The 99,601-nt window shown below is 76.8% G+C and carries 94 protein-coding genes, 4 tRNA genes and 1 pseudogene; 31 read left to right on the forward strand and 68 right to left on the reverse strand.

All coding sequences use genetic code 11. From position 1 onward, the window contains the following. Positions 1-189: 189 nt before the first annotated feature. From ACRYMY_RS05040 to ACRYMY_RS05085, 10 genes are all read right to left on the reverse strand, one after another. Positions 190-633, reverse strand: a complete 444-nt coding sequence (locus tag ACRYMY_RS05040) for a type II secretion system protein (protein WP_432546178.1) — start codon at positions 631-633, stop codon at positions 190-192. Positions 634-855: 222 nt separating this feature from the next. Then, on the reverse strand, positions 856-1,278 hold the full coding sequence (locus ACRYMY_RS05045) for a type IV pilin protein (RefSeq protein WP_432546179.1): 423 nt from the start codon (positions 1,276-1,278) through the stop codon (positions 856-858). Between the two features lies 1 nt (position 1,279). Continuing rightward, positions 1,280-2,554 carry a type II secretion system F family protein gene (locus ACRYMY_RS05050; protein ID WP_432546180.1) on the reverse strand — a complete coding sequence of 425 codons (1,275 nt, stop codon included), beginning with the start codon at positions 2,552-2,554 and terminating at the stop codon, positions 1,280-1,282. A gap of 11 nt (positions 2,555-2,565) precedes the next feature. After that, positions 2,566-3,936 (reverse strand): type IV pilus twitching motility protein PilT, encoded by a 1,371-nt coding sequence (locus ACRYMY_RS05055; RefSeq protein ID WP_432546181.1) that lies wholly within the window; start codon positions 3,934-3,936, stop codon positions 2,566-2,568. Between the two features lie 107 nt (positions 3,937-4,043). Beyond that, positions 4,044-4,904, reverse strand: a complete 861-nt coding sequence (locus ACRYMY_RS05060; RefSeq protein ID WP_432546182.1) for a shikimate dehydrogenase — start codon at positions 4,902-4,904, stop codon at positions 4,044-4,046. Between the two features lie 37 nt (positions 4,905-4,941). After that, positions 4,942-6,045, reverse strand: a complete 1,104-nt coding sequence (mltG, locus tag ACRYMY_RS05065; protein ID WP_432546183.1) for an endolytic transglycosylase MltG — start codon at positions 6,043-6,045, stop codon at positions 4,942-4,944. Continuing rightward, positions 6,045-6,560, reverse strand: coding sequence for a Holliday junction resolvase RuvX (ruvX, locus tag ACRYMY_RS05070; RefSeq protein WP_432546184.1), 516 nt, complete (start codon positions 6,558-6,560; stop codon positions 6,045-6,047). The genes mltG and ruvX overlap by 1 nt, the downstream gene beginning before the upstream one ends. Before the next feature lie 150 nt (positions 6,561-6,710). Then, complete coding sequence (gene alaS, locus ACRYMY_RS05075; protein WP_432546185.1) at positions 6,711-9,392, reverse strand: alanine--tRNA ligase; 2,682 nt, start codon at positions 9,390-9,392, stop codon at positions 6,711-6,713. An 84-nt stretch (positions 9,393-9,476) separates the two neighbouring features. Further along, positions 9,477-10,046: a type II toxin-antitoxin system PemK/MazF family toxin gene (locus ACRYMY_RS05080; RefSeq protein ID WP_432546186.1), complete on the reverse strand. Its 570-nt coding sequence runs from the start codon at positions 10,044-10,046 to the stop codon at positions 9,477-9,479. Between the two features lie 17 nt (positions 10,047-10,063). Beyond that, entirely contained in the window at positions 10,064-11,515 is a 1,452-nt protein-coding gene (locus ACRYMY_RS05085; protein ID WP_432546187.1) for a replication-associated recombination protein A, read from the reverse strand. Between the two features lie 141 nt (positions 11,516-11,656). Here ACRYMY_RS05085 and ACRYMY_RS05090 point away from each other — a divergent pair, with 141 nt between their 5' ends. Next, the gene (locus tag ACRYMY_RS05090; RefSeq protein ID WP_432546188.1) at positions 11,657-12,400 is read left to right on the forward strand and encodes a response regulator transcription factor; all 744 of its coding nucleotides are present in this window, start codon (positions 11,657-11,659) and stop codon (positions 12,398-12,400) included. A gap of 113 nt (positions 12,401-12,513) precedes the next feature. Here ACRYMY_RS05090 and ACRYMY_RS05095 read toward each other — a convergent pair whose 3' ends face one another. The 6 genes from ACRYMY_RS05095 to ACRYMY_RS05120 form a co-directional block, all read right to left on the reverse strand. After that, complete coding sequence (locus ACRYMY_RS05095; RefSeq protein WP_432546189.1) at positions 12,514-14,130, reverse strand: glycosyl hydrolase; 1,617 nt, start codon at positions 14,128-14,130, stop codon at positions 12,514-12,516. Between the two features lie 388 nt (positions 14,131-14,518). Further along, on the reverse strand, positions 14,519-15,052 hold the full coding sequence (locus tag ACRYMY_RS05100) for a phosphatase PAP2 family protein (protein ID WP_432546190.1): 534 nt from the start codon (positions 15,050-15,052) through the stop codon (positions 14,519-14,521). Between the two features lie 119 nt (positions 15,053-15,171). Further along, on the reverse strand, positions 15,172-16,983 hold the full coding sequence (gene aspS / locus ACRYMY_RS05105; protein ID WP_432546191.1) for an aspartate--tRNA ligase: 1,812 nt from the start codon (positions 16,981-16,983) through the stop codon (positions 15,172-15,174). A gap of 148 nt (positions 16,984-17,131) precedes the next feature. Then, entirely contained in the window at positions 17,132-17,515 is a 384-nt protein-coding gene (locus ACRYMY_RS05110) for a roadblock/LC7 domain-containing protein (RefSeq protein WP_432546192.1), read from the reverse strand. Next, entirely contained in the window at positions 17,512-18,123 is a 612-nt protein-coding gene (locus tag ACRYMY_RS05115) for a GTP-binding protein (protein ID WP_432546193.1), read from the reverse strand. Before ACRYMY_RS05115 ends, ACRYMY_RS05110 begins: the two co-directional genes overlap by 4 nt. A 120-nt stretch (positions 18,124-18,243) precedes the next feature. Then, positions 18,244-18,612, reverse strand: coding sequence for a hypothetical protein (locus ACRYMY_RS05120; protein WP_432546194.1), 369 nt, complete (start codon positions 18,610-18,612; stop codon positions 18,244-18,246). Positions 18,613-18,874: 262 nt separating this feature from the next. Here ACRYMY_RS05120 and ACRYMY_RS05125 point away from each other — a divergent pair, with 262 nt between their 5' ends. Genes ACRYMY_RS05125 through ACRYMY_RS05135 form a run of 3 tightly spaced genes read left to right on the forward strand, consistent with a single transcriptional unit; the run spans position 18,875 to position 22,202 of the window. Beyond that, complete coding sequence (locus ACRYMY_RS05125) at positions 18,875-19,939, forward strand: acyl-CoA dehydrogenase (protein WP_432546195.1); 1,065 nt, start codon at positions 18,875-18,877, stop codon at positions 19,937-19,939. After that, positions 19,927-21,453, forward strand: coding sequence for a PIG-L family deacetylase (locus tag ACRYMY_RS05130; RefSeq protein WP_432546196.1), 1,527 nt, complete (start codon positions 19,927-19,929; stop codon positions 21,451-21,453). Before ACRYMY_RS05125 ends, ACRYMY_RS05130 begins: the two co-directional genes overlap by 13 nt. Further along, positions 21,450-22,202 carry a glycosyltransferase family 2 protein gene (locus tag ACRYMY_RS05135; protein WP_432546197.1) on the forward strand — a complete coding sequence of 251 codons (753 nt, stop codon included), beginning with the start codon at positions 21,450-21,452 and terminating at the stop codon, positions 22,200-22,202. Before ACRYMY_RS05130 ends, ACRYMY_RS05135 begins: the two co-directional genes overlap by 4 nt. Before the next feature lie 28 nt (positions 22,203-22,230). Here the strand turns inward: ACRYMY_RS05135 and ACRYMY_RS05140 are convergent, their stop codons facing one another. The 4 genes from ACRYMY_RS05140 to ACRYMY_RS05155 all read right to left on the reverse strand — a co-directional run bounded on the left by ACRYMY_RS05140 (position 22,231) and on the right by ACRYMY_RS05155 (position 25,417). Then, complete coding sequence (locus tag ACRYMY_RS05140; RefSeq protein WP_432546198.1) at positions 22,231-22,722, reverse strand: DUF421 domain-containing protein; 492 nt, start codon at positions 22,720-22,722, stop codon at positions 22,231-22,233. Between the two features lie 10 nt (positions 22,723-22,732). After that, positions 22,733-23,263 (reverse strand): hypothetical protein, encoded by a 531-nt coding sequence (locus ACRYMY_RS05145; protein ID WP_432546199.1) that lies wholly within the window; start codon positions 23,261-23,263, stop codon positions 22,733-22,735. A 67-nt stretch (positions 23,264-23,330) separates the two neighbouring features. Further along, on the reverse strand, positions 23,331-24,707 hold the full coding sequence (gene hisS / locus ACRYMY_RS05150) for a histidine--tRNA ligase (protein WP_432546265.1): 1,377 nt from the start codon (positions 24,705-24,707) through the stop codon (positions 23,331-23,333). A gap of 8 nt (positions 24,708-24,715) precedes the next feature. Beyond that, entirely contained in the window at positions 24,716-25,417 is a 702-nt protein-coding gene (locus ACRYMY_RS05155; RefSeq protein WP_432546200.1) for an MBL fold metallo-hydrolase, read from the reverse strand. A gap of 149 nt (positions 25,418-25,566) precedes the next feature. Here ACRYMY_RS05155 and ACRYMY_RS05160 point away from each other — a divergent pair, with 149 nt between their 5' ends. Both ACRYMY_RS05160 and ACRYMY_RS05165 read left to right on the forward strand, forming a co-directional pair. Beyond that, a complete protein-coding gene (locus tag ACRYMY_RS05160; RefSeq protein ID WP_432546201.1) occupies positions 25,567-27,303 on the forward strand; it encodes a DUF349 domain-containing protein in 1,737 nt (578 codons plus the stop codon). A 181-nt stretch (positions 27,304-27,484) separates the two neighbouring features. Further along, positions 27,485-28,093 carry a hypothetical protein gene (locus tag ACRYMY_RS05165; RefSeq protein ID WP_432546202.1) on the forward strand — a complete coding sequence of 203 codons (609 nt, stop codon included), beginning with the start codon at positions 27,485-27,487 and terminating at the stop codon, positions 28,091-28,093. Positions 28,094-28,122: 29 nt separating this feature from the next. Here the strand turns inward: ACRYMY_RS05165 and ACRYMY_RS05170 are convergent, their stop codons facing one another. The 7 genes from ACRYMY_RS05170 to ruvA all read right to left on the reverse strand — a co-directional run bounded on the left by ACRYMY_RS05170 (position 28,123) and on the right by ruvA (position 36,697). Continuing rightward, positions 28,123-30,576: a RelA/SpoT family protein gene (locus ACRYMY_RS05170; protein ID WP_432546203.1), complete on the reverse strand. Its 2,454-nt coding sequence runs from the start codon at positions 30,574-30,576 to the stop codon at positions 28,123-28,125. Between the two features lie 99 nt (positions 30,577-30,675). After that, positions 30,676-31,191 (reverse strand): adenine phosphoribosyltransferase, encoded by a 516-nt coding sequence (locus tag ACRYMY_RS05175; protein WP_432546204.1) that lies wholly within the window; start codon positions 31,189-31,191, stop codon positions 30,676-30,678. A 50-nt stretch (positions 31,192-31,241) separates the two neighbouring features. After that, entirely contained in the window at positions 31,242-32,273 is a 1,032-nt protein-coding gene (gene secF, locus ACRYMY_RS05180) for a protein translocase subunit SecF (RefSeq protein ID WP_432546205.1), read from the reverse strand. Beyond that, entirely contained in the window at positions 32,273-34,204 is a 1,932-nt protein-coding gene (gene secD / locus ACRYMY_RS05185; RefSeq protein WP_432546206.1) for a protein translocase subunit SecD, read from the reverse strand. Before secD ends, secF begins: the two co-directional genes overlap by 1 nt. A 199-nt stretch (positions 34,205-34,403) precedes the next feature. Further along, positions 34,404-34,781, reverse strand: coding sequence for a preprotein translocase subunit YajC (gene yajC / locus ACRYMY_RS05190; protein WP_432546207.1), 378 nt, complete (start codon positions 34,779-34,781; stop codon positions 34,404-34,406). A 186-nt stretch (positions 34,782-34,967) separates the two neighbouring features. After that, positions 34,968-36,065, reverse strand: a complete 1,098-nt coding sequence (gene ruvB / locus ACRYMY_RS05195) for a Holliday junction branch migration DNA helicase RuvB (protein ID WP_432546208.1) — start codon at positions 36,063-36,065, stop codon at positions 34,968-34,970. Then, positions 36,065-36,697 carry a Holliday junction branch migration protein RuvA gene (gene ruvA / locus ACRYMY_RS05200; RefSeq protein WP_432546209.1) on the reverse strand — a complete coding sequence of 211 codons (633 nt, stop codon included), beginning with the start codon at positions 36,695-36,697 and terminating at the stop codon, positions 36,065-36,067. Before ruvA ends, ruvB begins: the two co-directional genes overlap by 1 nt. A gap of 161 nt (positions 36,698-36,858) precedes the next feature. Between ruvA and ACRYMY_RS05205 the strand changes: the two genes are divergently transcribed. Beyond that, positions 36,859-37,569: a dienelactone hydrolase family protein gene (locus ACRYMY_RS05205; RefSeq protein ID WP_432546210.1), complete on the forward strand. Its 711-nt coding sequence runs from the start codon at positions 36,859-36,861 to the stop codon at positions 37,567-37,569. Positions 37,570-37,614: 45 nt separating this feature from the next. Here the strand turns inward: ACRYMY_RS05205 and ruvC are convergent, their stop codons facing one another. From ruvC to ACRYMY_RS05275, 14 genes are all read right to left on the reverse strand, one after another. Beyond that, positions 37,615-38,196, reverse strand: a complete 582-nt coding sequence (ruvC, locus tag ACRYMY_RS05210; RefSeq protein ID WP_432546211.1) for a crossover junction endodeoxyribonuclease RuvC — start codon at positions 38,194-38,196, stop codon at positions 37,615-37,617. Between the two features lie 49 nt (positions 38,197-38,245). Then, the gene (locus ACRYMY_RS05215; protein WP_369069489.1) at positions 38,246-39,007 is read right to left on the reverse strand and encodes a YebC/PmpR family DNA-binding transcriptional regulator; all 762 of its coding nucleotides are present in this window, start codon (positions 39,005-39,007) and stop codon (positions 38,246-38,248) included. Positions 39,008-39,102: 95 nt separating this feature from the next. Beyond that, on the reverse strand, positions 39,103-39,786 hold the full coding sequence (gene pdxT / locus ACRYMY_RS05220) for a pyridoxal 5'-phosphate synthase glutaminase subunit PdxT (RefSeq protein WP_432546212.1): 684 nt from the start codon (positions 39,784-39,786) through the stop codon (positions 39,103-39,105). A 74-nt stretch (positions 39,787-39,860) separates the two neighbouring features. After that, positions 39,861-40,388 carry an NUDIX hydrolase gene (locus ACRYMY_RS05225; protein WP_432546266.1) on the reverse strand — a complete coding sequence of 176 codons (528 nt, stop codon included), beginning with the start codon at positions 40,386-40,388 and terminating at the stop codon, positions 39,861-39,863. Between the two features lie 13 nt (positions 40,389-40,401). After that, positions 40,402-41,322: a pyridoxal 5'-phosphate synthase lyase subunit PdxS gene (pdxS, locus tag ACRYMY_RS05230; RefSeq protein WP_432546213.1), complete on the reverse strand. Its 921-nt coding sequence runs from the start codon at positions 41,320-41,322 to the stop codon at positions 40,402-40,404. Positions 41,323-41,382: 60 nt separating this feature from the next. Then, positions 41,383-42,042: a hypothetical protein gene (locus ACRYMY_RS05235; RefSeq protein WP_432546214.1), complete on the reverse strand. Its 660-nt coding sequence runs from the start codon at positions 42,040-42,042 to the stop codon at positions 41,383-41,385. Then, positions 42,039-43,172, reverse strand: coding sequence for a glycosyltransferase family 4 protein (locus ACRYMY_RS05240; RefSeq protein WP_432546215.1), 1,134 nt, complete (start codon positions 43,170-43,172; stop codon positions 42,039-42,041). Before ACRYMY_RS05240 ends, ACRYMY_RS05235 begins: the two co-directional genes overlap by 4 nt. Next, entirely contained in the window at positions 43,169-44,152 is a 984-nt protein-coding gene (locus ACRYMY_RS05245; RefSeq protein ID WP_432546216.1) for a phosphatidylinositol mannoside acyltransferase, read from the reverse strand. The genes ACRYMY_RS05240 and ACRYMY_RS05245 overlap by 4 nt, the downstream gene beginning before the upstream one ends. Then, positions 44,149-44,802, reverse strand: a complete 654-nt coding sequence (pgsA, locus tag ACRYMY_RS05250) for a phosphatidylinositol phosphate synthase (protein WP_432546217.1) — start codon at positions 44,800-44,802, stop codon at positions 44,149-44,151. Before pgsA ends, ACRYMY_RS05245 begins: the two co-directional genes overlap by 4 nt. Positions 44,803-44,805: 3 nt before the next feature. After that, positions 44,806-45,414, reverse strand: a complete 609-nt coding sequence (locus tag ACRYMY_RS05255; protein WP_432546218.1) for an HIT family protein — start codon at positions 45,412-45,414, stop codon at positions 44,806-44,808. Between the two features lie 2 nt (positions 45,415-45,416). After that, positions 45,417-47,396, reverse strand: a complete 1,980-nt coding sequence (gene thrS, locus ACRYMY_RS05260) for a threonine--tRNA ligase (RefSeq protein ID WP_432546219.1) — start codon at positions 47,394-47,396, stop codon at positions 45,417-45,419. Between the two features lie 81 nt (positions 47,397-47,477). Then, entirely contained in the window at positions 47,478-48,110 is a 633-nt protein-coding gene (locus ACRYMY_RS05265; protein WP_432546220.1) for an MOSC N-terminal beta barrel domain-containing protein, read from the reverse strand. Between the two features lie 49 nt (positions 48,111-48,159). Continuing rightward, a tRNA-Val gene (locus ACRYMY_RS05270) sits at positions 48,160-48,231 on the reverse strand. A gap of 99 nt (positions 48,232-48,330) precedes the next feature. Beyond that, a complete protein-coding gene (locus ACRYMY_RS05275) occupies positions 48,331-49,008 on the reverse strand; it encodes a TIGR02611 family protein (RefSeq protein WP_432546221.1) in 678 nt (225 codons plus the stop codon). A gap of 274 nt (positions 49,009-49,282) precedes the next feature. On the opposite strand from ACRYMY_RS05275, the gene ACRYMY_RS05280 reads away from it, so the two are divergent. From ACRYMY_RS05280 to ACRYMY_RS05300, 5 genes are all read left to right on the forward strand, one after another. Beyond that, positions 49,283-49,711 (forward strand): SsgA family sporulation/cell division regulator, encoded by a 429-nt coding sequence (locus ACRYMY_RS05280; protein WP_432546222.1) that lies wholly within the window; start codon positions 49,283-49,285, stop codon positions 49,709-49,711. Positions 49,712-49,899: 188 nt separating this feature from the next. Continuing rightward, entirely contained in the window at positions 49,900-51,063 is a 1,164-nt protein-coding gene (locus ACRYMY_RS05285) for an alpha-hydroxy acid oxidase (protein ID WP_432546223.1), read from the forward strand. Between the two features lie 128 nt (positions 51,064-51,191). Then, positions 51,192-51,264: transfer RNA gene (locus ACRYMY_RS05290), tRNA-Gly, on the forward strand. 32 nt (positions 51,265-51,296) lie between these two features. Beyond that, positions 51,297-51,367 (forward strand) — tRNA-Cys (locus ACRYMY_RS05295). Between the two features lie 35 nt (positions 51,368-51,402). Continuing rightward, positions 51,403-51,477: transfer RNA gene (locus tag ACRYMY_RS05300), tRNA-Val, on the forward strand. A gap of 98 nt (positions 51,478-51,575) precedes the next feature. Here the strand turns inward: ACRYMY_RS05300 and ACRYMY_RS05305 are convergent. After that, positions 51,576-52,595 carry a YihY/virulence factor BrkB family protein gene (locus ACRYMY_RS05305; RefSeq protein WP_432546224.1) on the reverse strand — a complete coding sequence of 340 codons (1,020 nt, stop codon included), beginning with the start codon at positions 52,593-52,595 and terminating at the stop codon, positions 51,576-51,578. Positions 52,596-52,794: 199 nt separating this feature from the next. Here ACRYMY_RS05305 and glgX point away from each other — a divergent pair, with 199 nt between their 5' ends. The 4 genes from glgX to ACRYMY_RS05325 all read left to right on the forward strand — a co-directional run bounded on the left by glgX (position 52,795) and on the right by ACRYMY_RS05325 (position 59,967). After that, entirely contained in the window at positions 52,795-54,939 is a 2,145-nt protein-coding gene (gene glgX / locus ACRYMY_RS05310) for a glycogen debranching protein GlgX (RefSeq protein WP_432546225.1), read from the forward strand. Continuing rightward, positions 54,936-57,440, forward strand: a complete 2,505-nt coding sequence (treY, locus tag ACRYMY_RS05315; RefSeq protein WP_432546226.1) for a malto-oligosyltrehalose synthase — start codon at positions 54,936-54,938, stop codon at positions 57,438-57,440. Before glgX ends, treY begins: the two co-directional genes overlap by 4 nt. Positions 57,441-57,541: 101 nt before the next feature. Beyond that, positions 57,542-59,284, forward strand: a complete 1,743-nt coding sequence (gene treZ, locus ACRYMY_RS05320) for a malto-oligosyltrehalose trehalohydrolase (RefSeq protein WP_432546227.1) — start codon at positions 57,542-57,544, stop codon at positions 59,282-59,284. Beyond that, the gene (locus ACRYMY_RS05325; RefSeq protein WP_432546228.1) at positions 59,281-59,967 is read left to right on the forward strand and encodes an NUDIX hydrolase N-terminal domain-containing protein; all 687 of its coding nucleotides are present in this window, start codon (positions 59,281-59,283) and stop codon (positions 59,965-59,967) included. Before treZ ends, ACRYMY_RS05325 begins: the two co-directional genes overlap by 4 nt. A 37-nt stretch (positions 59,968-60,004) precedes the next feature. Here ACRYMY_RS05325 and zapE read toward each other — a convergent pair whose 3' ends face one another. After that, entirely contained in the window at positions 60,005-61,078 is a 1,074-nt protein-coding gene (gene zapE, locus ACRYMY_RS05330) for a cell division protein ZapE (RefSeq protein ID WP_432546229.1), read from the reverse strand. A 216-nt stretch (positions 61,079-61,294) separates the two neighbouring features. Between zapE and ACRYMY_RS05335 the strand changes: the two genes are divergently transcribed. The 4 genes and pseudogenes from ACRYMY_RS05335 (at position 61,295) to ACRYMY_RS05350 (ending at position 64,229) form a co-directional block, all read left to right on the forward strand. Next, on the forward strand, positions 61,295-62,194 hold the full coding sequence (locus tag ACRYMY_RS05335) for a sulfurtransferase (protein ID WP_432546230.1): 900 nt from the start codon (positions 61,295-61,297) through the stop codon (positions 62,192-62,194). After that, entirely contained in the window at positions 62,191-62,652 is a 462-nt protein-coding gene (locus tag ACRYMY_RS05340; RefSeq protein ID WP_432546231.1) for a SufE family protein, read from the forward strand. Before ACRYMY_RS05335 ends, ACRYMY_RS05340 begins: the two co-directional genes overlap by 4 nt. A gap of 174 nt (positions 62,653-62,826) precedes the next feature. Beyond that, positions 62,827-63,417, forward strand: a pseudogene (ribA, locus tag ACRYMY_RS05345) (GTP cyclohydrolase II); the annotation flags it as partial. Then, entirely contained in the window at positions 63,414-64,229 is an 816-nt protein-coding gene (locus ACRYMY_RS05350) for a RibD family protein (protein ID WP_432546232.1), read from the forward strand. The pseudogene ribA and the gene ACRYMY_RS05350, both read left to right, overlap by 4 nt. A 16-nt stretch (positions 64,230-64,245) precedes the next feature. Here the strand turns inward: ACRYMY_RS05350 and ACRYMY_RS05355 are convergent, their stop codons facing one another. The 7 genes from ACRYMY_RS05355 to ACRYMY_RS05385 all read right to left on the reverse strand — a co-directional run bounded on the left by ACRYMY_RS05355 (position 64,246) and on the right by ACRYMY_RS05385 (position 70,078). Further along, complete coding sequence (locus ACRYMY_RS05355; protein WP_432546233.1) at positions 64,246-64,929, reverse strand: HD domain-containing protein; 684 nt, start codon at positions 64,927-64,929, stop codon at positions 64,246-64,248. Positions 64,930-65,090: 161 nt separating this feature from the next. Next, a complete protein-coding gene (locus ACRYMY_RS05360) occupies positions 65,091-65,966 on the reverse strand; it encodes an SAM-dependent methyltransferase (RefSeq protein ID WP_432546234.1) in 876 nt (291 codons plus the stop codon). Beyond that, positions 65,959-67,020: a glycosyltransferase gene (locus tag ACRYMY_RS05365; protein WP_432546235.1), complete on the reverse strand. Its 1,062-nt coding sequence runs from the start codon at positions 67,018-67,020 to the stop codon at positions 65,959-65,961. The genes ACRYMY_RS05360 and ACRYMY_RS05365 overlap by 8 nt, the downstream gene beginning before the upstream one ends. After that, positions 67,017-67,415, reverse strand: a complete 399-nt coding sequence (locus ACRYMY_RS05370; RefSeq protein ID WP_432546236.1) for a 6-pyruvoyl trahydropterin synthase family protein — start codon at positions 67,413-67,415, stop codon at positions 67,017-67,019. Before ACRYMY_RS05370 ends, ACRYMY_RS05365 begins: the two co-directional genes overlap by 4 nt. A gap of 49 nt (positions 67,416-67,464) precedes the next feature. After that, complete coding sequence (locus ACRYMY_RS05375; RefSeq protein WP_432546237.1) at positions 67,465-68,451, reverse strand: zinc-dependent alcohol dehydrogenase; 987 nt, start codon at positions 68,449-68,451, stop codon at positions 67,465-67,467. Beyond that, positions 68,448-69,665, reverse strand: coding sequence for an alpha/beta hydrolase (locus ACRYMY_RS05380; RefSeq protein WP_432546238.1), 1,218 nt, complete (start codon positions 69,663-69,665; stop codon positions 68,448-68,450). Before ACRYMY_RS05380 ends, ACRYMY_RS05375 begins: the two co-directional genes overlap by 4 nt. Next, the gene (locus ACRYMY_RS05385) at positions 69,662-70,078 is read right to left on the reverse strand and encodes a DoxX family protein (RefSeq protein WP_432546239.1); all 417 of its coding nucleotides are present in this window, start codon (positions 70,076-70,078) and stop codon (positions 69,662-69,664) included. Before ACRYMY_RS05385 ends, ACRYMY_RS05380 begins: the two co-directional genes overlap by 4 nt. Positions 70,079-70,138: 60 nt before the next feature. Between ACRYMY_RS05385 and ACRYMY_RS05390 the strand changes: the two genes are divergently transcribed. The 4 genes from ACRYMY_RS05390 (at position 70,139) to ACRYMY_RS05405 (ending at position 72,545) form a co-directional block, all read left to right on the forward strand. Then, entirely contained in the window at positions 70,139-70,744 is a 606-nt protein-coding gene (locus tag ACRYMY_RS05390; RefSeq protein ID WP_432546240.1) for a hypothetical protein, read from the forward strand. A 61-nt stretch (positions 70,745-70,805) separates the two neighbouring features. Continuing rightward, on the forward strand, positions 70,806-71,231 hold the full coding sequence (gene msrB, locus ACRYMY_RS05395) for a peptide-methionine (R)-S-oxide reductase MsrB (protein WP_432546241.1): 426 nt from the start codon (positions 70,806-70,808) through the stop codon (positions 71,229-71,231). Positions 71,232-71,295: 64 nt separating this feature from the next. Then, positions 71,296-72,129 carry an aldo/keto reductase gene (locus tag ACRYMY_RS05400; protein ID WP_432546242.1) on the forward strand — a complete coding sequence of 278 codons (834 nt, stop codon included), beginning with the start codon at positions 71,296-71,298 and terminating at the stop codon, positions 72,127-72,129. A gap of 68 nt (positions 72,130-72,197) precedes the next feature. Beyond that, complete coding sequence (locus tag ACRYMY_RS05405) at positions 72,198-72,545, forward strand: hypothetical protein (protein ID WP_432546243.1); 348 nt, start codon at positions 72,198-72,200, stop codon at positions 72,543-72,545. 72 nt (positions 72,546-72,617) lie between these two features. On the opposite strand, the gene hemQ is transcribed toward ACRYMY_RS05405, so the two are convergent. Genes hemQ through hemE form a run of 3 tightly spaced genes read right to left on the reverse strand, consistent with a single transcriptional unit; the run spans position 72,618 to position 75,839 of the window. Beyond that, positions 72,618-73,325 carry a hydrogen peroxide-dependent heme synthase gene (gene hemQ / locus ACRYMY_RS05410; protein WP_432546244.1) on the reverse strand — a complete coding sequence of 236 codons (708 nt, stop codon included), beginning with the start codon at positions 73,323-73,325 and terminating at the stop codon, positions 72,618-72,620. A 58-nt stretch (positions 73,326-73,383) separates the two neighbouring features. Next, complete coding sequence (gene hemG, locus ACRYMY_RS05415) at positions 73,384-74,847, reverse strand: protoporphyrinogen oxidase (RefSeq protein ID WP_432546245.1); 1,464 nt, start codon at positions 74,845-74,847, stop codon at positions 73,384-73,386. Next, positions 74,844-75,839 carry a uroporphyrinogen decarboxylase gene (hemE, locus tag ACRYMY_RS05420; RefSeq protein WP_432546267.1) on the reverse strand — a complete coding sequence of 332 codons (996 nt, stop codon included), beginning with the start codon at positions 75,837-75,839 and terminating at the stop codon, positions 74,844-74,846. The genes hemG and hemE overlap by 4 nt, the downstream gene beginning before the upstream one ends. 199 nt (positions 75,840-76,038) lie before the next feature. Here hemE and ACRYMY_RS05425 point away from each other — a divergent pair, with 199 nt between their 5' ends. The 3 genes from ACRYMY_RS05425 (at position 76,039) to ACRYMY_RS05435 (ending at position 78,904) form a co-directional block, all read left to right on the forward strand. Then, entirely contained in the window at positions 76,039-76,671 is a 633-nt protein-coding gene (locus tag ACRYMY_RS05425) for a DUF3000 domain-containing protein (protein ID WP_432546246.1), read from the forward strand. Positions 76,672-76,913: 242 nt separating this feature from the next. Then, on the forward strand, positions 76,914-77,516 hold the full coding sequence (locus ACRYMY_RS05430) for a response regulator transcription factor (RefSeq protein ID WP_369052334.1): 603 nt from the start codon (positions 76,914-76,916) through the stop codon (positions 77,514-77,516). Between the two features lie 95 nt (positions 77,517-77,611). Further along, on the forward strand, positions 77,612-78,904 hold the full coding sequence (locus tag ACRYMY_RS05435; protein WP_432546268.1) for an HRDC domain-containing protein: 1,293 nt from the start codon (positions 77,612-77,614) through the stop codon (positions 78,902-78,904). Positions 78,905-78,956: 52 nt separating this feature from the next. On the opposite strand, the gene ACRYMY_RS05440 is transcribed toward ACRYMY_RS05435, so the two are convergent. Continuing rightward, positions 78,957-79,517 (reverse strand): ATP-binding protein, encoded by a 561-nt coding sequence (locus tag ACRYMY_RS05440; RefSeq protein ID WP_432546247.1) that lies wholly within the window; start codon positions 79,515-79,517, stop codon positions 78,957-78,959. A 274-nt stretch (positions 79,518-79,791) separates the two neighbouring features. Here ACRYMY_RS05440 and ACRYMY_RS05445 point away from each other — a divergent pair, with 274 nt between their 5' ends. Further along, positions 79,792-80,646 (forward strand): hypothetical protein, encoded by an 855-nt coding sequence (locus tag ACRYMY_RS05445; RefSeq protein ID WP_432546248.1) that lies wholly within the window; start codon positions 79,792-79,794, stop codon positions 80,644-80,646. Between the two features lie 39 nt (positions 80,647-80,685). Here ACRYMY_RS05445 and dxs read toward each other — a convergent pair whose 3' ends face one another. The 3 genes from dxs to ACRYMY_RS05460 form a co-directional block, all read right to left on the reverse strand. Continuing rightward, positions 80,686-82,617, reverse strand: a complete 1,932-nt coding sequence (gene dxs, locus ACRYMY_RS05450; protein ID WP_432546249.1) for a 1-deoxy-D-xylulose-5-phosphate synthase — start codon at positions 82,615-82,617, stop codon at positions 80,686-80,688. A 198-nt stretch (positions 82,618-82,815) separates the two neighbouring features. Continuing rightward, positions 82,816-83,217 (reverse strand): hypothetical protein, encoded by a 402-nt coding sequence (locus ACRYMY_RS05455; RefSeq protein WP_369052338.1) that lies wholly within the window; start codon positions 83,215-83,217, stop codon positions 82,816-82,818. A 46-nt stretch (positions 83,218-83,263) separates the two neighbouring features. Further along, positions 83,264-84,445 (reverse strand): MalY/PatB family protein, encoded by a 1,182-nt coding sequence (locus tag ACRYMY_RS05460; RefSeq protein WP_432546250.1) that lies wholly within the window; start codon positions 84,443-84,445, stop codon positions 83,264-83,266. A gap of 128 nt (positions 84,446-84,573) precedes the next feature. Here ACRYMY_RS05460 and ACRYMY_RS05465 point away from each other — a divergent pair, with 128 nt between their 5' ends. Next, positions 84,574-85,488, forward strand: a complete 915-nt coding sequence (locus tag ACRYMY_RS05465; RefSeq protein ID WP_432546251.1) for a universal stress protein — start codon at positions 84,574-84,576, stop codon at positions 85,486-85,488. A 16-nt stretch (positions 85,489-85,504) separates the two neighbouring features. Here the strand turns inward: ACRYMY_RS05465 and ACRYMY_RS05470 are convergent, their stop codons facing one another. From ACRYMY_RS05470 to ACRYMY_RS05505, 8 genes are all read right to left on the reverse strand, one after another. Further along, entirely contained in the window at positions 85,505-85,894 is a 390-nt protein-coding gene (locus tag ACRYMY_RS05470) for an ATP-binding protein (RefSeq protein WP_432546252.1), read from the reverse strand. A gap of 67 nt (positions 85,895-85,961) precedes the next feature. Then, complete coding sequence (locus ACRYMY_RS05475; RefSeq protein ID WP_432546253.1) at positions 85,962-86,822, reverse strand: HDOD domain-containing protein; 861 nt, start codon at positions 86,820-86,822, stop codon at positions 85,962-85,964. Then, complete coding sequence (locus tag ACRYMY_RS05480) at positions 86,819-89,074, reverse strand: putative bifunctional diguanylate cyclase/phosphodiesterase (protein WP_432546254.1); 2,256 nt, start codon at positions 89,072-89,074, stop codon at positions 86,819-86,821. Before ACRYMY_RS05480 ends, ACRYMY_RS05475 begins: the two co-directional genes overlap by 4 nt. A gap of 244 nt (positions 89,075-89,318) precedes the next feature. Continuing rightward, entirely contained in the window at positions 89,319-92,168 is a 2,850-nt protein-coding gene (locus ACRYMY_RS05485) for an aconitate hydratase (RefSeq protein ID WP_432546255.1), read from the reverse strand. A gap of 107 nt (positions 92,169-92,275) precedes the next feature. Then, positions 92,276-92,638 carry a DUF202 domain-containing protein gene (locus ACRYMY_RS05490; protein WP_432546256.1) on the reverse strand — a complete coding sequence of 121 codons (363 nt, stop codon included), beginning with the start codon at positions 92,636-92,638 and terminating at the stop codon, positions 92,276-92,278. Positions 92,639-92,656: 18 nt separating this feature from the next. After that, the gene (locus ACRYMY_RS05495; RefSeq protein ID WP_432546257.1) at positions 92,657-93,031 is read right to left on the reverse strand and encodes a DUF202 domain-containing protein; all 375 of its coding nucleotides are present in this window, start codon (positions 93,029-93,031) and stop codon (positions 92,657-92,659) included. After that, positions 93,028-94,407, reverse strand: coding sequence for a class I SAM-dependent RNA methyltransferase (locus ACRYMY_RS05500; RefSeq protein WP_432546258.1), 1,380 nt, complete (start codon positions 94,405-94,407; stop codon positions 93,028-93,030). Before ACRYMY_RS05500 ends, ACRYMY_RS05495 begins: the two co-directional genes overlap by 4 nt. Before the next feature lie 122 nt (positions 94,408-94,529). Continuing rightward, positions 94,530-96,638 (reverse strand): APC family permease, encoded by a 2,109-nt coding sequence (locus ACRYMY_RS05505; RefSeq protein ID WP_432546259.1) that lies wholly within the window; start codon positions 96,636-96,638, stop codon positions 94,530-94,532. A 149-nt stretch (positions 96,639-96,787) separates the two neighbouring features. Here ACRYMY_RS05505 and ACRYMY_RS05510 point away from each other — a divergent pair, with 149 nt between their 5' ends. Further along, entirely contained in the window at positions 96,788-97,453 is a 666-nt protein-coding gene (locus ACRYMY_RS05510) for a potassium channel family protein (protein ID WP_432546260.1), read from the forward strand. After that, positions 97,453-98,112 carry a potassium channel family protein gene (locus ACRYMY_RS05515; RefSeq protein ID WP_432546261.1) on the forward strand — a complete coding sequence of 220 codons (660 nt, stop codon included), beginning with the start codon at positions 97,453-97,455 and terminating at the stop codon, positions 98,110-98,112. Before ACRYMY_RS05510 ends, ACRYMY_RS05515 begins: the two co-directional genes overlap by 1 nt. A 27-nt stretch (positions 98,113-98,139) precedes the next feature. Here ACRYMY_RS05515 and ACRYMY_RS05520 read toward each other — a convergent pair whose 3' ends face one another. From ACRYMY_RS05520 to ACRYMY_RS05530, 3 genes are all read right to left on the reverse strand, one after another. Then, complete coding sequence (locus ACRYMY_RS05520) at positions 98,140-98,796, reverse strand: DUF3159 domain-containing protein (protein ID WP_432546262.1); 657 nt, start codon at positions 98,794-98,796, stop codon at positions 98,140-98,142. Then, complete coding sequence (locus tag ACRYMY_RS05525; RefSeq protein WP_432546263.1) at positions 98,793-99,185, reverse strand: OB-fold nucleic acid binding domain-containing protein; 393 nt, start codon at positions 99,183-99,185, stop codon at positions 98,793-98,795. Before ACRYMY_RS05525 ends, ACRYMY_RS05520 begins: the two co-directional genes overlap by 4 nt. Positions 99,186-99,251: 66 nt before the next feature. Beyond that, positions 99,252-99,467 (reverse strand): hypothetical protein, encoded by a 216-nt coding sequence (locus ACRYMY_RS05530; RefSeq protein ID WP_432546264.1) that lies wholly within the window; start codon positions 99,465-99,467, stop codon positions 99,252-99,254. Positions 99,468-99,601 lie beyond the last annotated feature (134 nt).

The following is a 99,601-nucleotide window of genomic DNA, read 5'->3' on the forward strand; positions in this document are numbered from 1 at the left end:
GGGCGACCGGATCGAGCGTGAGCGGGCGGAGGTCGCCCGCCGCACCGCGGAGGACTGACGCCTCCCGAGCGGCCGACCGGGGGGGGGGGGGGGGGGGGGGGGGAGGCGGGGAGGGGGGCGGGCGGGGGGGGGGCGGCGTGGGGGGGGGGGGGGGGGCGCGGCCCCCACCTCGTCACGGACGCTGCTCGATCAGTTCGAGGCGCTCGCGCACTGGGCCGACGCCTTGTTCACACCGGAGGTCGCGCTCGTGATCTTCCAGATCTGGCCGGACTGCGCCTGCGAGGAGATGCAGTACGCCTCAGCGCCGGCGGTGTTGCTGGCCTGGATGACCGGGGTGCCGGTGTTGCCGGACTTCTTGATGTACACGGTGTCGGCGGCCGGGGTGGCAGGCGCGTTGCCGACGACGATGGCGGTGGGGTACTTCTGGTTGTCCGTGTAGTAGGTCTCCACCTCGGTCTGCAGGCTGCGCAGGTCGCTCTTGGCCTGGGTGTCGTAGGCCTTGTTGCGCTGGTTCAGGAAGACCGGGATGGCGATGGCGGCCAGGATGCCGATGATGATCATGACGACCAGGAGCTCGATCAGGGTGAAGCCCTGGTCCTTCTCCTCGATGGACTTGCGGATGCGAGCGAGCATTCGGTGCTCCCCTTCTGAGATCCGGAGCCGCTCGCGGGTCGCGCACCGTCGGTCGGTGTGGCGGCTCTTGACACCGAGTACTTCGGCCCGGGTGCCGAGCGGCTTGAGACGCTGCGTGGTGGATCACCCGTCAGGCGCAACGCCGGGCGGCGGGAACGCCGACGGCCCGTGAGCGTGCAGCTCACGGGCCGTCGGCGGAGCGGGCGTTCGGCCCACCGCGGATCACCAGGTGCCGGCGGCGGGGCAGGTGGTCGTCGCGCGCGACTGCAGACCGCCCCGGTTGCTCACGTGGACGCGAGGCCCGGTGGCCCGAGCGCTGTCGATGCGGATGCAGTACGCCGTTCCCGCGGCGTTCAGGTCCACGCTCGCGCTGGCGCCGGGACTGAGCCGGACGTCCTCGACGATGACCGGGGTGCTCGTCGCAGCGACCGCCAGGTACTCCTCGTGCTCGACGTAGTGGCTCTCCTCGTAGGAGGCGATGCTGCGCAGGTCAGTCTGCAGAGCCGCGTCGTGCGCCTTCTGGCGCTGCCCCGCGTACACGGGCACCGCGACGGCCGCGAGGATCCCGACGACGACAAGCACCACGAGCAGTTCGACCAGGGTGAAGCCCTCGTCCGTTCCCGCGGGGACCGCGCGCGTCCTCACGTCACTGGATGAGGTCGAAGACGCCGAAGATGGGCATGTACATCGCGACGATCATCGCGCCGATGATCCCGCCCAGGAAGGCGATCATCAGCGGCTCGATGAGGCTCGTCAGGGCCTCCGTGGTGGCCTCGACCTCCTGGTCGTAGAAGTCGGAGATCTTGTGCAGCATGGCGTCGAGCGCGCCGGTGTCCTCACCGACACTCATCATCTGCACCACCATCGGCGGGAACACCTTGTGCTCGGCCAGCGGCGCGGCCAGCGCCTTGCCTTCACGGACGCTCTCCATGACGTCGTGCGAGGCCCGCTCGATGACGACGTTGCCGGAGGCGCTGCCGACGATCTCCAGGCTCTGCAGGATCGGCACGCCCGAGTGCAGCATCGTGCCGAGGTTGCGGGTGAAGCGGCTCAGGGCGATCTTCTGCGCGAGCGTGCCGAAGATGGGGACCCGCAGCTTGAACGGGTCGACGACGTTGCGGACGCGCTGCTTGTCCTTCACCTTGCGCCACACCACCGGCAGGACGAACGCGAGCACGAGGATGACGGGAGCGGCGTAGCGCAGCCCGCTCGACAGCACGACGAGGACCTTCGTCGGCAGCGGCAGTTCCCCGCCGAGGGTGGCGAACATGCCCGCGAAGATCGGGACGATGAACAGCAGCATCCCGGCCACGGCCAGGATCGCGATGACGAACACCACGACCGGGTAGGTCATGGCCGACTTCACCTTCGCGCGCAGCTTCACCTCGGACTCGAAGTTCTCCGCGAGCTGCAGGAGCACCTGGTCGAGGAAGCCGCCGACCTCGCCGGCGCGCACCATGTTGATCATCAGGGGCGGGAAGACGGCGGGGTGCCGGCCCAGCGCCGTGGACAGCGACGTGCCGGACTCGACCTCGGCGCGGACCTCGCCGAGCACGGCGGCGAGCTTCTTGCTCTCCGTCTGCTCCGCGAGGATCCCCAGCGCCTTGAGCAGCGTCAGCCCGGAGGAGACCATGGTCGCGAACTGGCGCGACATCAGCGCCAGGTCCTTCAGACCCACCCGGTTCGAGCCGGGCAGGTTGATCTCCATCTGGAGGCCCTTGCCGGCCTTGGACGCCTCGACGGAGACGGGCGCCAGCCCTTGGCCGAGCAGGCGGGCGACGACGGATTGCTGGTCGTTCGCCTCCAGGATGCCCTTGACGAGCTTGCCGGCGCGGTCGCGGGCGGTGTACTCGAACATCGCGGGCCCGCTGCGCGCCGCCTTGCCGGCCGGCTTGGCGGGCGCCTTGCTCAGGGTGGCCATGGCTGGTCCTCTCAGCGCCCGGTCAGGCGGCGGAACTCGTCGGCGGAGTGGCACTTCTCCAGGCCGTGCTCGAACGTGATCTGGCGGGTGCGCACGAGGTCGGCGAGGTGCTGGTCGAGGGTGTGCATGCCGTGCTGGGCGCCGGCCTGCATCGCGGAGGCGATCTGGTGGGTCTTGCCCTCGCGGATGAGGTTGCGGATCGCCGGGGTGGCGACCAGGACCTCGGTGGCGACGACGCGGCCGCGGCCGTCGGCGCGCTTGCACAGCGTCTGGCAGACGACGCCCTGGATGGCCCCGGCCAGCTGCACGCGGATCTGCTGCTGCTGGTGCGGGGGGAACACGTCGATGACGCGGTCGATCGTCTGCGCGGCGTCCTGGGTGTGCAGGGTGCCGAAGACGAGGTGACCGGTCTCGGCGGCCGTCAGGGCGACGGAGATGGTCTCCAGGTCGCGCATCTCGCCGACGAGGATGATGTCGGGGTCCTGGCGCAGCACGTGCTTGAGGGCGCTGGCGAAGGACTTCGTGTCCTCCCCCACCTCGCGCTGGTTGACCAGGCAGCCCTTGTGCCGGTGCAGGAACTCGATGGGGTCCTCCACCGTCATGATGTGGTCCTTGCGGGTCCGGTTGGCCAGGTCGACGATCGAGGCGAGCGTCGTGGACTTGCCGGAACCGGTGGGGCCGGTGACGAGGACGAAACCGCGCTGCAGGTTCGCGAAGGAGCCGACCACGGGCGGCACGCCCAGGTCCTCCAGCGGCTTGATCTCGAAGGGGATGCGCCGGAACGCCGCGCCGACGGACTCGCGCTGGCGATACACGTTGACGCGGAACCGCGAGTGCCCGGGCACCTGGTAGGCGAAGTCCAGCTCGAGGTGGGCCTCGAACTGCTCGCGCTGCTTCTGCGTGAGGATGGCGTAGACCATCTGCTGCAGGTCCTTGGCCGCCAGCTTGCCGAACCCGTCCAGCGGGGTCAGCTCCCCGGACAGGCGCACGGTGGGCGCGGCGCCGGAGGTCAGGTGGACGTCGGAGGCACCGGCGGACAGGGCGGCCACGAGGACGTCGTTGACCTTCGGCGGCGCGGCCTCCACGTCCGCGACGGCGCTGACGAGCGGGGCGGGGTCGGCGACGGGGGCCAGCGGCGCGGGCGCGAGCGCGTACGTGTCGGCCGGGCCGGCCTGCACGGGCACGGCGGGCGCCAGCGACGGCGCGACCTGCGGCACGGCGGCGGGAGCGGCGGCGGGGGTCGCGGCGGGGGTCACGGACGGGCTGAGACGGGCGAGGATCTCGCTGACCTCGCGGCGGCGCGGCACGCCGTCGTCGTCCGGACGCACGTTGACCGGCACGTACGGCTCCACCGACGGACGGTGCTGCCCCGGGTCGTTCATCTCGCTCCCCTCCGCGCGCCTGGCCACGGCGCAGCGGCGCTGCCGGTCAGCGCTCGCAGGAGGGGTGTCGACCCGACCAGGGTCGACCTTGAGGCCGCACGACCCGCTCAGGCGCGGGCGCGGGCCTCCAGCGCCGCGGTCCCGGCGGCGCGCATCGCCTCGACGGGTCCGGGACGCCCCGTCATGAGCTCCACCTGCGCGACGGCCTGGTGCAGCAGCATCTCGAAACCGCCGACGACCGTGCCGCCCCAGCGGCTCGCCAGCGGGGTCGGCCACGGCGCGTAGACGACGTCCAGCAGCAGCGGCCACCACAGCGGCCGGAAGGCCCCCAGCAGGGCGTCGGCGGTGTCCCCGGACCCGCCGACGGGCACGGTGGAGACGACGACGTCGCCGGTCAGCGCCACGGGCAGCTCGTCCCAGCCGCGTACCTCCACCTCTCCGCCCAGGCGGGCGGCCACGCCGCGCAGCTCGGCGGCGCGGGCGGGGCTGCGCACGACGGCCACGGGGCGGCGGCAGCCGGCCTGCAGCAGGGCGACCAGCGCGGAGCGGGCGGTGGCGCCGCCGCCGAGGACGACGCCGCGCTCGACGCGCTCGGCGCCCGCCTCCGCGAGCGCCGTGACCAGGCCGATGACGTCGGTGTTCTCCGCGCGCAGGCGCACCCCGCGACGGCCGGGCACGCCGCGCCGGTCCACGCGCGGCTGCACGACGACGGTGTTGACGGCGCCGACGGCGCGGGCGAAGTCGCTGACCTCGTCGACGAGGGGCACCACGGCCTGCTTCAGCGGCATCGTCAGCGACAGACCCGCCCAGGAGGCGTCCAGGGCGTCGACGACCGCGGGCAAGCGCTCCTCGTCGACCTCCAGCAGGTCGTACTCCCAGTCCTCCAGGCCCAGGGCGCGGTAGGCGGCGCGGTGCAGCGCGGGCGAGAGCGAGTGCTGGATGGGGAACCCGCACACGGCGGCCCTCACGGCCGTTCCCCGCCCGCCCGGGCGCCGCCCACCCCTGTCACTCCGGGTTCTCCCGCAGCCAGGCGCGGAACAGCTCGACGTTGGCGAAGTGCTCCTGCTCGGTGGCCGCGAAGCGGGTCTCGCCCGTGTCGAGGTTCACCGTGACGAAGAACAGCCACGGGCCGGGCTCGGGGTCCAGCGCGGCGCGCAGCGCGTCGGCGCCCGGGTTGCTGATGGGGCCCGCGGGCAGGCCCGGGTAGCGGTAGGTGTTGTACGGGGAGTCGATCGCGCGCTGCTCGGCCGTGGTGGTCGTCGTCGCCCAGTCGCGGTTGGCGTAGGCGACGGTGGAGTCCATCTGCAGCGGCATGCCGTCGGCGAGCCGGTTGGCGATGACGCGCGCCGCGCGGGACATGTCCTGCGGCGTCTGGACCTCGCGCTCGACGATGCTGGCGGTGGTGACGACCTCGCGCTCGCGCTCGGCGGGGACGCCCAGCTCGGCCAGCACGCGGACGGTCTGGCCCACCATCTGCCCCAGCAGCTCGGCGGCCGTCTCGTCCGGGTTCACCTCGTAGGTGGCGGGGAACAGGTAGCCCTCGACGTTCCCCTGGGCGGAGGCGGGCAGGCCGAGGGCGGCCGGGTCGGCCAGCGCGGCGTCCAGCTGGGCGCGGTCGATGGGCGTCTCGGAGCTGATGAGGTCCAGCACCTGCGCCGCGGTGCGCCCCTCGGGCACCGTCAGGCGGGTGGTGACGCGGGAGGCGGGGTCCAGCAGCAGCGCGACGGCGGAGGCCGCGGACATGCCCTCGCGCAGCCGGTAGGTGCCCGGCTGGATGGTCGCCATGTCCGGCTGGGCGGAGGCGGCCGACACGAAGGCCGTCGTGGTCTTGACGACGCCGGCCTCCTGCAGGGTGCGGCCGATGGCGGTGCCGCTGTCGCCGGCCATCACGCGCACGTCCACCTCGCCGGTGCCCTCGCCCTCGAAGTCGTCGCTCTCCAGGAAGCCGCTGACGACGGGCTCCAGGGTGCTCCAGGCGGCGGCGGTCCCGCCGCCGAGGACGGCCAGGGAGACGACCACGGCCACGGCGGTGCGCCGCCGGCGCACCCGCCGCCGCCGGCGGCCCGCGGCGTCCGGCTGCTGCGAGCCCGGCAGGTCCGTCAGGTCCATCACGTGTCCTCGCCCTCCCTGGCGTCCGTGCCGGTGCTCGAGCTGCTGGTGGTGCCGGTCCCCGCGCCGGTGCCCGGCGCGCCGCCCCCGCCGCCACCCCGGTGGCGCGGCTTGCGCGGTGGGCGGGTCCGCTCCCCCACCACCCGCCCGGGCGGGCGGCCGCTGGTGCGCTCGACGTCCAGCGCGGCCTGCAGGAGCACCACGGCCGCCACCTGGTCGACGACGGCGCGGAAGTCGCGCTCGCGCCGCCCGGCCGCGTGCAGCGCCCGGTGGGCGTCGACCGTGCTCAGGCGCTCGTCGACCAGCCGCACGGGCACCGGCGCCACGGCGGCCGCGACCCGCTCGGCGTAGGCCAGCGCCCGCTGCGCCGCCGGTCCCTCGCCGCCGTCCAGGGACAGCGGCAGCCCGACGACCACCTCCACGGCCCCGCGCTCGCGGACCTCCGCGGCCACCTCGGCCACGTCGCCGCTGCGGCGCTCGTCGCGGGCCAGCGTCCGCACCGGTGAGGCGATCACCCCCGCAGGGTCGCACGCCGCGAGGCCGACGCGGACCGATCCCACGTCGACGGCGAGTCGAACTCCGCTGCGCACTCGTGCGGTGCCTCTCCGTCGACGTGGGTGCGGGTCAGTGCCCGGTCAGGGGCCGGTCAGGGGTCGGTGGGCCGCTCAGGACCCGGTGACGCGCTGGCCGACGGCGTGCTCGATGCCCGCGAGGGCGTCGCCGATGCGCGCCGGGTCCTGCCCGCCGCCCTGGGCGAGGTCGTCCTTGCCGCCCCCGCCGCCGCCGAGGACCTGCGCGGCGCCGCGCACCAGCTCCCCGGCCTTCACGCCCCAGCGGCGCGCCTCCTCGTTGGTGGCCACGACGACCACGGGGCGGTCCTTGGCGACGCCGGCGACGGCGACGACGACGGGCCGCTCGTTGCCCAGGCGCCCGCGCACGTCCAGCACGAGGGTGCGCAGGTCGTCCGCGGAGGCCGGGCCGGCGTCGTGGGCGACGACGCTGACGCCGAAGGTGTCGCGCGCGGCGGCCGCCACCTGCGGCGCCGCGGCCAGCACCTGGCCCGCCCGCAGCCGGGCGATCTCCTTCTCCGCGTCGCGCAGCCGGGTGATGAGCCCGCCGACGCGCTCCGGCAGCTCCTCCGGGCGCGCCTTGACGACGTCGGTGAGCTGGCTGACCAGCAGGTGCTCGCGCGACAGGAACGCGTAGGCGTCGGTGCCGACGAGGGCCTCGATGCGCCGCGCGCCCGAGCCGATGGAGCCCTCGGAGACGATCGAGACGAGCCCCACCTGCTGCGAGGTGAGGGTGTGCGTGCCGCCGCACAGCTCCTTGGACCAGTCCCCGCCGATGGAGACGACCCGCACGCGGTCGCCGTACTTCTCCCCGAACAGCGCCATAGCGCCCGAGCGCAGGGCGCTGTCGCGGTCGGTCACCGTCGCGCTGACCTCCAGGTCGTCGGCCACGCGCTCGTTGACCACGCCCTCGATGTCGCGCACCAGGTCGGCGCCCACCTGCGCGGTGGAGGAGTAGTCGAAGCGCAGCCGCCCGGGGGCGTTCTCCGAGCCGGCCTGGGTGGCGGTGTCGCCCAGGTGCTCGCGCACCACCTGGTGCACGAGGTGGGTCGCGGTGTGCGCGCGGCTGACGGCACGCCGGCGCACCGCGTCCACCTGGGCGTGCGCGCGGTCGCCGACGACGACCTCGCCGGCCTCCACGGTGCCCTTGTGCACGTACAGGCCGCGCACCGGCTGCTGCACGTCACCCACGCGCACGCGCGCGCCGGAGGCGGTGGTGATGATGCCGTGGTCGGCCAGCTGCCCGCCGCCCTCGGCGTAGAAGGGCGTGCGGTCCAGGACGACCTCGACGTCGGTGCCCGCCGGGGCGCTGGGCGTGCTGACCCCGCCCTGCAGCAGGACGAGCACGTCCGCGTCGCCCTCGGCGCGCTCGTAGCCGGTGAAGACGACCGGGCCGCCGGACAGGCCCTCCAGCGTCGTGCGGTAGCTGGACAGGTCCACCCCGCCGGTCTTCTTCGCGCGCGCGTCGGCCTTGGCGCGGTCGACCTGCTCGGCCATGAGGCGGCGGAAGCCCTGCTCGTCGACGCTCACCCCGGCCTCGGCGGCCATCTCCAGGGTCAGGTCGATGGGGAAGCCGTAGGTGTCGTGCAGCGCGAACGCCCGCTCACCGCTCAGGGTCGTCGACCCGGCGCCGCGCGCCTGCGCGACGGCCGTCTCGAAGATCGAGGTGCCGGCGACCAGGGTGCGCCGGAACGCCTCCTCCTCGGCGTCGGCCACCGCGGAGATGCGCTCGAAGTCGCGGCGCAGCTCCGGGTAGGAGGCGCTCATGACCTCCATCGACGCCGGCAGCAGGTGCGGCATCGCCGGCTCCTCCACGCCCAGCAGCCGCACCGCGCGCACCGCGCGCCGGATGAGGCGGCGCAGCACGTAGCCCGGCCCCTCGTTGCCCGGGGTGACGCCGTCGCCGATGAGCATGAGCGCGCTGCGCACGTGGTCGGCGACGACGCGCAGGCGCACGTCGTCCTCGTGGTCGGCGCCGTAGCGCTTGCCGGACAGCTGCGCGGCCCGGTCCAGGACCGGGCGCACCTCGTCGATCTCGTACATGTTGTCGACGCCCTGCAGCAGGAACGCCACGCGCTCCAGGCCCATGCCGGTGTCGATGTTCTTCGCGGGCAGCTCGCCGGCGACGTCGAAGTCCGTCTTCGAGCGCACCGCCGACAGCTGGTACTGCATGAAGACGAGGTTCCAGATCTCCAGGTAGCGGTCCTCGTCCGCCTCCGGGCCGCCGTCGGCGCCGAACTGCGGGCCGCGGTCGTAGTAGATCTCCGAGCAGGGTCCGCCGGGGCCGGGCTGGCCGGTGTTCCAGTAGTTGTCGGCCTTGCCGCGGCGCTGGATGCGCTCGGCGGGCATGCCGATCTCGCGCCACAGCGCGTACGCCTCGTCGTCGTCGTGGTAGACGGTCGCCCACAGCCGCTGCGGGTCGAAGCCGTACCCGCCGCGCTCCTGCGGGGTGGTCAGCAGCTCCCAGGCGAAGGCGATGGCCTCGCGCTTGAAGTAGTCGCCGAAGGAGAAGTTGCCGTTCATCTGGAAGAACGTGCCGTGGCGGGTGGTCTTGCCGACCTCCTCGATGTCGAGGGTCCGCAGGCACTTCTGCACGCTGGTGGCCCGCCGGTACGGCGCGGGCACCTGGGCGGTCAGGTACGGGATGAACGGCACCATGCCGGCGACGGTGAACATCAGGCTCGGGTCGCTGGAGACCAGCGAGGCGCTGGGGACCACCGCGTGCCCCTGGCGCTCGAAGAAGTCGAGCCACCGGCGACGGATCTCTGCCGTCTGCATCGGACGTGCCTCCTGCGTCTGCTGGCTGTGCGTGCGGGGTGCTGCGGGCGACCCGCCGGGTCGGCCCTCGACACTACCCGCCGCTCACCCGCCGTGGACGCCCCGCACCCGGGCGGCGACCTCCTCGAAGCGCTCGCGGTCCAGGGCCGCCCCCTCGCGGCGCACGTCGGCGGCCGCCACGCGCAGCAGGCGGTCCACGCGCACCTCGCTGGGGCGTCCCCGCCGGTCCCACGCCCCGCTGCCCACGTCCACCCAGCGCCGCCCGTGGCGGGCGTCGCCGGCGGCCGCGGCGGCCTCGTCGTGGTCGCGGCTGCTCATCGCCAGCACCAGCAGGTCCTCGCCGTCGCGGCCGACGACCAGGACGGGGCGGTCCTTGCCGCGCCCGTCGCCCTCCTCGAACGGCACCCACGCCCAGACGACCTCGCCGGGGTCGGGCCGGCCGTCCGCGCGGGGGGCGTACTCCACGCGCAGCGGCCCGCGGTGCTCCACCGCGCCGCGCGGGACGGGACCCGGCGCCGGGGACGGACGGGACGCGGGCCCCGGCGCGGGCGCGGGCGCGGTGTCACGGCGCTCCAGCTCGCGCAGCGCCGCGCGGCCCCCGGCGCGCACGAGCGGGGACAGGAAGCGGGCGACGCGGGCGGCGAGTCCGGACACGGCGCGACGCTAGCGGCTCAGCGGCCGCGGACGACGCGGCGCAGCCGGGCCACCCGCTCGCGCAGCCGCTCCTCGAACCCGCGGTCGGTGGGGACGTAGTAGTCGCGCCCCACCAGCTCGTCCGGCGGGTACTGCTGCGCGGCCACGCCCGCCGGCAGGTCGTGCGGGTACGCGTACCCGCGCCCGTGCCCCAGCCGCGAGGCCCCCGCGTAGTGCGCGTCGCGCAGGTGCGCCGGCACCGCGCCGCCGCGGCCGGCGCGCACGTCGGCCACCGCCGCGTTGATCCCGTTGTACGCGGCGTTCGACTTCGGCGCGGTGGCGTTGTGCACGACCGCCTGCGCGAGGACGATCCGCGCCTCCGGCATCCCGATCTGCGCCACCGCGTGCATGGCGGCCACCGCGGTCTGCAGCGCCGACGGGTCGGCCATCCCGACGTCCTCGGACGCGGCGATGACGACGCGGCGGGCGATGAAGCGCGGGTCCTCCCCCGCCTCCAGCATCCGCGCCAGGTAGTGCAGCGCCGCGTCCACGTCCGAGCCGCGCATCGACTTGATGAGGGCGCTGGCCACGTCGTAGTGCTGGTCGCCGGCGCGGTCGTAGCGCACCGCCGCCCGGTCCAGCGCGCGCTCGGCGTGGGCCAGCGTGACGACCGGCCGCGCGGCGGGCGCGTCGGCGGCCCCCTCCTCCGCGGCGGCGTCGTCGGGGGCGGCGGCGTCGTCGGGGCCGTCCGGGGTGTCGAAGGCTGCGCCCGCGGCGGCCTCCAGCGCGGTCAGCGCGCGCCGGGCGTCCCCGTCGGCCACCCGGACCAGGTGCTCCAGGGCCTCCTCGGTCACCTCCACCTCGCCGGCCAGCCCGCGGGGGTCGGCGACCGCGGACAGGAGCAGGCCGCGCACGTCGGCGGCCTCCAGGGGCCGCAGCGTCAGCAGCAGCGAGCGCGACAGCAGCGGCGTGACGACGGAGAAGTTGGGGTTCTCCGTCGTGGCGGCCACGAGCACCACCCAGCGGTTCTCCACCCCCGGCAGCAGGGCGTCCTGCTGCGCCTTGGTGAAGCGGTGGATCTCGTCGAGGAACAGCACGGTCTGGCGCCGGTGCAGGTCGCGCGCCTCGCGGGCCTCGTCCACGACGCGGCGCACGTCCTTGACGCCGGCCGTGACGGCGGACAGCTCGGCGAAGCGCCGGCCGCCGGAACGGGCCAGCACGTGCGCCAGGGTCGTCTTGCCGGTGCCCGGCGGTCCCCACAGGACCACCGAGGCCGGGCCGGCGCGCCCCAGGTCGCCCTCGGAGGCCAGCCGCCGCAGCGGGGAGCCGGGGCGCAGCAGGTGCTGCTGGCCGACGACCTCGTCGAGGGTGCGCGGGCGCATCCGCACCGCCAGCGGCGCACCGGCCAGCACCGCCGGGACGCGCGCTCCCGCACCGGCGGCCGTGCCCGGCTCGTCGGCCTCGTCGTCGGGGGTGAACAGGTCGGCCACGGCGTCGACGGTACCCAGCGTCCCCGGCCGGGCCGTCGCCGTGGGCCGTCCGGGTGAACCGCACGGGGGTGCGCGGGGACGCACAGGTCGTGCACAGCCGTTTCCCCGCGGACAGCGGGCTCACAGGGCGACCATGGTCGGATGACCGCTTCCACCACCGGCCGTCGCGCGGAGCTCACCCGGCCCGACGGCACCCCGCTGCGCGTGCTCGTGGTCGACGACGAGGCGACGCTGTCCGAGCTGCTGTCGATGACCCTGCGCTACGAGGGGTGGGAGGTCCGGACGGCGGGCAACGGCCTGGACGCGGTGCGCGCGGCCCGCGACTTCCGCCCCGACGCGGTCGTGCTCGACATCATGCTGCCGGACATCGACGGCCTGGAGGTGCTGCGGCGCCTGCGCGCGGACGCCACCGAGGTCCCCGTGCTGTTCCTGACCGCCAAGGACGCCGTGGAGGACCGCGTCGCCGGCCTGACCGCGGGCGGTGACGACTACGTCACCAAGCCGTTCAGCCTCGAGGAGGTCGTCGCGCGGCTGCGCAGCCTGCTGCGCCGCTCGGGCCTGACCGCCGCGCGGCAGGAGCCGCTGCTGGCGGTGGGCGACCTGCTGCTGGACGAGGACAGCCACGAGGTGACCCGCGCGGGCACGGAGGTGCGGCTGACGGCCACGGAGTTCGAGCTGCTGCGCTACCTCATGCGCAACCCGCGCCGGGTGCTGAGCAAGGCGCAGATCCTGGACCGGGTGTGGAACTACGACTTCGGCGGGCAGGCCAACATCGTCGAGCTGTACATCTCCTACCTGCGCCGCAAGATCGACGCCGGCCGGCCGCCGATGATCCACACGGTCCGGGGCGCCGGGTACGTGCTCAAGCCCGCCGCCGGCAGCTGATCCGCGGCTGACCGGCGGCCGGCGCGACGACGGCGCCCCGCCCGGGAGGTTCCCGGACGGGGCGCCGCGGTCCGCGCGGGGCGGACGGGGTCAGGCCTGAGCGGCCCGCGGGGTCAGCGCGCCTGGCGCAGCCACGGGTTGTCCTTCACCCAGGTGCGCAGCAGCGCGGCCGTCTTCGGGCGGCCGGAGTAGTCGCTCCCACCGCGCTGGACGAAGAAGTCGCCACCGGCGTTCGGGTCGGGCGAGCTGCCCTGCAGGTTGTGCCAGGCGGCGCCCAGGGCCTTGCCGGCCGGGTCACCCGTGCCGTCGTAGCGGTTGGCCTTGATGAAGTCGAGGACCTTGCCCAGGAAGAAGGCGTTGTCGCCGAACTGGACGCCGTACTCGGGCAGGTACCACGGCACGCCCTGGGACTGCGCGAAGGAGTCCCACGCGGCGATGCCGACCGGCCCGCCGTTCTGCGTGCGGTTCACCTCCGCGGCCCACTTGGCCTCGTCGTTCGCACGGGAGAAGTCGTAGTAGTCCACGCCGATCGCGTCGACGTACTTGCCGCCCGGGAACGACTTGCGCACGTCGAGGGAGGTGGAGGAGTCGCGGTTGGGCGACCACACCAGCTTGAACCGCTTGTCGGTGCCGAACACGCCCTTGAACTTCGGGTGGACGACGTTCTGCCAGTACTTCACGAAGTTCGCCTGGTCGGTGGCGCTGCGGACCGACCAGTTGTACCAGTTGCCGTTGAACTCGTGGAACGGGCGGATGTAGACGGTGCCCTGGCGGCTGCCCCACTTGGTCTTGATCTCGCGGAAGGTGTTCTCCAGCGCGGTGTCGATGCCCGGGTTGCCCCAGTTGGCGATCTTGTGCTGGGTGGCGATGTCGAGGTCGTAGTCACCCAGGCGCGAGACGCTGTTCGCGCCGTACTCGCTGCTGGGGGTGTCGATGCCCCACACCTTGCCGTTGTCGGCCCACGTGGCGTACAGGCCGTGCTTGGTGCCGGTCCAGCGGTTGAAGTCGCCGTTCGCGGCGCCCGTGACGGACGCGCCGATCGTGGTGGCCTTGAAGTCGCCCGTGGTCGCGGCCGGCTGCGACGGCGTGGCCGTCGGCGTCGGGGCCGGGGTGGTCGGGGACGTGGTGGGCGTGCCGGTGGAGGTGGAGGCGGTCGTGACGGCCACCGTGCGGGTGACCTGCTTGCCGCCGAGGACGCCCGCCACGGTCACGTTGTACCGCGTGCCCGGCTTGAGGTTCGTCAGGGTCTGGGGCGACTTCGCGCCGGGCGCGGACGTCCAGGCGCCGCTGCCGTTGGCGTCGACACCGTCGCGGCCGAAGGTGGCCTGCGTCAGGGTCGTGTCCCAGGAGACCGTCACGGAGCTGGTGCCGCCGGCCTTGGCGGTGACGCTCAGGGCCGGCGCGGTGGCGGTGGGGGTGGCCGTCGGGGTGGCGGTGGGCGTGGCGGTCGGGGTGGCGGTCGGGGTGGGACCGGACTTGCGGGCCGTGACGAGGGCGCCGTCGTCCTTCACGGTCACGGTGAACACGGACCCGTTGGCCGACGTCAGGGTCGCACCGCGGCCCAGGTCGAAGATGCCGGCGGCCACGTTCGCCGTGGCGGGGGCCATCGAGAACGCGAGGGCCGCGGTCACGACGCTGGCGCCCAGGGCGGCGGGCCAGCGGCGGACCGGACGGGAGTCGCGGCGGGTGCGGCGGGAGGGGCGGTGCTCGGCGGGGCGGTGGTCGTCCACGAGTGTTTCCTCTCGGCGTGCAAGTGGGGGGAACGTTGCTGAGAGAGGTTTCGGGGCAGCCCCGGCCCGCCTTGACCCCGTCCCACCCACGTCACGCTCGGTGACGGGCGCGTCGGACCCCCGTCCGACCACCTCGCCGGCACCACCGGGCGCGCGCACCCCCGGAGGGTCGAGGTTCCTCGCTCCGCACGCGAGAAGCGTTGCAGCGCAACGCTCTTGACGTCAGCGATCACGGGGAGGACACCACGGGTCGGCGCGCCGCACCGCGCCCGGCAGGTAGTCGCGATCAGGGCCCGCGGCGTTACGGCGCACGCGCCAGCATCACCCGATCAGACCAACCCGTCCCCGGACGGCCCCACCGCTGTCACCGACGGCGACGTGACCCGCGTCACCGCCCCGACGCGGGCCTCGTCACCGCCCCGGCTGCTCGGCGGGTCGCAGCGGCGCGGGCGCCGGCCACCAGCGCGAGCGCCACCAGCCAGCCGCCCAGCACGTCCGTGGGCCAGTGCGCGCCCAGCCACACGCGGTCGGCGCCCACCAGGAGCGCGAAGACCCCGCCCGCCGCCCAGCGGCCCGCCGCGGCGCGCCGCGACGGCGCGGGCGGCAGCAGGAGCAGCAGCAGCAGGAGCACCACCGTCGCCGAGCCGACGGCGTGCCCGGAGGGGAACGCCCCGCCGCCGGCGGTGGTCAGCCCGGCCTCCAGCGCGGGCCGCTCGCGGCCCACCAGCGCCTTCAGCAGCGGGCTGGCCAGCGAGGCCAGCACACCCGCGCCCAGGGCCCACCGGGCCTCGCGCGCCCGTCCCGCCCGCACGGCCGCGACGAGCGCCGCCAGCCCGGCCAGGTACACCCAGACCGGCTGCGTGAGCGCCTCCACCACCTGCGCGGCGCGGGTCAGGGCCCCGGCGCCGGTGGCTGCGCGCACGGCGGCCCGTGAGACGGGCCCGTCCAGCGCCGCCGTCGCCCCGCCCAGCACCGCGGACGTCAGCAGCGCCAGGGCGAGCGCCGCCGCCCCCGCGGCGGCGGCGGCGCGGCCGGGACCCCTCAGGCGCCCGCCCGCTCGCCCGCGCGCGGCTCGGACGTCGACCCGGACTTCGGCTCGGGCTTCGCGTCGACGCCGGCCTCCTTGCGCTGCTGCGCCGTGATGGGCGCCGGCGCGGAGGTCAGCGGGTCGAACCCGCCGCCGGACTTGGGGAACGCGATGACCTCGCGGATGGAGTCCGCACCGGCCAGCAGGGCGACGATGCGGTCCCAGCCGAAGGCGATGCCGCCGTGCGGCGGGGCGCCGTAGGAGAACGCGTCGAGCAGGAACCCGAACTTCTCGCGGGCGGCGTCGGCGTCGATCCCCATGACGGAGAACACGCGCTCCTGCACGTCGCGGCGGTGGATGCGGATCGAGCCGCCGCCGATCTCGTTGCCGTTGCAGACGATGTCGTAGGCGTTCGTCAGCGCCGAGCCGGGGTCGGTGTCGAACGTCGCCAGGTGCTCGGGCTTGGGGGCGGTGAACGCGTGGTGCACGGCGTTCCAGCCGCCCGTGCCGATCGCGACGTCGTCGTCCTCGGCGGTCGGCTTGAACATGGGGGCGTCGACCACCCAGGTGAACGCCCAGGCGTCCTCGTCGACCAGGCCGCAGCGGCGGGCGATCTCCCCGCGCGCGGCGCCCAGCAGGGCGCGGGAGGGGTTCACGGCGCCGGCGGCGAAGAACACGCAGTCGCCCGGGGCGGCGCCCACGTGCGCGGCGATCCCCGCCCGCTCGGTCTCGGAGAGGTTCTTGGCGACGGGACCGGACAGCTCGCCGTCCTCGCCCACGAGGACGTACGCCAGGCCGCGCGCGCCGCGCTGCTTGGCCCAGTCCTGCCACGCGTCCAGCGCCTTGCGCGGCTGGGAGGCGCCGCCGGGCATGACCACGGCGCCGACGTAGGGGGCCTGGAACACGCGGAAGGAGGTGTCGGCGAAGAACTCCGTGCAGTCGGTCAGCTCGACGCCGAAGCGCAGGTCCGGCTTGTCGCTGCCGTAGCGGGCCATCGCCTCGGCGTAGGTGGTGCGCGGCAGGGGCGTGGGCAGCTCGACGCCGACGAGCCGCCACAGCGCCACCAGGACCTCCTCGGCCAGGGCGATGACGTCGTCCTGCTCGACGAAGCTCATCTCGACGTCGAGCTGGGTGAACTCCGGCTGCCGGTCGGCGCGGAAGTCCTCGTCGCGGTAGCAGCGGGCGATCTGGTAGTACCGCTCGAGGCCGGCGACCATGAGCAGCTGCTTGAACAGCTGCGGGCTCTGCGGCAGCGCGTACCAGGAACCCGGCGCCAGGCGCGCGGGGACGAGGAAGTCGCGGGCGCCCTCGGGGGTGGAGCGGGTCAGGGTCGGCGTCTCGACCTCGGTGAAGGCGTGCGCGTCGAGGACCTCCCGGGCCGCCTTGTTCACGGCGCTGCGCAGGCGCAGGGCGGCCGCGGGGCCGCTGCGGCGCAGGTCGAGGTAGCGGTGCTTCAGGCGCACCTCCTCGCCGACGTCGATGCGGTCGTCGACCTGGAAGGGCAGCGGCGCGGCCTCGGAGAGGACCTCCAGCGCCTCGGTGTCGACCTCGACGGCGCCCGTGGGCAGGTTCGGGTTCTCGTTGCCCTCCGGGCGCACCCGCACCCGGCCCGTGACGCGCACGCAGTACTCGTTGCGCAGCTCGTGCGCGCCGCCGGCGTCGAGGACCTCGTCGCGCGCGACGACCTGCACCACGCCCGAGGCGTCGCGCAGGTCGAGGAAGGCCACCCCGCCGTGGTCGCGCCGGCGCGCCACCCAGCCGGTGAGCGTGACGGTCTGGCCGGCGTGGCCGGCGCGCAGCGTGCCGGCCTCGTGGGTGCGGAGCACGGGGGTCCCTCCTGTCGTCCCGGCGCGTCCTTCGCGCCCGGACGATCCTACGGACCGTCACCGCGGGCCGTCGCCGCGGACGATGCCGGGGACGAGGTCGCGGACGAGGTCGCGGACGAGGCCGCGGACGGGGCCGGTGGGACCCGCGTCAGCGCGCGGGGACCGCCCCGGCCTCGGCGCCGGCGAGGTCGCCCACGAGGCGGGCGGCCACCCGGTCCAGCAGCACGAGGTTGACCATCGGGTCCGTGACGACCGCGAGCAGGTGCGTGGAGTCCACCGCGTGCACGACCAGGCACCCGTCCGCGCCGCGCACCGTCGTGGTCCGGAAGTCCCCCAGCCCGCTGGAGGCGGCCGCGCGCTGGGCGATGCCCAGCACGGTCGCGGTGATCGCGGCCGTCGCCTCGTGGTCGTGCTCGGGGCCGTCGTCGGCGAACGCGAGGCCGTCGGTGCGGGCGATGACGACCCGGCGGACGCCGTCGATCTCGCGCCGCAGCGCGGCCGAGACCCGGAGGGCGTGCTGCTTGACGATCATGCGGGTGCTCCGTCGGTGGCGGGCTGGGCGGTCGTGGGGGCCGCCGCGGGGGCGGGTGGGCGGGTGGCCAGGACGTGGACACCGTCCAGCAGGACCTGCAGGACGGCCGTGCACTGCGCCGGGTCGCGGGGGTCGCAGGCCACGAGGGCCTGCGGGGAGGTGCCCAGCAGCTGCGCCAGGGCGGCGCGGGTGGCCGCGGGCCGCTCCCAGCGGCTCACGGCGACCAGGCGCGGGACGGCCGGCGCGAGGCGGGCGAAGGCGGCGACGATGCCGGCGGCCTCGGCGACGCTGGCAGCGCGGCTGGCGTCGACGAGGACGAGGTAGCCGTCCATTCCGCGGGCCAGCAGCTCCCAGGTGAAGCGGAACCGCTCCTGGCCGGGGGTGCCGAACAGCGACACGCGCCGGGCCGGCCAGGCGGCGCCGGGCGGCGGCGCGACCTCGACGCTCGCGTGGTCCAGCGCCACCGTGGTGGACGTCTTCAGCGCGGCGGTCTCGTCGCTGACGCCGGTCTCGGTGGTCACGAGGCCGCCGGGCGACAGCGAGCGGGCGAACGTCGTCTTGCCGGCGCCGAACGGACCGGTGACGACGACCTTGACGGGGCTGCTCACGCGCTGCCTCCTGGCGGCCGCGCGGTGCCGCGCGGCGGTGGGACGGGTGGGACGGCGGGACCGGTGGGTGCCCCGGTGCGTCGACCCGCTGAGCCGTGCCGGACTGCTCCGGCGGGCGGCTCAGATGGCCAGGTCGCGCTCCAGGATGGTGAGCTGGCGACGGGCCATGGCCAGGTTCGAGGAGTCCTTCTTCAGGACCAGGTACAGGAACAGGCCCTGGCCGGACTGGCTCTGGATGAGGCGGATCAGGTGGATCTGCGTGCCGAGCGTGATGAGGATGTCCTCGATCTGCTCGTTGATGCCCAGGCGCTGCATCGTGCGCAGCTTGGCGCGCACGACGTCGGTGTTGCCCGCGGCGGCGACGTCGAGGTCGACGCTGCCGCCACCGGCCTGGCCCAGGGACATGCCGCTCTCGTAGTCCACGAGCGCGACGGCGGTCGCGCCGTCGATCTCGAGGGCGGCCTTGAGGGTGGCGTCGACGTTGGCCATGGGGCGCGGTCCTTCCGGAGGAGGGTCTGGACCGCGGGTGCCGCCGTCCATCACTGACCCCGTACGCATCGGTCACGCCCCGGCGGACCTGAAGCGGCTCGCAGCGGGCGTTCGGGTGAACCGTCGCGCACGGTCACCCCCCGGCCGGGCCGGGCGCTCGTCGTGCGGCGCACCGGGGCGCTGGTTACGGTCGCGGAGCCGTCGACACCCGAGCGGCCGCCGGTCCGCTGCCCGGCGCTCCCGAGCCGGACCGGAGGCCACCGTGCAGCCCGCGCCGAACCCGACCGCGCCCCCCGACGTCCCCGCGGACCCCGGCGGCGGGGCGGCCGTCTCCGACGCGGCGCACGTGGAGGCGGCGCTGGCCGCCGCCCTCGCCCGCTCCGACCTGCCGCTGCCCGGTGCCGGGCGCACCCTGGCGCGCTGGCAGGAGCTGGCCCGCCTGGCCGCGCGGGACCTGACGCTGGCCCGTGTCGTGGAGGCCCACACCGACGCCCTCGCGGTGCTGGCCGAGGCCGGCGCGACCGACCTGGCCCCGCCCGGTTCCACGTGGGGCGTCTTCGCCGCCGAGGCGGCCGGCACCCGGCTGGACGCCCGCCCCGACGGCGTCGGCGGCCCCGGCGGCACGGGCTGGCGGCTGAGCGGGCGCAAGCCCTGGTGCTCGCTGGCCGGCGCCCTCTCGCACGCCCTCGTGACGGCCCGCACCCCCACCGGCCGGCGCCTGTTCGCGGTCTCGCTGCGCGGCGCCGACGTGCGCGTCGTGCCGGGCGCCTGGCACGCGCGCGGCCTGCGGGCCGTCGCCAGCGGCCCGGTCGACTTCGACGACGTGGCGGCCACGCCCGTCGGCGAGGACGGCTGGTACCTGCACCGGCCCGGCTTCGCGCACGGCGGCGCCGGCGTGGCGGCCTGCTGGTACGGCGGTGCGAGCGCCGTGGCCGCCGCGCTGGGGCGGTCCCTGACCGCCCCGGGCGGGCGCGAGCCGGACCAGGTCGCCCGTTGGCACGCCGGCGAGAACGACCTGGACCTGTGGCGCTCGCGGCTGGCGCTGGAGCACGCCGCCGCCGAGGTCGACGCGGGCCGCGCGGCCGGGGCGGCGGGCGCCCGGCTGGCGCTGCGGACCCGCTCCGTGGTGGCCGCGGCCGCCGAGGCCGTGCTGGCCCGCACCGGGCACGCGCTCGGCCCGGCGCCGCTGACCCTGGACGCCGAGCACGCCGCCCGGGTCGCGGACCTGACCGTGTACCTGCGCCAGCACCACGCCGAGCGCGACGTGGCCGCGCTCGGCGGGGACCTCGCGGATCCCGCGCAGGACGGGTCCGGGTGGCCGCGGTGAGCGGCGGCGCACCCGGTGCCGGCGTCCCGGAGTTCACGGCCTCCGGTCCCGGCACCAGCGCGGCGCGGTGGTCGGCGTGGCCGTGGCTGCACGAGCTGCCCGAGGTGGACCTGACCGGCCTGGAGCACCTCGTCGTCGTGGCCGCCCACCCCGACGACGAGACCCTCGGCGCCGGCGGGCTGGTCGCCACCGCGGCCGACGCCGGTGCCCGTGTCGACGTCGTCGTCGCCACCGACGGCGACGCCTCCCACCCGTGCTCGCCCACCCACCCGCCGGCCCGGCTGGCCCGGCTGCGCGCCGAGGAGGTCCGGCGCGCCGTGGCCGTGCTGGACCCCGCCGCCCGCGTGCACCACCTCGGCCTGCCCGACGGCGCCCTGACCGCGCACGTCGACGCCGTCACCGCCGCCGTCACCGGCCTGCTCGCCCCCGCCGCCGGGACCGCGGGCACCCCGGACGCTCCCGGAGCGCTCGTGGTCGGCGTGTGGACCGGCGACGGCCACCCCGACCACGCCGCGGCCGGGGAGGCCGCCGGGCGCGCCGCCGCGGCCGCGGGCGCGCGCCTGCTGCACCACCCCGTGTGGGCGTGGCACTGGGCCGAGCCCGGTGACGCCCGCCTGCCCTGGGCCCGCGCCCTGCGGCTGCCGCTGCCCGCACCGGTGCTGGAGCGCAAGCGCTCCGCGCTGGCCGAGCACGTCAGCCAGGTCGCCCCGCTGTCCGACCGGCCCGGCGACGAGGTCCTGCTGCCCCCGCGGCTGCTGGAGCACTTCACCCGGCCCGCGGAGCTGTTCTTCGCCCCGGAGCCGTCACCGGCCGCCGACGACGAGCGGGCCGAGGGCACCCCGGTCGTGTCCGGGACCCTGGGGGCGGCCTGGTTCGAGGACTTCTACGCCCGCCACGACGAGGACCCGTGGGGCGTGCAGGACCGCTGGTACGAGCAGCGCAAGCGGGCCCTGCTGCTGGCCTGCCTGCCGCGGCAGCGGTTCCGCCGCACGCTGGAGGTCGGCTGCAGCACCGGGGTGCTGACGGCCGAGCTGGCCGCGCGCAGCGACCGGCTGCTGGCCTGCGACGCCTCCGCGAGCGTCGTCGAGCGCGCCCGGGCGCGCCTGGCCGCGGACCCGCCGCTGCTGCCCGGCGGGCAGCCGGTGCCCGTGGAGGTCGTCCCCGCCACGGTCCCCGGGCAGTGGCCCGCGAGCGCCCCGGGGACGGCCGCGCCGGAGGAGCGCTACGACCTCGTGGTGCTCTCGGAGGTCGCCTACTACTGCGACCACGCCGACCTGCGCCGGCTCGCGGCGCTCGCCGCCGGCGCGCTGGCCCACGACGGGGTGCTCGTGGCCTGCCACTGGCGGCACCGCTCGGTCGACCAGCCCGTCACCGGCGACGAGGTGCACCGGGTGCTGCGGGCCGAGCCGGGGCTGGAGGTCCTCGTCTCCCACGTCGAGGAGGACTTCCTCCTGGACGTGCTCGTGCCCGTGCCGGCCGTCTCCGTCGCCCGGGCGGGCGGGCTCGTCCCGTGAGCCCCGCCGCGCCGCCGGTGGCGCGCGTCCTCGTCGTCGTGCCCGCGCGCGACGAGGAGCGGCGCCTGCCGCGGTGCCTGGCCGCCCTGGACCGCGCGGTCGCCGCCGCCAGGACACCCGCGGACGTCGTCGTGGTCGCCGACAGCTGCCGGGACCGCACCGCCGCGGTGGCCGCGGCGGCCGGTGCCCGCGTCGTGCAGGTGGCGGCCGGCAGCGCCGGCGCGGCGCGGGCGGCGGGCGTGCGGGTCGCGCTGGGCGACCTGGCCGCCGCGCCCGGACCGGTCGCGTACCCGGCTGCCGTCTGGATCGCCTGCACCGATGCGGACAGCCGGGTGCCGCCCGGCTGGCTGCGCCACCAGCTGCTGCTCGCCGCCGCCGGCGCGGACCTCGTGCGCGGCACCGTGCGGCTGGCCCGCCCGCCCGCGCGCTGGCTGGCCGCCTACCGCGCCGCCGTCGGCGAGGACGGTCACCCGCACGTGCACGGGGCCAACCTGGGGGTGCGCGCCGACCGCTACCTGGCGGCCGGCGGGTTCCCCGACGTGGCCGTGGGCGAGGACGTCGCCCTGGTGGAGGCCGTGGCCGCCGCGGGCGGGCGGGTCGTGGCGACGACGGGCGAGCCCGTCCTCACCAGCGGCCGGCGCAGCGGCCGGGCGCCCGACGGGCTGTCGGGGGACCTGCGCCGCCTGGCCGCGCTGGCGCACCCCCGCGGGCCCCGGCCGGCGGGGGCGGTGAGCGGCGCGGGGCGCTGACGGGAGCGGCGCGCGCGGGCCGCCGCGCTCAGGTGCCCGCGGGCGGCGGCTCGGTGGCGCCCGCACCGTCCCCCGGGGCTCCGCTGCGCCGGAAGAACGACAGGCGGCCGTTGACCTCCAGCACCGCCAGGTCGATCTCCGCGAAGCCGCGCACCCCCTGCTGGCGCGCCGCCGCGAGCAGCTCGTCCAGCGACAGGCGCTCGCTGCGCAGCGCCTCCAGCACCGGCTCGCCGTCGCGCACGAGGACCAGCGGCGTCCCCTGCAGCACCGGCCGGGTGCGCGGGAAGCGCCAGGTCGTCCACGAGAGGGCGACGGTCAGGACGGCGAAGACGCTCACCGCCAGCAGCCCCGCGGTCAGCGAGTAGTCCTGCTGCGTGACCGCCTGCTGCACGAGGTCGCCCATGGTCACGAACAGGAGCAGCTCGAACGTCGTCAGCTCCCCCAGCGTCGAGCGCCCGACGACGCGGGTGAGCAACCACAGGAACGCGAACACCACGACGGCCCGGACGACGATCTCCACGGCCTCCTCCTCACGGCAGCAGGGTCGTGCGGAACGAGGTGCGCGCCACCTCGCGGTCCTCCAGCCGGAGGACCACCTCCGCCTCGCGGCCGCGCTGGCTCGACGGCTGCACGTAGGTGTCCACGTCGAGGACCAGGTCGCGCGATCCCGGCTCGACGGCGACGGTGAACCAGGTCGTGGTCCCGTCGCCGGACTGGCTCTCGGGCTCGGGCGCGAAGCCCTGCGCCTCGAACATCGTCGCGTAGTCCTGGCTCACGCCCAGGACGACCTGCCCGGGCAGCGGCCGGGCGCAGGAGACCGAGTACCGCAGCGGCACGTCCAGCCCCGCCCGGGCCACGCGCGGGTAGCGCACCTCGAGGACGCACCCGTCCCCGGACGCCCGCGCGACGGCGTCCCGCACGCCGAGCAGTCCCGTCCCCCCGAGCACCACGAAGACGACGAGGAGCAGCACCAGGACCCGGCGGGACACCATCCACGCCCGCGAGCGCGCCGCCGTCGGCACGACCCGCGGCGCGGTCGCCGGACCGGCTCCGCTGCCCACGCGCCGAGCAGATCACCGCGGTGCCGGCCCGGCAAGCCGGGGCCGGGCGCACCAGGCCGGCGCACCCTCAGCCGGCGACGACCCGGGGCCGCAGGTCCTGCTCGGGCGGCGCCCAGGCGTCCGCGACCGCGTCGACCTGCTCACCGGAGCGGATGTCGCGGACCTGGTCCCCGCCGCCGTCGGCGGCACCGGGGAACCACACGAACGGGATGCCGCGCCGCTCGGCGAAGCGGATCTGCTTGCCGAACTTCGCCGCGTCCGGGTGCACCTCGGCGGCGATCCCCCGCGCGCGCAGCGCCGCGGCCGTGCGCCGGGCCGCGGCGCGGCCCTCCTCGTCGACGAGCGCGACGAGGACGCACGTGGGGGTGCTGCGCGAGGCGCGCAGCAGACCGCGGCCCAGCAGCGGCACGAGCGCGCGCGTCACCCCGAAGGAGATGCCGACGCCCGGGAAGGTCGAGCGCCCGTCCGAGGCCAGCGCGTCGTAGCGGCCGCCGGAGCAGATGGAGCCCAGCGACTCGAAGCCGCTCATGCGCGTCTCGTAGACGGTGCCCGTGTAGTAGTCCAGCCCGCGCGCCACGCTGAGGTCTGCGACGACGGAGAAGCGCTCCCCCGTCAGGGAGGCGGTGGCCTCCAGCACGGCGCCGAGGTCGGCGATCCCCTCCTCCAGCAGCGGGTCGGAGACGCCGAGGGCCCGCACCCGGTCCAGGACGGTCGGGTCGTCGCCGGACAGGCCCGCCAGCGCCAGGCACGCGTCGGCCTGCTCCTCCGACAGGCCCGCCGCGGCGGTCAGCTCGGCGCGCACGCCGTCCGGACCGACCTTGTCGAGCTTGTCCACCGCGCGCATGACGGCGGCGGTGTCGGCCGCGCCGACGCCGCGGTAGAAGCCCTCGATGAGCTTGCGGTTGTTCACCTGCATGCGCAGCGCCGGCAGCGGCAGGGCCGTCAGCGCCTCGGACATGACGGCGGCCATCTCCGCCTCGTAGTGGGACGGCAGGACGTCGCGGCCCACGACGTCGATGTCGGCCTGCAAGAACTCCCGGTAGCGGCCCTCCTGGGGGCGCTCGCCGCGCCACACCTTCTGCAGCTGGTAGCGCTTGAAGGGGAACTGCAGCGTCCCGGCGTTCTCCACCACGTAGCGGGCGAAGGGCACCGTCAGGTCGAAGTGCAGCGCCAGGACGTCCGCGGCCGCGGCGGCGCCGTCCTCCTCGGCGGCCGGGACGCCGCCGGAGCGGGGGTCCTCGTGCAGGCGGCGCACGACGTAGACCTCCTTGTCGATCTCGCCCTTGCGCAGCAGCTGCGACAGGGGCTCGACCGCGCGGGTCTCGATGCCGGTGAACCCGTGCAGCTCGAACACCCCGCGCAGGGTGTCCAGCACCTGCTGCTCGACGATGCGCTGGGCGGGGCCGAGCTCGGGGTACCCGGACAGCGGGCGGGGGCGTGCCATCGCGGCCATCAGGACTGCTGCTCCGTTCCGGCAGCTGCGGCCAGCTGCACGAGGTGGGGGTTGGTGAGGCGCTCGCGCCCGATCGTCGTGGCCGGCCCGTGGCCGGGCAGCACGTCGGTGGCGTCGTCGAGGGGCAGGACGCGGGTCAGCAGGCTGCGCAGCATCGCCCGGTGGTCCCCGCCGGGCAGGTCGGTGCGCCCGATCGACCCCGCGAAGAGGACGTCCCCGGCCAGCAGGAGGTCCGGCTCGCCGGGGCGGGAGACGGAGAACAGGACCGAGCCCTCCGTGTGCCCGGGGGCGTGCGAGACGTCCACGCGCAGGCCGGCCACCTCCAGCCGGGCGCGGTCGGTGACCGTGACCACGTCGTCGGGCTCGCGCCAGGCGCCCGCGCCGCCGGAGGCGGCCAGCGCGGCCCGCAGCTGCGGGCCCAGGCCGGCCAGCGGGTCGCGCAGGCGGTGGCGGTCGTCGGCGTGGACGGTGGCGGCCACGCCGTGCGCGCCGCACACCGGGGTGACGGAGTGCACGTGGTCGAGGTGGCCGTGGGTCAGCAGCACCGCCGCGGGCCGCAGCCGGTGCCGGCGCAGCAGCTCGGCCAGCCGGTCGGCCACGCCCACGCCGGGGTCGACGACGACGCACTCCTCCCCGCGCTGCGGGGCCAGGACGTAGCAGTTGGTCCCGAACGCGGTGGCCTCCAGGGACTCCACGAGCACCGGGCGAGCCTAGGGCCTCCGGCGGGTGCCGCCCGGCGGGCGCCCGGGGACGGCAGCGGCAGTCCGCCGGTACCGACGCTGCGCGAGGTCGTCGGCACACCGCGTCAGGGCCTGCGCCGTCCGGGGGTAGCGCACCTAGACTGGCCCGCGTGAGCGAGCACCCCCAGGAGCCGGTGTCCCCCGCGGACGTCCCGGACACCCAGCGTCCCGACCCGACCCCGGAGCCCCAGGACGGCGCCCCCGACGCCCCCGGCGCCCCCGGCGTCCTCGACGGGCCCACCGGCTCCGGCGAACCCGCGGAGGGGTCCGGGGGGCAGGACGCGCCGGAGGGCGCCGCCGACGCCGGGACGGGCGAGGGAGCCGCCGGGCAGACCGGTGATCGCCCGGCCGAGCAGCCCGCCGAGCCCGTGAGCGACGCGCCCGCCGAGCCCGTGAGCGACGCGCCCGCCGAGCCCGTGGGGGACGCGGCCGAGCCCGTGGGGGACGCGGCGGCGCCCGCTCCGCGCCCGGTCCCCCGCCCCGCGCCCAGCCCGGCGGCCCTGGCCGCGCGTCCCGCGGCCCCCGCCGCGCCCGCTCCGGGCCCGGCCGCGCTCGAGCACCACGCCGCCGACCTCCCGCACACGAGCGTCGACCGCGAGGCCGCGGCCGCCTTCGGCCGCGTGGACGAGGCCGGCACGGTCTGGGTGCGCCGCCACGACGGCGAGCACGAGGTCGGGCAGTACCCGGACGCCACGCCCGAGGAGGCGCTCGCCTACTTCGTGCGCAAGTACGAGGAGCTCGTCGCCCAGGTCGACCTCTTCGAGCAGCGCCTGCGCAGCACCGAGCTGGGCGGCAAGGAGATCGTCGCCGGCGTCAGCGGGCTGCGGACGGCGCTCGCCGAGACGCGCGCCGTCGGCGACCTGGACGGGCTCGCCGCGCGCGTGGAGGCCCTGGCCACGGTGGCCGACGAGGCGCGCGCCGCCGCCGACCGCGCCCGCGCCGCCAACCGCGAGCGCCTGCGCACCGCCCGCACGGCCATCGTCGAGGAGGCCGAGCGGATCGCCGAGCAGGACCCCGAGAAGGTGCAGTGGCGCCAGTCCGGCGAGCGGCTGCGCACCCTGTTCGAGGAGTGGAAGGCCGCCCAGCGCGAAGGTCGGCTGGACAAGCGCAGCGAGGACGAGCTGTGGAAGCGGTTCAGCCACGCCCGCAGCGCCTTCGACAAGAAGCGCCGGCACCACTTCGCCGCGCTCGGCGAGCAGCGCGCCGGCATCCGCGCCGAGAAGGAGAAGCTCGTCGCCGAGGCGGAGGCGCTGTCCACCTCCACCGACTGGCGCGGCACCTCCAACGCCTACCGGGCGCTGATGGACCGCTGGAAGGCGGCCGGGCGGCTGGGCCGCAAGGACGACGACGCCCTGTGGGACCGCTTCCGCGCCGCGCAGGACGTCTTCTACGCCGCCCGCTCCGCGGCCAACGACGAGGTCGACCACGAGTTCCGCGCCAACCTGGAGGTCAAGGAGCAGCTGCTCGTGGAGGCCGAGGCCATCCTGCCGGTCAAGGACCTCGGCGCGGCCAAGAGCGCCCTGCGCAGCGTGCAGGAGCGCTGGGAGGCGGCCGGCAAGGTGCCCCGCGGCGACCTCGGGCGGATCGAGGCGCGCCTGCGGGTCGTGGAGAACGCCGTGCGCGACGCCGAGCAGGCCCGCTGGCGACGCAGCGACCCGGAGAAGACGGCGCGCGCCAGCGGTGTGGCCGGACAGCTGGAGGCGGCCATCCGCGACCTGGAGGCGGACGTGGAGGAGGCGCGCAGCCGCGGTGACGCCCGCCGCCTCGCCCGCGCGGAAGAAGCCCTGCGCACGCGCCGCGAGTGGCTGCAGGCCGCGCAGGCCACGCTGCGCGACGTCCGGGGCTGAGCACCGGGGTCCCCAGGGACCGCTCGACCCGGCCGTCCACAGACGGCCGGGTCGGGAGGGCGGTGCCGGTGCCGGGGTGGGCTGGACTGCGGGGGTGCTCGACGGACCCGGAGCCCTCCCGACCGACCTCCTGACCGACCTTCCGCCCGTCACCACCGGACCCGCTGACGCGGACCCGGTGGTGACGGGCGACCCGCACCGCTGGCTGCGCGAGGTGCTGCAGCGCGGGCACCGGCCGGACCCGACCCTGCCGTGGCGCCCGGTCCCCGCGGAGCGCCCCGGCACGGCCCGCGACGTGCGCGACGGCCTGCTGCACGTCCTGGTCGCCGACGTGGTCGTCGCCGCCGGTGCGCCGCTGGACGCGGCGACGCGGGCGCGCGCCCTGGCCCTGCTCGTCGGGGCGGGCGCGGTGGTCGTCGGCCCGACGGCGGCCTGGGTGCACGCCGGCGCCGCCGCCGGCGTGCCGGAGCGGTTGTGGGTAGCGGGCGGTCCGCGCGCGCAGGTGCTGGCCGCCCGCGCCGGGCTGCCGGTCGAGCGCACCCGCTGCCGTCCGCCGCGCACCGACCTCCTCGAGGTCGGCGGTCTGCTCGTCACCACCCCCGCGCGCACCCTGGTGGACGTGGCGCGCACGGCGCCCGGGCGGGCGGGACGGGTGCGCGGGGCCCTGCTGGCCTCGTGCCCGGAGGGCCTGGACCCCGCCGACGTGCAGCGGGCCACCGAGGGCGCGCGGCGTCGGCGCGGGGTCCGCGCCGCGCGGGTGGCGCTCGAGCCGGCCGCGGCACCCGCGTGACCCGGGCGGGCCGGGCGGGCCGGGCGGCGTCAGGTGCGCGGGCGCGAGGCCATGACGCGGTAGGCGTCGAAGACGCCGTCGACCCGCCGCACGGCGGCCAGCACGTGCCCGAGGTGGCTCGGCTCGGCCATCTCGAAGGAGAACTTCGACAGGGCCACCCGGTCCCGGCTCGTGCTGACCGTCGCGGACAGGATGTTGACGTGGCTGTCGGACAGCACGCGCGTCACGTCGGACAGCAGCCGCGCCCGGTCCAGGGCCTCCACCTGGATCTGCACCAGGAACAGGCGTGAGGCGCTGTCGGCCCACGTCACGGAGACGATGCGCTCCGGCTCCTCGCGCAGCCGGTCGACGTTGTCGCAGTCCGCGCGGTGCACCGAGACGCCGGCACCGCGCGTGACGAACCCGATGATGGGGTCGCCCGGCACCGGGGTGCAGCAGCGGGCCAGCTTCACCCACACGTCGCCGCTGCCGCTGACGACGACCCCGGCGTCGTGCGCGCCGCGCGAGGTGCGCGGCGCCCGGCCCGGCGTGGTCGACTCGGCCAGGTCCTCCTCGGCGGCGGCCTCCCCGCCGACGGCCACCACGAGCCGGTCCACGACGTGCTGGGCGGAGACGTGGCTCTCCCCCACCGCCGCGTACAGGGCGGACACGTCGCTGTAGTGCAGGTCGCGCGCGACCTGCAGGAGCGAGTCGTGCGACATCAGGCGCTGCAGCGGCAGGTGCTGCTTGCGCATCGCCCGGGCGATGGCCTCCTTGCCCGAGTCGATGGCCTCCTCGCGCCGCTCCTTGGAGAAGTGCTGGCGGATCTTGTTCCGCGCCCGCGGGCTCTTGACGAACGTCAGCCAGTCGCGGCTGGGTCCGGCGCCGTCGGCCTTGGAGGTGAACACCTCGACCAGGTCGCCGTTGTCGAGCGCCGACTCCAGGGGCACGAGCTTGCCGTTGACCCGCGCGCCCATCGTGCGGTGGCCGACCTCGGTGTGGACGGCGTAGGCGAAGTCGACCGGTGTCGAGCCGGCCGGCAGCGCGATGACGTCGCCCTTGGGCGTGAAGACGAACACCTCGCTCGCGTTGATCTCGAAGCGCAGCGAGTCGAGGAAGTCGCTGGGGTCGGCCATCTCCTGCTGCCAGTCGATGACCTGCTTGAGCCAGGTCATCTCCCCGCCCCGGCCGCTGCCCGGGGTGCCCGCGTCGTCCTTGTACTTCCAGTGCGCGGCCACGCCGTACTCGGCGCGCCGGTGCATGAGGTGGGTGCGGATCTGCACCTCGACGGGCTTGCCCTGCGGCCCGATCACCGTCGTGTGCAGCGACTGGTACATGTTGAACTTGGGCATCGCGATGTAGTCCTTGAACCGGCCGGGGACCGGGTTCCACCGCGCGTGCAGGGCGCCGAGGACGGCGTAGCAGTCGCGCACGGAGTCCACCAGGACCCGCACGCCGACCAGGTCGTAGATCTCCGCGAAGTCGCGACCGCGGACGATCATCTTCTGGTAGATCGAGTAGTAGTGCTTCGGCCGGCCCGTCACGGTGGCCCGGATGCGCGCGGCCTTGAGGTCCTCGTCGATCTGGTGGCGCACCCCGGCCAGGTACTCCTCGCGCGCGGGCGCGCGCTCGGCGACCAGGCGCACGATCTCGTCGAAGCGCTTGGGGTAGACCGTCGCGAACGACAGGTCCTCCAGCTCCCACTTGATGGTGTTCATGCCCAGCCGGTGCGCCAGCGGCGCGTAGATCTCCAGCGTCTCGCGCGCCTTGCGCTCGGCCGAGGAGGCGGACACGTACCGCCAGGTGCGGGCGTTGTGCAGGCGGTCGGCCAGCTTGATGACCAGGACGCGGATGTCCTTGGCCATCGCCACGATCATCTTGCGGACCGTCTCGGACTGGGCCGCCTCGCCGTAGGTGACCTTGTCCAGCTTCGTGACGCCGTCGACGAGCAGGGCGATCTCGTCGCCGAAGTCGCGGCGCAGGTCGTCCAGGGAGTAGTCGGTGTCCTCGACCGTGTCGTGCAGCAGCGCCGCGGCCAGCGTGGAGGGCGTCATGCCCAGCTCGGCGAGGATCGTGGCGACCGCCACGGGGTGCGTGATGTAGGGGTCGCCGGACTTGCGGCGCTGCCCGTCGTGGGCGCGCTCGGCACGCTGGAAGGCGCGCTCGACCACCGACAGGTCGGCCTTGGGGTGGGTGGTGCGCACCGTGCGCAGCAGGGGTTCCAGCACCGGGGAGACGCTGGGCTGGCGGTGCTGGCCGAAGCGCGCCAGCCGGGAGAGCATCCGGCCGGCCGTCACCGGCCCGGTGTGCGCCGGTTCCGCCGGGCGCGGGCCGCGGCGGGCGCCGGCCTGCTCGGCGGGCTCGGCGGGGGCCGGCAGGGGTGCCGCCGCGCCGTCCGCGCCGTCCACGGCGCCGCCGCCCGCGGCGCCCGGGCGCGCGGGCCCCGCGGGCCCGGGCTGGTCCGGGCGCACGCCGACGCCGGTGCTGTCGGTGCCGTCCGCCATGGCGTCCTCCACTCTCGATCCCGACCAGTCTAGGAGCCGGGCCGCCGCGGGTGTCCCGCGCGGGCGCCACCACCCGTGCGGACCCCGCGCCGGGTGGGCTCAGACGACGAGCAGGGCGGTGCAGTCGGCCGTCAGGCGGGCCCGGCCGCCCAGCGCGGCCAGCTCCAGCAGCACCGCCACCCCGGCGACCCGCGCACCCGCCTCCTCCAGCAGGTCGCACGCCGCGCGGGCCGTGCCGCCGGTGGCCAGGACGTCGTCGACGACGAGCACCCGGTCCCCGGCGCCGACGAGGTCGCTGCGCAGCTCGACGGCCGCCGAGCCGTACTCCAGCTCGTACTCCCGGCGCAGCACCGGCGGCGGCATCTTGCCCGCCTTGCGCACCGGCAGGAAGCCCAGGCCGCTGCGCTCGGCCACGGGGGCGGCGAGCATGAAGCCGCGAGCCTCGATGCCGGCCACGGCCGTGGCACCGCGTTCGCGGGCCAGTTGCGCCAGCGCCCCGACCACCGCCGCGAAGGCGGCCGCGTCGGCCAGCAGCGGGGCGATGTCCTTGAAGGCGACGCCCGGGCTGGGGAAGTCGGCCACGTCGCGCACCCGCGCGGCGACCAGCGCCGCCACGCGCTCGGCGTCCGGTACGGGACCGCCGGACCCGCGGGGCGGGGCTCCGCTCACGCGGTGCCGCCGGCACCGGCCGCGCCGCTCGCCGGACCGGCGCCCACGGGCTCCGGCGCGGCGGCCCGGCGCTCGGCGACCTCGGCGTCCAGGGCCCGCACCCCGCGCTCGCGCCGGCGCAGGTCCACCAGCAGCGGCGTCGCGATGAAGACCGACGAGGCCGCGCCGACGATCGTGCCGACGAACAGCGCCAGGCTGATGTCGCGCAGCGTCCCCGCGCCCAGCAGGAAGTCGCCGATGAACAGGATCGCCGCGACCGGCAGGATCGCCACGACCGTGGTGTTGACCGAGCGCACGACCGTCTGGTTGATCGCCAGGTTGGCGGCTTCGGCGAAGGTGCGGTCGCGGTCCCGGAAGGCCGCGTCGGTGTTCTCGCGGGCCTTGTCGAAGACGACGACCGTGTCGTACAGGGAGTAGCCGAGGATCGTCAGGAAGCCGATGACGGTCGCCGGGGTCACCTCGAAGCCCACCAGCGCGTAGATCCCGGCGCTGATGACCAGGTCGTGGACGAGGGCCAGCATCGCCGCCCCCGCCATCGCCAGGGCCCGGAAGTAGACGGCCATGACCAGCGACACGATGGCGAAGAACACCACCAGGGCCGTGAGGGCCTGGCGGGTCACGTTGGCGCCCCAGCTCGGCCCGATGCTCGTGGACGTGACGTCCGAGACCGGCACGTCGTAGGCCTGCGCGAGCGAGGCGCGCACCTCGTCCAGCTGGGCGGTGTCCAGCTCGACGGTCTGCACGCGCACGTCGCCCTGGCCGACGGTGGTGACCTGCGGGGCCGTGCCGGGCACGACCTCCTGCACCGCGTCCGCGGCGACCAGCTCGCCGGCCGCGGCACCGCCGCTGACGCGGAACTCCGAGCCGCCCTCGAACTCGATGCCGAAGGTGAGCCCGGGCACCACCAGCAGCACCAGGGACAGCAGGAACACCACCCCGGAGACCAGGTAGGAGCGCTTGCGGCGGCCGACGAAGTCGAAGGACCGCTCGCCCGTGTACAGCTGGTTGCCCAGCTTCGCCATGCCCATCAGGCGTTCCCCCGCTCGCTCGCCGCCGGTCCGTCCGGTCCCGCCGCCCCGCCGCCCGCGGAGCCCTCCACGTCCCCGCCGCCGCCGGCGCCCGCGCGCGCCTTCTCGCGCTCCTCCGCGCGCAGCTGGGCCACCGTCTTGCGCACCTGCCCGTGCCGCCACGCCGAGCGGGCGACGACGGAGCCGAGGTGCTCGGGGTCGAAGCCGGACCACTTGTGCCCGCCGCCGAAGAACTTCGTGCGGGCCAGCAGCGCGACCACCGGGTGGGTGAACAGGGCCACGACGACGAGGTCGATGACCGTGGTGATGCCCAGCGTGTACGCGAAGCCGCGGACGTTGCCCACGGCCAGCACGTACAGGACGACCGCGGAGATGAAGGTGACCGCGTTGGAGATGAGGATCGTGCGCCGCGCGCGCCGCCAGCCCGCCTCGACGGCGGAGGTGAGCACGCGGCCCTCGCGGATCTCGTCGCGCACGCGCTCGAAGAAGATGATGAACGAGTCCGCCGTGGTGCCGATGGCGATGATGAGGCCGGCCACGCCGGCCAGGCTGAGGCGGAAGCCCTGCAGCCAGCTCAGCAGCAGGATGACGCCCCAGTTCAGCAGCGCCGCCACGACGAGCGCGGTGACGGTGACCAGGCCGAGGGCCCGGTACTGCAGCAGGAAGTAGGCCACGACGAGGGCCAGGCCGACGAGTCCCGCGACGATCCCGTTGCGCAGCTGCTCCGAGCCCAGGGTCGCCGACAGCTGCTCCTCGGACTGCACGTCGAAGGACAGCGGCAGGGCGCCGAAGCGCAGCTGCTGCGCGAGGGCTTCGGCGCTCTCCTGGGTGAAGTTGCCGGTGATCTCGGCGCGGCCGCCGGGGATGGTGCCGCTGACCGAGGGTGCCGTGACGACGAGGCCGTCGAGCACGGCGGCGAACTGGTCGCGCGGGGGCTCCAGCTGGCTGATGCGGGCGGTCAGCGCCTCGAAGGCGTCACCGCCCTCGGAGTTGAACTGCAGGTCAACGGCCCAGCCGCCGGTCGGCTGGCCCTGCTGGTTGACGGCCTGGCGGGCCGAGGAGCCCGTCAGCTGCGTGCCCTGGATCTCCGCGGGGCCGAGGACGTACTTGACCGAGCCGTCCTGCGAGCAGGTGACCAGCGGCAGCGCCGGGTCCTCGGTCCCGCCGGTGCCGCCGGCGAGGTTCGCCGGGTCCGAGCAGTCCAGCTCGGTGAACAGGCGGCCGACGTCCTCGGTCAGCCACGCCTGGTCGCTGGCGTCGGCCGGCGGGGTGGCGGGGCTGTCGGTGGGCTGGCCCGGCCCGGGGGTGGGCCGCGGGGTCGCCACGTCGGCCAGCGTCGGCGGTGCGGGCGAGGCCTCGGGGGCGGCCGGGGCCGGCGCGCCGGTCGGCTCGGCGGCGGGTTCGGGGGCCGTGTCCTGGCGCAGCGCTGCCGGGGCCGCCGCGCCGTCGGCCTCGTCGGTCGGCTGCACCGCGGGGTCGGCCGGGTCCGCCGGCTCCGCGGCCGGGTCCGCCGGCTCCGCGGCCGGGTCGCCGGCGGCGGGGTCCTCGGCGGCCGGGTCCCCGGCCGGGGCGGGAGCGCCCTCGGCGGCGACCAGCACGACGCGCATGCTCAGCTGCGACGACTGCGAGATGAGGTCCAGCTGGGCGCGGGTGGCCTGGCCGGGGATCGAGACGACGATGTTCTCGCCGCCCTGGATGCTGACCTCGGACTCGTTGATGCCGGTGCCGTTGACGCGCTGCTCGATGATGTTGCGCGCCTGCTGCAGCTGGTCCTCGGTGACCTCACCGCCACCGGCGGTCGGGCGCGGGGTGAGCAGCACCTGCGTGCCGCCCTCGAGGTCGAGGGCGAGACCGGGCGCCCAGCGGGCGTCGGACCAGATCGCCCCGGCGCCGACCGCGCCGAAGAGGATCGCCGCCACGAGCAGGAGCACCCCGAGGGTGCGGCCGTGGTGGGGTCGGCGGATGGGCGCGCCGCGGCGGGCGCGCTGGGGTGGCCTGTCGTTGGACACTGGTTACCTCGGGACGGCTCTCGCCGGGGGTGGTCCCCCGGCGAGAGCAAGCTTGTCACTGTTCGTGGTCGCTTCTTGTCCTAACAGTCACGTCTGTGTGCCCGAGGACGTCAGCTGCGGATCAGGCGCGCGTCGCTCCGCCCGCCTCGTCCGGACGGTCCTTGCGCAGGTCCACGCCCGCCTCGGCGGGGTCCACCGCCTCGGGGGTGCCCGCGGTCGCGTCGGGCGCCGGCCCGACGGCCGTCACGACCCGCGCCACCGCCCGGCGGCTCCAGCGCGTGCGCACGCCGGGGGCGACCTCGAGGGTGACGACGTCGCCCTCCACGTCCACGACGGTCCCGTACGCGCCCGAGGTCGTCATGACCTCCGACCCCGGCGCGACGCTGTTCTGCAGGTCCTGCTGGGCCCGCTGCTGCTTGCGCGTCCTGCTGAACATGAAGACCAGCAGGCCCACCATGAGGAGCAGGAAGACCAGCTGGCCACCACCTCCACCACCCACGACATCCCTTCCCGCACCGGTGGGACGACGGCTCACCGGCGCACACGCCGACCTCCGTGCCGGCGCGGCGGGCCCACGCCCCGCCCGGGGGAGGTCCGCGGGCGGGCGTCGGCCGGACGCCCGGCGAGTCTAGACGTCTCACCCGTCCGGCCCTGCCGCCCGCCGCGGCGCGTCACGCCCCGCTCGCTACCCGTCGTCCTCCGCGCCGGTGTCCGCCCCGGTGTCCGCGTCGTCCAGCGGCAGCTGCCAGACGGCGTCGCGCGGCGGGGTCAACCCCAGGTGCTGCCACGTCTGCGGCAGCGCGACGCGCCCGCGCGGGGTGCGCCCCAGCAGCCCCTCGCGCACGAGGAACGGCTCGGCGACCGTCTCGACGGTCTCGGCCTCCTCCCCCACGACGACCGCCAGCGTGGACAGCCCGACCGGCCCGCCGCCGAAGCGGCGGCACAGGGCGTCCAGGACCGCCCGGTCCAGGCGGTCCAGGCCCTTCTCGTCGACCTCGTAGACCTCCAGGGCCGCCCGCGCGGCGCGGCGGTCGACGATGCCCGAGCCGCGCACCTGCGCCCAGTCGCGCACGCGGCGCAGCAGCCGGTTGGCGATGCGCGGCGTCCCGCGCGAGCGCCCGCCGATCTCCGCGGCCCCCTCGGCCGTCAGCTGCACCCCCAGCAGGCTCGCGGAGCGGCGCAGCACCTGCACCAGCTCCTCGGGCGAGTAGAAGTCCAGGTAGCCGGTGAAGCCGAAGCGGTCGCGCAGGGGCGCGGGCAGCAGGCCGGCGCGGGTGGTGGCCCCCACCAGCGTGAACCGCGGCAGCTCCAGCGGGATGGCCGTGGCCCCCGGGCCCTTGCCCACGACGACGTCGACCCGGAAGTCCTCCATCGCCATGTAGAGCATCTCCTCCGCCGGCCGGGCCATGCGGTGGATCTCGTCGAGGAAGAGCACCTCGCCCTCGTCGAGGGAGCTCAGCACGGCCGCCAGGTCCCCGGCGTGCTGGATGGCCGGACCGCTGGACTGGCGCAGGGGGGCGCCCATCTCCGACGCCACGATCATCGCCAGGGTCGTCTTGCCCAGGCCGGGCGGGCCGGAGAAGAGGACGTGGTCGCTCGGCGCGCCGCGCGCGCGGGCGGCGTCCAGGACGAGCGAGAGCTGCTCGCGCACCACCTTCTGCCCGACGAACTCCTCCAGCCCGTGCGGACGCAGGGCGCTCTCGGCGGCCCGCTCGCGCTCGTCGGCGCCGCCGGTGACCAGCCGCTCCCCCGCCCCGGGGCGACCCTCGCCGTAGCCGCTCATCAGCGGCCCGACAGCCGGCGCAGGGCCGCGCGCAGCGTCGCGGCGACGTCGAGCGCACCGGCGTCCCCGCCGTCCGCTCCGGCGTCGTCGGCGGCGAGGACCGCGTCGACGGCGTCCCCGGCCTGCTTGACGGGGTAGCCCAGCCCGACGAGGGCGTCCACCACCTGCTGGGTGCGCGGGTCGGCGCCGTCCGCGGCCGCGGCGGGGGCGGCCGGCAGCGGCCCGTCGGAGGGCGGGCCGAGGCGGTCGCCCAGCTCCAGGCAGATGCGCTGCGCGCCCTTCTTGCCGATGCCCGGCACCCGCACCAGCGCGGCGTGGTCCTCGGCGGCCACGGCGGCGCGCAGCCCGTCGGGCCGGTGCACCGCGAGCATCGCCAGCGCCAGGCGCGGCCCGACCCCCGAGACGGTCTGCAGCACTTCGAACACCTCCCGCTCGTCGGCGTCGGCGAAGCCGAACAGCGTCAGGGAGTCCTCGCGCACCACCAGGCTCGTGGCCAGCATCGCCTCCTCGCCCACGCGCAGCCCGGCCAGCGTGCCCGGTGCGGCCTGCACGAGGATCCCGGCGCCGCCCACCTCGACGACCACCGAGTCCAGCCGCACGGCGAGCACCTGCCCGCGCACCGACGCGATCACCGATCCCCCTCACCCGCCGGGCGGGGCCCGCGCGAACACCTGTACGAACGGGACCACGCTAGCGCGGCGCCGCGACACGGGGGACGTCGGCGCGCCGCCCGCGCGCGGCACCGCGGGGCGACGGGCTGCGCGATCACCGCCGGGGCGGCAGAGTCGGGCCGGTGAGCCACGAGCAGCACGAGAACCCGCGCCAGAACGTCACCTTCCCCGCCACCGACGACGCCGGCGCCGACCACGCGCACGGCTACCTCGCCCTGCCCGCCGACGGCGGCGGGCCGGGCGTGGTGGTCGTCCAGGAGTGGTGGGGGCTGACCGACCACGTCGTCGCGATCACCGACCGGCTGGCGTCCGAGGGCTTCGTCGCCCTGGCCCCCGACCTGTACGGCGGGCGCACCACCCACGACAGCGAGGAGGCGGCGCGCTTCATGACCGAGCTGCCGCCGGACCGCGCCGCCCGCGACCTGGCCGGCGCGGTGACGTACCTGCTGCAGCGGCCCGAGACGACCTCCGCCACCGTCGGGGCCGTCGGCTTCTGCATGGGCGGCGCGTTCGTGCTCAGCCTCGCCGCGCAGCAGGGGGAGCGGATCGGGGCGGCCGTGCCCTGGTACGGCGTGCCCGGCCCGGACACGGACTTCACGGGGCTGCGGGCGCCGGTGCTCGGCCACTTCGGCGCCGAGGACACCTCGGTGCCGCTGGACGCGGTGCGCGCCATGGCCGAGCGGGTGCGCGAGCAGGCCGGCGTCGAGGTGGACCTGCAGGTGTACCCGGCGCCGCACGCCTTCTACAACGACGAGCGCCCGAACTACCGGCCGGAGAGCGCCGAGCTGGCCTGGGAGCGCACGACGGGCTTCCTGCGCCGGCACGTGCGCTGAGGCGCGGGCGCGGCGGCCCGGCGCCGATCGGGCCGGTCGGCCCGGTCAGCGGGCGACGGCCCCGGCCCGACGCGCGGCCCGCTCGGCCTCGGCGTAGGCGTTGCGCCGGCCGGTGACCAGCGCGCGGTGGGCGGCGTCCTCCAGCCGGGAGGCGCCCCCGCCGCGCCACAGGTGGCACAGGGCCAGCGCGAGGGCATCGGCGGCGTCGGCGGGCTTCGGCGCCTCCGCCAGGCCGAGGATGCGCGTCACCATCGCGGTGACCTGCTGCTTCTCCGCGCGCCCGGACCCCGTCACGGCGGCCTTGACCTCGCTGGGCGTGTGCATGGCCACCGGCAGCCCGCGCCGGGCTGCGGCCACGAGCACGAGCCCGGCGGCCTGGGCGGTGCCCATCACCGAGCGCACGTTGGACTGGGCGAAGACCCGCTCGACGGCCACGACGTCCGGGGCGTGCCGGTCCAGCCACGCGTCCAGGCCCTCGCTGATCGCCAGCAGCCGCTGCTCGACCGGGTCGGTCGCCGGGGTGCGCACCACGCCCACGTCGACCGCGACGGGACGGCGGCCGCGACCGGAGTCGACGACGCCCAGGCCGCAGCGGGTCAGCCCCGGGTCCACCGCCAGCACGCGCACGGCCCCACCCTCGCACGCTCGCGGGGGCGGGGCCGGGCGGCGCGCTCGCTCAGGCGTCCTCGAGGGCCGCCATGACGTCGTCGGAGACGTCGTAGTTCGCGTACACGTTCTGCACGTCGTCGCAGTCGTCGAGGGCGTCGACGAGCTTGAACACCTTGGTGGCGCCGTCGGCGTCCAGCGGCACCTGCACGCTGGGCACGAAGCTGGCGTCGGCGGAGTCGTAGTCGATGCCGGCGGCCTGCAGGGCCTCGCGCACGGCCACCAGGTCGGTGGCCTCGCTGACCACCTCGAAGGTGTCGCCCTGGTCGCTGACCTCCTCCGCGCCGGCCTCGAGCACGGCGGTGAGCACGTCGTCCTCGGTGAGGTCCGTGCCCTCCTTGCCGATGACGACGACGCCCTTGCGGCTGAACATGTACGACACGCTGCCGGGGTCGGCCATCGAGCCGCCGTTGCGCGTCATGGCCGTGCGGACCTCCATGGCCGCGCGGTTCTTGTTGTCGGTGAGGCACTCCACGAGGAGGGCGACGCCGTTGGGGCCGTAGCCCTCGTACATGATCGTCTGCCAGTCGGCGCCGCCGGCCTCCGCGCCCGAGCCGCGCTTGACGGCGCGGTCGATGTTGTCGGCGGGCACGGACGACTTCTTGGCCTTCTGGATGGCGTCGAAGAGCGTCGGGTTGCCGGCCGGGTCGCCCCCGCCGGTGCGCGCCGCGACCTCGATGTTCTTGATGAGGCGCGCGAACATCTTGCCGCGCTTGGCGTCGATGACGGCCTTCTTGTGCTTGGTCGTCGCCCACTTGGAGTGGCCGGACATCGTGCTACCTCCGCCTGTGTCCGCCCCGGCTCGCGCTCGGGACGTGCTCGGGACCTGCTTCGGGACGTGCTGGGGACCTGCTCGGGCTCGCCGCGTCAGGCGTCCTGCGCCGCCCGTCCCCCGACCCGCTCGCGCACCATCGCCACGAAGCCGCGGTGCACCCGGTCGTCCCCGGTGATCTCGGGGTGGAACGACGTCGCCAGCAGAGCGCCGTGCCGCACCGCGACGATCCTACCCGCGGCCGGGCCGCTGCCCACGCGCGCGAGGACCTCCACGTCCGGTCCGGCGTCCTCCACCCACGGCGCGCGGATGAAGACGGCCCGCACCGGCGGGCCGTCCCCGGTCAGCGCGTCCAGCGGGAGGTCCTCCTCCCAGCTCTCCACCTGCCGGCCGAAGGCGTTGCGGCGCACCGTGACGTCCAGCCCGCCGAGGGTCCGCTGGTCCGGCGCGCCGTCCAGCACCCGGTCGGCCAGCAGGATCATGCCCGCGCACGAGCCGTAGACGGGCAGCCCCTGCGCGACGCGCCGGCGCAGCGGCTCGCGCAGCTCGAAGGTGCGCAGCAGCCGGTCGATGGTCGTCGACTCCCCGCCGGGCAGCACGAGGCCGTCGACCGCCTCCAGCTCGGCGGGGCGGCGCACGCGGACCGCGCGGGCGCCACCGGCCTCGAGCGCGGCCAGGTGCTCGCGCACGTCGCCCTGCAGGGCCAGGACCCCGACGAGGGGGCGGTCCGCAGCCGCGGGGGCGCCGGTCGGGGGCGTGGGCGGGGGCGGGGTGGTCACCGCAGGAGGGTAGGCGCGCGGGCACGCCGCGCCGGGGGCGGGTGGCGCGCTCGCGGGCCCGGCGCCGGGGCGGTTCAGCCGATGACGCGCGGCGGGCCCGACCAGGCCGGTGGCAGGTCGGCCAGCAGCGCCGGCAGGTCGGCCGGGTAGTACGTGTCGCCCGAGGCGGCCAGCTCGTCCGGGTGCCACCAGCGCACGTCGGTCAGGGTCGCCAGCTCCAGGGCCGTCCACCCGGCGCGCGACAGCCGCGCACCGGCGCCCAGGCGCAGCACGAAGAACTCCTCCCGCTGCCGGCACGCGCGTCCCAGGTACGGGAAGTCGGCGGTGCGCACCCAGACCGGGCCGGCGAGGTCGCCGGGGGCCACGGCCAGGCCCGTCTCCTCGCGCAGCTCGCGGGCCGCGGCGTCGCGGGCCGCCTCGCCGGCGCCGCGGCCGCCGCCGACGGTGAACCACCACGCCTCGCCGGGACGCTCCGGGTCGGTGCCCCGCACGAGCAGGACGCGCCCCGCGTCGTCGAGGACGACGACGCGGGAGGCGTCCCGGGTGCGGGTGCCGTCGGGGGCGGTGCCCCACTCCGGCCCCAGCGGGTCGTGCCCGCTCAGGGGGTCCAGCGGGTCACCAGCCCCGCTGGGCCAGGCGGTGCGGCTCGGGGATCGCCTCGACGTTGAGCCCGACCATGGCCTCGCCCAGCCCGCGGCTGACCTTCGCGATGACGTCGGGGTCGTCGTGGAAGGTCGTGGCCTGGACGATGGCCTCGGCGCGCCGGGCAGGGTCGCCGGACTTGAAGATGCCCGAGCCGACGAAGACGCCGTCGGCGCCCAGCTGCATCATCATCGCCGCGTCGGCCGGGGTGGCGATGCCGCCGGCGGTGAACAGCACGACGGGCAGCCTCCCGGCCTCGGCGACCTCGCGGACCAGCTCGTACGGCGCCTGCATCTCCTTGGCGGCCACGTACAGCTCGTCGGGGGCCATCGAGCGCAGCCGGTTGACCTCGGCGCGGATGGTGCGCATGTGCGTCACCGCGTTGGACACGTCGCCGGTGCCGGCCTCGCCCTTGGAGCGGATCATCGCGGCGCCCTCGGTGATGCGGCGCAGCGCCTCGCCCAGGTTCGTCGCCCCGCACACGAAGGGCACGGTGAAGGCGCGCTTGTCGATGTGGTGGGCGTAGTCGGCGGGGGTGAGGACCTCCGACTCGTCGACGTAGTCCACGCCCAGGGCCTGCAGCACCCGCGCCTCGACGAAGTGGCCGATGCGCGCCTTGGCCATGACGGGGATGGACACCGCGTCGATGATCGACTCGATCATGTCGGGGTCGCTCATGCGGGACACGCCGCCCTCGGCGCGGATGTCGGCGGGGACGCGCTCGAGGGCCATGACGGCCACGGCGCCGGCGTCGGCGGCGATCCTCGCCTGCTCGGCGGTGACCACGTCCATGATCACGCCGCCCTTGAGCATCTCGGCCATGCCGCGCTTGACGCGGTCGGTGCCGATGACGGGTCCGCCGGTGGTCTGCTCGCTGGTCACGTCGGTGCTCACGGTCGGTCCGGCCTCGCGATCCTGTGCTGGGGAGGGTGGGGGCGCTGTGCCCGCACGATCCTACGAGCCGCCGCGGGTGCCGGGCTCCCCGGCGGCACCCGCCCCGGGCGCGGGGACGCCGCCCTCGTCGGCCGTCCACGGCCGGCCGGTGCCGTCGTCGAAGTCGGCGGTCTCGGGCAGCCGCGCGTGCCCGGCCAGCCGCCCCCACCGCACGACGCGCTTGCCCCGCAGCCGCAGCGTCTGCACGACGGCGTCGTTGTGGAAGCGGCGCGCCAGCTGCGCGCGCCGGCCGGCTCGGCGCACGCGCGCGACGGCTTCGGCGGCGCCCGGCACGGGCCGGCCCGCGGCGTCCCCGCCGTCGGCGTCCTCGCCGAGCGCGCGGTCCAGGGCGTCGCTCAGGACGCTCTCGGCGCGCCAGCGCTGCACGTCGTCGGCGTGGGCGGCCTCGCGCAGCGCCGCGGGCGTGCGCGGCGCGTCGAGGGCGGTGGTGGCCGCGTCGGCCAGCAGCAGCGAGGTCGCCGGGTCCAGGGCGCCCGAGGTCGCCAGCTCCAGGGCGGCGCTCGCCCGGCGGGTCAGCTCGGCGTCCAGCACGGCGCGGCTGGTCTCCACGCGGTGGTGCAGCCGGTCGACGCGCCGGGCCAGCGACGACAGGTGCCAGGCCGCGACGGCGAGCAGCAGCAGCGCCAGCAGCACCCACAGCGCCCACGACGGGCCGGTCACGGGGGACCCCCCGCGGCCCGCACGGTCTCGTAGACGGCCAGCACCTCGGCCGCCACCCGCGACCAGTCGTAGCGCCACGCCGCCCGCTGCCCGGCGGCCGCCAGCGCGCGCCGGCGCGGGCCGTCGGCGAGCAGCCGCAGCACCGCGGCGGCCGCGGCGTCCGCGTCCCCGACGGCGAACAGCTCCCCGGCGGGCTCGCCACTCCCGTCGGGACCGGTGAGGACCCTCCGGAAGGCGCCCAGGTCGCTGGCGACGACGGCCGCACCGGCCGCCATCGCCTCCACGAGGACGATGCCGAAGCTCTCCCCGCCGCTGTGCGGGGCGAGGTACACGTCGGCGGAGGCCAGCAGTGCGCGCTTGTCGGCGTCGGGGACGGCACCGAGGAACTCCACCGACGCGGGGTCGTCGAGCAGCGCTCTGGCCGCGTCGGCGTCCCCGCGGCCGGCGACGAGGAAGCGCGCCCCCGGCACGACCGCCCGCACCCGGGGCACGACCTCGCACAGCAGCGGCAGGCCCTTGCGGGGCTCGTCGAGGCGGCCGACGAAGGCGACGACCGGCTCGCGCTCGGTCCCGGTCCACGCGGGGCGGGCGGGGGCGGTGGCGAAGGCGTCGACGAAGACGCCGTTGGGCACCACGACGGCGTCGCCGCCGACGTGCTCGACGAGCGTGCGGCGGGCGTCCTCGCTGACGGCGATGCGCGCGGAGACCTTCTCCAGCCCGGGCCGCAGCAGCGGGAAGGCCGCCTGCATGGCCCGCGAGCGCAGGTTGGCGGTGTGGAAGGTCGCCACGAGCGGTCCCTGCGCCGCCCACAGCGCCAGCAGGGACGTGCTGGGGGCGACGGGCTCGTGCACGTGCAGGACGTCGAAGCCGCCCTCGGCCACCCACCGGCGCACCCGCGCGGCCGTCACCGGGCCGAACGACAGCCGCGCCACGGACCCGTTGTAGGGCACCGCCACGACGCGCCCGCCGGCGTCCGCGAACGGCGGCAGGTGCGGGTCGCCGTCCTCGCCGGGGGCCAGCACCCGCACCTCGTGGCCCAGGCCGAGCAGGTGCTCGGCCAGGTCGCGGACGTGGAACTGCACGCCCCCCGGCACGTCGAAGGCGTAGGGGCAGACCAGGCCGATCCTCACGCGCGCTCCCCCGCGCTCCCGGCGGGCGGGCCGGCGGTGACGTCGGCGGTGAACACCGGCTGCAGGACGTGCCAGTCGTGCGGGGAGCGGCGCACCCCGTCGGCGAGGACGTCGGCGCACGCCTGCGTCATGGCCGCGACCGCCGCCCGCCGGCGCTGGGCACCGGGCGCGCCCGGCGGCGCGGGGGGCGCCGCGACGGCGGGGGCGACCTCGACGACGACGCCGTACCGGGCGCCGGTGCGCCGGGCGGCCGAGCCGCGCGCCAGCGGCTCGGTGCGCACCACGACGGGGAAGAGCGGCACCCCCGCGGCCAGCGCCACGACCGCGGGGCCCGCGGCCATGCGCACCCGCTCCCCGAGGAACGTCACGGGGACACCGGTGGCCGACAGGTCCCGGTCGGCCAGCAGGGGGACGACGTGCCCGCCGCGGGCGGCCCGGACGAGCCCGCCGGTGGTGGACGGGTCCCCCAGGGGCAGCACGTGGACGCCGAGGCGGCGGCGGAAGGCGACGAACTCCTCGAACACGGCCTCGGGGCGCAGGCGCTCGGCCACCGTGGTCACGGGGCCGAGCTGGAGGGCGCCCCAGGCGCCGGCGTGGTCCCAGTTGCCCAGGTGGCCCAGCGCGCACACCGCCCCGCCACCGTCGGCCAGGACCCGCCGCAGGCCGCCGGCGTCCTCGAGCCGGACGGTGCGCACGATCCGCTCGCGCGACCAGGACGGCAGCCGGAAGACGTCGCTCCAGTAGCGGGCGTAGGCGCGCAGGCCCTCGCGCACGAGGGCGTCCAGCTCGGCCGGCGCCGCGGCCGGCCGGGCGCGGCGCAGGGTGGCGCGCAGCTGCTCGACGCGCGCGCCCCGGCGACGGTGGGCGACGTCGGCGGCGGCGTGCGCCAGCGCCAGCGCCGCGGGCTCGGGCAGGGCCCGGGCCGCGCGCCACGCCGCGCGCAGACCCGTCGCGACGAGGTCCTCGCGCCGGCCGCTCACGCGTCGGGGGCGGGTGGCGGGGCCTGCGGGACGGGCGTGGCGACCGCGGCGAGGGCCTGGCGCCGCACGAGGGCCATCCGCTGCACGACGGTGACGGCGCTGGCCACGGCCAGCAGCGCCAGGACCACGGGCAGGACGACGTCGGGCAGCCCGAGGCCCACCAGGCCCGTGGCGACGAGGACGGCCACGAGGCGGTCGGAGCGCTCCGCGATGCCGGTGTCGGCGGTGAAGCCGAGGCCCTCGGCGCGGGCCTTGGCGTAGGAGACCAGGCTGCCCAGCACCAGGCACAGCAGCGCCAGGCCCGCGGTGAGCGGGGAGTCGCCGCCGCGGGCGAACCAGACGACGAGGCCGCCGAAGACGGCCGCGTCGCCGAAGCGGTCCAGGGTGGAGTCCAGGTAGGCGCCCCAGCGGCCGGGCCGGTCCAGCGCCCGGGCCATGATCCCGTCGACGGTGTCGGACAGGACGAAGAACGTCACCGCGATCGAGCCCCAGAACAGGTGCCCCAGCGGGTACAGCACCAGGGCGCTGACGACGACGCCGGCGGTGCCGGTGACGGTCACCGCGTCCGGCCCGACCCCCAGGCGCAGCAGGAGCTTCGCGGGCGGGGTGAAGACGCGCCCGGCCAGGGCGCGGGCGTTGCGGCCGAGCACGCCTCAGCCCTCGCCGGCGGCCGGGCCGGGCACGGGCTCGGCCGGGTCGGTGCTGGTCCAGGCGTCGGCGAGGCGCCGGCGGGTGTCCTCCAGCAGCTCCGGCAGGGCCTTGGTGCGCGCCACCACCGGCAGGAAGTTCGCGTCGCCCGCCCAGCGGGGGACGACGTGCTGGTGCAGGTGGGCGGCGATGCCCGCGCCGGCCACGGCGCCCTGGTTCATGCCGAGGTTGAACCCGGCCGGGTCGGAGGCCGCGCGCAGCGTGAGGACGGCCGCGCGCGTCAGGGCGGTGAACTCGGCCAGCTCGGCGGCGTCGAGGTCGACGTAGCTGGACACGTGCCGGTACGGGCAGACCAGCAGGTGGCCGGGGTTGTACGGGTACAGGTTCATCACGACGAAGGCGCGCTCGCCGCGGTGCACCACGAGGCCCTCGGCGTCCGAGCGCGAGGGCGCCCGGCAGAACGGGCACTGCTGCGCGTCGTGCGGGTCGGCGGGCTTGTCGCCGCCGGTGATGTAGGCCATGCGGTGCGGGGTCCACAGCCGTCCGAAGCCGTCGGGCTCTCCCGCGAACCCCGCCGACGCCTCGACGCCCGGCGCCCCGCCGTCCTGCTGCACGGTCAGACCTGCACGCGGCGCTCGACGGCGTCCACGACCTCGGCGACGGCCTGCTCGACGGGCACGCCGTTGCGCTGGCTGCCGTCGCGGTAGCGGAAGGACACCGCGCCCGCCTCGACGTCCTCGCCGCCGGCGATGAGCAGGAACGGCACCTTCTGCTTGGTCCAGGTGCGGATCTTCTTGGGCATCCGGTCGTCGGCGGCGTCGACCTCCACGCGCACCCCCCGCGCGCGCAGCAGCTGCGCGACGCCCTGGAGGTGCTCGACGTGGGCGTCGGCGACGGGGATCCCGACGACCTGCACCGGGGCCAGCCACGGCGGGAACGCGCCGGCGTAGTGCTCGGTGAGGACGCCGAAGAACCGCTCCAGGGAGCCGAACTTCGCCGAGTGGACCATCACCGGCTGCTGCTTGGAACCGTCGGCGGCGGTGTACTCCAGCCCGAAGCGCGCCGGCTGGTTGAAGTCGTACTGGATGGTCGACATCTGCCAGGTGCGGCCGATGGCGTCGCGGGCCTGCACGGAGATCTTCGGCCCGTAGAAGGCCGCCCCGCCCGGGTCGGGCACGAGCTCCAGACCGGTGTCGCGGGCGGCGGTCTCCAGGACGGCCGTGGCGGTGGCCCACTCCTCGTCGCTGCCGATGAACTTCGCGGAGTCCCCGCGGGTGGACAGCTCCAGGTAGTAGTCGTCCAGGCCGAAGTCGCGCAGCAGGCCGAGGACGAAGTCCAGCAGGTGCTTGATCTCGCCGGGCGCCTGCTCGGGGGTGACGTAGCTGTGCGAGTCGTCCTGGGTGAGCCCGCGCACGCGGGTCAGGCCGTGCACCACACCGCTCTTCTCGTAGCGGTAGACGGACCCGAACTCGAAGAACCGCAGCGGCAGCTCCCGGTACGAACGCCCCCGCGAGCGGAAGATCAGGTTGTGCATCGGGCAGTTCATGGCCTTGAGGTAGTACTTGCTGTTCTCCAGCTCCATCGCCGGGAACATCGTGTCCTCGTAGTACGGCAGGTGCCCGGAGGTCTCGAACAGCCCGCCCTTGGCGATGTGCGGGGTGCCGACGTAGTCGAACCCCTCCTCCACGTGCCGGCGGCGCACGTAGTCCTCCATGACGCGCTTGACGACGCCGCCCTTGGGGTGGAACACGACGAGGCCGGAACCGATCTCGTCGGGGAAGGAGAACAGGTCCAGCTCGGCGCCCAGGCGCCGGTGGTCGCGCCGCTCGGCCTCGGCCAGCCGCTCCTGGTAGGCCTTCAGCTCCTCCTTGCTGGGCCACGCGGTGCCGTAGACGCGCTGCAGCTGAGGGTTCTTCTCGCTGCCGCGCCAGTACGCGGCGGCGGTGCGCAGGAGGGTGAAGCCGTTGCCGAGCAGACGGGTGCTCGGCAGGTGCGGCCCGCGGCACAGGTCCTTCCAGGCCACGGTGCCGTCGCGCCGCACGTTGTCGTAGATCGTCAGCTCGCCGGCGCCGACCTCGACACCGGCGCCCTCGGCGGCGTCCTCCGCGTCGCCGGAGGCCGACTTCAGCCCGATGAGCTCCAGCTTGTACGGCTCGGCGGCCAGCTCGGCGCGGGCCTCCTCGTCGGTGACGACGCGGCGGACGAACCGCTGCCCCTCCTTGACGATGCGCTGGGCCGTCTTCTCGAGGGTCTTCAGGTCCTCGGGGGTGAACGGCGTCTCGACGTCGAAGTCGTAGTAGAAGCCGTCGCGCACGGGCGGGCCGATGCCGAGCTTCGCGTCCGGGAAGTGCTGCTGGACGGCCTGCGCGACGACGTGCGCGGCGGAGTGCCGCAGCACCGCCAGGCCGTCCTCGGAGGAGACGAGCACGCCCTCGACCTCGTCGCCGTCGGCCAGCGGGTGCGACAGGTCGCGCAGCTCGCCGTTGACGCGGGCGACGACGACGTCGCGGTCGTCGGCGAACAGCTCCCCCGCCGTCGTGCCGGCGGCCACCTGCAGGGCCTCGCCGGTGCGGGTGACGGTGAGCTGCGCGGACACGCGGGCCTCCGGGACGTGCGGGAGTCGGACGGCGGCGCACCGGCGGCGCACCGGCGGGACCGCTGTCCCGCGCCCGCGACTCTAGCCGTGCGCCCGCGGCGGCCCGGGCGCGCGCCCGTCCCCGGGCGCGGCCGGGCCCGGCTCCAGCAGCACCCGCCGCCCGACCTCGAGGACCCCCGGCGCGAGGACGTCGGCGAACACGCCCGCGCAGTGCCGCGGCCGCCCCGTCAGCCGCAGCACGGGGCCGTCGGCGCCCTCCGGGCGCAGCAGCGCCCCGGTCAGCGCGTCGGGGTCGTCGGGCTCCGCGGGCAGGTCGAGGACGACGTTGGCGCGCGAGGAGTCCTCCGCGCCGGGCGCGGCGCGCTGGGCGAGGGTGACGACGTGCACCGGGGCGACCTGCCGGGCACCGCCGGCGGCGCGCTCGAGGCGCACGGGGCCGGCGAGGCCGAGGGCGCGGGCGACGGCGTCCAGGTCGCCGGGCGCGGCGCCGGGCGCGGTGACCAGCGGCGCCTCCGGCGGGCCGGTCAGGTCCAGCGCGCGCAGACCGGGGTGGTGCTTGGCGGTCAGGGTCCCACCGTCGGGCCCGACGAGGACGAGGGCGCGGTCACCGCGCAGGCCGTCGGCGCCGACCTCGACGCGCCGGGGAGCGGACCCCGGCAGGGACTTCACGGGGAAGACGGCGAGGTGATGGACGGTGGCGACGAGGCGCTGCACGGGCCGTCCTCCCGGGACGGGGCCGAGGGCCCCGGTGGGTGGTGCTGGGTGGGCGATACTGGGATCGAACCAGTGACCCCCTCGGTGTGAACGAGGTGCTCTCCCGCTGAGCTAATCGCCCGGTGCGACCGCTGACCGCGACCGGCGTGGAACACCATACACGGCGCCGGGGGCGGCGACGCCCGCCTCCCGGACGGCCGCCCGGCGGTCACCGCTGCGCTCAGCCGCCGACGCCGGGCACCAGCACGAGCTGCGCGGTCACCTGCTCGGGCACCCACCCGGGCACCCCGGCGGCGGCGAGGTAGCCGTACACCAGGAGCCCGCCGACGGCGGCCGTGGCCGACCCCATGGCGATCCGCGTCCCCCACGAGCGCCCGGCCACCCACCGCGTCCACCGGTCGACGTGCCGGCGCGCGAAGTGCAGCAGCCGCCGGGCGAGGCGGAACTCCGTGCCGAGCAGGGCCAGGCCCAGGAAGACGACGAGCCAGCCCGGGCCCGGCAGCGGCACGAGCACCAGCCCCAGGAGGACGACGAGGCCGCCGACGACGCCGACGGCCGTGCGGTAGAGGCGGTAGGCGTGCGGGTCGGCGCGCAGCCGGGCCCGGCGGGCGCGCAGCGAGGCGCGCAGGCGGTCGGCCCGGCGCCGGCGCAGCGCCCGGGCGGCGGGGTGCGGCTCGGCCGCGGCCGCGGCCTCCTGCACCGCCGAGGCGAGCGCCGCGTCCCCCGCCCCGGTCGTGTCCTGCGCCTGCGCGGCGCGCGGGGCGTCCGGGTCGCCGGCCGCGCCGGCCGCCCCGTGGGTCCCGGGGGTGTCGCGGGTGCGCGGGAGCTGACCGCTGCCGGCCCCGCCGCCGGCGGTCCGTCCCCGACCGTCCCCGCCGTGCTGCTCGATCGTCCTCACCCGTCCCCCGTCCCGCGCACCGTCCCGGCGCCGCCCGCCCGGTCGCCCCGGCGGCGCGACCCGATCCTGCAACGCGCGGGGGGCCGTCGCCGATCCCGCGCGCCGACCTGCGCAGGTCCTCCCCTCCTCCGGCACCCGGGGGCACCGGGGAACCTCCACCCGGACGGGTGCGTCCGACCTGCACCGTTCGGGTGTTTGAGACGCGCGAACAGTGGGAAACTCGTCCACACGGTCGCTGGAGCCCGTCAGCGGCCACGAGCACACGGAGGTCGACGTGCCCGCACTGCCGCACCGCAAGACCGAGGTCGACGTCGACGTGTCGCTGCGCCTGCGGACCTCGACCGGCCCCGGGCTGCCCGTGCCCGCGAGCCTGCACTACGGGGCCGACGACCCCTACGCCATCCACGCCGTCTTCCGCGGCGGGGACGCCGACGTGGAGTGGGTCTTCGCGCGCGACCTGCTGCGCGAGGGCCTCGTCGGCCCGGCCGGCGACGGGGACGTCCACGTGCGGCCCTGCTCCGGCTCGGCCGACGGCCGCCGGCGCGTCCTGCTGCGCCTGTCCTCCCCCGACGGCAACGCCGAGCTGGAGGCCGACGAGGCCGACGTGCGGCGCTTCCTGCGCCGGGCCGACGCCCTCGTGCCCCCGGGGCGCGAGACCCGCCACCTCGACCTCGACGACCTGGTCGCCCGGCTCGTCTCCTGAGGCCCCGTCCCTGCGCGCCCGCGGCGACGTCGCCGCGGGTGCCGGCGCGGGACGGGCGGGCACCGGCGCGGTCGAGGAGGACCGCCGGGGCCGGCCGCGGACCGTCCCGCGCACCCCGACGGGGGACTTCCGTCACCGAACGGGCGCGCAGCGGCACGGCGGCCGCGCGGGTCTGGTACTCCGGGGAGATGACCGACACGACCACCCGTCCGCTCTCCGAGACCCCGCCGACCGGGGTGCCGCACGTCGACCCGTCCGGCCCGGCGCTCACCGAGGCGCCCCTGAACGTCCACGAGCTGCGCGCCGCGGCGCTGCAGCGGATGCGCGAGGGCGCCTTCGGGCAGGAGATGTGGGACTACCTCGAGGGCGGGTCCGGGGACGAGCGCAGCCTGCGCTGGAACGAGGAGGCGTGGGGCGAGATCCGCCTCGCGCCGCGCTGCCTCGTGGGCGTGGACGCCATCGACACCTCGGTCGAGCTGTTCGGGTCCCGCGTGGCCTCGCCCATCGGCCTGTCCCCGGCGGCCAGCCACCGCATCTGGCACGACGACGGCGAGCTGGGCGTCGTGGACGCGGCCAACGAGGCGGGGATGGTCTACTGCCAGAGCACCCTGGGCACGGCCTCGATGGAGGACGTCGCGGCCCGGGCGACGGGGCCGCTGTGGTTCCAGCTGTACGTGCGCCGCGACCGCGAGCTCACCGCGAGCCTGGCCCTGCGGGCGGCCGCGGCCGGCTACCAGGCCCTCGTGGTCACCGTCGACACCCCGGTGCTGGGCGCCCGCGACACCGACCGCCGCCGCAGCGTCCGCCTGCCGGCGGGGCTGTCCTTCGCGAACCTGCCTGCCCAGACCGCGCGCGTGGAGGACCCGCTGCCGGCCCACCGCCGCGTCTACGTCGAGCGCCTGGACCCGACGCTGACGTGGAAGGACATCACGTGGCTGGCGGAGCTGACGGACCTGCCCGTGGTCGTCAAGGGCGTGCTGCGCGCCGACGACGCCTCGCGGGCCCTGGACCACGGCGCGCGCGGGGTGTGGGTGTCCAACCACGGCGCCCGCAACCTCGACACGGTCGTGCCGACGGCGCAGGCGCTGCCCGCGGTGGCCGCGGAGGTCGCCGGCCGCGTCCCCGTCGTCGTCGACTCCGGGGTGCGGCGCGGCACCGACGTGCTCAAGGCCCTGTGCCTGGGCGCGGACGCCGTCTTCGTCGGCCGCCCGTACCTGTACGGCCTGGCGGCCGCGGGTCGCGAGGGCGCCCTGGCGGCGCTGCACATGCTGGACACGGAGCTGCGCATGGCGATGGGTCTGTGCGGCGCCCCGCGGCTGGCCGACCTGGGCCCGGACCTGTTGTGGCACTGAGGCTCTGACCCCGGGCGCCGCCTCCTGCGCGGGCGCCCGGGGGGCGATTGGACTCCGTCCCCGGCCGTCGGCTACTGTCTACGACGTCAGGGCGAACCGGGCCGGAAGGCCGGGGGAACACCTGGTGTGCGGACGTAGCGCAGTTGGTAGCGCATCACCTTGCCAAGGTGAGGGTCGCGGGTTCGAGTCCCGTCGTCCGCTCGGGGGCACGAGCTCCGAGGCACGCGCCTCACGGTGGAGTGGCCGAGAGGCGAGGCAACGGCCTGCAAAGCCGTGTACGCGGGTTCGAATCCCGTCTCCACCTCGGTGCCCACCAAGGCGTGGCCTTGGTGCGGACTCGGGCGATTGGCGCAGCGGTAGCGCGCTTCCCTGACACGGAAGAGGTCACTGGTTCGATCCCAGTATCGCCCACCAGCCCCTGACGAAGGCCGGACCCGGACGGGTCCGGCCTTCGTCGTCCCCGGGGTCGTCTCCTCCGGCCCCTCCCCGGGTCGGGCCCGGCAGCACCGGCCTCAGGGCACCCAGCAGCGCCGGCGGGCGGCTTCGGCCCGGGCGCTGGCGCGGGCGGCGGCCTTCTCCTCGTCCGGCCACACGCGGTCGACCGCGGAGTTCAGGGCGGCCCCCACCAGCAGCACGATGGTGAGGAAGTAGAACCAGATGAGCACGACGATCGGGGCGGCCAGCGGGCCGTACACCGACGTCGAGGCCCCCTGCACGGTCGCCGACAGCGCCCCGCGCAGGACGTAGGAGACCCCCAGCCAGCCGACGACGGCCAGGCCCGCGCCCGGCAGGTCGCGCCACCAGCGGCTGCGCACCGGGGTCGCCAGGTGGTACAGCGTCGCCAGGCCGGCGATCGAGAGCACGAGCACCAGCGGCCAGTACAGCTCGCTCAGCGGCTGCAGCTGCCCCGGCAGCCACCGCTGGAGCAGTTGCGGGCCGACGAGGACCAGCGGCAGCACGACGACGCCCACGACGAGCGCGACGAGGTAGGTGCTCAGCGACAGCAGCCGGGTCCGCACGATGCCGCGGTGCCCGCCGAAGCCGTACATGATCGCCACGGTGTCGACGAGGACGTTGAGGGCGCGCGAGCCCGACCACACGCTCACCGCGAACGCCAGGACCGTCAGGTCGGCGCGCCCCTGCGTGGTCACCGAGTCGAACGTGGGCAGGACGACCTCGCTGACCGCCTCGGCGGTCAGGACCGACTGCGCGAGCTCCTCCATCTGGGTGCGGGCGGCGGCCAGGTCGGAGGCCGGCACCCAGCGCCCCGCGTAGCCGAGCAGCGCGACCAGCCCGAAGACGAGCGGCGGCAGCGACAGCAGCATGAAGAAGCCGCCCTCGGCGGCCAGGCCGGTGACCCGGAAGCGCAGGCACGCCCCCACTGTCCCGGCGACCAGGGCGCGCGCGTCGCGCAGCACCCGCAGCAGCAGCCGCAGCGCTCCCCCGTCGGGCACGAGCGGGCGGGGCAGCGGGGGCACGCGCAGCCGGCGGCCGGTGGCGGACCGCGCCGCCGGGGGGTCGTCGGGTGCCACGCCCCGACGCTACCGGCCGGACGGGCCCGTCCCGCCCGGGCGCGCCGGGACGGGCTCCCGGTCGTGCCCGCGGGGCGGAGGCGACATGATGCTGGCCGTCGGACGGCACGCGGCACCCCCCGCCGGGGGGTGCAGCACGGCAGCGTCGAGCAGGAGCGCGGCCGGGGACCGTCCGGAGTCACCCAGCGGAGGAAGTGCGATGCAGATCTGGCCCGGACGGCCCTACCCCCTCGGGGCGACCTACGACGGGGCGGGGACCAACTTCGCCCTGTTCTCGGAGGCCGCCGAGCGGGTGGAGCTGTGCCTGATCGAGGACGACGGCAGCGAGACGCGCATCGACCTGCCCGAGGTGGACGGCTTCGTGCACCACGCCTACCTGCCCTCGGTCATGCCCGGGCAGCGCTACGGCTACCGCGTCCACGGTCCCTTCAACCCCGAGCAGGGCCACCGCTGCCAGCCCGAGAAGCTGCTGCTGGACCCGTACGCCAAGGCCGTGGAGGGGCAGGTGGACGGCGACGAGTCGCTGTTCAGCTACCACTTCGACGCCCCGGACACCGTCAACGACGCCGACAGCGGCGGGCACACGATGCTGTCGGTGGTGGTCAACCCCTTCTTCGACTGGGGCAGCGACCGCCGCCCGGGGCACGAGTACCACGAGTCGGTGATCTACGAGGCGCACGTCAAGGGGCTGACCGTCCAGCACCCGGACATCCCCGAGGAGATCCGCGGGACCTACGCCGGCATGGCGCACCCGGCGATGATCGAGCACCTCACCCAGCTGGGCGTGACGGCCGTCGAGCTCATGCCGGTGCACCAGTTCGTGCAGGACACCCACCTCACCGAGAAGGGGCTGTCCAACTACTGGGGCTACAACACCATCGGCTTCTTCGCCCCGCACAACTCCTACTCCTCCACCGGCCAGCGCGGCCAGCAGGTGCAGGAGTTCAAGTCGATGGTCCGCGCGCTGCACGAGGCGAACATCGAGGTCATCCTCGACGTGGTCTACAACCACACGGCCGAGGGCAACCACATGGGCCCGACGCTGTGCTTCCGCGGCATCGACAACGCCAACTACTACCGGCTGGTCGACGGCGACGAGAAGCACTACTTCGACACCACCGGCACGGGCAACAGCCTGCTCATGCGCTCCCCGCACGTCCTGCAGCTGATCATGGACTCGCTGCGGTACTGGGTGCAGGAGATGCACGTGGACGGCTTCCGCTTCGACCTCGCCTCGACCCTGGCCCGCCAGTTCCACGAGGTCGACCGCCTGAGCGCCTTCTTCGACCTCGTCCAGCAGGACCCGGTCGTCTCCCAGGTCAAGCTCATCGCCGAGCCGTGGGACGTCGGCGACGGCGGCTACCAGGTCGGCGGGTTCCCGCCCCTGTGGACCGAGTGGAACGGGCGGTACCGCGACACCGTGCGCGACTTCTGGCGCGGCGAGCCCAAGACGCTGGGCGAGTTCGCCAGCCGCGTCAGCGGGTCCTCGGACCTGTACGAGCACTCCGGCCGCAAGCCCATCGCCAGCATCAACTTCGTGACCGCGCACGACGGCTTCACCATGCGCGACCTCGTCTCGTACAACGAGAAGCACAACGACGCCAACGGCGAGGGCGGCGCGGACGGCGAGAGCCACAACCGCTCCTGGAACTGCGGCGTGGAGGGGCCCAGCGACGACCCGGAGATCGTGGCGCTGCGGGCCCGCCAGCACCGCAACCTGATGGTCACGCTCCTGCTGAGCCAGGGCGTGCCGATGATCCTGCACGGCGACGAGCTGGGGCGCACCCAGCAGGGCAACAACAACGTCTACTGCCAGGACAACGAGCTGGCCTGGGTCGACTGGGACCTGTCCGAGCCGCAGCAGGAGCTGCTCGCCTTCACCCGGCGCGTCGTGGAGCTGCGCCGCACCGAGCCCGTCTTCCAGCGCCGCCGCTTCTTCGCCGGCGACGCCGGTCACGGCGGCGAGAGCGACGTCGGTGACATCGAGTGGTTCGGCGCCGACGGCACCGAGATGACCGACGCGGACTGGGGCGACGCCTCCAACCGCTGCGTCATGGTCTTCCTCAACGGCGAGGCCATCCCCGAGCCGGACCGCCGCGGCGAGCGCATCGTCGGCGACTCGTTCCTCATCATGTACAACCCGTGGCACGAGTCGGTGGAGTTCACCCTGCCGGAGAAGGCCTACGGCGACAGCTGGCTGCCGCGCCTGGACACCGCCGACGACCAGGTGGGCGTCGTGTCGATCTTCACGGAGGAGTCGGCCTTCTCCCCGGGCACCGCGCTGCCGGTGGCGGGGCGCTCGATCCTCGTCCTGGCCCGCGGGCCGCTGGGGGACGCCAAGTGAGCGAGCGGCCCACCGGCGCCGGCCCGGCCGGCGACTACCGCCCGGCCGTCGTGCCGGTGAGCACCTACCGCTTCCAGGTGCAGCCGGCCTTCACCTTCGACGACGCCGCCGCGCAGGCCGCGCACCTGCGCCGGCTGGGCGCCTCGCACGCCTACCTGTCGCCCGTGCTGGCGCCCGCGAAGGGCTCCACGCACGGCTACGACGTCGTCGACCACGCGCGGCTGAACCCCGAGGCGGGCGGCCGCGAGGGCTTCGACCGGCTGGCGGCCGCACTGAGCGAGCAGGGCCTGGCGGCCGTGGCCGACGTCGTGCCCAACCACATGGCGGTGCCGACCCCGGCCTCCGACAACGCCCAGCTGTGGTCGGTGCTCAAGGAGGGCCCGCGCTCGCCGTTCGCGCGCTGGTTCGACGTGGACTGGTCCGTGCCGGACCGGGCGATCCTCATGGCCGTGCTCGGGCAGCGCATCGGGCAGGTGCTGGCCGCCGGGGAGCTGTCCCTGGACGAGGTCGAGGTCGGCGGCGCCCGCGAGCGGGTGCTGCGCTACTACGACCACGTCTTCCCCGTGCGCCCGGGCACCGAGGACCTGCCGCTGGCGCAGCTGGTGGACCGGCAGTGGTACCGGCTGGCGCACTGGCGGGTGGCCGACGAGGAGCTGAACTACCGGCGCTTCTTCGACGTGGACACCCTCGCCGCGATCCGCGTGGAGGACCGCGAGGTCTTCGACGCCTCGCACGCGCTGCTGCTGGAGCTGGTGGGCCGCGGGGACCTGCAGGGCCTGCGCATCGACCACCCGGACGGCCTGGCCGATCCCCGCGGCTACCTGCGGTGGCTGGCGGAGGCGACGTCCGGGGCCACCGGGGACGGCAGCGCCTGGGTCGTCGTGGAGAAGATCCTCGAGGGCGACGAGGGCCTGCCGCGGGACTGGGCGTGCGCCGGCACCACCGGCTACGACGCCCTGCACCGGGTGGGCGGGCTGTTCCTCGACCCGGCCGGCGCCGAGCCGCTGACCGAGCAGTACGTGGCCGTCACCGGCGAGACCGGAACCTTCCAGGCCGTCGTCGACCACGCCAAGCGCGAGGTCGTCGAGAACGGCCTGTACGCCGAGGTGCACCGCCTGGTCGAGCTGCTGTCGGGCATCTGCCACGACGACGTCGACCTGCGCGACCACACCCGCCGCGGCCTGCACGAGTGCGTCGTGGAGCTGCTGGTGGCCTTCCACCAGTACCGCGCCTACGTGGTGCCCGGCGAGGAGGCGCCCGAGGAGGCGGTGCGCGTGGTGGAGGGCGCCGCCGAGCACGCCCGGGCGCACCTGCCCGAGGAGCGGCACGACACCCTGCAGGTGGTCGTCGACCTGGCTCTGGGCCGGGTCGGCAGCCCCGACGACCGGCGGGTGGCCGAGTTCGTCGTGCGCTTCCAGCAGACCTGCGGCCCGGTGATGGCCAAGGGCATCGAGGACACCGCCTTCTACCGCTGGTTCCGGCTGTCCTCGCTCAACGAGGTGGGCGGCGACCCGACGCGCTTCGGCACCTCGCCGGAGGAGTTCCACTCCTTCTGCACCGTGCTGGCGCGCGACTGGCCGGCGGCCATGACGACCCTGTCCACGCACGACACCAAGCGCAGCGAGGACGTGCGGGCCCGGCTGTCGGTGCTGTCCGAGCGCACCGAGGAGTGGGGGGCGGCGCTGGCGCGCTGGCGCGAGCTGGCCGTCGAGCACCGCGCCGCCGAGCTGGACGCGCGCACCGAGCTGCTGGTGTGGCAGACGCTGTTCGGCACCTGGGGCGAGGGGCCGATCAGCGCCGAGCGCCTGCTGGGCTACCTGCAGAAGGCGACCCGGGAGGCGAAGGACCACACGACGTGGACGGCCCCGGACGAGGTGTACGAGGCCGCGGTCGAGCGCTTCGCGACCGGGGTGCTCGGCGACGAGGCGGTCCTGGCGGCCGTGCGGGAGTTCGTCGACCTGACCGCGGACGCGGCGCGCGCGGCCGTGCTGGGGCAGAAGTTCGTGCAGCTGGCCATGCCGGGCGTGCCGGACGTCTACCAGGGCACCGAGCTGGTCGACCTGTCCCTGGTGGACCCGGACAACCGCCGGCCGGTGGACTACGCCGACCGCGAGCGGCGGCTGGCCGCCCTCGACGACGGCTCCGCGCCGCGCGACCTGCACGACGAGAAGCTGCTCGTGGTCTCGCGCACGCTGCGGGTGCGGCGCGAGCACGCCGAGCACTTCGTCGGCGAGCGCGCCGACTACTCCCCCGTGCCGACGTCCTCCGGCAACGCCGTGGCCTTCGCGCGCGGCCCGGTCGGCGCGCCCGCCGCGGTGGCCGTGGCGACCCGGCTGCCGGTGGCGCTGCAGCGCCTGGGCGGGTGGGGCGAGCACACCCTCGCGCTGCCCGAGGGCTCCTGGGTCGACGCGTTCACGGGCGCGCGCGTGGACGGCGGGACCGTCCGCGTCGCCGACGTGCTGGGCGCGCTGCCCGTCGCGCTCCTCGTGCGCGCGAGCTGACCCGCTCCCCCCGCCGGCGTCTCCCGGCGCGCCCCGTCCCTCCCGCTCGCGGGAGGCGCGGTGGACGCGCCGGGAGCCGCCGGATGGGCCAGGGTGGGGGCATGCAGTTCGGGGTGTGGGCGCCGCAGGCGCAGCAGGTGGACGTCGTCGTGGACGGCGGGACGGTCGCGATGGAGCGCAGCGGGTCTCCGCGCGAGGGCTGGTGGACGGCGGAGGTCGCCGGCGCCGGTCACGGGACGCGCTACGCGTTCCGCCTCGACGGCGGGGACGAGCGGCCCGACCCGCGCAGCGGGTGGCAGCCGGACGGGGTGCACGGCGCCAGCGCCGTCGCCGACCCGGCGACGTTCCGCTGGAGCGACGAGGGCTGGACCGGCCGCGACGCGCGCGGCGCGGTGTTCTACGAGCTGCACGTGGGCACGTTCACCCCCGAGGGCACGTTCGCCGCGGCGGCGGCCAAGCTGGACCACCTCGTGGACCTCGGCGTCGACGTCGTCGAGGTGCTGCCGGTGTCCTCCTGGGACGGGGAGCACAACTGGGGCTACGACGGCGTCGCCCCGTACGCCGTGCACCACGCCTACGGCGGACCGGAGGCGTTCGCCGCGTTCGTCGACGCCTGCCACGCCCGCGGCCTGGCGGTCGCGCTGGACTGCGTCTACAACCACCTGGGACCCAGCGGGAACTACCTGGCCGAGTTCGGTCCCTACTTCACCGACAAGCACGAGACCCCCTGGGGTGCAGCGGTCAACCTCGACGACAGCGGGTCGGTGGAGGTGCGCCGCTGGATCGTCGACAACGCGCTGCGCTGGTTCCGCGACTTCCACGTCGACGCGCTGCGCCTGGACGCCGTGCACGCGCTCGTCGACGACTCGGAGACGCACGTGCTGGCGCAGCTGGCCGACGAGACGGCGGCCCTGTCGCGCGAGCTGGGCCGGCCGCTGTCGCTGGTCGCCGAGAGCGACCTCAACGACGCCGTCATGGTCACCCCGACCGGGCGGGGCGGGTTCGGGATGACGGCGCAGTGGGACGACGACGTCCACCACGCGCTGCACGCCTGGCTGACCGGCGAGCGGCAGGGCTACTACGGCGACTTCGGCTCCCCGGAGGTCCTCAAGACGACGTTCGAGGAGGCGTTCTTCCACGCCGGGCGGTTCTCCACGTTCCGCGGCGAGGTCTGGGGGAAGGCGGTCGACCGCGACGCCGTGCGCGGCGGGGCGTTCCTGGGCTACGTGCAGACCCACGACCAGGTCGGCAACCGCGCCACCGGCGAGCGGATCGGTCACCTGCTGAGCGAGCCGCGGCTGGCCGCCGGCGCCGCCCTGTACCTGCTGGGGCCGTTCACGCCGATGCTGTTCATGGGCGAGGAGTGGAACGCCTCCACGCCGTGGCAGTTCTTCACCTCCTTCCCCGACCCCGAGCTGGGCCGGGCCGTCAGCGAGGGCCGCCGCTCGGAGTTCGGCGACCACGGCTGGGACGCCGAGGACGTGCCCGACCCGCAGGACCCGGCCACCCGCGAGCGCTCGGTGCTGCGCTGGGACGAGGTCGGCCAGGAGGCCCACGCCCGCGTGCTGGAGTGGTACCGGCGGCTGATCGCGCTGCGCCGCGCCGAGCCGGACCTGCGCGACGACGACCTGCGGGCGGTGCGCGTGGACGTGCTGGGCAACGCGCTCGTGCTGCACCGGGGGGCCTTCCGCGTGGTCGTCGCCCTCGGCGGCGGGGCCGACGTGCCCGTGGGCGGGGCCCCGGTCGAGGTCGTGGCCGCCCACCCGGCCGCGCCCGCGCCGGAGCTGCTCGGCGAGGGCGTGCGCCTGACGGGCGAGGGCGTCGCCGTGGTCCGCGTCGCGTGAGCGCCGCGGGGCCGGCGGACGGGGCGGCGGACGGGGAGCTCGCGCCGGCCGAGGCCGTGCGCCGGGCCGCGGTGCGGATCGCGGCGCTGGCCCAGGACGGCCTGGCCTACTCCGTCGGCGACCCGGCCCGCGACTACGACACCGCCCGCTACCGGCAGCTGCAGGACGTCTCGGTGCAGCTGCTGGCCGCCGTGTCCGGGGCCGACGAGGACGCGCTGCGCACGGACCTGGGCGGGGACACCGGCTACGCGACGCCCAAGGTCGACGTGCGGGTCGGGGTGCTGGACGCCGCCGAGCGGTTCCTGCTGCTGCGCGAGCGCAGCGACGGGCGGTGGTCGCTGCCCGGCGGGTGGGTGGACCCGGGCGACCGGCCCGGCGAGGCCGCGGCCCGCGAGGCGCTGGAGGAGACCGGTTACCCCGTCGAGCCGGTCAAGCTCGTCGCGGTCTGGGAGCGCGACGTGCGCGGCAAGCAGCCGCCGCTGCCGGTGGCGGTCTTCCACCTGTTCTTCCTCGGGCGCGTGGTGGGCGAGCCGGTGGCGCCGCAGGACCTGGAGACCCTCGAGGTCGGCTGGTTCGGCCTGGACGAGCTGCCGGAGCTGTCCGGCTCGCGCGTGGTGCGCTCGGAGCTGGAGCGGCTGCTGGCCCACCACCGCGACCCCGCCCTGCCCACCGAGTGGGACTGACGGACGGGGCCCCCGGTACGACCCGCGGGGGCGCGGCTCAGGCGAGCGCCGCGCCCTCGCGGGCCAGCGCCGACAGGCGGGAGACCGCGCGCAGGTACTTCTTGCGGTAGCCGCCGTGCAGCAGCTCGTCGGTGAACACCTCGTCGAACGGCACCCCGGAGGCGGCGACCGGCACCTCCCGGTCGTACAGCCGGTCGGCGAGCACCACCAGCCGCAGGCCGACCACCTGGTCCGAGACCGTGCGCACCCCGCGCAGGCACACGGTGCCCGTGCCGGCGACCATCGCCCCGTACCGGCTGGGGTGGACGTCGGCCAGGTGGGCCAGCAGCGCGTCGAAGTCGTCGAGGGTGGCCCCCTCGCGGCCGGCGGCGACCCGCTCCACGTCGGCGTCGTCCAGCGGCCGCGGGGCCGACGCGGAACCGCGGTGCCGGTAGTCCTCCCCGTCGACGCGCACGACGTCGAAGCGCCCGGCCAGCGCCTGGATCTCGCGCTGGAAGTCCTGGGCGGCGAAGCGGCCCTCGCCCAGCGACCCCGGCAGCGTGTTGGAGGTGGCCGCCAGCTTCACGTCGCGGTCGACGAGCTCGCGCATCAGCCGGGACATGAGGACGGTGTCGCCGGGGTCGTCGAGCTCGAACTCGTCGATGCACACGAGGTCGTGGTGGGCCAGCGCCTCCACGGCCGGCAGGAACCCCAGCGCGCCGACGAGGTTGGTGTACTCCACGAACGTGCCGTAGGCCGCCGAGCGCCCGCCGTCGGTGACGACCTGGTGGTACAGCGAGGCCAGCAGGTGCGTCTTGCCGACGCCGAAGCCGCCGTCGAGGTAGGTGCCGGGGGCGCGCTCGTCGGTGCGCTTGCGGCGGAACAGCCCCGCCAGCCCACCGCCCCCGGAGCCGCCACCTCCGGCGACGCGCTCGCCGAAGGCGCTCATCCGCTGCACGGCCTCGGCCTGGCTGGGCTGGTCCGGCGCCGGGACGTAGGTGGAGAAGCGCACGTCGGCGAAGCGCGGCGGCGGCACCAGCTCGGCGACCAGCTGCTCGGGGGGCACCCGCGGGGAGCGCTCCACCAGGGCCGGCCGGGTCTGGTGCTGCTCCTGCTGCTCCGGGCTGCTCACCGCGCCAGCGTAGTGAGGCCGCGCCAGCGCGCCCGTCCGGCCGGGTGAGCGGGTCCCCGCGCGCGGCGGGGGGCGGGCGGCCCTCTGGCAGGATCGCGGCGGGAACGTCCGGCGCGCTCGCGGCGTTGCCGCTGGACGAGTCCGCGAGCACCCGCGACCCAGGACCCGAGGACCCGCGACGCGCACCCCGCCGCCCGGCGGAGAGCTGGAGGAACCGTGCCCCTGCCCCACGACAGCGACCCGAAGCTGGCCGAGTACGCCCACCCGGAGAAGCTCGTCACCACCGCGTGGCTGGCCGAGCACCTCGGCTCGGAGGGCCTGGCGGTCGTCGAGAGCGACGAGGACGTGCTGCTGTGGGACACCGGCCACGTCCCCGGGTCGGTGAAGGTGGACTGGCACACCGAGCTCAACGACCCCGTCACGCGCGACTACGTCGACGGCGAGGGCTTCGCCGCGCTCATGCGCCGCAAGGGGATCTCCCGCGACGACACCGTGGTGATCTACGGCGACAAGAACAACTGGTGGGCCGCCTACGCGCTGTGGGTGTTCACCCTGTTCGGGCACCCGGACGTGCGGCTGCTGGACGGCGGGCGCGCCAAGTGGGTCGCCGAGGGCCGCGCGATGACGACGGAGGCCCCCGAGCCCGCCCCGGCCGACTACCCGGTCGTGGAGCGCTCCGACGCCGCCGTGCGCGCGTTCAAGGAGGACGTCCTGGCGCACCTGGGCGGCCGGATGGTCGACGTGCGCTCGCCGCAGGAGTACACGGGCGAGCGCACCCACATGCCCGACTACCCGGAGGAGGGCACCGTGCGCGGCGGCCACATCCCCGGCGCGGACAGCGTGCCGTGGGCGCGCGCGGCCGCCGAGGACGGCACCTTCAAGCCGCGCGCCGAGCTGGAGGAGATCTACCAGCGCGAGAAGGGCCTGGCGCCCGGCGACGACGTCATCGCCTACTGCCGCATCGGCGAGCGCTCCAGCCACACCTGGTTCGTGCTCTCCGCGCTGCTGGGCTTCGAGAAGGTCCGCAACTACGACGGCTCGTGGACCGAGTGGGGCAACTCCGTGCGGGTGCCCATCGTCCGCGGCCCGGAGAAGGGCGAGGTGAGCGCCCGGTGAGCGGGAGCGACCCCTTCGGCCTGACGGCGGGCCTGCCGCCCGCCCTGGCCGACATCGTCGAGGACTTCCAGGCGCTGCCCGAGCGCGAGCGCCTGCAGCTGCTGCTGGAGTTCAGCCAGGGGCTGCCGGAGCTGCCGGCGCACCTGCAGGGGCACCCGGAGCTCATGGAGCGCGTCGACGAGTGCCAGTCGCCGGTGTTCATCTCCGTGGAGGTGGACGGCGAGGGCCGCGCCCACCTGCACGTGTCCGCCCCGCCGGAAGCGCCCACCACGCGCGGGTTCGCCGGGGTGCTGCGCGAGGGCCTGGAGGGCCTGCCGGCCGCCGAGGTCCTCGAGCTGCCGGCCGACGTGTGCTCGCGGCTGGGTCTGGAGCAGGCCGTCAGCCCGCTGCGCATGCGCGGCATGACGGGGATGCTCGCCCGCGTCAAGCGCCAGGTCCGGGTGGCCCTGGCCGCCTGAGCCGCCGTCCACGCCGCCACCCGCGCCGCCGCCGGCCGGCGGCCCCCCACGTCCCGGTCCCCGTCGAGCAGCGGCGGGTGCATCCGGACCCAGCCCGCGAGGAGAAGAACGCACGTGACCGACACCCGGGAGTCCAGCGACGTGGCCCTGGCACCGCAGCACCCGGCCCTGCCCGTCGTCCGGGTGGCCGAGACGCGGTTGCCCACGGCCCACGGCACCTTCCGCGCGGTGGCCTACCGCCAGGCCGACGGGGTGGAGCACCTCGCGCTCGTCGCCGGTGACCTCGGCGACGGCCGCGACGTGCTCGTGCGCCTGCACTCGGAGTGCCTGACGGGGGACGCGCTGGCGTCGCTGCGCTGCGACTGCGGTCCGCAGCTGCAGGCGGCGCTGGAGGCGATCACGGCGGAGGGCCGGGGCGTGGTCGTCTACCTGCGCGGGCAGGAGGGCCGCGGCATCGGCCTGGCCGAGAAGATCGCCGCCTACGCCCTGCAGGAGCGCGGCCGGGACACCGTCGAGGCCAACCTCGACCTCGGGCACCCGGTGGACTCGCGCGACTACACCGGCGCCGCGGCCGTGCTGGCCGACCTGGGCGTGCACGACGTGGAGCTCATGACGCACAACCCGGTCAAGGTGGAGGCGCTGCGCGCGCACGGCGTGCCTGTGCTGCGCCGGCGCGACCTGCCGGTGGCGCAGACGCTGGACAACGTGCGCTACCTGCGCACCAAGCGCGACCGGATGGGTCACCGCCTGCCGGGAGTGTCGTGAGCACCGGGACGGGCACCACCGTCCCCGTGCGCGCACCGCGCCCCGCAGCCCCGCAGCCCCCTCCCGCCGCGGCGGACGGCGGGGGCGCGTGGTCGCTCCTGCTGCGCCTGGCCCGCGAGGAGGACCCGGGCGCGGTGGCGGCCGCGCTGGCCCGGCACGCCGGTGACCCGCTCGTGCAGCGCTACGCGCGCCTGCTGGCGGCCGGGCGCACCGGGGTCGTCGCGCAGCTGGGGCAGAGCCTGGACGGCTGCATCGCCACGGCGGGCGGGGACTCGGCGCCGGTGACGGGCGAGGCCGACCACGAGCACCTGCACCGGCTGCGCGCCCTCGTGGACGCCGTGGTGGTGGGCCCGGGCACCGTGCACCACGACGACCCGCGCCTGACGGTGCGGGCGGTGCCGGGCCCGGACCCGCGGCGCGTCGTCCTCGACCCCGCGGGCCGGCTGCGCGACCGCGCGCTCCTGCGCGACCCGGCCACCCTGTGGTTCACCCAGTGCCCCGTGGACTCCCCCGGCGCGCAGGTCGTCGTCCTGGACGTCGGCGCCGGTCCGGGCGAGGTGCTGGCGGTGCTGCGCGAGCACGGCCTGCGCCGCGTGCTCGTGGAGGGCGGCGGGCGGACGGTGTCGCAGTGGGTGGACGCCGGGGTCGTCGACCGCCTGTTCCTGACGATCGCCCCGCTCATCATCGGGCGCGGGGGCCGGCGCGGGCTGGCCCTGCCGGACGTGGAGCCGCTGAGCGCGTGCCGCCGCCCCCCGGTGCACCGGCACGTCCTCGGCGAGGACGTGTGCTGGGAGCTGGACCTGCGCGCCTGAGCGCTCGCGCGTCCCGTCAGGCGCCGGGAGCCGGCCAGGGCGCGCGGGCCAGCCGCTCCTCGGTGCGGCGCACCGCGGCGCGCAGCGCGGGCTCGCGGACCCCGCTGACGCGCACCGTGGCGCTGTCCGCGCCCCGTCGGCGGCGCACCTCGGCGAACCGGGCGTCGAGGTCCACGGGCTCGCCGAGGCGGCCCGTGCGCTGGTCGGCGTAGGCCAGCGCGTCCGCCAGCGGGCCGGTCGCGGACCCGGGCACGCTCACAGCGGCCAGCTGGGGCGCCAGGCGCAGGTGGGCCGCCACGAAGCGGGCGCCGGAGTGGTGGGCGACCAGGCCCACGACGCGCTCGTCCCACCCGCGGTCGGCCAGCCACCGCGCACCGTCGAGGGGGTGGTAGCCGTGGCGGACGAGCTCGGGCGCGTAGCCGACGTCGTGCAGCCAGGCGGCGGCCACGAGGACGGGACGCTCGGCCGGCGGCAGGACGCGGGCCACCACGCTCGCGGTGGCGGCCACCCCGCGGGTGTGGCTCAGGCGGGCGGGGTCGCCCGCCAGCAGGTCCGCGGCCACGGCGCGCGCCTCCTGCACGGCCTCCGCCGGCAGCCGCCCCGGCCTCGCGGCCGCGGGGGCCGGGGCGCCCGGCACGAGCGGTCCGACGCGGGTGACGACGAGGTCGCGGGAGGACTGCCGGGCGCGCGCGGTCTGCACGAGCGGGGAGCGTAGGGGGGCCGGCCGCAGGTCCACAACGCCCGTCACCGGTTCTTCGGCCGAACCGGTGGGAGCGCTCTCTCGGTGGCGGGCAGGTGCGACGCGGGGTCCGTGCGCGACGACCCCGCGTCACCGCGGGAGCCGTCCGGGACGCCACCGGCTCAGGACGACGGCAGAGCCAAGAGGTCCTCGTGCCCCACGTGCGCCCGCAGCCCCGGCAGCGCCAGCCGGCGCCGGCGCCACTCGTCCCAGTCCCGGGCCCCGCCCGGCCCGGCGCCGCCCGCGCGCGCCGGCGCCACCCAGCCGTCCAGCCACGCCTCCAGCAGCGGCCGCGTCGCCGGGCCGAGCCGCCACGGCGACGGCTCCCGGTGCACCTCCCAGCCGCCGGCGGCCAGCAGGCCCGCCACGTGGTCGGTCGCGTCCGGTCCCAGGCCGTGCCGGCGCTGGTCGGCGTCGAAGGCGGCCGCGACGACGTCGTCCCCGCCGGCGGGCGGGTCGAGGCGGGCGCCGCCCGTCACGGTGAGCGCCAGCAGGACCGGCGGGCGCGGGTCCAGGGCACCGAGCGCGCCGGCGAGCACGGCGGCCGTGGCGGGCGTGAGCACGTCGAGCAGCGCGGAGGCCACGACGACGTCGGCGGGCCGGCCCGCCGGGCGCAGGACGCCGGCCAGGGCCGCTGGGTCGCCCAGGTCCAGGCGGACCGCGACCGCGTCCACCCGCAGCCGCTCGCCCGCCCCGGTCGTCCCGCCGGGGCGCGGCCCGGCCAGCGCCCGGCGCAGGAGCACCTCGTCGTGGTCGGCGAGGGTCCACTCCTGCCGCGCGTGCCCGGCCGCGGCCAGCCGGGGCGCCAGGTGCCGCAGCGTCGAGCCCGCGCCCGCCCCCAGGTCCACCACGCGCAGCGGGGCGCCCGGGGCCGGCAGGCGCCGCAGCAGCAGCTCCTCCAGCCGCGCGGAGCGGCTGGCGTGGTCCACGGGCTCGCGCAGCGCCAGCCAGTCGGCGTCGAAGCGCTCCAGCTCGCGCTCCTCGTGCTGCTCAGCCACCGGCTGCTCCTCCCGGTCGGGGCGCGTCGCGCGCCAGCTCCAGCGCGCCGCGGACCGCGGCCGCGGTCCCCTCCCACGTCGGCAGCCGCCCCGCCCGCCGGCGCGCGGCCGCCCGCAGGTCCCGGCGCAGCGCGGCGTCGCCGGCCCACCGCTGCAGCGCGGCGGCCACGGCGTCGGCCGAGCGCTCCACGACCAGGCCCGCGTCGCCCACGAGGTCCGGCAGCTCGCCGGCGGCGCTGACGAGCGAGGGGACGCCGCGGGCCAGGGCCTCGGCGACCGCCATGCCGTACGGCTCGCGCGAGGACAGCAGGACGTGCAGGTCGGTGCGGTCCCAGCGCGCCGCCAGGGCCGCGGCGTCCAGCGGCCCCAGCAGGGCGGTGCGGGCACCGGTGCCGGCGGCGCGCACCGCCGCCTCGACGGCCCCGCCGCCGGGCCCGGGCCCGCCGGCCAGCCCCAGCGTCCACGGCGCGCCCAGGCGCTGGACGGCCTCGACGGCCAGCGCCTGCCCCTTGCGCCCGCAGACCGTGCCCACGCTCAGCAGCCGGTGCGCGCCCAGCGCGGCCGACGGGCGGGCCGGCGCCGTGCCGGGCGGGGCCAGGACGAGGCGGTCCGCGGCCACGCCGAGGTCGCGCAGCCGGCGCGCCGACCAGGCGCTCGTGGCCACCACGACGGTCGCGGCCGCCAGCGAGCGCCGCTCGTCCTCCAGCGGCGCGGCGGGCGGGTCGTCGTCGGCGCGCAGCAGGTGCACGAGCAGCACCGCGCGCAGCCGGTGCGCGTGCGCGGCCAGGACGTCGGGGCGGGCGGTGGCGACGAGGCCGTCGAGGAGGACCGGTGACCCGGCGGGCACCGCGCCCAGCGCCTCGTCGAGGGCCGCCGCCGGGTCGGGCCCGGTGACGGTGACGGCCCGCAGCCCGGGCAGGTCCGCCAGCAGGCGCTGGTCGTAGCGGTTGCCGCCGGTGGGCGCGTCCAGCCCGGGCGGCACCAGGAACGGGACCCCGGACGTCCCCCCGGACGGCTGCCCGCCGGCGGGAGCGGCGCCGGCGGCACCGCTCACAGGGACCGCTCGTAGGCGCCCCACGCCACGTCGGACTCGCGCAGCAGCACGTGCAGGGAGTCCAGCCCGGCGGCGTGCGGGCCCAGGGAGCCGGCCGCGACGGCGTCGGCGAGCCGGTCGGCCAGCCACCCGCACAGGAACTCCGTCGTGGTCGTGCGGCCGCGGAACTCCTCCACCTCGTCGAGGTTGCGGTAGCCGATGCGGCCCAGCTCCGCGGACAGCGCCGCCGCGGCCGCGCCGATGTCGACCACCAGGCCGTCGGGGTCCAGCTCCCGGCGGCGGAAGGTGGCCTCGACGACGAAGGTCGCCCCGTGCAGCGCCTGCGCGGGCCCGAAGACCTCGCCGGGCAGGCTGTGGGCGACCATCACGCGGTCGCGGACGGTGAGGGAGTACACGGGCGGCTCCGGGGTCGGGGTCGGGGACCGGCGGGGTGCGGGGCGGGTTTCAGCCGGTGGCGTAGCGCACGCGGTGGCACAGGGCGTGCGAGCCGGGCCCGGCCACGCGCGGCAGGTCCCGCGGCAGGTCGTCGAAGGCGCTCTCCCCGCTGACCAGGGCGTCGAACGCCTCGTCGCGCAGCAGCTCCAGCGCCAGCGCGAGGCGCCGGCGGGTCGTCCAGCGGGGCGCGCGGGCCGGCGGGACGCGCCCGACCTGGCTGGCGCGCACGGTCAGGCGCCGGGAGTGGAAGCCCTCGCCCAGGCGCACCTCGACGGGCCGGTCGCCGTACCAGCTGAGCTCGGTCAGCACGCCCTCGTCGCCCAGCAGCGACAGGCCCGTGGACAGCCCCGCGCCGGTGCCGCTGGTGTGCAGGACGACGTCGCGCTCGCGCCGGGCGTCGTCGGGCGCGACGAGCTCCACGCCCATCCGCCGCGCCACCGCGTCCCGCCCGGGCGCCACGTCGACGGCCTCCACGTCGGTGCCGGGCACCTGCGCGGCCAGCCGCGCCACCACCAGGCCCAGGACGCCGGCGCCGACGACGCTGACCCGGTCACCGGCGGCGACCTGCGCGTCCCACAGGCCGTTGACGGCCGTCTCCAGCATCCCGGCGAGCACGGCCCGCCCGGCCGGGACGCCGGCGGGCACCGCGAGGACGGCGTGCGCGGGCACGACGTAGCGGTCCTGGTGCGGGTGCAGGCAGAAGACGGTGCGGCCCAGCAGCTCCGGCACCCGGCCGCCGGCGGTGGTGACGGTGCCCACGGAGAGGTAGCCGTACTTGACGGGGAAGGGGAACTCCCCGGCCTGGAAGGGCGCCCGCATCGCGTCGTGCTGGCTGGGCGGCACCCCGCCGCGCATCACGAGGGCCTCGGTGCCGCGGCTGACGGCGGAGAACAGGGCCGTGACCTCCACGTCCCCGGCGCCGACGGGCCGCAGCTCCTCCTCGCGCACCTCCCCCGCCCCCGGGCCGGTGGTCCAGAAGGCGCGCGCGGTGCTCACGCCCCCTCCCCCGGGCCGGTCCCGGGCTCGGGGCGCAGGTCCAGGTGCTCGCGCAGGAACGCCTCGACGGCGGCCTCCCAGCGCGCGGGGTCCACGTTCCACTCCTTGGTGTGGCGGGCCCGCTCGCTCGGCACGTACGTCACTAGGTCCGGCCGGGCCGCGGCCAGGCGCTGCGAGGGCCCGGAGGGCACGTAGTCGTCGTCGTCGCTGTGCAGCAGCAGCACGGGCAGGACGAGCTCCTCGGCGCGGCGCACCCAGTCCATCCGGCGCAGGTCCACCGGCCCGTCGACGCCGACCAGGCGCCGGCCCAGCGGGTGCGCCAGCAGCCGCAGCCCGTACCGGCCCAGCCGCACCGGCACCCCGTAGCGGCGGGCCTGGTGGTCCAGGACGTCGTACCAGTCGACGACCGGGCCGTCGAGGACGAGGGCGGCCACCCGCTCGGCCAGCTCCGAGCGCGCGACGAACTGCAGCAGGATCGCCCCGCCCATCGACCAGCCGACGACGACGAGGCGGCGCGCGCCGGCGTCCAGCGCGTACCGGGCCACGGCCTCCACGTCGTGCCACTCGGTGTCGCCCAGGCCGTAGCGCCGGGCCGGGGAGGAGGGGCCGTCGGCGTCGTTGCGGTAGGCGGGCACCAGGCACGGCAGGCCCAGGCGGTGCAGGACGGGCAGCGCGCGCAGCGCCTCCTCGCGGGTGGCGCCGCGCCCGTGCACGAGCAGCGCCCACGTGCCCGGCGGCAGCGCGCCGTCTGCCCCGCCGTCCCCGGTCGCCGGGACGAACCAGCACGGCAGGTCGCCGACCTCCGAGGGCACGCGCAGGTCCTCGTGCGGCAGGCCCAGCGCGCTCGCCGGGTCGCCGGCGAAGAAGTACTGGTTCCAGCGGGCCGGGCCCGGCAGCACCTGCCCGGCGTCGACGCCCAGCAGTTCGCGGGTGACGCGCTCGGCGGTCACCGACAGCACGTCGCCGACGCGGAAGTGCCCCCGCCCGGCCTCCGTCCACACCCCGTAGCGGCCCGGCACCACGGTGTCGGGGGTGACCGTCAGCACGACGCGGCGCGGCCCGACCTGCAGGACCTCCAGGTCGTCGGGCTTGTGGCGGGCCGGGGTGACCACGGCCCGGGCGAAGGCGGCGGCCACCCCCGTGGCCGCCGCGGCGCCGAGCGCGAGCGCCGCGGTGGAGACCGCGCCGACGACCGCGCCGCGCGTGGCCCTCACGCGGCCCCCGCCCGCCACGCCGCCCGCACCAGCGGCACCTGCAGCGGCAGCCGGGCCAGGGTCAGCGCGCAGCGCACCCGGGCGCCGCGACCGCGCCCGCGCTCCCGCCAGGCGTCCAGCGCCATCCGACCGTTGGCGGGCCAGACGGCCAGCAGCAGCGCCGCGCTCGCGCGGGCGGCGGCCGGGCGCGTGCGCGGCAGGGCCAGCCCGGCGGCCAGCAGCAGCTCCGCGACGCCGGAGGCCAGCGTCCACGCGCGCGGGGCACCGGGCAGCGACCGGGGGACGACGGCGTCGAAGGGGGCCGGCCGCAGCAGGTGCGCGGTGCCCGCCGCGGCCAGCAGCGCCGCCAGCGGCAGGGCCGGGGCGCCCGCGGCGGGTGCGCCGCCGGTGGCGTGCGCGCCGTCCCGGTCCACGCCGTGATCCTGCCGCAGTCCCCGTGCCGCGGCGACGGCGCCCCCGGTAGCGTCGCGGGGGTGCCGTCCACGCCCGCCCAGAACCCCTCCCCCGACGCCGCCCGCGGACCGGGCCAGCAGCCCGCCACGCCCGCCGCGCCCGCCCCGGAGCCCGCCGCGGCCGCCGGGGAGTCCTCGCCGTGGACCCTCGTGGTGCTCACCGAGGAGGCGTTCGGCGACGTCGACGCCCGCAACGTCGCGCAGCTGCACGCCGGGGAGGCGGTGCGCCACGTCGTGCTCGTCCCGGCCGACACCCGCCGCAGCGTCCTGGCCGGCCTGCTGGACCACCTGAGCCTGGGCGAGCTGCGCGAGGCCCTCGGCGCCCTGCGCGAGGGCGGCCGCACCGACCCCGAGCAGGCGCGCGCCGAGGCCGAGGCGGCCCTGGCGGCGACCCTGGCGGCCCTGCGCGCGGAGGGCCTGGACGCCGACGGGCGCACCACCGGGGACGACCCGGTGCCCGCGGTGCGCGAGGCGCTGCGCTCCGAGCCCGACGCCCGCGAGCTGGTCGTCGTCACCCGCCCGCACGCCGTGGAGGACACCTTCCACACCGACTGGGCCTCCCGCGCCCGCGACGAGCTGGGCGTGCCCGTCCTGCACGTGTACGCGGGCACCACCCGCCTCGGCTGAGCGCCCGGGACGCTCCCGCCCGCCCCGGAACACCGCCCCCCGCGCGCCGGTTGGAACGGTCATGACGAGCTCCGAGACCACCGGCCGCTACGCCGTGACCAAGACCGACGCGGAGTGGCGCGAGCAGCTGAGCCCGCAGGAGTACGCGGTCCTGCGCCAGGCCGGCACCGAGCGCCCCTTCACCGGCGAGTACGAGGACACCACCACCGAGGGCGTCTACGCCTGCCGCGCCTGCGGGGCGGAGCTGTTCACCAGCTCCGAGAAGTTCGCCTCCCACTGCGGGTGGCCGTCCTTCTTCGACCCCAAGGACAGCGACGCCGTCGAGTTGCTGCAGGACCGCTCCCTCGGCATGGTCCGCACGGAGGTCCGCTGCGCGAACTGCGGGTCGCACCTCGGCCACGTCTTCGAGGGCGAGGGCTACCCGACGCCGACCGACCAGCGGTACTGCATCAACTCCATCAGCCTGACGCTGCGCCCCACGGCCTGAGCGCCCGCCCACCGGCGGGTCCGGGACCCGGGCCGGTGCGGGCGCACCGACCCGAGGAGAGCGCGTGAGCGTCCCCGTCCTGGACCTGCCCACCGGCCGGCCGATCCCCCAGCTGGGGCTCGGCACGGCCCGCACCGACGACGCGACCGCCCGGCGGGTGGTGGCGCAGGCGATCGAGCTGGGCTACCGGCTCGTCGACACGGCGGCCAGGTACGAGAACGAGGTCGGGGTGGGACAGGGCATCGCCGACGCCGGCCTGCCCCGCGAGGAGCTGTACGTCACCACCAAGCTGCGCGGTGCGGACCAGGGGTACGCCCCGACCCGCACCGCGCTGCGCGCCAGCCTGGAGCGCCTGGGGCTGGACCACGTCGACCTGTACCTCGTGCACTGGCCGCTGCCGCGCCTCGGCCTGTTCGCCGAGAGCTACCGGGCGATGGTGGAGATGCGCGAGGAGGGGCTGACCCGCGCCGTCGGCGTCTCGAACTTCCTGCCCGAGCACCTGGACGTCCTGCACGCCGAGGGCCTGCCGGTGCCGGCGGTCAACCAGGTGGAGTTCCACCCCCGCCTGCAGCAGCGCGGCGTGCTCGACGACAACGCCCGGCGCGGGATCGTCACGCAGGCGTGGTCCCCGCTGGGCGCCGGCAAGGGGCTGCTGGAGGAGGAGCCCGTGCGGGCCGCGGCGCAGCGGCACGGCGTCAGCCCGGCGCAGGTGGTGCTGCGCTGGGACGTCCAGCACGGCGTCGTCACCATCCCCAAGGCCTCCAGCCGCGAGCGGCTGGCGCAGAACCTGGACGTCTTCTCGTTCTCCCTGGACGACGCGGAGGTCGCCGCGATCGACGCGCTGGAGCGCGGCGAGCGGGTGGGCGGGCAGGACCCGGCGCTGCACGAGGAGTTCTGAGCAGAGCCAGCGGGCCCCTCCGCCGTCCCGGCGTGCGGGGGCGAGCCGCCCCCGGCAGGGTGGGGGCCATGAGCGAGCAGTCCCACGACAGCGCCGAGCCCGACGTCGACCCCCTGGACGACCCGGACCTGCGCGCCCGCGACTCCTCGATCGACGCGGGCCCCGACGACGGCGACGAGCTGGGTGCCCTGCGCACCGACGACCTCATCGGCGACTCCGACGACGACACGTACGACACCGACCGCTCCAGCAGCCACGCGCTGCGCGAGCTGATGCGCGACGACGTCGACCCGGACGCCGAGACGCTCGACGAGCGCCTGACGCAGGAGGTCCCGGACGACGCGGGTGGCTCCGGCCACCTGCCGGCCACCGACCCGCTCGAGGGCGCCGACACCCCGGACCCCGAGCGCATCTGAGCAGCACTCCCGGACCCGACGCGCGAGGGGCCCCGCACCGGCCGGTGCGGGGCCCCTCGCGCGTGCGGCGGGTCAGTGGAAGGAGGCGACCAGGTCGGCCAGCTCGACCTTCGGGCCCGTGTAGAAGGGCACCTCCTCGCGCACGTGCCGGCGCGCCTCGGTGGCGCGCAGGTCGCGCATGAGGTCGACGATGCGGTGCAGCTCGTCGGCCTCGAAGGCCAGGACCCACTCGTAGTCGCCCAGGGCGAACGCGGAGACGGTGTTGGCGCGCACGTCCTCGTAGGGGCGGGCGGCCAGGCCGTGGTCGCGCAGCATCTTGCGGCGCTCGCCGTCCTCGAGCAGGTACCACTCGTAGGAGCGCACGAACGGGTACACGCACACGTAGTCGCGGGCGCGCTCGCCGGCCATGAAGGCGGGCACGTGCCCGCGGTTGAACTCCGCGGGCCGGTGCAGGCCCACGACGGACCACACGGGCGCCAGGTGGGCGCCCAGGCGGGTGGCGCGCAGGCGGCGGTAGGCCTCCTGGACCAGCTCGACCGTCTCGGCGTGCCACCAGACCATGACGTCGGCGTCGGCGCGCAGGCCCGCGACGTCGTACAGGCCGCGCACGACGAGGCCCTTGCCGGTCAGCTCGTCCAGGAGGGCCTGCACCTCGCCCACGAGGGCGCGCCGGTCGGCGTCGCCGAGGGCGTGCTCCACGCGGAACACCGACCACATGGTGTAGCGGACGGTGTTGTTGATCTCCTCGGCGCTGGGGGCGGCGTGGCTGGTCTCGGTCATGGCGCCATTCTCCCCCGCGCTCGGCGGACGGCTCCCGCCGGCCGGGGGGTGAGACGCCTCACGCGCCCCCGGTGCACCCGGCCGGCTCGCTGAGCTCGGTCAGCACGGCGTCGGCGGCCGCGCGGGCCGCGGCCGCGCACGCCGGCACGCCCACGCCGTCGAGGACGGACCCGGCCAGCGCGAGGCGCCCGGCCCCGGCGACGGCCGCGCGCAGGCGGGCCACCCGGTCCAGGTGCCCGACGGCGTACTGCGGCAGCCCGTCCACCCAGCGCGCCACGGCGGCGTCCACGGGCCGCAGCTCCCGCTCCAGCAGGGCGCCCGCGTCGGCGACCGCGGTGGCCAGGACCCGCTGGTCGTCCCAGCCGAGGACCTCGTCCTCACCGGCGCGGCCCAGCGAGACGCGCAGGACGGCCACGTCCTCGCGCTGGGCGGCCACCCAGGCCCACTTGGACGCCGACAGGGTCAGCGCCTTGACCCGCAGCCCGGCGGCCGCGCCCACCACGGGCGGCACGAGCACCCCGGAGCCGGTCAGGCCGGACAGCTGGTCCACGGGCACGGCCAGCGCCGCGATCACCACGCTCGCCGTCTCGACGGCGGCCAGCTCCGCGGCGGCCGCGGGCACGGGCTCGCGCAGCAGCCGGGCCGCGGCGGGCGCCGGCAGCGCCACCACGACGGCGTCGGCGGCGAGCGTCCCGGCCGCGGTGCGCACCCGCCAGCCGGCGTCGGCCCCGCGGCCGTCGCGCTCCAGGCCGGTCACGGGGGTGCCGGTGCGGACCTCACCGCCGCGGGCCCTCACGGCGGCCGCGAGCGCCTCCGGCAGGCGGGCGACGCCGCCGGCGACACCGGCGAAGACGGGCCCGGCACCGGCGGGGCGGGCGGCGGCGGCCTCGCGCACCCCGGCCATCAGCGACCCGCCCGCCGCGGCGCGCCGCCACAGCGCCGGGACGGTGGCCCGCAGCGACAGCCGGTCGGCGTGCCCGGCGTAGACACCGCCCAGCAGGGGCTCGACGAGCCGGTCGACGACGGCCCGCCCGACGCGGTCGGCGACGTGGGCGCCGACGCTGACGTCGTGCTCCAGCGGGGCAGCGGGCCGCTCCTCGTCCTGCGCGGCGCGCTCGACGTCCGCCGCGGGCAGCAGGGCGCGCAGCTGCTCCGGGCTCGCGGGCACGCCCATGACCGTGCCCGCGGGCAGCGGGTGCAGGCCGTCCTCCAGGCGCAGCGCCGCCGAGGCCGTGGCGGGGTGGACGAGGTCGTCGCCCAGGCCCGCCTCGCGCACGAGGTCGACGGCCTCGGGCCGGCGCGCCAGCAGCGACTCGGCGCCCAGGTCGAGCACGACGCCGCCGACCTCGGCGCGCTGCAGGACGCCGCCCACGCGCCCGGCGGCCTCGTGCACCACGACCTGCAGCGGCCGGCCGGCGCGGGTGAGCAGGTGGTGGGCGGCGGTCAGGCCGCTGACCCCGCCGCCCACGACGACGACGCGGGCGGGACGGTCGGGACCGGGGTCGGGGGCGGGCGCGCTCACGCGGTGCCGCGCCAGGCGTGCACCTCGTCCACCACGCGGTGCAGCACGTCCGGGTCGGCCGAGGGCGGCACGCCGTGGCCGAGGTTGAAGACGTGCCCGGCGCCGGCGCGCTCGCCGGCGGCCAGGACGCGGCGCACCTCCTCGCGCAGCACCTCCCAGGGGGCGGAGAGCAGGGCGGGGTCGAGGTTGCCCTGCACGGCCACGGGCCGCCCGGCACCGGCGCGGCCGCGCGCGGCGCCGACGTCCAGCGGCACGCGGAAGTCCACGCCCAGGACGTCGACCCCTCCGTCGACGGCGGCCATCGCGCCCAGCAGCTCGCCGGTCCCGGTGCCGAAGTGGGTGCGCGGCACGCCGAGGTCGGCGACGGCGCGCAGGGCGGCGGCGGAGTGCCCGGCCACGTGGCGCTCGTAGTCGGCCAGGGACAGCGAGCCGACCCAGGAGTCGAACAGCTGCACGGCGGAGGCGCCGGCGAGCACCTGCGCGCGCAGGAACGCGCCCGTGACCTGCGCCAGGCGGGCGGCGAGGTCGTGCCACAGCTGCGGGTCGGCGTGCATGAGCGCCTTGGTGCGCAGCAGGTCGCGCGAGGGGCCGCCCTCCACGAGGTAGCTGGCCAGGGTGAAGGGGGCGCCGGCGAAGCCGATGAGCGGCGTGCCGCCGTGGCTCGCGGCCAGCTCGGCGGTGATCAGCCGCACCGCCTCGGTGACGTGCCCGAGGGCGTCACCGGTCAGCTCCGGCAGCCGGTCCAGGTCGGCGCGGGTGCGGAACGGCTCGGCGATGACCGGGCCGGTGCCGGGGACGATCTCCACACCGACGCCGGCGGCCTCCAGCGGCACGACGATGTCGGAGTAGAAGATCGCCGCGTCCACGCCGTAGCGGCGCACGGGCTGCAGGGTGATCTCGGTGACCAGCTCGGGGCGGCGGCAGGACTCGAGCATCGTCGTGCCCTCGCGCACCCGCCGGTACTCCGGCAGCGAGCGGCCGGCCTGCCGCATGAACCACACGGGGGTGCGCCCGCCGGTCTCCAGGGGCCGGCCGCCGCGCGCGGCCACGAGGTACGGCTGCTGCGAGCCCGGGTCGGCGGGACCGGCGGAGCTGGCGGGGGCTGGGCTGGGGGTGGGGCCGGGCACGCGCCGATGGTCCCACGGCGCGGCGCACCCGGTCCGCGGCGGCCTCGTGCCTAGTCTCCGGGACGTGACCGTGACCCGCGTGCGACCCGGTGACGGGGCCGCTCCGCCGCCCGCGTTCGCGGACGCCGTGGCGGCCCTGCGCGCGAGCCGCGTGCGCCCGGAGGTGGTCGTCACCGAGGTGCCCGCGCCGGCCCGGATCGCCCCGCACGCCGTGGCGCTGTCCGGGGACGTCCTGCTCGACGGGGAGGAGCTGGCGACGGGCCGGTTCATCCTCCTGCACGACCCCGCCGCCCCGCCGGAGTGGGGCGGCACCTTCCGGGTCGTCACGTACGCGCGGGCGGGCCTGGAGGCCGAGCTGGGCGCCGACCCGCTGCTGGGCCGGGTCGGCTGGTCGTGGCTGGAGGACGCCCTGGCCGGCGCGGGCGCCCGGGCCGCCGAGGTGGGCGGCACGGTGACGCGGGTGCTCAGCGAGGGCTACGGCGCCCTGGCCGACCGCGAGGCGTCCGTGGACGTGGAGGTGCGCGCCTCGTGGACGCCCCTGGCGGCGACGGGGACGACGGGTCCGGTGGGTCCGGCGGTGCTCGCGCCCGGTGACGTCGCCGCCCACGTGGAGGCGTGGGGCGTGCTCCTGTGCGCGGTGGCGGGGCTGCCGCCGGCGCCCGAGGGCGTCAGTTCCCTCGGACGGCCGTACCGCTGACCCCGTCCTGACGGTCGGTGACCGGCTGCGGCCGCGGGCGGGCCCGGAGCCGGTGCGCGCTCACCCGGACGGGTGGGCGCCCACCCGCCGGGACGCACCCGGCGGTGACGTCGTCGCAGGTCGTGACGGGTGCCGGCGCGGTCCGGTCCGTCCCCGGACGTCAAGCCCGACCCCCGTCCGGCCGATCACCTCGGGACAGAGGCTCCGCACGAGGCGGACGCCGCGCACTGAGGAGGACGACGGTGACTGCGCTCGTCGAACGCCCGGGGATGGCCGTCCCCTCCCGTCTCGGCCGCTTCGCCGCCCTGGTCGCGGTCGCCGACCCGGTGGTCCGCGAGTCGGTGACCCGCACCCTGCGCCTGCTGGGCGCGGCCAACGTGGAGCACGCCTCCAGCGTCGCCCAGGCCCGCGCCCTGGCCCGCACGGGCCCGCGCGCCCTGTTCATCGCCGACGCCGGCCTGCCCGACGGCTCCGGCGCCCAGCTCGTCTCCGAGCTGCGCGCGGCCGGCTGGAACCGCTGCGTCGTGCTGTCCAGCAACGCCGACCCCTTCGCGGTGCGCGGCGCGGTGGCCGCCGGGGTGCGCTGCTACCTGGTCACCACCCGCCCCGAGGGCACCGGCTTCGAGACCCGCACGGGCGGCGCGGGCGTCGACGGCCTGTCCGAGCGCGAGGTCGAGGTGCTCCAGCACGTCGCCGACGGCCGCTCCAACAAGGACACCGGGGCGCTGCTGGGCCTGTCCGCGCTGACCGTCAAGAGCCACCTGGCGCGCATCGCCCGCAAGCTGGGCACCGGTGACCGCGCCGAGATGGTCGCCATCACCCTGCGCGCCGGCGTCATCCAGTAACGACCGGCCGCACCCGCCCCGGACCGGCCGCGAGCGCCCCGTACGGTGGGCGCGTGAGCCAGGGCGAGAGCGGTCAGCACGTGGCCGGTCAGGACGTGGCCGGTGGTGACGCCGGGCCGCCGCAGCAGCCGGAGGTCCCGCCGCTGCCCCTGCTCGACGCGCCCACCGGCGGAGTGCCGCCGGTCGCCGACACGCCCGCGGCGCTGGCGGAGGTCGTGGCCGCGATGGCCGCCGGCACCGGCCCCGTGGCGGTGGACGCCGAGCGCGCCTCCGGGTACCGCTACGGCCAGCGCGCCTTCCTCGTGCAGCTGCGGCGCGCCGGCGCCGGCACCGCCCTCGTCGACCCGGAGGCGCTGGGCGACCTGTCGGCGCTGGGCGAGGCCCTGGGCGACGCCGAGTGGGTCCTGCACGCCGCCAGCCAGGACCTGCCGTGCCTGGCCGAGGTGGGCATGCGCCCGGTGACGCTGTTCGACACCGAGCTGGGCTCGCGGCTGGCCGGGCTGCCCCGCGTGGGCCTGGGCGCCGTCGTCGAGGAGTTCCTGGGGCTGCGGCTGGCCAAGGAGCACTCCGCGGTGGACTGGTCCACCCGCCCGCTGCCGCAGCCGTGGCTGAACTACGCCGCCCTCGACGTGGAGGTGCTGCTGGAGCTGCGCGACGCCGTGGCGGCGCGGCTGGAGTCGCAGGGCAAGCTCGGCTGGGCCCGCGAGGAGTTCGCCGCCGTCGCGGCCGCCTCGGCCCCCGCCCCGCCCGCCGAGCCGTGGCGCCGGGTCTCCGGCCTGCACGCCGTGCGCTCGCGCCGCCAGCTGGCCGTCGTGCGCGCGCTGTGGCAGGCCCGCGACGAGGAGGCCCGCCGCCGCGACACCTCCCCCGGCCGGCTCCTGCCCGACGCCGCCCTGGTGGCCGCCGCGCGGGCGGTGCCCCGCACGCCGCAGGCCCTGCTGGGCACACCCGGGTTCACCGGCCGGGCCGCCCGCACCCGGCTGACCGCCTGGTTCGCGGCCGTCGAGGCCGGGCGGGCGGTGCCCGAGGCCGAGCTGCCGCAGCACGCCGCGCGCGGGGACGGCCCCCCGCCGCCGCGCACGTGGGCCCAGCGCGACCCGGAGGCCGCCGCCCGCCTGGCCGCGGGGCGGGCCGCCGTCACCGCCCTGGCCGAGCAGCACGGCCTGCCGGTGGAGAACCTCCTGCAGCCGGACGCCCTGCGCCGGCTGGCCTGGGCCCCGCCGCAGCCGGCCGACGCGGCCGCGCTGGCGGCGGCCCTGCGGGCCTCGCGGGCCCGCGACTGGCAGGTCGGCCTCGTGGCGCAGCCGCTGGCCGAGGCGTTCGCCGCCGCCGCCCGCGGCGAGCAGCCGGTGGACGCCCCCGCGGAGGGCGGGCGGTCCGCCGGCTGAGGCGCCGCGCGGCGGGTCCGGCCGCGGCGCGGCGCCCGGTCCCGCCGGTCCCTCAGTCGCGGGCGAGGTGGAACCAGACGGTCTTGCCGCCACCGTCGGAGCGGCCCCCGGGGGTGTCGCCCGCGGCCGGCGCGGCGCTCTCCTCCTCGCGCGGCAGCGGCCACCGCAGCACCTCACGGGCGGGGTCGCCGACGTCCTCGACGGCGCCGGCGGCCCCGTCGCGGCCGGCGGGGGCGTCACCGGCCCCGCCGGGGTCCCGGTCGCCGTCCGCACCGGGCCGCTCGGCGCTCGGGTAGTACCCCCAGGCCGTCGCCAGCGCGTCGACGAGGGCGATGCCGCGCCCGGAGGTGGCCGTCGGGCTCTGCGGCCGCAGCGCCGGGATGGTGGTCGTGCCGTCGGAGATGCCCACGACGATGCCCTCGGCGTCGTGGGTCATCGTCAGCGTGACCGGCCCCTGGCCGTGCTCCAGCGCGTTGGAGACGAGCTCGCTGGTGAGCAGCTCGGCGATCCAGCGGCGCGCCTCCGGCAGGTGCTCGGCGGGGCAGTGCTCGCACACCCAGTGCCGCGCCAGCGCCGGTGAGGACAGGTGCGCGTCCAGTGAGAGGCGTTCCACGTCGTCCTCCGTCGCCCTCGACCCGGCGGTGCGCCCTCGACACCGCCACGCCAGACGATGGCGCAGGCCGCGCGCCCGGGCAAGGCGGGAGGGTCGCGGGCGACGGGTCCCCGCCCCCGGACGGGGGCCGGACGGCCGCGGACGAGGGGCGGGTGGTCGTGTCGTCACCGCCCGTGGTGGCCGGCGCCGTCCGGGGGCCGGCGCCTCACCCGTGCGGCGCAGCGCCGGTCGCGCTGCGCGAGGCGCGGGGCGCGCGCTCACCTACGGTCGGCCCGTGACCTCGCCGCCGCCCGCCCCGCGCGCCGCCCGCGCGGCCCTGCGCCGCGCGGTGCTGGCCGCGAGCGTCCTGGACGACGTGGACGTCGACCTGGACGACGCGGGCGTCCACCTGCCCGGCTGCGCGTGGCTGGACTGGGCCGTGCTCGAGGCCGCGGCCGCGGGCGCCCCGGGCGCGCTGCCGGGCGAGGAGCCCCGGCGCCGGCGCGTGCACGACCTGCTGCTGGCCCACCGCGCCGCGCACCGGCGCGGCGCGCGCCGCGTCGCGCTCGCGGTGGCGGTCGACGCCGACGTGCACCCCGGGCGGGCGTGGGCGGCCCACCGGTTCACCGGCGGCGCGCTGGACGTGGGCCCGGCCGTGGTGCTCACCGGGTCCGACGGCCGCGAGCGGGCGCTGCCGCTGGTGGCCGCGACCGCCGTGGCCACGGGCTCCTCCCCCGCGCTGACCGACGCCGACCTGGCCCACGTCGACGCCATGGGCGAGCTGGCGGCGCGGCGGCTGGCCCGCGACGCGGGCGCCCGCGGGGGCGGGGTGCTGCGCCCCGTGGGCGGCTGCGACGTGCCGACCCTGCTCACGTCCCCCGCGCTGCGCGCGCACCTGACCGCCCCCGACGACGGGCCGGGTCGCGCGGCCGCCCACGGGGGCGTGGGCCTGCTGCGGGCCGTGGCGGTGCCCGCGCGCTCGCGCGGCTGGTTCGACCTGGCCCGCGTCGACCCGGCCTTCGTGGCCGCGGCCTGGAGCGCGACGGACCCGGTGGAGCGGGGCGCGGCGCGCCCGCTGCTGGTCTCGCGCCACGAGGTGGCGCACGCGCCGCGGACGGTGCGGCTGGCGGAGGTCGTCCTCCAGCAGTGACCGGGCGGTGGCCGCGGTGGCCGGCGCCCCGGCCGCGGGTCAGCCGCCGGGGCGCACCGCCGGGTCGCCGGGGGCGTCGGCGTCCTGCGACCCCTGGGCGTGCTGGGCCACGGCCTCCACCACGCGCCGGGCCACGTGCTGCGGCGACAGCCCCGCCTCGTCGAGGATCGCGTCGCGGCCGCCGTGGTCGTAGAAGCGCTGCGGCAGCGCGAACGTCTGCAGCGGGACGGGCACGTCGGCGGCGCGCAGCGCGTCGGCCAGCGCGCTGCCCACACCCCCGGCCCCGCAACCGTCCTCGACGACGGCGACGTGCCGGTGCGCGGCGGCCAGCTCCACGAGGGCCGGGTCCACGGGCGTCACCCACCGCGGGTCGACGACGGTGACGCCGACCCCGTGGGCCCGCAGCCGGGCGGCCACGTCCAGGCACCGCGGGACCATCGCGCCGACGGCCACGAGCAGCACGTCGTCGCCGTCGCGCCAGCGCTCGCCCTCCAGGACGTCGGCGTGCCCGGTGCGGGCGATCGCCGGCAGGTCGGCCGGCACCTTGCCCTTGCTGAAGCGCAGGACGGTGGGCGCGTCCTCGACGGCGACGGCCTCGCGCAGCTCCTCGCGCAGCGTCGTGGCGTCTCGGGGGGCGGCCAGCCGCAGCCCCGGCACGAGGCGGGTCAGGGCCATGTCCCACACGCCGTGGTGGCTGGCGCCGTCCGGGCCGGTGACCCCGGCGCGGTCCAGGACGAACGTGACGCCGGCGCGGTGCAGCGCGACGTCCATGAGCAGCTGGTCGAACGCCCGGTTGAGGAACGTGGCGTAGACGGCGACGACGGGGTGCAGGCCGCCGGCGGCCATCCCGGCCGCGGACGTGGCGGCGTGCTGCTCGGCGATGCCGACGTCGAAGACCCGCTCGGGGTGGGCGCGGGCGAAGGGCCCGAGCCCGACGGGGATCTGCATGGCAGCGGTGATGCCGACGACGTCGCGGCGCACCTCGCCGATCGCGACCATCTCCTCGGCGAACACGCTCGTCCACGAGGAGCCGCTGGAGGCCTGCGCCTCCCCCGTCTCCGGGTCGATGACCCCGACGGCGTGGAAGTGGTCGGCGTCGTGCTCCAGGGCGGGCCGGTAGCCGCGGCCCTTCTGGGTGATGACGTGCACGATGACGGGGCCGCCGTAGGAGCGGGCGCGGCGCAGGGCGTGCTCGACGGCGACGGCGTCGTGGCCGTCGACGGGACCGACGTACTTCAGGCCCAGGTCCTCGAACAGCCCCTGCGGGGCGACGATGTCCTTGATGCCCTTCTTCATCCCGTGCAGCGTGTCGTAGGCGAAGCGGCCGGGGGCCCCGCCGCGGCGCAGCGACTGCTTGCCCCAGTCGAGCAGCTTCTCGTACTCGCGGGTGGTGCGCAGGGTCGCCAGGTGGGTGGCCATCCCGCCGATGGTGGGCGCGTAGGAGCGCTCGTTGTCGTTGACGACGACGATGACGGGCCGCTGGGCGGCGGCGATGTTGTTCAGCGCCTCCCAGGCCATCCCGCCGGTCAGGGCGCCGTCGCCGATGACGGCGGCCACCCGCCGGTCGGTCTCGCCGCGCAGCTCGAACGCCTTGGCCAGCCCGTCGGCCCACGACAGGGACGTGGAGGCGTGCGAGTTCTCCACGACGTCGTGCTCGCTCTCGGCGCGCGAGGGGTAGCCGGACAGGCCGCCGGCCTCGCGCAGGCGGGAGAAGTCCTGCCGGCCGGTCAGCAGCTTGTGCACGTAGCTCTGGTGGCCGGTGTCGAAGACCAGGCGGTCGCGCGGGGAGTCGAACACCCGGTGCAGCGCGATGGTCAGCTCGACGACCCCGAGGTTGGGGCCCAGGTGCCCGCCGGTGCGGCTGACGGCGCTGACGAGGAAGTCCCGGACCTCAGCGGCCAGCACCGGCAGCTGCTCCGGGGTCAGGGCCCTGAGGTCCTCGGGACCCGTGATCGATGCGAGCAGCCCCATGCTCCGGTGGCCTCCTGGCGTGCGGCGTCGTCCTGCGGTCGCGGCGCGGCGGGGTGCCCGGGCGCGTCGCGGGTCGAGTGTAGGAGCGCCGGGGCGTCGCGGCGCGGGAAGAGCACCCCGGCGGGCGGGCCCGCACCGGATCTGCACACGGACGGCCCGCGCGCGGCCCGCTCAGCGAGGCCCGCTCACCGGGGCCGCTCACCAGGGCGGCGGCGCGGCGCGCAGCAGGGCGTCGTGGACGAGGCCGACGGCCCGGGCCAGGCGCCGCAGCCGCAGCTGCTCGCGCTCGAGGACGTCGAAGACCGCCGGGGCGGTCTCGGGGGGCAGGTGCCCGGACAGGTCGCGGCGCGCGGTGCCCAGGGCGCGGCGCACCTGCTCCTGGCCGGCGGCGGCGTGGTGGGCGACGAGCCAGGCCAGCAGCACCGGGTGGCGGCGCACCGGCGGGTAGCCGCGGTACTCCGGCGGCGCCTGGTCCAGCAGCCAGTCCGTGGCGGCCGCCTCCCAGCCCTCCGCCCCGGCCGGGGGGACCTCCTGCGGCCAGCCCGGCGGGCCGTGCCGGGGACGCCGCCGCGCGGGCGCGGCGGACGGCTCCTCGAACACGTGTTCGACGCTACCGCGCCGCGCGCGGAGCGGCTCAGCCGTCCGGTCAGCCGTCGACGGCGGCCGCCATCCGCCGCACCGCCTCGGTGAGCACGTCCTCGCCGGTCGCGAGGTTCAGGCGCGCGAAACCGCGGCCGGCGGGCCCGAACTCGTGCCCGGCGCTGAGCGCGACCCGGCCCCGCTCCAGCAGCACGCGCGCCGGGTCGTCGCCCAGGCCGAGGTCGCGGCAGTCCAGCCAGGCCAGGTAGGTGGCGCGGGACGGCACCCGCCGCACCGCCGGCAGGTGCTCGGCGAGCAGGGCGTCCAGCAGCGCCCGCCGGCGGGCCAGGCCGTCGAGGAGACCGTCCAGCCACTCCCCGCCGGACCGGAACGCCGCCGCGTGGGCGAGGACGCCCAGGTGGGCGACGCCGTGCCCGGCCTCCTCCGGCAGTCGGGCCAGGTCACCGGCCGCGGCCGGCCCGGCCAGCAGCAGGGCGGCCGGGACGCCCGCCAGGTTCCACCCCTTGCTGGCCGACGTCAGCGCCATCCCGAGCCCGCTCGCGTCGTGCGCCAGGTACGGCGCGAACCCGGCGCCGGGGTCGGCCAGCGGGGCGTGCACCTCGTCGGCGACCACGCGCACGCCGTGGCCGGCCGCCAGAGCGGCCAGCGCGGTCAGCTCGGCGGCGGTGTGCACGGTGCCGGTGGGGTTCTGCGGGCTGCACAGCAGGTGGACGACCTCGCCGCGGGCGCGCTCGCGCGCGTACGCCGCCTCCAGGGCCGGCAGGTCCAGGCGCCCGGCGGCGGTCAGCGGCACGTCGACGACGCGGCGGCCGGAGCGCTCGGCGAAGGCGCGGAACGGCGGGTAGACGGGGGTGTCCACGACCACCGCGGCACCGGGCCCGGACACCAGCCGCAGCGCCTCCACGACGCCGGTCATCACGTCGGGCACCAGGGCCGTGCGCGCGACGTCGACCTCCCAGCCCCAGCGGCGCCGGGCGAAGGCGGCGAAGGCGCGGGCGAGGTCGTCGCCGTGGGCGTAGCCGGTGTCGCCGCGGGCGACGGCGTCGTGCAGGGCGGTGGCGACGGGCGCGGCGAGCAGGACGTCCATCTCGGCCACCCACAGCGGCAGCACGTCCGGCGGGTGGAAGCGCCACTTCAGGCTCGTGCGGCTGCGCACCTGGCCGATCCGCACGTCCCCGAGCGGGTCCGGGCGGGTGCGGGTCCCCTGCTCGCGCTCGTGCGGCGTCACGGGGCGATCCTGCCGCGCCGCGCCGCGCGGCGGCCCGGCGGGCACCCGGGACCTCCGTCCCTGGTGGGTCGGCGCCCGCACGGGGGACGCTGGCCGCGGCACCCGCCCACCCCTCCCGGAGGTCCGCCGTGGACACGCTCGCCGCCGTCACCGCCCCGCCCGCGCGCCCCGCCGGCGCGCCGACCGGCCGGAGCAGCACCAGGACCGTGCGCGCGGCCGGGGCCCGGGGCGCGGGCGCGCCCGTCGTCGTGGGCTACGACGGTTCCCCGGACGCCGTGCGCGCCCTGGTGGTGGCCGCCGACGACGCGGCCGGGACCGGCTCGCCGCTGCACGTGCTGACGGTGGCGCGGCTGGGCGAGGACACCGCCACGACAGCCGGCACGCCCGCCACCCCGACGGCCGGCGAGTGCCCGGGCGCCGGGGACCACGCGGTGGCACCGGTGGCGCGCGCCGAGGAGGTGCTGCGCCACGCCGGCGCGCTGGTGGAGCGGCTGCACCCGGAGCTGCCGGTGGTCCGGCACCTGCACCTGGGGCCGGTGGCCACGGCGCTGCGCTCCGCGGCCCGCGACGCGCGGCTGCTCGTGGTGGGCGCCCGCGGCACCGGCGGGGAGTTCCTGCCCGGCCTGGGCGACGTGGCCGCCGAGCTGGTGGCCGGCTCCCCCGTGCCGGTGCTCGTCGTCACCGCGGTCTCCCCCGAGCCGGCGGCCGCACCGGGCGCGGTGGGCGCCGGCGCGACGGTCGCCGCCGTCCACGGGGACGGCCGCCACGGCGGCGACGACGACGCGGTCGTGCGCCGGGCGCAGGACTGGGCGGGCCGTCACGGCGGGGCGGTGCACGTGGTGCGCACCTCCCGCCCCGACGAGCGCTGGTCCTCCCGGGACGACGCGCTGCTGTCCGCGGGGGCCGGGGCGGGCGTGCTCGTGGTGGCCGCCCCGGACGACGACGCCGACGGCCTCGGCGGGCGCGGTCCCGGCCGGCAGGTCCTGGGCCGCGCGCTGTGCCCGGTGCTGGTCGTGCCGGCCGGCGAGGGCGCCGACCGCTGACCCCGCCCCGCGGGCGTCAGGACAGGACGAACCAGACGGTCTTGCCGCGGCCCGCGCTGGAGACGCCCCAGCGGTCGCTGATGATGTCGACCAGGGCGACGCCGCGGCCGCCCTCGGCGTCGGGCGGGACGTCGCGGCGCACCGGGCGGGCCGGGTGGCCGTCGCTGACGGACACCTGCAGGCCGGCGGTGCCGTCGCACTCCACGCGCACCCGCACGGGCGGCCCGCCGTGCCGCACGGCGTTGGTCACCAGCTCGGAGACGAGCAGCTGCGCCTCGTCGAGGACGCGGGCGTGGTGGACCCTGCAGTAGGCCCGCGTCAGGAAGTCCCGGGCCTCGCGGGCCGAGCCCTCGTGGTCGGGGAGGACCAGCTCCGCCGCGGGGGTCGCCTCGCACACCCGGCCCATCCTGCCGCCGCACCGCGCGGGCCGCGCGGCGGGGTCGTGGTGCGGCGCGTCGGGCGGGGCGCGGGGCTCAGGACGTCAGCAGGCGGACCATGTCGGCGGCGGTGCGCTCCACGGGGGCGCGCAGGGCGTCCAGCTCCGCGTCGCGCACGTGCCCGGCGGACAGGTGCCCGGCCGGGCGCGGGGCGCGGGCGGGGTCCAGGACGCGCTCGGACAGCTCCAGGCCCAGCCGCACGGCCACGGCCAGCGGGCGGGCGGGCCCGGGCTGGTCGACCTGGGCGAGCGCCAGGGCCAGGTCGTCGGGGAACGCCCACGCGGCCAGCGCCTCGGCGGACACGCGGGTGTGCACGGCCCCGTAGCGGCGCGCCTCGGCGGTCAGCAGCTCCTCGCGGTCGGCGGCCGCCGCCAGCAGCTGCGGGTAGCGCACGGGGTCGCAGCGCACCAGCAGGGCCTGCCCCAGGCGCGCCAGCAGCCCCAGGCTGAAGGCCTCCGGCTGCTGGGCGCCCAGCCGCGCGGCGACCTCCCCGGCGGCGACGGCGGTCAGCAGGCTGCGGTCCCAGAAGCCGTCCAGCTCCGGCGGGACGTCGTCGAGGCCGGCCATGGCCGTCACGGCCAGGCTGCGCACGGTGGAGAAGCCGACGACGGTGACGGCGAAGGAGGGGGCCGACACGCGCCCGGACAGCCCGAAGTAGGCGGAGTTGGCCAGCCGCAGCACCTTGGCGGTCAGCGCGGGGTCGTAGCTGAGGGTGCGCCCGAGGGAGGTGGCGTCCGAGCGGGCGTCGTCGGCCTCGGCGATGACGCGCGCGGCGACGGGCCGGTGGGCGGGCAGGTCGTCCAGGGCGGAGGAGATGCGCCCGAGGACCTCGACGGCGCCGGCGGTGGTGTCCTCCACGGTGCCGGTGCCGGTCACCGCGGGGCGCCGCCCGATCACGCGGTCACCGTCCGGGGCGCGGGCACCGCGGCGGGGCGCTCGACGCGGCCGCCGGAGCGCAGCAGGGCCAGCAGGGCGGCGGGCTCCAGCGGCCGGGAGTACAGGTACCCCTGGACGGCCTCGCAGCCCAGCTCGGCGAGCACGGCGTCCTGCTCGGGCGTCTCGACGCCCTCCGCGACGACCCCCAGGCCCAGGGTGCGGGCCAGGGAGACGACGGCCGCGGCCACGGCGCGCGCCGGGCCGCCGCGCTGGTCGCCGGGGCGCGCGCCGGGCACGGCCCCGGGGCGCGGGCGCGGACGGGCGTCGAGGTCGCGCACGAAGGAGCGGTCGACCTTGAGGTGGTCGACGGGCAGGTCCTTCAGGTAGGCCAGCGAGGAGTAGCCGGTGCCGAAGTCGTCGACGGCGACGCGGGCCCCGTCGCGGCGCAGCTCCTCCAGGACCTCCCGGCAGGCGCGCAGGTCGCTCGCCAGCGCGGTCTCGGTGACCTCCAGGCACAGGTCGGACAGCTGCACGCCGGCCGCGGCGGCGGTGCGCCGCACGCTGTCGGCGAACCCCTCGGCGGACAGGGTGACCGCGGAGACGTTGACGGCGACCCAGCGCGGTGCCCGGGGCAGCTCGCCGGAGCGCTCGGCGGCGCGCCAGCCGGCCAGGTCGCGGCAGGCGACGGCCAGGACGTGGGCGTCCAGGGCGGGCACCAGCCCGGCGCGCTCGGCCAGCGGCACGAAGGTGCCGGGGTCCACGGGCCCGAGCTCGGGGTGGCGCCAGCGGCACAGGGCCTCCACCGACAGCACCTCGGCGACCGGGCCGGGGCGCACGATGGGCTGGTAGTGCACGTCGACGGTGCCGCGGGCCAGGGCCTCGCGCAGGTCGGCGACCAGGCGCAGGGCCCGGCGGGCGCGCCGGCGGACCTCGTCGTCGAGCAGGGCCCAGCGCCCGCCGCCGGCGGCCTTGGCCTCGTGGGTGGCGATGCCGGCGTCGCGCAGCAGCTCGTCGGGCGTGCCGGAGGGCCCGCCGAGGAGGACGACGCCGACGCTGGCGACGACGTCCAGGCGCAGGCCGTTGACCTCGACGGGCGCCGAGACGGTGTCCAGGACCCGCCGGGCGGCGGCCGCGACGGCGTCGGCGTCGGGCAGGTCGTGGCAGACGACGACGAACTCGTCGCCGCCGGGGCGGGTGACGAGGTCGCCGGCGCGCACGGTGCCGGCCAGGCGGCGCGCGACCTCGACGAGGACGGCGTCGCCGGCCTCGGGGCCCAGGCCGTCGTTGACGGTCTTGAAGTCGTCCAGGTCGACCATGAGGACCCCGGCGCGGGCCCCTCCCCCGCGCCCCTCCCCCGCGGCGGGCAGGAGCCCGGCGAGGTGCTCCAGCAGCGCGAGCCGGTTCGGCAGGCCGGTCAGCAGGTCGTGCTGGGCCTGGTAGGCGAGCCGGTGCTCGCGGGCGAGGCGGTCGGTGACGTCCTCGACGGTGGCGATGAAGCCGGCGCCGTACCCGGGGGTGCGGGAGGGGGCGAAGCGCACGTGGACCCAGCGGACCTGCCCAGTGGCGGTGCGCAGCCGCGTGTCGAGGGTGACGGGGCGCCCGGCGAGGACGCGCGTGACGGCCTCGACGACGGCGGCGCGCTCCTCCTCCACGACGCAGGCCAGCCAGCCGGTGCCGTGCAGCTCGGCGGCCGAGCGGCCGGTGAGGGCGGCGAAGGCGTCGTTGACGTGAGACAGGCGGGCGCCGACGTCGGAGACGATCGTGGCCACGGGCGAGCTGCGGGCGAGGGTGGCGAAGCGCTCCTCGGCGGCGCGCAGGGCCGCGTCGGCGCGGGCGTCGCCGGGCAGGGCGCCCTGCAGGACCCAGCACTCCTCCGCGCCGGTGCCGGGGGCTCCGGGCGGGGCGGGCGCGGCGGGCACGGGCCAGGCGACGAGCTCGCACGCGCGGGCCTCGCCGGAGCTGGTGATCGCGGTGGCGGCGAAGCGGGTGTGCCGCTCGCGCAGCAGGTGCTCGGTGAGCGCGGCCCCGGGCGCGGCGGGGCGCAGCACGCGGGTCAGGGCCAGCTCGGGCAGGGCGTCGGCGGCCACGGCGAGCAGCTCGGCGGCGGCGGCGTTGGCCCAGCGCACGCGGGGCGCCTCGCGCGGCGCGGGCTCGGCGGGGCGGGAGACGACGAGGACGGGGTGCGGCTGGGCGCTGGCGAGGTGCAGCAGGGCGGTCGCGACCTCTGGCGGGGTCGCTGCGCCCGCCGGGCGCCACAGGTCCTCGGGGTCCACGGTTCCGTCCGTCCCTCGTGCGGTGCGGCCCCGTCCGTGGTGCCGCGTCACGGGGTCCATCGGCACGCGGTGGCGCGAGGTGAAGCGTCCGGGCCCACCCGGTCGGCGGCGGCACCCCGCCTCCGGTGACCGAGGGTGACGGGGGCGGCGGGCGCGGGGCGCGGCCCGGGCACGGCGAGGGGGCGGCCACCCGGTTCGGGTGACCGCCCCGTCGTCCCTGGTCCGGGTCAGCCCCGGACCCGGCTCACGCCCGGGTCAGGGACCGCAGGACGTACTGCAGGATCCCGCCGTTGCGGTAGTAGTCCGCCTCGCCGGGGGTGTCGATGCGCACGACGGCGTCGAACTCCACCGTCTCGCCGGACCCCTTCGTGGCGGTGACGCGCACGGTGCGCGGGGTGCGGCCCTCGTTGAGCTCCGCGATCCCCGCGACGTCGAACGTCTCGGTGCCGTCCAGGCCGAGGGAGGCGGCGCTCTCGCCGGCGGGGAACTGCAGCGGGACGACGCCCATGCCGATGAGGTTGGAGCGGTGGATGCGCTCGAAGCTCTCGGTGATGACGGCCTTGACGCCCAGCAGCGCGGTGCCCTTCGCGGCCCAGTCGCGCGAGGAGCCGGAGCCGTACTCCTTGCCGCCCAGGACGACCAGCGGCGTGCCCTGCTCGGCGTAGTGCTGCGCGGCCTCGTAGATGGTCGTCTGCTCGCCGTCGCGGGTGAAGTCGCGGGTGAAGCCGCCCGAGACGCCGTCCAGCAGGAGGTTGCGCAGGCGGATGTTCGCGAACGTGCCGCGGATCATCACCTCGTGGTTGCCGCGCCGGGAGCCGTAGGAGTTGAAGTCCTTGCGCTCCACCCCGTGCTCGGACAGGTACGTCCCGGCGGGGCTGTCGGGCTTGATGGACCCGGCGGGCGAGATGTGGTCGGTGGTGACCGAGTCGCCCAGCAGGGCGAGCACGCGGGCGCCGGTGATGTCCTGGACGGGCGCCGGCTCGGCCCGCATGCCCTCGAAGTACGGGGGCTTGCGCACGTAGGTCGAGTCCTGGTCCCACGCGAAGGTGTCGCCCTCGGGCGTGGGCAGGTTCCGCCAGCGCTCGTCGCCGGCGAACACGTCGGAGTAGCCGGAGACGAACATGTCCTTGCTGATGGCGTCGCCGATGACCCGCTCGACCTCGGCCGCGTCGGGCCAGATGTCGCGCAGGAACACGTCGGCGCCGGACTCGTCCTGGCCGATCGGGTCGTCCTCGACGTCCCAGTCCATCGTCCCGGCGAGGGCGTAGGCGATGACCAGCGGCGGGGAGGCCAGGTAGTTCATCTTGACGTCGGGGTTGATGCGGCCCTCGAAGTTCCGGTTGCCCGACAGGACCGCGGTCACCGCGAGGTCGTTCTCCTGCACCGCGGCCGAGATCTCCTCCGGCAGCGGGCCGGAGTTGCCGATGCAGGTGACGCAGCCGTACCCGACGAGGTGGAAGCCCAGCTTCTCCAGGTACGGGGTCAGCCCGGCCTTGTCGTAGTAGTCGGTGACGACCTTCGAGCCGGGGGCCAGGGAGGTCTTCACCCACGGCTTGCGGGTCAGGCCCTTCTCCACCGCGTTCTTGGCCAGCAGCGCGGCGGCCACCATCACCGAGGGGTTGGAGGTGTTGGTGCAGCTGGTGATCGAGGCGATCGCGACGGCGCCGTGGTCGATCTCGGTGCGGGTGCCGTCGGCCAGCGTCACGGGCACGCGCTGGGAGGGGCGGCCCTCGGCGTGGCCGGGGGCGGCGGGCTCGTCGGCCTCGCCGCTGCCGGAGGCGGTCGGCGGGTCGGAGGCCGGGAAGCTCTCGGCGCTGGCCTCGTCCTGGGTGGAGCCGTGCACGGCGTCGATCGCGTCGCTGTGCGCGCTGGAGGCGACGTTCGGCGCGGGCGCGACGTCGGTGACGTAGTCGCCGAGGGCGGCGCGGAACGCCTCCTTGGCCTCCGTCAGGACGATGCGGTCCTGCGGGCGCTTGGGGCCGGCGATGCTGGGCACGACCGTGGACAGGTCCAGCTCGAGGTACTCGGAGTAGCGCGCCTCGCGCGAGGGGTCGTGCCAGAGGCCCTGCTCCTTGGTGTAGGCCTCCACGAGGGCGACCTGCTCCTCGCTGCGGCCGGTCAGGCGCAGGTAGTCCAGGGTGACGTCGTCGATCGGGAAGATCGCCGCGGTGGAGCCGAACTCCGGGCTCATGTTGCCGATGGTGGCGCGGTTGGCCAGCGGCACGGCGCCGACGCCGTCGCCGTAGAACTCGACGAACTTGCCCACGACGCCGTGCTTGCGCAGCACCTCGGTGATCGTCAGGACGACGTCGGTGGCGGTGGCGCCGGCGGGGATGGAGCCGGAGAGCTTGAAGCCGACCACGCGCGGGATGAGCATCGAGACCGGCTGGCCGAGCATCGCGGCCTCGGCCTCGATGCCGCCCACGCCCCAGCCCAGCACGCCCAGGCCGTTGACCATCGTGGTGTGCGAGTCGGTGCCCACCAGGGTGTCGGGGTAGGCCTGCAGCTCGCCGTCGACCTCGCGCTCGAACACGACGCGCGCCAGGTGCTCGATGTTGACCTGGTGGACGATGCCGGTGCCCGGGGGCACGACCTTGAAGTCGTCGAAGGCGGTCTGGCCCCAGCGCAGGAACTGGTAGCGCTCGCGGTTGCGCCCGTACTCGATCTCGACGTTCTGCTCGAAGGCGTCGGGGCGGCCGAAGACGTCGGCGATGACGGAGTGGTCGATGACCAGCTCCGCCGGCGAGAGGGGGTTGACCCTGGTGGGGTCGCCGCCCAGCTCGGCGACGGCCTCGCGCATGGTGGCCAGGTCGACGATGCAGGGCACGCCGGTGAAGTCCTGCATGATCACGCGGGCGGGGGTGAACTGGATCTCGGTGTCCGGCTCCGCGTCCGCGTCCCAGCCGCCGAGGGCGCGGATGTGGTCGGCGGTGATGTTCGCGCCGTCCTCGGTGCGCAGCAGGTTCTCGAGGAGGACCTTGAGGCTGAACGGCAGCTCCGCCGCCCCGTCGACCGCGCCCAGGCGGAAGATCGTGTAGTCCTTGCCCCCGACTGTTAGGGTAGCCTTCGCTTGGAAGCTGTTCTGGCTGCTCACCGTGAGCTCCTCCACTCGTCGTCCGCGACGTCCGGATGCGGTCCCGGCGATCGTCCCACCGGCTCCGGTGGACCGGCCAGCCACCCCGCCGCCCGTTTATCTCGACGTCAAGATACCACGGTGGCGGCGCGGACGAGCAGGAGCACCAGGCCCAGCGCCCCCACCAGCGCCGTCAGCGCGGCCGCGACGGCGGGCACCCCCGCTCCCGGGCCGGCGCGCAGGTCGCCGTCGCGCAGCAGCACCCGCACCTGGTGGGCAGAGCGGCGCCCGGACGCCACGAGCAGCCACGTGCCCGCGGCCGCCCCGGTCAGGGCGACGGCCAGCGCGGCGCCGCCCAGCACCGGCGCGAGCAGCCGCGCCAGCACCAGCGAGCCCACGAGGACCCCCAGCGCCGTGCGCCGCCACGCCAGCGCCGTCCGCTCCGGCTGCAGCCCCGGGTCGAACACCCGCGGGCGGGGGTCCCCGCTCACCGCCCGCTCACCGCCCGCTCACCGCCACAGGACGCCCAGCAGCACGAGCACCCCGGCCAGGAGCACCCCGGCGGCCAGCGGCGCGGCCAGCACCGGGGAGGCCAGCGGCTCGGCCCGCCGCAGCGCCCGCTCGTCCCGGGCCCAGCCGCGCCAGGCCTGCACCGGGGTGGCCAGCCCCAGGACGACCAGCAGCAGCGACGCCGCCAGCCGCAGCCCCGGCTGCAGCGGCAGCGCCAGCGCCTCCAGCGCCACCCCGGCCGCCAGCAGCGCCAGCGCCGTGCGCAGCCACGCCAGGAACGTGCGCTCGTTCGCCAGGGAGAAGCGCGGGTCCGGCTCGGAACCGGTGCCGTAGACGCTGCGCGGGAAGCGGCCGCGCGGCGCCGGGCGGCTCACGCCGGGACCAGGCGCGCCACGCACTCCACGTGCGCGGTCTGCGGGAACAGGTCGAACGCGCGCAGGCCGTCCAGCCGGTACCCGTGCTGCGCGAAGGTCGCCACGTCCCGGGCCAGGGCGGCCGGGTCGCAGGCCACGTAGACCACCGCGCGCGGGCGCAGGCCGGCCACCCCGGTGACGACGTCCCGGCCCGCCCCCGCGCGCGGGGGGTCGAGGACGACGACGTCGACGGAGCGCCCGGCCAGCTCCTCGTCGGCCAGCGACTCCTCCACCGCGCCCGCCCACAGCTCCACCTGCGGCGCGCCGTGCAGGCTGCGCCGGGCGTCGCGCACGGCGCGCTCCTCCCCCTCCACGGCCAGCACGGACCCCTGCTCGCCGACCGCGGCGGCCAGCACCGCCGTGAACAGGCCCGCCCCCGCGTACAGGTCCAGCGCGGACTCCCCCGGCCGCGGGGCGGCGGCCTCCAGCACCGCCTCCGCGAGCACGCCCGGCGCGGCGCGGTGCCCCTGCCAGAAGCCCGCGCCGCTGACCCGGAAGGCGTGCTCGCGCCCGCCGGCCGCCACGCGCTCGCCGACCCACGTGCGCCCGCTGACGCGGTGCACGCCGTCGGCGGTGCGCACGGCCAGCGACGCGCCGGGCAGCTTGGGCAGGTGCGCGTGCCGGCCCGCGGACGGCAGCGCCACGGCCAGCGGCGGGCCGCCGTCGGAGCCGGCCGCGACCTCCACCGCCTCCACGTTGCCCCAGCGGGCGCCCAGGACGCCGGAGCCCACGACGCCCGGCGCGCTGATCGGGCAGTCGTCCAGGGGCACGACGGCGTGCGAGCGGTGCACGTGCAGGCCGGGACGGCCCTCGGCGTCCACCGCGAAGCGCGTGCGGGTGCGCCAGCGCAGTCCCGCGCCGCCCCCGCCGGCGGCGTCGCCGGTGTCGGTCCCGTCCCCGGTGTCGCCCGGCACGGGCTCGACGACCACGTCGGTGCCCGCGGTCACGTCCAGGCCGGCCAGGCGGCGCAGCTGCTCGGCGACCACCTCCGCCTTCAGGACCCGCTGCCGCGGCAGGGCCACGTGCTGGAAGTCGCACCCGCCGCACAGGCCGGGACGGGCCACCGGGCAGGCCGGCTCGACGCGGTCGGCGTCGGCGCGCAGCACCCGGACGGCGTCCGCCCGCCAGAACGAGGACTCCTCGGTGCCCTCGGTGACGCGGGCCAGGACCCGCTCCCCCGGCAGGGCGTGGCGCACGAAGACCACGCGCCCCTCGCCCTCCGTGCGCGCCACGCAGTGCCCGCCGTGGGCGACGGGGCCCACCTCCAGCTCCAGCTCGGTGCCCGTGACGTCGCGCCCGGCGCGCGCCCGCGGGCGCGAGGGCCGGCGGGCGCTCACCCCGGGCGCCGCGGCCGCGGCGGGCGCCGCCGGCCGCCCGCCACGTCCCCCGTGCCGTCCCCGCGACGGCCGTCCCCCGGACCGCTCCCGCCCCTCGAGCCGTCCCTGCTCGTCCTGCGGGCTCACGCGCGCCTCCCCTGCTCCTGGTGCTCGTCCTGCTCGTGCTGCTCGCGGCCGCCGCGCCCGGGCGGGCGGGCGGCGTCCTCGTGCTCGACGGGTGCCGGACCCCACGTCCCGCGGCGCACCACGCCCGGCGCGGCCGGCTCGTGGCGGTCCTCCATGCCCGCCGAGCTGGACAGCTGCCACGGCACGCTGGCCACCATGACACCCGGCGTGTAGCGCAGGCGAGCGCGCAGCCGCAGCGCGGACTGGTTGTGCAGCAGCGCCTCCCACCAGTGCCCCACCACGTACTCGGGCACGTAGACGACGACCAGGTCGCGCGGGTGCCGCTCGCGCAGCGCCCGCACGTGGTCCACGACCGGCCGCGTGACCTCCCGGTACGGGGAGTCCAGCACCGTCAGCGGCAGCGGCACGCCCAGGCGCTCCCACCGCTCCTGCAGCGCGCGCGTCTCCTGCGGGTCCACGGCCACCGTGACGGCCTGCAGGTCGGTGTTGCGCGCCGCCCGCGCGTAGGCCAGGGCCCGCAGCGTCGGCTTGTGCAGCTTGGACACGAGCACCACCGCGCGCACGCCCGTCGGCAGCGCCTTGGCGGCCGGGTCGTCGGGCACGGCCAGCTCCCGGGCCACCGAGCTGTAGTGGCGCTGGATCAGCCGCATGTTGACGAACACCACGGCCATCGCCAGGACGGCGATCCACGCGCCCTGCGTGAACTTCGTCAGCAGCACGATGACCAGGACCAGGCCGGTCAGCGCGAAGCCGACGGAGTTCACGACCCGCGAGCGGGTCATCCGCGCCCGCGCGGCCGCGTCGGTCTCGGTGCGCAGGTGCCGCGTCCAGTGCCGCACCATGCCCAGCTGGCTGACGGTGAAGGAGACGAAGACCCCGACGATGTACAGCTGGATCAGCCGCGTCACCTCGGCGTCGAAGGCGAGGACGAGCACGATCGCGGCACCGGCCAGGGCGAGGATGCCGTTGGAGAAGGCCAGCCGGTCCCCGCGCGTGTGCAGCTGCTTGGGCAGGAAGCCGTCGCGGGCCAGGATCGAGGCCAGGACGGGGAAGCCGTTGAAGGCGGTGTTGGCCGCCAGGACGAGGATCACGCCGGTGGCCGCGGTCACGAGGTAGAACGCCGGCGGGAAGTGGTCGAAGACCGTCGCGGCGAGCTGGCCGATGACGGGGTCCTGCACGTAGGAGTCGCCCACGGGCACCCCGTCGTCCAGCAGCTGCACCGACGGGTCCTCCGCGAAGCGGACGCCCGTCAGGTCCGCCAGCGCGATGACGCTCATCAGCATGGTCACCGAGATGAGGCCCAGCAGCAGCAGCGTCGTGGCCGCGTTGCGGCTCTTGGGCTTGCGGAAGGCCGGGACGCCGTTGCTGATGGCCTCCACGCCCGTCAGGGCCGCCGCCCCCGAGGAGAACGCCCGCAGGACGAGGTACGCGCCCGCCAGGCTCGTCAGGCCGCCGGAGATGTCGTGCTCGGCGGCCAGCTCGAGGTGGGCGCTGGGCGCCTGCGGCAGGTCGCCGAACAGCCAGCGCCCGAAGCCCCACAGGCCCATCCCGATGACCGAGGCCATGAACAGGTACGTGGGCACGGCGAACGCGGTGCCGCTCTCGCGCACGCCGCGCAGGTTGACCGTCATCAGCAGCACGATCAGCCCGACGGCGAACAGCGCCTCGTGCCCGCGCAGGAACGGCAGGGCCGTGGCCGCGTACTGCGCGCCCGAGGAGATCGACACCGCGACCGTCAGGACGTAGTCGACCAGCAGCGCGCTGCCCACGGTCAGGCCCGCCCCCGGGCCGAGGTTGACCGTGGCGACCTCGTAGTCGCCGCCGCCGGAGGGGTAGGCGTGGACGTTCTGGCGGTAGGACGCCACGACGACCAGCAGCACCACCACGACGGCCGCGGCGATCCACGGCGACAGCGCGTAGGCGGCGATGCCGGCGATCGAGAGGGTCAGGAGGATCTCGTCGGGCGCGTACGCCACCGAGCTCAGGGCGTCGGAGGCGAAGACGGGCAGCGCGATGCGCTTCGGCAGGAGCGTCTCGGACAGCTTCTCGCTGCGGAACGGCCGGCCGACCAGCAGCCGCTTGGCCGCGTCGGTGACAGAGGGCACGTCCGCCGATGGTACGTCCGGCGAACCCTCCCCGCCGCCGCCCGCGCGCGGACCACCCGCGCGCCGCGCCCGCGGGGGGCCGGGCGGTAGCGTCGGACCCGCGCCGCCCGCCGGGGCGGCGCCGGCGACGACGGGACGGACCGGGGCGGATGCACTTCGTGATCATGGGTTGCGGGCGGGTGGGCTCGACCCTCGCCCTGACCGTCGAGCAGCGCGGGCACAGCGTCGCCGTCGTCGACCAGGACGCCGACGCCTTCCGCCGCCTCGGGCACGCCTTCGAGGGGCGCCGCGTCACCGGCGTCGGCTTCGACCACGACACCCTCGTCGAGGCCGGCATCCACGAGGCCGACGCCTTCGCCGCCGTCAGCTCCGGCGACAACTCCAACATCCTCGCCGCGCGCGTGGCGCGGGAGAAGTTCGACGTGCCGACCGTCGTGGCCCGCATCTACGACCCCGGCCGCGCCGAGGTCTACCAGCGCCTGGGCATCCCCACCATCGCCACGGTGCGCTGGACCGCCGACCAGGTCCTGCGCCGGCTCGTGCCCGAGGGCGCGCTCAGCGAGCACCGCGACGCCAGCGGGCGGGTCGTCATGCTGGAGGTGCCCGTCCACGACGACTGGGTGGGCAGGCCGCTGCGCGAGCTGGAGGCCGCCTCCGGGGCCCGCGTCGCCTACATCACCCGCCTCGGGGCGGGGCTGGTGCCCAAGCCCGGCACCGTCCACCAGGAGGGCGACCTCGTGCACGTCGTCGTCGCCGACGAGCTGTCCGCCAAGGCCGTGAAGGTCCTCGGCCGCTCCCCGGAGGAGGTCGCCTGATGCGCGTCGTCATCGCCGGGGCCGGCATCGTCGGCCGCTCCATCGCCCGCGAGCTCATCGGCAACGGCCACCGGGTCCTGCTCGTCGACCGCGCCCCGGCCGCCATGAAGATCAGCAGCGTGCCGGACGCCCAGTGGCTGCTCGCCGACGCCTGCGAGGTGACCAGCCTGCAGGAGGCCGACCTGGCCGACTGCGACGTCGTGGTCGCCGCCACGGGCGACGACAAGGCCAACCTGGTCGTCTCGCTGCTGGCCAAGACCGAGTACGGCGTGCCCCGCACGGTGGCGCGCGTGAACAACCCGAAGAACGAGTGGCTGTTCGACCAGGCGTGGGGCGTGGACGTGGCGGTCTCCACGCCGCGGCTGATGACGGCGCTGGTCGAGGAGGCCGTCTCGGCCGGCGAGCTGGTGCGGCTGTTCACCTTCCAGCAGGGGCAGACGTCGATGGCCGAGTTCACCCTCGACGAGACCAGCCGGGTCGTGGGCCGCACGGTGGCCGAGGTGCGCCTGCCCGAGGACACGGTGCTCGTGGCCATCGTGCGCGGCGAGCGTCCCATCGCGCCCGACGGCGACGACCGCCTCGAGGCGGGCGACCACCTGATGTTCCTGTCCTCCCCCGCGGCGGAGGACGCGCTGCGGACCGTCCTCGGCTCGTCCTGAGCGGCCCTCGGGCGCGGCCCCGGGGGCTCAGCCCGCGACGCGCTCCTCGGGCGGGGCCAGCGGGGTGCGCCCGCGCAGCAGGACGACGCTGGCCACCACCAGCCCGAGCACCAGCAGCGGCCAGCCCAGCAGCAGCTTGGCCACGGCCAGGCCGGTGACGTCGTCGGCCAGGTACAGCGGCAGCTGCACCGCCACCCGCAGCACGTACCCGGCCAGCAGCAGCGCGGTGAGCTTCTGGCAGAGGGCGACGACGCCCGGGTCGCGGCGCCAGCGCGTCGGCTCCTCCACCACCGCGCCCACGAGGAAGCCGACGACGGGCCAGCGGGTCACCATCGAGACCGCGAAGACGACCGCCAGGGCCGCGTTGAGCAGGATCCCCGGCAGGAACACGTCACCCGCGCGTCCGGTGCGCGAAGCCACGACCGCCGCCACGACGAGCACGAGCAGGCCGCCGAGGGCGTGCTGGACGGTCTCGCGCCGCACCACCCGCACGGCGACCGCCACGAGCATGACGGCCACCGAGGCGCCCACGGCCGTCCACAGGTCCTGGGTGGTGGTCCAGGCCACCAGGAAGGCGACGCCGGGCAGAGCGCTGTCCAGCAGCCCCCGCCAGCCGCCCACCGCCAGCGACAGCCGCTGGCGCACGACCTCCTCGACGGTGGTGGGGACGGTCTGCGCGCTCACGCGCCGTCCGGGCAGATGAGCTCGTAGACGGGGTTGAAGATCACGCGCTGGCCGTCGTCCTCGGCGACCAGCCCGCTGGCCTTGAGGCGCCGGCCCGGCTCGACGCCGGCGATGCGCCGGCGGCCCAGCCAGACGAGCGACACGGCGCCGGAGCCGTCGAACAGCTCGGCCTCCACGGCGGGCACGCCCCCGCGCGGGCGCGCGGTGACCGACCGCAGGGTGCCGCACACGCAGGCGCGCGAGCGGCTGGCCAGCTGCCCGCACGGCACGCCGCCCTGGCGGGCGGACTCGGCCAGCGCGTCGCGCGCGGCCAGGTCGGACTCGGACGCGGTGAACCGCTGCAGCGCACGGCGCCACAGCGGCGCGCCGACCAGGGGGGACCTGCTCACGAGGACAAGCGTAGGACGGCGCGGACGGTGGCGGAGGACGTCCCCGCGACGGGGGCGGCGACCACCTCAGCGCACCTCGGTGATCTCGGGGCCGCGCTCGAACGGCTTCAGGTCGTCGCGGCGCGGACCCTGCCCGCCCCCCTGCCCGCCCTGCGCGCCGGCGGGCTGGGCCTGCGCACCCGCAGCGGGCTGGGCGGCGCCGGGCACCTGCGGCAGCGCCAGCGGCACCAGCTCGCGGGGGGCCATCGCCTCGGAGCCGCGCGCGACGACGGCGTCGCGCACCACGGCCTCCAGCGGCGGGGGGGGGGGGGGGGGGGGGGGGGGGGGGGGGGGGGGGGGGGGGGGGGGGGGGCGGGGGGGGGGGGGGCGGCGCCGGCCGGGGGGGGGGAGGGGGGGGGGGGGGCGGTGCAGCGGGC

Origin of the sequence: Kineococcus haloalkalitolerans, from assembly GCF_050871905.1 — a bacterium.
Classification (GTDB): Bacteria; Actinomycetota; Actinomycetes; order Actinomycetales; family Kineococcaceae; genus Kineococcus.

Bases quoted from the DNA above. Each gene is read 5' to 3' on its own strand.
- ACRYMY_RS05040 (WP_432546178.1), bottom strand. From the start codon at position 633: ATGCTCGCTCGCATCCGCAAGTCCATCGAGGAGAAGGACCAGGGCTTC.
- ACRYMY_RS05050 (WP_432546180.1), bottom strand. From the start codon at position 2,554: ATGGCCACCCTGAGCAAGGCGCCCGCCAAGCCGGCCGGCAAGGCGGCG.
- ACRYMY_RS05055 (WP_432546181.1), bottom strand. From the start codon at position 3,936: ATGAACGACCCGGGGCAGCACCGTCCGTCGGTGGAGCCGTACGTGCCG.
- mltG (WP_432546183.1), bottom strand. From the start codon at position 6,045: ATGGACCTGACGGACCTGCCGGGCTCGCAGCAGCCGGACGCCGCGGGC.
- alaS (WP_432546185.1), bottom strand. From the start codon at position 9,392: ATGCAGACGGCAGAGATCCGTCGCCGGTGGCTCGACTTCTTCGAGCGC.
- ACRYMY_RS05090 (WP_432546188.1), top strand. From the start codon at position 11,657: ATGACCGCTTCCACCACCGGCCGTCGCGCGGAGCTCACCCGGCCCGAC.
- ACRYMY_RS05110 (WP_432546192.1), bottom strand. From the start codon at position 17,515: ATGATCGTCAAGCAGCACGCCCTCCGGGTCTCGGCCGCGCTGCGGCGC.
- ACRYMY_RS05120 (WP_432546194.1), bottom strand. From the start codon at position 18,612: ATGGCCAACGTCGACGCCACCCTCAAGGCCGCCCTCGAGATCGACGGC.
- hisS (WP_432546265.1), bottom strand. From the start codon at position 24,707: ATGGCACGCCCCCGCCCGCTGTCCGGGTACCCCGAGCTCGGCCCCGCC.
- ACRYMY_RS05170 (WP_432546203.1), bottom strand. From the start codon at position 30,576: ATGGCGGACGGCACCGACAGCACCGGCGTCGGCGTGCGCCCGGACCAG.
- secF (WP_432546205.1), bottom strand. From the start codon at position 32,273: ATGGGCATGGCGAAGCTGGGCAACCAGCTGTACACGGGCGAGCGGTCC.
- ruvB (WP_432546208.1), bottom strand. From the start codon at position 36,065: ATGAGCGGCTACGGCGAGGGTCGCCCCGGGGCGGGGGAGCGGCTGGTC.
- ACRYMY_RS05215 (WP_369069489.1), bottom strand. From the start codon at position 39,007: ATGTCCGGCCACTCCAAGTGGGCGACGACCAAGCACAAGAAGGCCGTC.
- ACRYMY_RS05285 (WP_432546223.1), top strand. From the start codon at position 49,900: ATGACCGACACGACCACCCGTCCGCTCTCCGAGACCCCGCCGACCGGG.
- glgX (WP_432546225.1), top strand. From the start codon at position 52,795: ATGCAGATCTGGCCCGGACGGCCCTACCCCCTCGGGGCGACCTACGAC.
- treZ (WP_432546227.1), top strand. From the start codon at position 57,542: ATGCAGTTCGGGGTGTGGGCGCCGCAGGCGCAGCAGGTGGACGTCGTC.
- msrB (WP_432546241.1), top strand. From the start codon at position 70,806: ATGACGAGCTCCGAGACCACCGGCCGCTACGCCGTGACCAAGACCGAC.
- ACRYMY_RS05405 (WP_432546243.1), top strand. From the start codon at position 72,198: ATGAGCGAGCAGTCCCACGACAGCGCCGAGCCCGACGTCGACCCCCTG.
- hemQ (WP_432546244.1), bottom strand. From the start codon at position 73,325: ATGACCGAGACCAGCCACGCCGCCCCCAGCGCCGAGGAGATCAACAAC.
- hemE (WP_432546267.1), bottom strand. From the start codon at position 75,839: ATGCGGCAGGCCGGCCGCTCGCTGCCGGAGTACCGGCGGGTGCGCGAG.
- dxs (WP_432546249.1), bottom strand. From the start codon at position 82,617: ATGGGGCTGCTCGCATCGATCACGGGTCCCGAGGACCTCAGGGCCCTG.
- ACRYMY_RS05470 (WP_432546252.1), bottom strand. From the start codon at position 85,894: ATGGGCCGGGTGTGCGAGGCGACCCCCGCGGCGGAGCTGGTCCTCCCC.
- ACRYMY_RS05510 (WP_432546260.1), top strand. From the start codon at position 96,788: ATGCACTTCGTGATCATGGGTTGCGGGCGGGTGGGCTCGACCCTCGCC.
- ACRYMY_RS05515 (WP_432546261.1), top strand. From the start codon at position 97,453: ATGCGCGTCGTCATCGCCGGGGCCGGCATCGTCGGCCGCTCCATCGCC.